104 protein-coding genes and 1 tRNA gene (2 of these 105 cut by a window edge) are annotated in these 115343 nt (G+C 44.9%); 47 read left to right on the top strand and 58 right to left on the bottom strand.

Annotated elements, in window-relative coordinates; genetic code table 11:
• A protein-coding gene (locus AAA938_RS13995) for a Tex family protein (protein ID WP_338229366.1) crosses the window boundary here: on the bottom strand, positions 1-1020 show its start. 1221 nt of this gene lie to the left of the window's left edge; 1020 of the gene's 2241 nt are visible here — the first part of the coding sequence; it begins with the start codon at positions 1018-1020; its stop codon lies off the left edge, out of view.
• A gap of 263 nt (positions 1021-1283) precedes the next feature.
• Here AAA938_RS13995 and AAA938_RS14000 point away from each other — a divergent pair, with 263 nt between their 5' ends.
• The 4 genes from AAA938_RS14000 to AAA938_RS14015 all read left to right on the top strand — a co-directional run bounded on the left by AAA938_RS14000 (position 1284) and on the right by AAA938_RS14015 (position 6459).
• Positions 1284-1856, top strand: a complete 573-nt coding sequence (locus tag AAA938_RS14000; protein WP_338229367.1) for a TlpA family protein disulfide reductase — start codon at positions 1284-1286, stop codon at positions 1854-1856.
• A gap of 106 nt (positions 1857-1962) precedes the next feature.
• Positions 1963-3342 carry a flavin monoamine oxidase family protein gene (locus tag AAA938_RS14005; protein ID WP_338229368.1) on the top strand — a complete coding sequence of 460 codons (1380 nt, stop codon included), beginning with the start codon at positions 1963-1965 and terminating at the stop codon, positions 3340-3342.
• A gap of 3 nt (positions 3343-3345) precedes the next feature.
• On the top strand, positions 3346-4569 hold the full coding sequence (locus AAA938_RS14010) for a carcinine hydrolase/isopenicillin-N N-acyltransferase family protein (protein WP_338229369.1): 1224 nt from the start codon (positions 3346-3348) through the stop codon (positions 4567-4569).
• Positions 4570-4662: 93 nt separating this feature from the next.
• Entirely contained in the window at positions 4663-6459 is a 1797-nt protein-coding gene (locus AAA938_RS14015) for a hypothetical protein (RefSeq protein ID WP_338229370.1), read from the top strand.
• A 73-nt stretch (positions 6460-6532) separates the two neighbouring features.
• On the opposite strand, the gene AAA938_RS14020 is transcribed toward AAA938_RS14015, so the two are convergent.
• Genes AAA938_RS14020 through AAA938_RS14030 form a run of 3 tightly spaced genes read right to left on the bottom strand, consistent with a single transcriptional unit; the run spans position 6533 to position 8297 of the window.
• Positions 6533-6979, bottom strand: coding sequence for a molybdenum cofactor biosynthesis protein MoaE (locus tag AAA938_RS14020; protein ID WP_338229371.1), 447 nt, complete (start codon positions 6977-6979; stop codon positions 6533-6535).
• A 7-nt stretch (positions 6980-6986) separates the two neighbouring features.
• The gene (locus AAA938_RS14025) at positions 6987-8054 is read right to left on the bottom strand and encodes a ThiF family adenylyltransferase (RefSeq protein WP_338229372.1); all 1068 of its coding nucleotides are present in this window, start codon (positions 8052-8054) and stop codon (positions 6987-6989) included.
• 3 nt (positions 8055-8057) lie between these two features.
• A complete protein-coding gene (locus AAA938_RS14030; protein WP_338229373.1) occupies positions 8058-8297 on the bottom strand; it encodes a MoaD/ThiS family protein in 240 nt (79 codons plus the stop codon).
• Between the two features lie 191 nt (positions 8298-8488).
• Between AAA938_RS14030 and AAA938_RS14035 the strand changes: the two genes are divergently transcribed.
• Positions 8489-9850 (top strand): glucoamylase family protein, encoded by a 1362-nt coding sequence (locus AAA938_RS14035; protein ID WP_338229374.1) that lies wholly within the window; start codon positions 8489-8491, stop codon positions 9848-9850.
• Here the strand turns inward: AAA938_RS14035 and AAA938_RS14040 are convergent.
• The 4 genes from AAA938_RS14040 to AAA938_RS14055 form a co-directional block, all read right to left on the bottom strand.
• Positions 9847-10584, bottom strand: a complete 738-nt coding sequence (locus tag AAA938_RS14040) for a sulfite exporter TauE/SafE family protein (RefSeq protein ID WP_338229375.1) — start codon at positions 10582-10584, stop codon at positions 9847-9849. The genes AAA938_RS14035 and AAA938_RS14040 overlap by 4 nt on opposite strands.
• On the bottom strand, positions 10584-11759 hold the full coding sequence (locus tag AAA938_RS14045; RefSeq protein ID WP_338229376.1) for a molybdopterin molybdotransferase MoeA: 1176 nt from the start codon (positions 11757-11759) through the stop codon (positions 10584-10586). The genes AAA938_RS14040 and AAA938_RS14045 overlap by 1 nt, the downstream gene beginning before the upstream one ends.
• Positions 11760-12740, bottom strand: a complete 981-nt coding sequence (gene moaA, locus AAA938_RS14050) for a GTP 3',8-cyclase MoaA (protein ID WP_338229377.1) — start codon at positions 12738-12740, stop codon at positions 11760-11762.
• Between the two features lie 67 nt (positions 12741-12807).
• Entirely contained in the window at positions 12808-12921 is a 114-nt protein-coding gene (locus AAA938_RS14055) for a helix-turn-helix domain-containing protein (RefSeq protein ID WP_338229479.1), read from the bottom strand.
• An 83-nt stretch (positions 12922-13004) separates the two neighbouring features.
• Here AAA938_RS14055 and AAA938_RS14060 point away from each other — a divergent pair, with 83 nt between their 5' ends.
• Positions 13005-13547 carry a fasciclin domain-containing protein gene (locus tag AAA938_RS14060; protein WP_338229378.1) on the top strand — a complete coding sequence of 181 codons (543 nt, stop codon included), beginning with the start codon at positions 13005-13007 and terminating at the stop codon, positions 13545-13547.
• Positions 13548-13925: 378 nt separating this feature from the next.
• On the opposite strand, the gene AAA938_RS14065 is transcribed toward AAA938_RS14060, so the two are convergent.
• The 3 genes from AAA938_RS14065 to AAA938_RS14075 form a co-directional block, all read right to left on the bottom strand.
• On the bottom strand, positions 13926-14990 hold the full coding sequence (locus AAA938_RS14065; RefSeq protein ID WP_338229379.1) for a globin family protein: 1065 nt from the start codon (positions 14988-14990) through the stop codon (positions 13926-13928).
• Between the two features lie 7 nt (positions 14991-14997).
• Complete coding sequence (locus tag AAA938_RS14070) at positions 14998-15423, bottom strand: heavy-metal-associated domain-containing protein (protein ID WP_338229380.1); 426 nt, start codon at positions 15421-15423, stop codon at positions 14998-15000.
• Between the two features lie 71 nt (positions 15424-15494).
• Positions 15495-16418: a radical SAM protein gene (locus tag AAA938_RS14075; RefSeq protein ID WP_338229381.1), complete on the bottom strand. Its 924-nt coding sequence runs from the start codon at positions 16416-16418 to the stop codon at positions 15495-15497.
• Between the two features lie 309 nt (positions 16419-16727).
• Between AAA938_RS14075 and AAA938_RS14080 the strand changes: the two genes are divergently transcribed.
• Positions 16728-17606, top strand: a complete 879-nt coding sequence (locus AAA938_RS14080; RefSeq protein ID WP_338229382.1) for a M23 family metallopeptidase — start codon at positions 16728-16730, stop codon at positions 17604-17606.
• Positions 17607-17669: 63 nt separating this feature from the next.
• Here AAA938_RS14080 and AAA938_RS14085 read toward each other — a convergent pair whose 3' ends face one another.
• The gene (locus tag AAA938_RS14085) at positions 17670-19487 is read right to left on the bottom strand and encodes an alkaline phosphatase (protein WP_338229383.1); all 1818 of its coding nucleotides are present in this window, start codon (positions 19485-19487) and stop codon (positions 17670-17672) included.
• A 180-nt stretch (positions 19488-19667) separates the two neighbouring features.
• On the opposite strand from AAA938_RS14085, the gene AAA938_RS14090 reads away from it, so the two are divergent.
• Both AAA938_RS14090 and AAA938_RS14095 read left to right on the top strand, forming a co-directional pair.
• On the top strand, positions 19668-20720 hold the full coding sequence (locus tag AAA938_RS14090; RefSeq protein WP_338229384.1) for a phosphatidylinositol-specific phospholipase C1-like protein: 1053 nt from the start codon (positions 19668-19670) through the stop codon (positions 20718-20720).
• Positions 20717-22546, top strand: coding sequence for a metallophosphoesterase (locus tag AAA938_RS14095; protein ID WP_338229385.1), 1830 nt, complete (start codon positions 20717-20719; stop codon positions 22544-22546). The genes AAA938_RS14090 and AAA938_RS14095 overlap by 4 nt, the downstream gene beginning before the upstream one ends.
• Positions 22547-22704: 158 nt before the next feature.
• Here the strand turns inward: AAA938_RS14095 and AAA938_RS14100 are convergent, their stop codons facing one another.
• The 4 genes from AAA938_RS14100 to AAA938_RS14115 form a co-directional block, all read right to left on the bottom strand.
• Positions 22705-24450, bottom strand: a complete 1746-nt coding sequence (locus AAA938_RS14100) for a RagB/SusD family nutrient uptake outer membrane protein (protein WP_338229386.1) — start codon at positions 24448-24450, stop codon at positions 22705-22707.
• Positions 24451-24497: 47 nt separating this feature from the next.
• The gene (locus AAA938_RS14105) at positions 24498-27560 is read right to left on the bottom strand and encodes a SusC/RagA family TonB-linked outer membrane protein (protein WP_338229387.1); all 3063 of its coding nucleotides are present in this window, start codon (positions 27558-27560) and stop codon (positions 24498-24500) included.
• 302 nt (positions 27561-27862) lie between these two features.
• A complete protein-coding gene (locus AAA938_RS14110) occupies positions 27863-28231 on the bottom strand; it encodes a nuclear transport factor 2 family protein (protein WP_338229388.1) in 369 nt (122 codons plus the stop codon).
• Positions 28232-28384: 153 nt separating this feature from the next.
• Entirely contained in the window at positions 28385-29845 is a 1461-nt protein-coding gene (locus AAA938_RS14115; RefSeq protein WP_338229389.1) for a pyruvate kinase, read from the bottom strand.
• Positions 29846-30050: 205 nt separating this feature from the next.
• On the opposite strand from AAA938_RS14115, the gene AAA938_RS14120 reads away from it, so the two are divergent.
• Positions 30051-30752, top strand: a complete 702-nt coding sequence (locus tag AAA938_RS14120) for a DUF4397 domain-containing protein (protein WP_338229390.1) — start codon at positions 30051-30053, stop codon at positions 30750-30752.
• A gap of 58 nt (positions 30753-30810) precedes the next feature.
• Here AAA938_RS14120 and AAA938_RS14125 read toward each other — a convergent pair whose 3' ends face one another.
• From AAA938_RS14125 to AAA938_RS14145, 5 genes are all read right to left on the bottom strand, one after another.
• Positions 30811-32430 carry a mechanosensitive ion channel family protein gene (locus AAA938_RS14125; protein WP_338229391.1) on the bottom strand — a complete coding sequence of 540 codons (1620 nt, stop codon included), beginning with the start codon at positions 32428-32430 and terminating at the stop codon, positions 30811-30813.
• 153 nt (positions 32431-32583) lie between these two features.
• Positions 32584-33891 carry a hypothetical protein gene (locus AAA938_RS14130; RefSeq protein ID WP_338229392.1) on the bottom strand — a complete coding sequence of 436 codons (1308 nt, stop codon included), beginning with the start codon at positions 33889-33891 and terminating at the stop codon, positions 32584-32586.
• Positions 33878-34426: an RNA polymerase sigma factor gene (locus AAA938_RS14135; protein WP_338229393.1), complete on the bottom strand. Its 549-nt coding sequence runs from the start codon at positions 34424-34426 to the stop codon at positions 33878-33880. The genes AAA938_RS14130 and AAA938_RS14135 overlap by 14 nt, the downstream gene beginning before the upstream one ends.
• Positions 34427-34478: 52 nt before the next feature.
• Complete coding sequence (locus tag AAA938_RS14140; RefSeq protein WP_338229394.1) at positions 34479-34997, bottom strand: hypothetical protein; 519 nt, start codon at positions 34995-34997, stop codon at positions 34479-34481.
• A gap of 80 nt (positions 34998-35077) precedes the next feature.
• Positions 35078-35572 carry a GNAT family N-acetyltransferase gene (locus tag AAA938_RS14145; RefSeq protein WP_338229395.1) on the bottom strand — a complete coding sequence of 165 codons (495 nt, stop codon included), beginning with the start codon at positions 35570-35572 and terminating at the stop codon, positions 35078-35080.
• Between the two features lie 97 nt (positions 35573-35669).
• Between AAA938_RS14145 and AAA938_RS14150 the strand changes: the two genes are divergently transcribed.
• The gene (locus AAA938_RS14150) at positions 35670-36593 is read left to right on the top strand and encodes a DMT family transporter (protein ID WP_338229396.1); all 924 of its coding nucleotides are present in this window, start codon (positions 35670-35672) and stop codon (positions 36591-36593) included.
• A gap of 58 nt (positions 36594-36651) precedes the next feature.
• On the opposite strand, the gene AAA938_RS14155 is transcribed toward AAA938_RS14150, so the two are convergent.
• The gene (locus AAA938_RS14155) at positions 36652-38799 is read right to left on the bottom strand and encodes an alkaline phosphatase family protein (protein WP_338229397.1); all 2148 of its coding nucleotides are present in this window, start codon (positions 38797-38799) and stop codon (positions 36652-36654) included.
• 217 nt (positions 38800-39016) lie between these two features.
• On the opposite strand from AAA938_RS14155, the gene AAA938_RS14160 reads away from it, so the two are divergent.
• From AAA938_RS14160 to AAA938_RS14200, 9 genes are all read left to right on the top strand, one after another.
• Positions 39017-40048: a hypothetical protein gene (locus tag AAA938_RS14160; protein WP_338229398.1), complete on the top strand. Its 1032-nt coding sequence runs from the start codon at positions 39017-39019 to the stop codon at positions 40046-40048.
• Positions 40049-40051: 3 nt separating this feature from the next.
• Positions 40052-40852, top strand: coding sequence for a gamma-glutamylcyclotransferase family protein (locus AAA938_RS14165; protein ID WP_338229399.1), 801 nt, complete (start codon positions 40052-40054; stop codon positions 40850-40852).
• Between the two features lie 54 nt (positions 40853-40906).
• Entirely contained in the window at positions 40907-41623 is a 717-nt protein-coding gene (locus tag AAA938_RS14170; RefSeq protein ID WP_338229400.1) for an MBL fold metallo-hydrolase, read from the top strand.
• 3 nt (positions 41624-41626) lie between these two features.
• Positions 41627-47041: an AAA family ATPase gene (locus tag AAA938_RS14175; protein ID WP_338229401.1), complete on the top strand. Its 5415-nt coding sequence runs from the start codon at positions 41627-41629 to the stop codon at positions 47039-47041.
• Between the two features lie 104 nt (positions 47042-47145).
• A complete protein-coding gene (gshB, locus tag AAA938_RS14180; RefSeq protein ID WP_338229402.1) occupies positions 47146-48114 on the top strand; it encodes a glutathione synthase in 969 nt (322 codons plus the stop codon).
• Positions 48107-49174, top strand: coding sequence for a deoxyribonuclease II family protein (locus AAA938_RS14185; RefSeq protein WP_338229403.1), 1068 nt, complete (start codon positions 48107-48109; stop codon positions 49172-49174). The genes gshB and AAA938_RS14185 overlap by 8 nt, the downstream gene beginning before the upstream one ends.
• Positions 49175-49208: 34 nt before the next feature.
• Positions 49209-50561, top strand: coding sequence for a glutamate-cysteine ligase family protein (locus AAA938_RS14190; protein ID WP_338229404.1), 1353 nt, complete (start codon positions 49209-49211; stop codon positions 50559-50561).
• Positions 50562-50612: 51 nt separating this feature from the next.
• Positions 50613-51365 carry a hypothetical protein gene (locus AAA938_RS14195; protein WP_338229405.1) on the top strand — a complete coding sequence of 251 codons (753 nt, stop codon included), beginning with the start codon at positions 50613-50615 and terminating at the stop codon, positions 51363-51365.
• A 3-nt stretch (positions 51366-51368) separates the two neighbouring features.
• Positions 51369-52685, top strand: coding sequence for a hypothetical protein (locus AAA938_RS14200; protein WP_338229406.1), 1317 nt, complete (start codon positions 51369-51371; stop codon positions 52683-52685).
• A gap of 78 nt (positions 52686-52763) precedes the next feature.
• On the opposite strand, the gene AAA938_RS14205 is transcribed toward AAA938_RS14200, so the two are convergent.
• From AAA938_RS14205 to AAA938_RS14240, 8 genes are all read right to left on the bottom strand, one after another.
• Positions 52764-53366: a DUF1684 domain-containing protein gene (locus tag AAA938_RS14205; RefSeq protein WP_338229407.1), complete on the bottom strand. Its 603-nt coding sequence runs from the start codon at positions 53364-53366 to the stop codon at positions 52764-52766.
• 272 nt (positions 53367-53638) lie between these two features.
• The gene (locus AAA938_RS14210) at positions 53639-53893 is read right to left on the bottom strand and encodes a GIY-YIG nuclease family protein (protein WP_338229408.1); all 255 of its coding nucleotides are present in this window, start codon (positions 53891-53893) and stop codon (positions 53639-53641) included.
• Positions 53894-54135: 242 nt separating this feature from the next.
• A complete protein-coding gene (locus tag AAA938_RS14215) occupies positions 54136-54270 on the bottom strand; it encodes a GIY-YIG nuclease family protein (RefSeq protein ID WP_338229409.1) in 135 nt (44 codons plus the stop codon).
• Between the two features lie 122 nt (positions 54271-54392).
• Entirely contained in the window at positions 54393-54647 is a 255-nt protein-coding gene (locus AAA938_RS14220; protein ID WP_338229410.1) for a GIY-YIG nuclease family protein, read from the bottom strand.
• A 70-nt stretch (positions 54648-54717) separates the two neighbouring features.
• A tRNA-Pro gene (locus AAA938_RS14225) sits at positions 54718-54792 on the bottom strand.
• A 299-nt stretch (positions 54793-55091) separates the two neighbouring features.
• Positions 55092-55340 carry a hypothetical protein gene (locus tag AAA938_RS14230; RefSeq protein ID WP_338229411.1) on the bottom strand — a complete coding sequence of 83 codons (249 nt, stop codon included), beginning with the start codon at positions 55338-55340 and terminating at the stop codon, positions 55092-55094.
• A gap of 108 nt (positions 55341-55448) precedes the next feature.
• Positions 55449-55868, bottom strand: coding sequence for a DUF4174 domain-containing protein (locus AAA938_RS14235; protein ID WP_338229412.1), 420 nt, complete (start codon positions 55866-55868; stop codon positions 55449-55451).
• Between the two features lie 81 nt (positions 55869-55949).
• Positions 55950-56225 carry a hypothetical protein gene (locus tag AAA938_RS14240; protein ID WP_338229413.1) on the bottom strand — a complete coding sequence of 92 codons (276 nt, stop codon included), beginning with the start codon at positions 56223-56225 and terminating at the stop codon, positions 55950-55952.
• Between the two features lie 282 nt (positions 56226-56507).
• Between AAA938_RS14240 and AAA938_RS14245 the strand changes: the two genes are divergently transcribed.
• From AAA938_RS14245 to AAA938_RS14345, 21 genes are all read left to right on the top strand, one after another.
• The gene (locus AAA938_RS14245; protein WP_338229414.1) at positions 56508-57233 is read left to right on the top strand and encodes an SdiA-regulated domain-containing protein; all 726 of its coding nucleotides are present in this window, start codon (positions 56508-56510) and stop codon (positions 57231-57233) included.
• A 137-nt stretch (positions 57234-57370) separates the two neighbouring features.
• A complete protein-coding gene (locus AAA938_RS14250) occupies positions 57371-59587 on the top strand; it encodes a sodium-translocating pyrophosphatase (RefSeq protein ID WP_338229415.1) in 2217 nt (738 codons plus the stop codon).
• Between the two features lie 719 nt (positions 59588-60306).
• Positions 60307-63393, top strand: coding sequence for a SusC/RagA family TonB-linked outer membrane protein (locus tag AAA938_RS14255; RefSeq protein WP_338229416.1), 3087 nt, complete (start codon positions 60307-60309; stop codon positions 63391-63393).
• Positions 63394-63413: 20 nt separating this feature from the next.
• A complete protein-coding gene (locus AAA938_RS14260) occupies positions 63414-64826 on the top strand; it encodes a SusD/RagB family nutrient-binding outer membrane lipoprotein (protein WP_338229417.1) in 1413 nt (470 codons plus the stop codon).
• Between the two features lie 61 nt (positions 64827-64887).
• Complete coding sequence (locus AAA938_RS14265; protein WP_338229418.1) at positions 64888-66186, top strand: D-alanyl-D-alanine carboxypeptidase/D-alanyl-D-alanine-endopeptidase; 1299 nt, start codon at positions 64888-64890, stop codon at positions 66184-66186.
• Positions 66187-66189: 3 nt separating this feature from the next.
• Positions 66190-67200: a PDDEXK nuclease domain-containing protein gene (locus AAA938_RS14270; RefSeq protein ID WP_338229420.1), complete on the top strand. Its 1011-nt coding sequence runs from the start codon at positions 66190-66192 to the stop codon at positions 67198-67200.
• A 3-nt stretch (positions 67201-67203) separates the two neighbouring features.
• Complete coding sequence (locus AAA938_RS14275) at positions 67204-69270, top strand: S9 family peptidase (protein WP_338229421.1); 2067 nt, start codon at positions 67204-67206, stop codon at positions 69268-69270.
• A gap of 2 nt (positions 69271-69272) precedes the next feature.
• Positions 69273-69698 (top strand): DUF1801 domain-containing protein, encoded by a 426-nt coding sequence (locus tag AAA938_RS14280; RefSeq protein ID WP_338229422.1) that lies wholly within the window; start codon positions 69273-69275, stop codon positions 69696-69698.
• On the top strand, positions 69695-70438 hold the full coding sequence (locus AAA938_RS14285; protein WP_338229423.1) for a DUF1835 domain-containing protein: 744 nt from the start codon (positions 69695-69697) through the stop codon (positions 70436-70438). The genes AAA938_RS14280 and AAA938_RS14285 overlap by 4 nt, the downstream gene beginning before the upstream one ends.
• Before the next feature lie 201 nt (positions 70439-70639).
• The gene (locus tag AAA938_RS14290; RefSeq protein WP_338229424.1) at positions 70640-71617 is read left to right on the top strand and encodes a GSCFA domain-containing protein; all 978 of its coding nucleotides are present in this window, start codon (positions 70640-70642) and stop codon (positions 71615-71617) included.
• Positions 71618-71732: 115 nt separating this feature from the next.
• Positions 71733-73763 carry a thioredoxin domain-containing protein gene (locus AAA938_RS14295; protein WP_338229425.1) on the top strand — a complete coding sequence of 677 codons (2031 nt, stop codon included), beginning with the start codon at positions 71733-71735 and terminating at the stop codon, positions 73761-73763.
• Positions 73764-73767: 4 nt separating this feature from the next.
• Positions 73768-76287: a replication restart helicase PriA gene (gene priA / locus AAA938_RS14300; RefSeq protein ID WP_338229426.1), complete on the top strand. Its 2520-nt coding sequence runs from the start codon at positions 73768-73770 to the stop codon at positions 76285-76287.
• 77 nt (positions 76288-76364) lie between these two features.
• Positions 76365-76703 (top strand): L-rhamnose mutarotase, encoded by a 339-nt coding sequence (locus AAA938_RS14305; RefSeq protein WP_338229427.1) that lies wholly within the window; start codon positions 76365-76367, stop codon positions 76701-76703.
• A 38-nt stretch (positions 76704-76741) separates the two neighbouring features.
• Complete coding sequence (locus AAA938_RS14310; RefSeq protein WP_338229428.1) at positions 76742-77659, top strand: alpha/beta hydrolase; 918 nt, start codon at positions 76742-76744, stop codon at positions 77657-77659.
• Between the two features lie 93 nt (positions 77660-77752).
• The gene (locus tag AAA938_RS14315) at positions 77753-78451 is read left to right on the top strand and encodes an HAD family hydrolase (protein WP_338229429.1); all 699 of its coding nucleotides are present in this window, start codon (positions 77753-77755) and stop codon (positions 78449-78451) included.
• A gap of 361 nt (positions 78452-78812) precedes the next feature.
• Positions 78813-79589, top strand: coding sequence for a glucose 1-dehydrogenase (locus tag AAA938_RS14320; protein WP_338221331.1), 777 nt, complete (start codon positions 78813-78815; stop codon positions 79587-79589).
• A gap of 27 nt (positions 79590-79616) precedes the next feature.
• The gene (locus AAA938_RS14325) at positions 79617-80414 is read left to right on the top strand and encodes an SDR family oxidoreductase (protein WP_338229430.1); all 798 of its coding nucleotides are present in this window, start codon (positions 79617-79619) and stop codon (positions 80412-80414) included.
• A 114-nt stretch (positions 80415-80528) separates the two neighbouring features.
• Positions 80529-82265: an alginate export family protein gene (locus AAA938_RS14330; RefSeq protein ID WP_338229432.1), complete on the top strand. Its 1737-nt coding sequence runs from the start codon at positions 80529-80531 to the stop codon at positions 82263-82265.
• Between the two features lie 10 nt (positions 82266-82275).
• Positions 82276-82731, top strand: coding sequence for a hypothetical protein (locus tag AAA938_RS14335; protein ID WP_338221334.1), 456 nt, complete (start codon positions 82276-82278; stop codon positions 82729-82731).
• On the top strand, positions 82728-83432 hold the full coding sequence (locus tag AAA938_RS14340) for an outer membrane beta-barrel protein (RefSeq protein WP_338229433.1): 705 nt from the start codon (positions 82728-82730) through the stop codon (positions 83430-83432). Before AAA938_RS14335 ends, AAA938_RS14340 begins: the two co-directional genes overlap by 4 nt.
• Positions 83429-84493, top strand: a complete 1065-nt coding sequence (locus AAA938_RS14345) for a PCMD domain-containing protein (RefSeq protein ID WP_338229434.1) — start codon at positions 83429-83431, stop codon at positions 84491-84493. Before AAA938_RS14340 ends, AAA938_RS14345 begins: the two co-directional genes overlap by 4 nt.
• 19 nt (positions 84494-84512) lie before the next feature.
• On the opposite strand, the gene AAA938_RS14350 is transcribed toward AAA938_RS14345, so the two are convergent.
• The 16 genes from AAA938_RS14350 to AAA938_RS14425 all read right to left on the bottom strand — a co-directional run bounded on the left by AAA938_RS14350 (position 84513) and on the right by AAA938_RS14425 (position 100029).
• Positions 84513-85187 carry a hypothetical protein gene (locus AAA938_RS14350; RefSeq protein ID WP_338229435.1) on the bottom strand — a complete coding sequence of 225 codons (675 nt, stop codon included), beginning with the start codon at positions 85185-85187 and terminating at the stop codon, positions 84513-84515.
• Between the two features lie 315 nt (positions 85188-85502).
• Complete coding sequence (locus AAA938_RS14355) at positions 85503-87149, bottom strand: FAD-dependent oxidoreductase (RefSeq protein ID WP_338229436.1); 1647 nt, start codon at positions 87147-87149, stop codon at positions 85503-85505.
• 154 nt (positions 87150-87303) lie between these two features.
• Positions 87304-88365 (bottom strand): DUF6807 domain-containing protein, encoded by a 1062-nt coding sequence (locus AAA938_RS14360; RefSeq protein WP_338229437.1) that lies wholly within the window; start codon positions 88363-88365, stop codon positions 87304-87306.
• Positions 88366-88368: 3 nt separating this feature from the next.
• Positions 88369-89727, bottom strand: coding sequence for a Gfo/Idh/MocA family protein (locus AAA938_RS14365; protein ID WP_338229438.1), 1359 nt, complete (start codon positions 89725-89727; stop codon positions 88369-88371).
• Between the two features lie 138 nt (positions 89728-89865).
• Positions 89866-90747: a sugar phosphate isomerase/epimerase family protein gene (locus AAA938_RS14370; RefSeq protein ID WP_338229439.1), complete on the bottom strand. Its 882-nt coding sequence runs from the start codon at positions 90745-90747 to the stop codon at positions 89866-89868.
• Positions 90748-90893: 146 nt separating this feature from the next.
• Positions 90894-91433 carry a dihydrofolate reductase family protein gene (locus AAA938_RS14375; RefSeq protein WP_338229440.1) on the bottom strand — a complete coding sequence of 180 codons (540 nt, stop codon included), beginning with the start codon at positions 91431-91433 and terminating at the stop codon, positions 90894-90896.
• 49 nt (positions 91434-91482) lie between these two features.
• Positions 91483-92301: a hypothetical protein gene (locus AAA938_RS14380; RefSeq protein WP_338229441.1), complete on the bottom strand. Its 819-nt coding sequence runs from the start codon at positions 92299-92301 to the stop codon at positions 91483-91485.
• A gap of 44 nt (positions 92302-92345) precedes the next feature.
• Complete coding sequence (locus AAA938_RS14385) at positions 92346-93095, bottom strand: SAM-dependent methyltransferase (protein WP_338229442.1); 750 nt, start codon at positions 93093-93095, stop codon at positions 92346-92348.
• A 182-nt stretch (positions 93096-93277) separates the two neighbouring features.
• Positions 93278-94003, bottom strand: a complete 726-nt coding sequence (locus AAA938_RS14390; RefSeq protein WP_338229443.1) for a hypothetical protein — start codon at positions 94001-94003, stop codon at positions 93278-93280.
• Between the two features lie 49 nt (positions 94004-94052).
• Entirely contained in the window at positions 94053-94568 is a 516-nt protein-coding gene (locus AAA938_RS14395; RefSeq protein WP_338229444.1) for a GNAT family N-acetyltransferase, read from the bottom strand.
• A 180-nt stretch (positions 94569-94748) separates the two neighbouring features.
• Entirely contained in the window at positions 94749-95222 is a 474-nt protein-coding gene (locus AAA938_RS14400) for a GNAT family N-acetyltransferase (protein ID WP_338229445.1), read from the bottom strand.
• A gap of 90 nt (positions 95223-95312) precedes the next feature.
• On the bottom strand, positions 95313-97472 hold the full coding sequence (locus AAA938_RS14405; protein ID WP_338229446.1) for a prolyl oligopeptidase family serine peptidase: 2160 nt from the start codon (positions 97470-97472) through the stop codon (positions 95313-95315).
• A 460-nt stretch (positions 97473-97932) separates the two neighbouring features.
• Entirely contained in the window at positions 97933-98439 is a 507-nt protein-coding gene (locus AAA938_RS14410; RefSeq protein ID WP_338229447.1) for a hypothetical protein, read from the bottom strand.
• Between the two features lie 188 nt (positions 98440-98627).
• Positions 98628-98927, bottom strand: coding sequence for a helix-turn-helix domain-containing protein (locus tag AAA938_RS14415; RefSeq protein ID WP_338229448.1), 300 nt, complete (start codon positions 98925-98927; stop codon positions 98628-98630).
• A gap of 115 nt (positions 98928-99042) precedes the next feature.
• Positions 99043-99216 (bottom strand): type II toxin-antitoxin system RelE/ParE family toxin, encoded by a 174-nt coding sequence (locus tag AAA938_RS20300; RefSeq protein WP_420915744.1) that lies wholly within the window; start codon positions 99214-99216, stop codon positions 99043-99045.
• Positions 99217-99588: 372 nt separating this feature from the next.
• On the bottom strand, positions 99589-100029 hold the full coding sequence (locus tag AAA938_RS14425) for a hypothetical protein (RefSeq protein WP_338229449.1): 441 nt from the start codon (positions 100027-100029) through the stop codon (positions 99589-99591).
• 237 nt (positions 100030-100266) lie between these two features.
• On the opposite strand from AAA938_RS14425, the gene AAA938_RS14430 reads away from it, so the two are divergent.
• Entirely contained in the window at positions 100267-100650 is a 384-nt protein-coding gene (locus AAA938_RS14430; protein ID WP_338229450.1) for a single-stranded DNA-binding protein, read from the top strand.
• Positions 100651-100947: 297 nt separating this feature from the next.
• On the opposite strand, the gene AAA938_RS14435 is transcribed toward AAA938_RS14430, so the two are convergent.
• From AAA938_RS14435 to AAA938_RS14455, 5 genes are all read right to left on the bottom strand, one after another.
• Positions 100948-101922: a metallophosphoesterase family protein gene (locus tag AAA938_RS14435; RefSeq protein ID WP_338229451.1), complete on the bottom strand. Its 975-nt coding sequence runs from the start codon at positions 101920-101922 to the stop codon at positions 100948-100950.
• A 4-nt stretch (positions 101923-101926) separates the two neighbouring features.
• Complete coding sequence (locus AAA938_RS14440) at positions 101927-102346, bottom strand: zinc metalloprotease (protein ID WP_338229452.1); 420 nt, start codon at positions 102344-102346, stop codon at positions 101927-101929.
• A 3-nt stretch (positions 102347-102349) separates the two neighbouring features.
• Complete coding sequence (locus AAA938_RS14445; protein ID WP_338229453.1) at positions 102350-104095, bottom strand: ABC transporter ATP-binding protein; 1746 nt, start codon at positions 104093-104095, stop codon at positions 102350-102352.
• A 125-nt stretch (positions 104096-104220) separates the two neighbouring features.
• Positions 104221-104619 (bottom strand): DUF1573 domain-containing protein, encoded by a 399-nt coding sequence (locus AAA938_RS14450; RefSeq protein WP_338221353.1) that lies wholly within the window; start codon positions 104617-104619, stop codon positions 104221-104223.
• Positions 104620-104803: 184 nt separating this feature from the next.
• Positions 104804-106246 (bottom strand): ATP-dependent DNA helicase, encoded by a 1443-nt coding sequence (locus AAA938_RS14455; RefSeq protein WP_338229454.1) that lies wholly within the window; start codon positions 106244-106246, stop codon positions 104804-104806.
• 15 nt (positions 106247-106261) lie between these two features.
• On the opposite strand from AAA938_RS14455, the gene AAA938_RS14460 reads away from it, so the two are divergent.
• The 4 genes from AAA938_RS14460 to coaD are packed head-to-tail and all read left to right on the top strand — an operon-like array spanning position 106262 to position 108695.
• Positions 106262-106771: an NUDIX domain-containing protein gene (locus tag AAA938_RS14460; RefSeq protein WP_338229455.1), complete on the top strand. Its 510-nt coding sequence runs from the start codon at positions 106262-106264 to the stop codon at positions 106769-106771.
• 50 nt (positions 106772-106821) lie between these two features.
• Entirely contained in the window at positions 106822-107406 is a 585-nt protein-coding gene (locus tag AAA938_RS14465; protein ID WP_338229456.1) for a hypothetical protein, read from the top strand.
• 11 nt (positions 107407-107417) lie between these two features.
• Entirely contained in the window at positions 107418-108236 is an 819-nt protein-coding gene (locus AAA938_RS14470) for a DUF3822 family protein (RefSeq protein WP_338229457.1), read from the top strand.
• 3 nt (positions 108237-108239) lie between these two features.
• Entirely contained in the window at positions 108240-108695 is a 456-nt protein-coding gene (coaD, locus tag AAA938_RS14475) for a pantetheine-phosphate adenylyltransferase (protein ID WP_338229458.1), read from the top strand.
• On the opposite strand, the gene AAA938_RS14480 is transcribed toward coaD, so the two are convergent.
• Positions 108683-109369 carry an NUDIX hydrolase gene (locus tag AAA938_RS14480; protein WP_338229459.1) on the bottom strand — a complete coding sequence of 229 codons (687 nt, stop codon included), beginning with the start codon at positions 109367-109369 and terminating at the stop codon, positions 108683-108685. The genes coaD and AAA938_RS14480 overlap by 13 nt on opposite strands.
• A gap of 98 nt (positions 109370-109467) precedes the next feature.
• Here AAA938_RS14480 and pyrE point away from each other — a divergent pair, with 98 nt between their 5' ends.
• Positions 109468-110112 (top strand): orotate phosphoribosyltransferase, encoded by a 645-nt coding sequence (gene pyrE, locus AAA938_RS14485; RefSeq protein WP_338229460.1) that lies wholly within the window; start codon positions 109468-109470, stop codon positions 110110-110112.
• A 24-nt stretch (positions 110113-110136) separates the two neighbouring features.
• Here pyrE and AAA938_RS14490 read toward each other — a convergent pair whose 3' ends face one another.
• From AAA938_RS14490 to AAA938_RS14515, 6 genes are all read right to left on the bottom strand, one after another.
• Positions 110137-111336, bottom strand: a complete 1200-nt coding sequence (locus AAA938_RS14490; protein ID WP_338229461.1) for a hypothetical protein — start codon at positions 111334-111336, stop codon at positions 110137-110139.
• 2 nt (positions 111337-111338) lie between these two features.
• The gene (locus tag AAA938_RS14495) at positions 111339-112169 is read right to left on the bottom strand and encodes a type 1 glutamine amidotransferase (RefSeq protein WP_338229462.1); all 831 of its coding nucleotides are present in this window, start codon (positions 112167-112169) and stop codon (positions 111339-111341) included.
• A gap of 39 nt (positions 112170-112208) precedes the next feature.
• Positions 112209-113327: a carboxylate-amine ligase gene (locus AAA938_RS14500; protein WP_338229463.1), complete on the bottom strand. Its 1119-nt coding sequence runs from the start codon at positions 113325-113327 to the stop codon at positions 112209-112211.
• Between the two features lie 12 nt (positions 113328-113339).
• Entirely contained in the window at positions 113340-114296 is a 957-nt protein-coding gene (locus AAA938_RS14505) for an ATP-grasp domain-containing protein (protein ID WP_338229464.1), read from the bottom strand.
• A 34-nt stretch (positions 114297-114330) separates the two neighbouring features.
• Entirely contained in the window at positions 114331-115044 is a 714-nt protein-coding gene (locus AAA938_RS14510; protein ID WP_338229465.1) for an esterase, read from the bottom strand.
• 106 nt (positions 115045-115150) lie between these two features.
• Positions 115151-115343, bottom strand: the 3' portion of a protein-coding gene (locus AAA938_RS14515) for a hypothetical protein (RefSeq protein WP_338229466.1). Its footprint extends 329 nt past the window's final position; 193 of the gene's 522 nt are visible here — the last part of the coding sequence; the start codon falls outside the window, past its right edge; its stop codon occupies positions 115151-115153.

A 115343-nucleotide genomic window follows, 5' to 3' on the forward strand; every position in this document is an offset into this window, starting at 1 on the left:
CATCAATTGCCCCTGCGGACCGAGACAAACCAACTTGCAGCCTGTACGGAAACCGGGATCAATCGCCATCACGGACTTTTCTCCCAAAGGGGCTCCAAGCAAAAGCTGACGGAGATTTTCAGAAAAAACCTTGATGGCTTCCTCATCTGCCTTTTTCTTGGTAAGAAGTCGAACCTCTGTCTCCATGCTGGGTTTGAGTAGGCGCTTGTAGCAGTCCTTGATCGCCAGTTTGACTTGATCTACAGCAGAATTCGCCGCATTTTCCAAAATCTCCCGCTCCATCACAGCCAAGGCAGCCCCTTCCTCAGGACAGGAGTCCAACAACAAAAAGAGTTCTTTTTCCCCTCTTCTCATCGCCAAAACCCGATGAGACGGAGCTGTTTTGATGGGTTCTGACCAGTCGAAATAATCCTTGTACTTGATGGCTTCCGTCTCTTTGCCAGGGATTACGTGTGAGGTGAACGTGCCTTCTTCCAGAAACAGCTTTCGCATTTTCTCCCGGATTTCGGCCTTTTCATTAATCCACTCCGCAATGATATCCCGAGCACCCTGAAGGGCCTCCTCGATGGAATAGACCTCCTTTTCCTCACTCAGGAATTTTTCGGCTTCGTTCTCCAGATCAAAGGAAGTCTGCGTAAAAATCTTCTCAGCTAAGGGTTCCAAGCCCTTTTCTCTGGCGATGGTGGCTTTGGTTCTTCGCTTGGGCTTGTAAGGCAAATAGATATCCTCGAGCTTTGCCATGGTTTCGGCAGCATCGATGGCTTTCTTAAGCTCCGGGGTCATTTTTCCCTGCTCTTCGATAGACTTGAGGATAGCTTCTCTTCGCTTATCCAGTTCTCTCAACTGCTCGATCCGATCCCGGATGCTGGCGACCTGAACTTCATCCAAGGTTCCGGTGGCTTCTTTTCGATAGCGGGAAATAAAGGGAACTGTCGCGCCTCCATCCAACAATTCGATGGTCGCCTGAACCTGATGGGGCTTCACTCCCAATTCGGAAGCGATTTTAATCTCGTAATTCATATTTAGGTGAAATCTTGATCAGAAATGAGGCTGCAAGATAAGGTTGCTTTTTTTGCCTGAAACTCCAAAATGTAAGACTTGTCACTAAGGATCTGATTTATTGATAGTAAAATTGTGAGATAATTCGATTGGAAGATTGAAAAATTGGAAGATTAGAAAATTGGGTTGGAAGGTGGGAAAGTTGAAAAGTGGTATGGTTATAAAGAAGTGTAAAATCTTCCCAAAATCTCGTAAATCGTAATTCTAAAATCGTAAATCCAACTATGGATTGGAAAAAAGAAATTAAGTCCTGGGGTCTGATTTTGGCCTTTTTTGCCTTTCTGTATTTCACCGGGCTCTTGCCGGTAATTCAAGGGGCTGTACAGTCTGTCTTGCTTTCCACGGGCTTGATCAAACCCAAACTGGAACGAGTTGACCTGACCGATCAAAACTTTGACTACCGAGGTAGATTTGTGGATTTGCAGGGGAATGAAGTCAATCTGCAAGACTATCGTGGCAAAACTGTTTTCATTAACCTTTGGGCTTCCTGGTGCGGACCCTGCCGGGCTGAAATGCCGCACATCTCCGAACTCTACAAATCAGTCAAAGACCAACCGGATTTGGAATTCTTGATGGTGGGATTGGATCGGGACTTTGAAAAAAGCAAAGACTTCATGGAAGGCAGAACATGGGCTTTTCCGGTGGTTCATGCCAGTTTTGGTCTGAATTCCAGTCTCCAAAGCGAATCCATTCCGACTACTTTGGTGGTGAATAAGGAAGGGAAAATCGTCTTCTATCAGGAAGGAATGAGCAATTTCAATACGGATGAATTCCGGGAATTTCTGATCACACAATAGGTTTTAGATTAATATGTAAATCCAGGAGCGGAAATCTTTTTTCCCGGCAATCAGAGAAGGGCTAATCAGAATTGGGATCATTTGGGAATTTGAATAACTTCCAAAAATGAATCACCCCAAAACAGAAGTCTTAATCATCGGAGCGGGATTTTCCGGTCTGGCCGCTGCCAAAAAACTTTACGAAAACCATACTTCCTTTCTTCTTCTTGAAGCCCGGGATCGCTTGGGAGGACGAGTCTACACCAAGCGATTTGAGGATTTTTACCTGGATTTTGGCGGTCAATGGATCGGCCCGACTCAGGACAGAATGTATGAGCTTTGCCGGGAAAATGGGGTGGAATTTTTCGAAACTTACAACTCCGGAAAAAACATCATCGACCTCAGGCAGCGTATCAAAACCTATCGTGGAGTCATCCCAAAGTTGAATCTTTTTGCCTTGCTCAATCTGGATTGGATGATGCGAAAAATGCAAAGAATGGCCAATTCGATTTCGCTTCACGCACCTTGGACGCATGCGAAAGCCAAAGCTTGGGATAAGATGACTTTGGAGGAGTTTCTCCGGAATAATACCCGAAGCAACGACGCATACACTGTGATCCGGGTAGGATGCGAGACGATTTTTGCCTGCGACCCAAAAGATCTTTCGCTACTCCATGCCTTATTTTACATCCGTTCAGGCACCTCTCTGGATTGCCTGATCAACATCAAAAATGGAGCTCAGCAACACAGAATCAAGGGTGGAATGCAACATTTGGCAGAAAAGATGGCAGAGCGCTTTGCAGAGCAAATCCACTTCAATTCCCCCGTTAAAAACATTCAAAAAACAGAAACGGGAAACCGAGTTTCAGGTGAGGGTTTCGAATGGGATTGCAAGCAAATCATCTTGGCGGTTCCTCCCCCGCTCCTTTCGGAGATAGATTTCCTGCCTGAGCTTTCTCCAGAAAAAACCCAACTCCTGAAAAACTACCCCATGGGTCGGGTGGGCAAATGCTTTATGATTTATGACAAGCCATTTTGGAGAGAAATGGGCTTTTCCGGTCAGAGCGTTGCAGATGAGAGCGTTCCTTTCCAAACGCTTTTTGACTGCTCCCCTGCAGATGGTAGCAAAGGAATACTGATGGGATTTACCATAGGCAGCAGAGCGGATTCCTTCTTTACTCAAACCAAAGAAGAGAGAAAGCAGCAAATGGAAGCCGTGCTCGTTCGGTATTTTGGAGACAAAGCCCGGAATCACAGCCAATATGAAGATTTTACGATGACGGACGAAACTTGGTCGAGAGGCTGCTATGCTGCTTTGATGCAGCCTGGAAACTGGACTGCTTGGCAGGATGCTTATCGAAAATCTGAGGGAAATATCCACTTTGCCGGCACCGAAGCCGCCGAACGCTGGCATGGCTATATCGAGGGAGCGGTGCTTGCGGGAGAATTGGCTGCTGAAAAGTGCCTCGCTTCAAAGGAAAAAACCGAATCGGAAATTATGCTTTAATCTATGTGCGACACCTTAGTAGCCCTGCCAGAAAGAACGAGTTCCGGAAACCTGATTTTTGGGAAAAACTCCGACCGGGAACCGCTGGAAGCGCAGGCCGTTGCCCATTTTCCAAGGCAATTTCCCAAAGAAAAATTATTGAATTGCACCTACATAAGCGTTCCTCAGGTGGAATTGACCCGCGAGGTGATTTTGTCCAAGCCCTTTCAGATGTGGGGCGCGGAAATGGGAGTTAATGAACACGGAGTCGTGATCGGAAATGAGGCGGTATTTACCAATATCAAGTTTGACGAAAAGAAAGTCGGTCTTACCGGCATGGACTTGCTCAGACTGGCTTTGGAGAGAAGCAGTTCGGCTAGGGAAGCCTTGAAAGTCATCACCCAACTCTTGGCAGAATATGGTCAAAATGCCTGCGGAGGGTACCAAAAACGCAATTTTTATTACCACAATAGCTTTTTGATTGCAGATCCCTGTGAAGCTTATATACTTGAAACGGCCGGAAAATCCTGGGCCTACCGACAAATCAATTCTATAGGAAGCATTTCCAATGGTTTGACCCTAGAGGAAAACTACGAGGAAGCCCATTTTGAAAAGGAAGCTCGTACGCTCCAAGGTATATTCTCCGGGAAAAAGGAAAGCTTTCGGGGGAGATTTTCAGACCTGATTTATACCACAGCCGGAAAGTCAAAACTTAGACAGGCATGCACGACGGGATTTTTGGAAAAAAGAAATCAGCTGGAAGTCACCGACTTTTTCCAAGCACTGAGGCAGCATGAGCGGGAAGATTTTAACCCCAAAAAGGCTACTACTGCCTCGATTTGCATGCATGCCACAGGATTTACCAACCCTTCGGATACGACCGGAAGCATGGTTGCCGAGATTCGAAAAGATGCCCCTTCGACTATTTGGCTGACAGGCACTTCCCATCCTTGTATGAGTGTGTATGTTCCGTTTTTTCTTGGAGAATCTTTTGATCTCAAGCTTCTAAGTCCATCCGAGGAGCCCGATCAGAGTCTCTGGTGGCAAGCCAAAAAACTCCATGAAAAAATCTGTGAGGATTATGGTAAAAAACAACCCATAGTCAGACAGCAATTGGATTTACTCCAAGAATCCTGGCTGAAAAAAGAATCTCAATTACTTCAAAACAAGGCCTCTAACTCAGATTTGAAAAATCTTACTTTGAGATGCCTCGAAGAATACAAAGAATGGATCGGGAATTTTTCCTGATTTTAATCACTCCCCAAAGTGGGTAAATGCGGGAAAAAGCGCCATTCCGGCAGGTTATTTTTGAAGCTTACTATCAATCCATTTTGTCTGAATATGCTTCAAAATTCCCCGCTTCATACCTTTCATATTCCCGTGATGGGATTAGGATTTACCGTTGACACTCCGATCAAAGTAGCCCGGTTTGGGATATCCAGTGTGGTCTCCATTATGGATGATTTTTTATTGGAGGATATGCGGAAAATCTATTCTCAGAAGTTCCATTTGCCTTTTTCACCTATTCCAGACACGGATGAAGACTATCGGGCCAAGCGAATCGAAGCTTATCTCAATCTGCTTCATTCGGTAGTTAAAACCCAGATGGAAGAATTGATTCAAAGTGACTGGGAAAGCGATTCGGAATTCCGGCATTTTCTCGAGCTACTTCCAAAAGATCACATCTTGCATCGACTTTATGGTGAGTTTTTAACCGCAGAATCAGATCAGAAAAGTCAGCTTAAAAGGCAGATTCGTAGTTACCTGACTCCGGGAAGCATCGATGTCAATATCATGACCAAGGTGGATAAGCTCAATCAGGGGGCAGATGGAGAAAATTTACCTCGGGAATATTCGGATGCGCTTTCTGCGCTTCGGGGCTTTGCCAAAAGCAAGCTGGATGCCGCAGTGGTATTTTCCGCAGGATTGAATCCTGCGCTTTACTCCTATGCAGAGCAGTTCTCCGGCTTTTTTCCTGACGAAAAAGGACATATCCAAAAGCGAATCATTTTGAAAGTTTCGGACTATCGTTCTGCTTTGATTCAGGGAAAATTTCTGGCAAATAAAGGGCTTTGGGTGTCCGAGTTTAGGATAGAATCAGGCCTGAATTGCGGAGGACACGCTTTTGCCACCGACGGCTACCTGATCGGGCCTATTTTGGAAGAGTTTAAAACCAATCGGACCCAATTGATCGAGACCTTGAAAACAGCTATCAATCAGGCTTTGAATGAGAAAAACTCCCCTCGTTTACCCGAAACCGAATTGATCAAAATCACCTATCAAGGTGGAATCGGCAATGCGCAGGAGGATAATTTCCTCCGAAGACACTATCAACTGGACGGAACAGGCTGGGGAAGTCCATTTTTACTTGTTCCCGAGGCCACCTCAGTCGATGAAGACACGCTTCAACGGATCTTGAAAGCGAAAAAATCTGATTTCTACCTCAGTCACGCTTCCCCTTTGGGAGTTCCATTCAACAATCTGAAAACCAGCAGCGGAGAAGAACAGCGAAAATCCCGCATTGAAAAAGGCCGTCCGGGAAGTCCTTGCTATAAAAAATTCCTGAGCTTCAGCACCGAGTTTACCAAAACTCCAATCTGCACCGCTTCCCGCCAATACCAGCATCTGAAAAGCAAGCAAATTCAATCAGGCGAGGCTACTTACAACGAGTACAAGGAAGTGCTTCAGAAAGACTGCCTCTGTGAGGGCTTGAGTGCTCCGGCGATTTTGGCACAGGGAGAAACTCCAAGAAGAAATCTGAAGGCGGTTACCATCTGTCCTGGGCCCAACTTGGCTTATATCAAAGGGATTTTCAGTCTTCGGCAAATGGTAGATCATATTTATGGCAAGATTTCCATTGCCTTGGACCCGGAGCGCCCACATGTGCTGGTCAAAGAAGCCCAACTTTATGTAGAACATCTGAAGAGCGAGTTTCAAAAAATACTTCCAGAGGCCAATGCCAAACAAGAGGCATTTTTGGAGAAATTCCGCAAAAACCTCCAAGGTGGGCTAGACTATTACCAGAATTTGGTGGAAGAATTTACCATCGATTCGGAGGAAATGATAGCAAAAATCAAGAGTCAATTAGCGGAATTAAAATCGGAACTGGAGGGATTGAAAGCGGTATCGGCAGTTTGATTTAGACGAGTCCAAAACAAAAAGGAGCCTTTGCAAATCGCAGGGGCTCCTTTTTTATCTGAGGCTTAGAACATCAAGTATTCACCTTCCACACATGCCCCTCGGTGTCTAGGATTTCTTTGCCCCAAATCGGAAGTTCGGCTTTGATTCGCTCGACCAATTCATCACAGGCTGGTATGGCTGCCTTTCGGTGTTTGGAGGAAGTAAAAACAAAAAGGCAGATTTCCCCCACTTTGATCTCTCCCAAGCTGTGGTAAATATGCATGCAGGTGAGCGGGTACTTGGCAAAAATGGCCTCACGGATTTCAAAAGCCTTCTCTAAAGCCATTTCCTCGTAGGCAGTGTAGTCTATGGCAATTACTTTCCCTTCCGGCTTTTCATCAGCTCGAATCTGTCCTAAGAAAATGGAATGCCCTCCGATATTGGTTTTGCTGGCATGATTGGCGATGGATAGTGCGATTTTCTCGGGAGAAATCGGCCCCTGTACGAAGATATTTTTGGGCTTGCGTTCTTTTTCCATTTTTGGTTTAGGTTTTCAAGGCATTGATTCCGCCTCGGATAGAATAGATTTTCTTTTTGGGAAATTCCTGCTGAAGCTGCTGTGCTGCTTTCTGACTTCGGTTGCCGGTCTGACAGAAGAAAAGCACCTCATCCGCTTCTTCCAATTGGTCCAAGTGGTCGGAGAGCGTGGATAGAGGGATTTTTTGCAGTCCCGTACATTCCAAAGGCGGCATTTCCCCGGGTTCACGAACATCCACAAAGGCCACATCCGAATTCATCTTCCGCATGGCTTCATTCCAGGTCAGTTGCTTAACTCCCTCGCAGGCCAATTCATAATCCAAGGCATGCAAATCCTGAATACTGCCCGGAATGGCATTTCTTCCTTTAGAGTTGGGAGAAATCTCCACCTCGTAGGATTGGGAACTGATACTGTTAAAAAAGAGAATACGGTTCTTCAGGGGCTTACCAAAACCGGAAAGGACCTTTATCGCTTCTAAAGCCATCAGATTTCCGATTATTCCCGGCAAAACGCCCAAAACCCCTGTTTCTGCACAGTTGGGAATCTCTGCTGCAGAAGGCATCTCGGGATACACATCCCGGTAATTGCAGGCCTTTTCTCCCCAATTGAAAACAGCCACCTGCCCCTCATGCTGATAGATCGCCCCGAAAACCAAAGGTTTGTCAAGGAGAACGCAGGCATCATTGACCAGATATCTTGTGGGAAAATTATCGCTCCCGTCAATAATCAGATCATACCCGGAAATCAGTTCCTCGGCATTGGAATTGGTGATCATTTCCGGGAAAATCTCCCATTGAATGTCGCTGTACTTGTTTTGAAAATGACGAACTGCCAATTCTGCCTTATTTTTTCCCAAGTCTTTTTCACCAAATAGCACCTGTCGGTGAAGATTGGAAAGGTTGACCTGATCGCCGTCCACCACGCCTATCTTGCCGACTCCGGATGCTGCGAGGTAAAGCAAAGCAGGACAGCCTAATCCCCCTGCACCAATCATAAGAATGGAGGATTTTCGAAGTCGGGCCTGACCTTCTATTCCGAATCCTGTCAAAACCAATTGTCTGTCGTATCTATTCATAACTTATCCTCCGGAAAATGGGGGTAAAAGGGCCAACTCAGCCTCTTGGGGAATGGCTGTGGGTTCGGTGCAAAGCTTTTTATTGATTGCCAAGCTGAACTTCATGGATTCCAGTTGAGGAAAGTCCTGATAGAGTTTTTGAAGCAACAGGTCTGTGGAACCGGGATTGGGAATCAGGATTTCTTCCTGTCCCATTCTTTCCGCAATCATCCCAAAAGCTTTGATTTTAATCTGATCTGACATCTTTCTCTTCTAGTCTGCTCTAAATTACTGCTCACCTTTGGATTAAACTAACCAGTAAAAGAATTGTGAGAAAATCCGAAAAATTCTAATGGGATTGCTCCAATTCTTTACCAGCTCTTGAATTTTTAACCTCCTTTTTTCCCCGATGAAGAATGTGTATTATCACTGAGATTTTCCCAAACTTCCAAACCATGCCCAAAACCTGTTTATCACTTCTGCCCGGAATATTCACTTTTCTCCTGCTCTTTTCCTGCCAAAGCGATCCATCCAATCAGCCACCTGATACCAAACCTCAGCTTAGTGATGAGCAATTGCTCGACACGGTTCAGTTTTACACCTTTCAGTACTTCTGGGATGGAGCGGAACCCAACTCCGGCATGGCACCGGAGCGAATTCATATCGATGGAGATTACCCCGGTCAGGATCAGCATATCGTCACCACAGGAGGTACGGGAATGGGATTGATTGGGATTCTAGGAGCGATAGAAAGGGGTTGGATCAGTCGTGAGGATGCCGTAGCTCGATTCGAAAAGATGCTTTCCTTTCTGGAAAAAGCCGATCGATTTCATGGGATTTGGCCGCATTGGCTGGATGGGAAAACCGGCAAGACCAAGCCTTTTAGTCCGAAAGACGATGGGGCCGATTTGGTAGAATCCGCATTTCTGATGCAAGGGCTTCTGGCAGTAAGGGAGTATTTCAAAAATGGGAATGAGGCTGAAAAACAGATATCTCAGCGAATCCAAGTCCTCTGGGAAGAAATGGACTGGAACTGGCATACCCGAAACGGACAAAAGGTGCTTTACTGGCATTGGTCACCCAATTTTGGCTGGGATATGAATTTTGCATTGGAAGGCTACAATGAAACCTTGGTAACCTACATCTTGGCGGCAGCCTCTCCCACCCACCCCATCGATCCGGAAGCCTACCATCAAGGCTGGGCAAGATCAGGAGGGATTCGTTCGCCAAAAGAGACTCCTTACGGTTTCCCCTTGCAGCTGAAGCATAATGGGGCGGAGGAATTGGGAGGTCCGCTTTTTTGGGCTCACTATTCTTACCTGAGCATCAATCCCAAAGGACTTAAAGATCAATATGCGGACTACTGGGAGGAAAACAGAAACCAAACCCTTATCAATCGGGCCTGGTGCATGGAAAATCCCGGGAAGTTCAAAGGCTATGGAGCGGATCTTTGGGGCTTGACTGCTTCCTATTCGGTGAATTTCTACCATGCCCATCGACCTGGGGATGATGTGGGAGTCATCTCCCCCACTGCTGCTATTTCCTCCATTGTCTACACCCCTGAGGAATCCTTGAAGGTGATGCGGAATCTCTATGAAAACTATGGAGAAAAAGTCTTCGGACCCTATGGTTTTTATGATGCCATGAGTCCTCATCATGACTTTTTTCCTCAGCGATATTTAGCACTTGATCAGGGACCTATCGTCACCATGCTTGAAAACTACCGATCAGGTTTGGGGTGGAAGTTGGTTATGAATGCCCCTGAAATTCAGCAGGGATTGGAGAAGTTGGGCTTTTCCTACGAAATCCCGAATTAGGATAGCATTAATTTGATCGAGGCAAAAAGGAGCACAAAAGCCAAAAGGTATTTGAGAGATTTTACTGAAAAACGCTTGGCACCTAAATAAGCACCAAAAATCCCTCCAGCAACGGTCAGAGGAACCAAAACCCACAATTCCTCTTTCATGGGGATTTCATAAATACTTGCTCCAAAAAATCCTGCCACCGAATTCAAAAAGATAAACAAGGCGCTCAGTGCTGCCGTCTCCTTAACTCCTGCCCAACCCAACATCAGGACAATCGGAGTAAGGATAATCCCACCACCGATTCCGATCATTCCGGAAAGAAAGCCGATCAAAATCCCTAAGAGTGGCCCCATCCACCAAGTCCGCTCGATCTTGACTTCATCGGCGATCGGAAAAACTCCGGCAAATTTCAGGGCAGGGAAAAGCAAAAGCGCTCCCAATACTTTCTTGTAAATGGCAGCATCCAAAAGGATGGTTCCTCCCAAATACGCCGCGGGGATTGAAAACAGAATCAGAGACCAGAACAGACTTGTCGGAAACTCTCCTGCCTTGCGGTAATTCAGAAAGGAAGCCATGGACACCATCATATTCAAGATCAAGGCGGTGGGGCGAATCTCCTCAGGAGCGAAGCCCAACAAAGCCAAAATCATCAAATAGGAACTTGCTCCCCCATGCCCGACCGAGGCATAAAGAAATGCCGCAAAAGGCATCAGGAAAAACAGGCCGTAATAAATCAGGTCTTCCATCACCAGGGATAAAATCTCAATTGGGTACCTGATTTGACAAAGGACGACTCTTCCGGAATTTCCACAAATCCATCGGCCAGACCAAAAGCTATCAAGTTGAAGGACTCCTGACCCTGAAGTACCTCTACTTTTCCTTTTTGGATTTTTGCTTTTAAAAACTGGGTGAGCGGGATTCTCTTTTCGAAATCATGTGCTAAAGGAAGATTTTGAAAATGATTCCAAGCCTCAGCATCTCCTTTCCAAGCTTGAATTACAGGTTTGACGTATTGCAAGAAACAGGAAAGCACCGAACCGGGATTTCCCGGAAGAGCAAAAACTACTTTTCCTTCCTTTTGTCCTGCATACAAGGGCTTTCCCGGCCTTTGTTTTAGCTTATAGAAAAGTTGCTTGACCTGATTTTCCTCCACGGCATTTTTGACAAAATCATAGTCTCCCACCGAAATCCCTCCAGTGAATATGATCAAATCATTTTGTCCCAAAGCTCGGGCTAGTGTCTCTACCACTGCTTCTTTCTGATCAGGGACTTTGATCGCTTGGATTTCATTCACCTGCAGCTTTCTAAGCCAGGATTCCAGTGCAGGTCCGTTGGCATTGTAGATTTGGCCGGCTTGTAGCTCATTTCCCAAGTCCTGAATCTCATTGCCCGTGATGATGATGGCGACTTTTGGAGCCTGATAGACAGGAACCTCTTTTACTCCCACTGAAGCCAAAAGACTGACTAGGCCAGGAGTAATTTTTGCGCCAGCTTCGGCAATGATATCTCCTTTTTTACACTGCGTGCCTTTGTAGCGGACATGATTTCCTTGCGCAGCATCTTCGGGATTGAAGCGAATCCTGTTTCCATTTCGCTCCACTTTCTCCTGCATGATTACCGAATCAGCACCTGAAGGCATGGGAGCACCCGTGAAAATGCGAATCGTCTGTCCTTTCTCGAGTATTGGAAGTTTGGCAGAACCGGCAGCCGCTTCCCCGACCAATTCTAATTGACTTACTCCCTCTTCCCAGGAAAAAGCATAGCCGTCCATGGCTGAATTATCGAAAGAAGGAACGTCTAATTGGGAGGAGATGGGTTTGGCTAAGAAAAATCCCTGGGCTAATGAGATGGGTAAAACTTGGACATTTCGCGACAGTTCAAGCTTCTGAAGAATCGCCTTCGCTTCGTTTACTGAAATCATTTAGCCTCCGATTTTGATCATACTTCGGTTTTCGATAGCCTCCGGATTGGCCTTGAGGTAATCCGGATCAAACTGACCGCCCAAGGCTTTGTGCTTTCGGGAAATGGAAAGCCGGATGATTTCCTCCACGTCCTCTCCCCTTCTCAAGGCTCCCAAAAGGTCCAATTCTTCCTTTCCAAAAAGACAATTTTTAATCTTGCCATCGGCAGTCAGGCGGATGCGATTGCAGCCTGCACAGAAATTTTCACTCATGGTGGTGATAAAGGCAAATGTCCCTTCAAAACCCGGAACCTTGTATTTTTTTGCCGTATCGTGATTTTTATCTTCCAGCTTGACGATTTCGTACTTTTCCTTCACCAAATCCAGCATCTGCGCGGCAGTAACCACTTTTTTACTCTGCCAGTGATTTCCTGCAAAAGGCATAAACTCAATGAAGCGCATGTGAATGGGAAGCTTTTCCGTCATCGCCACAAAATCACAAATTTCCTTCTCGATCAATCCATGAAGGGCCACTGCATTGACTTTGACTCGAAAGCCCTCTCGAAGGAGCAGGTGAATATTTTCCCAAACCAGATCGAATTGATCTCTTCGGGTCAGTTTCAAAAACTTTTCCCGATTGAGCGTGTCCAGGCTGACGTTGATAGAGCGAACCCCGGCTTTTTTCAACACCTCAATATGCTTGTGAATCAAGACCCCGTTTGTGGTAAGTGTAAGCTCAACCGGGAAATCAGCCAATCGCTCCAAAATCTCAGGAAACTCTTTCCTCACCAAAGGTTCTCCCCCAGTCAGTCGAATCTTTTTGACCCCGAGCCCAATAAAAGTCTCAGCCAAAGTCAACACCTCCTCCTTGCTCATCAGTTTGGACTGGGGCATCCACTCCATCTCTTCCTGCGGCATGCAATAGGTGCAGCGGAAGTTGCAATGGTCCGTGAGGGAAATCCTCAGATAATCGTGAATACGTCCAAAACTATCGACAAGCATTGAGCTAGATTAATGATTTTTCTTCCAGAAATAAAGTCTAAAAGGGCTAAATGGTTTCAATTTCCTCCTACCTCTTTCTAAACTGGCTTGGGGATAAATTTACATGCTTTTTGAAGAAGTTGTTGAAGTGGGTCACCTTGTTAAATCCCAACCCAAAGGCGATTTCGGAAGATATATGAATTCTCTTCCATTTTTAATTGACAGACATTCAAAACAATAGCAGGGAATGTATGTTTTGTACATGAAAATCAAACCCCTTACCCAATGAAAATGAACAGAATTTCGGCTTTGGCCGCCACCTTCCTTGCTTTAGCCTTATGGACTGCATGCAGTGCACCAAAGGAAGAAACCACAGAAGAAGCAGTAGTTGAAGTAGTAGAAGAAACTCCTGCCCCATCCAATACCGTAGTTGACATCGCGGTGAGTTCTCCAGACCATACTACCCTGGTAGCGGCAGTTCAGGCTGCAGGTTTGGCTGAGACACTTAGCGGAGACGGACCATTTACCGTTTTTGCACCTACCAATGCTGCTTTTGAAGCGCTTCCTGCAGGAACAGTAGAAGGCCTTTTGAAGCCTGAAAGCAAGGATGCCTTGACAGGAATCCTGACTTTCCACGTAGTAGCTGGAAATGTGATGTCCGGTGATTTGAGTGATGGTCAGGTAGTAACCACGCTAAACGGTCAAAACCTAACGGTCTCTATCAAAGATGGAAAAGTAATGATCGGTGGTGCAACTGTGGTAGCTGCTGATTTGGCAGGAACAAACGGTGTAGTACACGTGATTGACACTGTACTTCTACCGGAATAAACTTATAGAATCCAAAATGATCATTAAGCCGACTCGGAAGAGTTGGCTTTTTTGTTTGTGTTGAATTTAGGATTAATTATATCAATTTCTCTAATCCATCTTTGTTGTTTTTAATCCAGTACCAATTCAGCCTACGAACAGCCCTTTGCACCGCAACTGGAAATGCAGAATCTGAAAATGTAACCTTTGGGGTTTTGAAAACCCCGAAGGTTTTCCACTTGAGAAAATAAAAATTACATAAGCCCGAAAAGAATTCTTGTCGGGCTGTTTTTTGACATAAAAAAAGGCAGCCCGAAAGCTGCCCATTCCTCCCCAAAAAGTCGCCTAACCTGGGGAAACGGAACTCTACTTCACCCCATATTCAGTAGGGTTCCTTACTTACGCCTGAATAATTGCATTGCGAAGACCGTCGCTGTTCAGAATAGCTCCGAATTCTCCAATGATTGACTCAGGCACATTATTTTCTAAAGCTCCTTCTACCACTGCCTGAATGAAAAGATCATAATCTTCGGCAGTGATTAATCCTGTCAATCTGGAATTGACTGCAGGATCGTGGGCATCACGCATATTTAGGCCATTGTAGCTGATGTTGGTAGATCCGATATTGGCAGCCAGAAAATCTGAGAAGTCTCCGACCAAGGTGGTAAAGCCACTGGTATTTCCGGCTCCTACTTCATTCAAGAGTACAGTGAAGTACGGCTGCAGGTCATCATATTTCCCACCTTCGTTGGTAGCGATAACCAAAACGGTAGAAGTGACCACTGCTCTCAAAGGAAGGTATCCTGCTTCGATCAACATCCCTGGATTGTCAGGATCAGAGACCAGGCCTGAGCCTCCCAATCGGGTATACAAATCCAGTTCCTCATCATCAGCCCGCTGCACGATTGGTTCTCTGACCGATTCCAGAAGCTCTGCCACAGGCCCCAATACATCCGGACTTGTGATTCCAGCTTCAGCCGCTCCTGCCACTACTGCTTGAATGAACAGATCGTAATCGGCATTGTTGATCAAGCCATTCATTCTAGGATTGGCAGAATTATGCGCCTCGGCCATATTCAATCCTGTGTATTGAAAGTTTCTGGACCCTGTAGCTTCAGCCAAAAATCGGGTAAAATCATCCACCAAGGTGGTAAATCCGGAGAGGTCATTTCTACCTACCTCATTCAACAGAACAGAGAAATAAGGCTGCAAATCGTCATAGGTTCCACCTTCATTGGTAGCGATTTCCAAAACCGTGTTGGTCACTACGGTGCGGAGGTTGAGAAAGCCCTGCTCGATCATCTGCCCCGGATTGTTGGGGTCTTGAACCATAGTCTCTCCACCCAACTGAGTTGAGTAAAATGAGTTGTCCATTGGCGGCATGGGTTCATCTTCACCACAGGCGAAAAAGACAAACACACCCAAAATCCAAAGCTTGGCAAAAGAATAATTTTTGAGTTTCATAGTTGTTTTATTTAGTAAATATGGATTGAAATAGACTTCCTAACTGGTAAGTAAAACTGTCCTTGGGAATGGCAGGACAACTGCTGGCTAATTCCTCTGCACTGGGTCTGTAAAAAGAAGCTTGGATTTGAAGCTGATCCCCCAAATCACTCGCAAGCTCATCCCCGCTGATTTGTTTGCGATCGTACAGGAGAATAAAATGTCCCTGCTCCCGGTTGACCCGAAAAGCTCGGATGTACGGTTTTTGCAAATAATCTTGCTGTACTTCATCGATCTGAAGGGTATCCATTCGATCAGCAACTTCAATCTTTCCCATAGACCAATTGGGACCTTCAGGTGCGCCTTTTCCGGTGACCTGATAAATGTGCACTCCCAAAACCACCAGGAGAGCCAATACAACAGCACTTAGTGAGAGAATAATTTTTTTAATCATGGCTTACTTCATTTTTGGGGAAATACGAAGTGATCTTTCGTCTTGGATTGAGGAGATGGAAATTTTTTGAATTAATTTTTGAAACAGGCCATGCAACTGAGGCAGTGAAGGGCCGGTTGAATCCGCACCTGACCTAGCCGTTCTTTGCTCCAATCCTCCAGATGAAAAAGTCGATACTGAATTCGGCCATCCTTGACAGAAAGGTGATTTTCACAGTTAAATACATTACCCTGCCAATCAATGGTGAGCGATTCTTGACAAGGTAGATCGGAACGAGAATAATGCCCGGTATGGGAAAACAACTCTTGGAAATGAGCCAATTCCTGCCCCTCTTGCGCTAGGCAGGATTGCATTCTCCCTACCGGAGCATACATTTTCTCATCAACCGAACTAAAAGCAAGACCCATTTTAGATGCCCAATTTTTTATGGTTTCAGTCTGAGATTGGGTTCCATGAGGTTTTCTATGGTTCCAAACCAAATTGAGTTTGAGTGAATCATCGGTACCATATCCCAGACGATTAAAGTATCGGGTCACTGAAAGAAAAGTCTTGAAAGTCCCTGCACCCCGGAGTAAATCCATTTCTTCTGCATCTATCGTAGGCACATGGACGACAAGGTGAACCTGATTTTCTTTCAAAAAATTGGGTAAAGAGCCTCGGAACCCCGGGTTTTTCATGGACGTAATGTGCGTGTGCAAAACGATTCTTGTCTGAGGACTTCGCTCCCTGACCTGCCTGACTAGCCATCGGAAATAAGGGGTCAGCTCCGGTGCCCCACCCTTCAGCGTGACTTCTTCAAATCTTTCTCTTTCGATCAAATCAGCCACTTGATGCACGGTATCGTAGCGCATGAAATCCGCACTTTGGGGCTGGGCATCATGGGGGCAAAAAGAGCAGGAATGATTGCAAACCTTACCCAGAAAAAGTTGGAGCTTGGCAATGGACTGAGGGGCTGGGAGCGGGTGCTTGGCAATAAAATCTGCCAAGTGATTCATAGACAGCCCTGATTTGCCCGATTCAAAAGATTGATTTTTAGCTGTTTTGTGATGGTTTACCGATCTTTCCTGCATCATTTCCGAATTTGGAAGGATGTACGAAGTGGAAAGGAGATTTGGATTGAGTGGAAGGAAAATTCAGAAACTACTCCAAATTCAGAGACTTGGTAGCCCACTTTTCAAGAAATGCATATTGAGGAAAGGAAATGGCTTTTTTTATAAAATCAATCTTTTAAAACTAACTTTTAATTCAATTTTTATATTTTCAAAAATTCAAAATCACCATCCTATTTAATTCCATTGACTTTCATGAAATCCCTTCTTACCCTAGTCTTATTTTTTACTTCAAACCTGCTCTTTTCCCAGGTTCAGATCGTAGCCGAACAAGATCAGGAAAGAAATCTGACCCTGATGTCCTTCAATAAAGAAGCAATTCCCTACACGATCGAAATTCGATTCAACAAACTGGAAAACTTGGAATCTCCGGAGGGAGAGCTCCTTTTCAAGGTTGCAAAGCCGGGAAAAAGCATTCTCGTCAAATTGCTTTCCATTTACGGAAATGTAAATACCTCCTTCAACTACAACACGAAATTGTACAAAGGCGATTTTCAGAATAAAGTCCCCTCCTTGGGGCCTTACTTGTTGCCGGTAGAAGAAGGGACTGTAGTGGACATGAGGCCTCTTGCGGTAAATAATCAGTCTTCAAAAACTACTCCCTACACGGGAGTTGGAATTTACTTTGACTCTGAGACCAAAGTCTGTGCGCCGAGAAAAGGAATCATTTCTGAGGTCCAGATGGACCAAGAAGAAGGGGAAGCAGGACTTGATGATTTTTCTAAAGAAAACTACATCGAAATCTACCACCAAGACGGTACGTTCACCCGACTTTCAGGACTTCAGAAGTCCTCTGCTTCCGTAGAAGTAGGAGAAATAGTCATCCCGGGTCAGGTAATCGGAACCTCCTCCCTTCAGGCCACTTCCCAAAAACATCATGTGAAAATGATCCAAAGTCGTTGGGAAATACAAACCCAAGGGGTCATGTGGATCAATTATCCAGTGAACATTTTTTCCGGAGGGGAAGAGTTCTCTACTGAATCCATGGCAAGTCAGGTGACTTCCTCCCATCCTGAGGAACTGATTATCCAGGAACTGGATAAAAAAGAACTGAAAAAGTATTCTGGAAAATGATTGGCATCGAGAATTTTCGGGATTTCATTCTTTTACTTCCAATAAAGAGCCTTTCTTTTGGAATCATTTATCTGAAATACGAATAAGTTGAATCAACTTTTCAAAAATTTCCGTGTTCGCCATGATGCCCCGAAACTCTCCCGAATGCGGTCCATAAGCAAAAATCGGCACCAAAATCCCGGTATGATCATCGCTGTGAAATCCCAGTTCCACCTCTCCCCTTTCCAGATTTCCCTGGGGGATAGAAACTCCCCCGGTTTCATGGTCGGCAGTGATTACAATCAAGGTACCCGGGTTGGAATCAGCATATCTTATCATTTCCCCAATCAATTGATCAAAATCCAACATCTCAGTCACAATGGTGGACGTGCTGTTGGCATGACCGCCTGAATCGATCATAGCCGACTCAATCATCAGGAAAAAGGGAGTTTTCTTCTGCGCGAAAAACTTAAGTGCTTCCAAAGCATTTTTGGTCAGAAAGTCCCCCCTGCCTTTTTCCATGCTCGGATTAGAACCGAGTGAAGAAAAATAGGCTACCCGATTGGACTTCATTTCACCCAAACCTTCCAGCCGATCCGCCATTTCAAAACCCGCATTGGACATGGCTGAATCCAGGCGCAAAAAGGTACTTTTTCCTCCGCCAATGACCAGACTCAAGGCACTTTTTGGCAAATAGCCTGCAATCTGATCCGTATCATCCCGCTCCGGATGGTGGGCATAAAAAGCTGCCGGAGTGGCCCCGGTCACTTGGTCTGTGGTGATGATTCCAGAAGAAAAGCCTTTTTCGGCCAAAATCTCCGGTAGATTTTTCAATCGCTCTCCATCTGGACCAACTCCCAAAGCCCGATTATTGGTTTTTTGTCCGGTGGCAAAAGCTGTGGCCCCTGCCGCAGAATCCGTGGTAAAATCATCCGCGGCCTGAGTTTTGATCAGTCCCATATTCCGGATTTGTGCCAGATTCAGGTTCCCTCCATTGGCAAAAAGTGCTGAAGAAATCTGTGCCAAACCATTCCCGTCTCCAATCAGCAAAAGGACCCGCTCAACTGGCATATCCGCTCCATCCCATTGATACGTGGGAACATATACCGGCTGCTTCTCTTCCGCGGAATAGACTCTTTGCTCGAGAGTAGCGAGATATTCTTGGGCGGCTTTGGGCTGGTCCGTATTGATGAAATCCACCCCCAAATCCTGAAATGCTTTCCAGGCAGACTTGCTGTCCGGAGCAGCCCAGAAACGAACCGGTCTGTCAAATTGATGAACCAACTGAATAAAATCCTTTACTCCCTGAAGCTCCTTTTCCACCATTCTTCCCTTACCATTCCACACGGAAAACTGACGAAAACTCAGGCTCACCATGCCGATTTTCTCCCAAGGCAAATCGGGAGTCAGGTTTTTGCTTTGGTAGTCAAATAGAATCCATTCCGGATAGCTGCTATAATCCTCCGGCTTAGGCCTATTTCCAGAAATAATCAATTTAAGGCCTTTAGGATTTTGGGAGGAAAAAAGCAGGGAAGGGAATTCCGCGGCATCTTCCATCACCTGCTTCAATGTGGAATATGCCTCTGTCTTGCAATCCACCAAAAGATGGAAGTCAAATTCATCGATCATCCCTAATTCCACAGCTCGTTGGATGGGTTCCAAATAAATGGATCGAAAGGTCCGCTCAAGCCGTATGCTTTCTTTCTCATGAGCCACCATCACCCGCCCATCCTGAAGAATCACATCTACCTCGATAGAGGCCGCCCCTGCTGAAAATGCTTCCCAAAAAGGCACTTTTTGAAGGTAATCATTATGAGAATGAAGGCGGAAGTCCTGTTGTGCCAAGAGCCTTTCCTGCGCAAAAACAAGAAGGAATAAAAAAGGAAAGAGGTATTTTTTCATGGCTAAAAATAAGGCCCCAAAGCCAAAATTCTGAGGGTTAAACTGAGGAAACTCCAATCCTTAACAAAAGGATAAAAACCCAGGCTACTCTTTGCCTTTGGTAACAAAAACTTGACAGAAGGGTAAATCCTAAGCCAGCAAAATATTGAATATTTGAGGTTTAAAAGTCTATCCTGGATAATGAAAAAACTCACCCTCGCTCTTGGAATTTTTTGCTTAACTCTTTCGGCATCTGCCCAAAAACTGAATGAAACACAGGTCATCGGTAGCCATAACAGCTACAAAAGTGATATGCCCGCTCCTATTCTGGATTATTTGAAAGGAATCAATCCCTCGGCAGCCCAGAGCTTGGCGTATGCTCATATCCCCCTCTCAGATCAATTGGATCTGGGATTGAGAAATTTGGAATTGGACGTATTTCATGATCCACTTGGGGGAAGGTACAGTCAGCCCAAAGGCTTGGCCATGCTTCCTGAGGGGACTGTTTTCGATCCTGACAAAGACCTGGAAAAACCCGGTCTGAAGCTCTTCCATGTGCAGGATTTGGATTTCTACTCCCATCATCTCCTCTTCAAAAATGCTTTGCTCGAATTGAAAGCCTGGAGTGAAGCCCATCCGGACCATCATCCTGTTTTTGTTCTGATCAATGCCAAAGACGGGCAAGTTCCTATGACGACCGCCCCGCTTTCTTTTTCCACTGCCGCTCTGGATAGCATTGATCTGGAAATCCGGACCCATCTCGGATTGGAAAATCTGATCACTCCGGATCAAGTCCGGGGAAATTACTCCAATCTGGAGGAGGCAGTATTGGCCGGAAACTGGCCCCAAATCGATGATGTGCGGGGTAAGTTTTTGTTTGTTTTGGATGAAAATGAAGAGAAAATCCGCCGCTATCTTCAGGCCAAACCCGGTCTGGAAAATGCCGTCCTTTTTGTCAATCTCAAAGAAGGAAATCCCGAGGCCGGATTCCGAATCATCAATAATCCAGTCACTCAGGAGAATTACATCCGGGAATTGGTAGAAAAAGGATATTTGATCCGAACGCGGGCAGATTCGGATACCAAACAAGCCCGGACAGAAGACTACAGCCAATTCGAAAAAGCCAAAGCCTCCGGGGCACAGGTGATTTCGACTGACTATTACCTTCCTTCGAAATTTTTCGATTCTCAGTACACCGTCCAATTTGAAAACAAAGGATACGAAAGACCAAACCCTGTCCTAATCAAAAAGTGAAGTATCCCCGACTGATTGCAGCCCTGATAAAGGCCGGAATTCTGATTTCCTGTATCCAAAATGATATCCTAGCACAATCCGCCCCGGATGTTCAGGTGGCTTTTCTGGCAGATATTCACCTGCAGGATGTCTACGGGGATTTTGAATCCCCAGAGTTTCAGGGAGTATTGAATCCCAAGAATGGGAGGTGGGCCACTATCCGGACTATGGAAAGTCAGCTCAATTCCACCCGGCTTTTCAATGAAAATTACTTTGCTCTGCTCAGTGCTTTGAATGATCTTGGGAAAAAGGGCATTCAATTGGTTGTCTTACCCGGGGATTTCACCGATGACGGTCAACCGATGAATGTGCTGGCGCTAAGTCGGATTTTGGACGAATTTGCTGATCGATATGGGATGCGGTTTTTTCTCACCACCGGAAATCACGATCCAGTCTCCCCTTTTGGAAACCCGGATGGAAAACGGGACTTTCTGGGAGAAGAAGGCCAAAACCAAGCAATTGTCAGTGATCCGGCACTGGCAGTTGACTCCAATGCCGCAGTAAGCCCTGCTCTCGCCAATTGGGGATATTTTGATCTGATTAAGCCTCTGCAATCCTTTGGCTTCAGCCCAAACCCGAAAGACATTTTCTGGACCCATCCCTTTATGGATTGGGATTATGAAGGCTACTCTTTTGAATTTACCAAAGGAAAATCAGCGATGGAAAAACGATTGTTTACCGATCCCAAAACCGGCTTTTTGCTTCCTGATGCCAGTTACTTGGTAGAACCTACTCCGGGATTATGGCTATTGGCGATCGATGCCAATGTGTACACCTATTCCGGAACTCCGGAAACCATTGATTCTTTGGCTTGGAGAGGTTCATCCGTAGGGTTCAATTTGGCAGCCGACAATAAGGAACATCAGCTGAAATGGATTCGAAAAATCAGTGAAGAAGCCCGAAAAAGGGGAAAAACACTCGTTTCCTTCAGTCATTATCCCTTGGCTGATTTTCATGAAGGAAGCTCGGAAGAGATGGCCAAATTATTCGGTGAGGGAAAGTTTCAGCTGGTCCGGGTACCCAAGGCAGAAATTTCCAGCCGGTATGTCGATGCGGGGTTGCGAATTCACTTTGCGGGACATATGCACATCAATGACACAGGAAAAATCACCAAAGGGGACTCTACCCTCTTGATCAATATCCAAGTCCCTTCCTTGGCTGCCTACCCGCCTGCCTACAAAACCATGAAGCTTCAAGATCATTCTACCATGTATATCCAAACCCATCTCATTGAAAAGGCTGATCGATTTGACGAGTTTTTTGATCTGTACCGAATGGAGCATCAGTGGCTTGGCCAAAAAGAAGGAGCAAAACTCTGGAATCTGGAAATTTTAGATTCGGAGAATTACCTGGAATATACCGGCTTTCACTTGCAGGAATTGATCAGACTTCGATTTTCGAATTCCGATTGGCCTGAACCTTTGAAAAATCTGGTTCAGGGCATCAGCGAAGATCAGTTGGAGACCTGGCTGAATACGCCTTTGGAGAAAAGAGGAGAACTTTTGGACAGGATTTGGACAGAAATCCAAAAATCCGGAAAGCGAGGACATCTGATGGAAGATTTCTATAAAATCAAAAATGGAGGAGACCTCGGAATAAAAGAAATTCCATCCCAAAGAGTTGATCTTTATCAGCAACTTGGCAAAAAAAAGCTTGCCTCTATTGACACTTCTTTGAATGGGCAATTTTCATCCTTTCTTAGAATCCTCGGAAAACTTAGCCAGGGAATGCCTTCCGAGGATTTTTTTATTGATTTGCAAGACCTTAGCATCAGAAAGGCGGATTAAACCCGGTTAAATCATTCTTTTCGGAGCATTTCAGTCAAAAAAGGAATTGTAACTTCTGTATTAGCCTTCTTGCCTTGAAGCATTTTCACTGGATGAAATCCAAAAAAAAAGCCGAACGGAAAATCCGCTCGGCTTTTGAACTTACAACCTATAAGAAATTAATAACCAGGATTCTGAACCAAGAATCCCTGAATATTTGAAGCTCCGTCAATGGCTCTTTGGGGAATGGGAAACAGTCGCTTATTCGGATCACGGTCTGTTTTTTCGGTCCAGATGTCCTCGTATTTACCAAATCGGATTTGATATACCCTTCTTAATCCTTCCCAATACAATTCAAAGCCAGATTCGCGGAAGAGGATATCCATGTCCATGGAATTTAGGGCTGCAGGAGTCTGAGCAGGCCGGGCGTTTCTTGAGGTTCGAAGGGTATTCACGTCTGCCAGCGCTCCGGTATTGTCGCCTTTTCTCAATTTGGCCTCTGCCCGCATCAGGTACACCTCACCCAATCTGAGCAATACGATATCCACGCTGCTGTTGCTGCAGCAATTGGGTGCTGTCCGGCTAAACTGATATTTGGAAAAGCGGTGTCCGGTATTGTGAAGGCTTCCCTCATTGGTAAAATCTACCTGGAAGTTATGGTCCACATAGCGAATATCCGCACCGCTGCTTCTTCTGTTGATTACGGGATATATTCTGACTTTTCCGTCCTCGCAGGTAATTATGCTACCGGTTTCATCCTTTCTTGGACCCCAGATGATTCCCCTGAGGATTCCTCGGTCCATTTCAAACTCGGTGGCCTCCACACAGTAGTAGTGATCGGCATCATTGGTCGGATTGACTCCGGTGAGATCTCTTAGGTTCTCGGGAATAATGGTATTCTCCTGAAAGAACCGTGCATCAGCATCAGCAGGGTCCACATCTCCATAAGCATCATACCAAGACTGAATAAAATCCGGGGTTGCCGCTACAGCATCAGTACCGCGGGTATTGGGAAATTCCGGTCTTGGAATCTGATCTCCGGAAATGGACCAATACTGCCATCGGCTGTGTTCTGTTTGCAATACTCCTCGCTGATCCAGGGAGAAAATCACCTCCGGATTGGTATTGTTGTCGTCATTGAAAATATCAAAGTATTCAGGGGAAAGAGAAAAAGGCCCATTGATAATGTTGCTAGTGTATTGGATTACCTTTTCCAAATCTTCTTGTTGGAAATTGGGTGTCCCGTAAGGATCCCGATAGACTGCTGCATTCAGGTACAGTCTTGCCAAAAGTCCTTCCACAGCATATTTGTTCATCCTTCCAGGGCCATTGGTACTGCTGATGACCCCCACCACGGAGAGCAACTCAGACTCCAAATATTCCACCGCCTCTTGACCGCGGAGTATTTGGGATTGCTGATCAGATCGATCTTTCTTAAACACCAATCCCCAGTTGTCCAAAGCCAGCATATTCAGATAGGCCTTGATTGCTACCATTTCATAAAGGGGATTCTGAGCCGAGCTATTCCCATTTTCCACTTCCAAACCCAATTGCTCCTCGGCTGCTACTGCCCGGGATAGACCTAACGTTATAAAGGTCCAGGAGTCACCCACCAAACTGTTGCCCGGTGTCATGAGATGCTGATGGACAGCGATGAATTTACCTCCGTCAAACCAGTCTCTACCTCCACGGTAGGGAAGAATGCCCTCGTCCGAAGCGACTTCCTGAAGGCCAAAATTGGTAGTGTGCAACCATACCTGCCGGAGCATTCCATAAACAGGAGCAATCGAACCGCTTACAATCTCGGCCTGACCGGTACCGGTGAGGGATTCATCCAGAATCTCCTCCTCCAGAGTCGTACAACTCAGGAACGTGACAAAAAACAAGGTCACGGGAATTAATTTTCTAATATTAAACGTCTTCATTTTTTTGATGATTTAATGATTAATTTCCTTTCTTTTCCACCTTCACCTTAGAAGGTCAGATTAAGATTGAGCATAAAAGTCCTAGCTCGTGGATAAGTGAATCGGTCAATCCCGAAAGTCTGAATTCCTCCGGAAGTAGATCCTGTATTGACTTCAGGGTCATAACCGCTGTAATCTGTGATGACAAAGAGGTTTTGTCCTGTGAGAGAAAACCGGATATTCTGAAATGCATTACCCACTCCCAATCGCTCAGGATTTACAGAGTAACCAAGAGAGGCGTTGTTGAGCCTGAAGAAAGCCCCGTTTTCCAAGAATCGGGTAGAAACGGTGTTGGAGTTGTTGATGGATTCTTCGGGAAACTGAACTGCGAAGTCGGTAGTATTATTGGATCGGGAAAGCTGAGCCTTAGTGAAAAGGGACATGGTGGTATGATTGTAGATTTTGTTCCCGGCTCCACCGTTGAAATTCAAGGTCAAATCAAAGTTTTTGAATCTCATCGAGGAATTGATCCCGTAGATCATATTGGGAATAGCACTTCCTACCACTACCCGGTCATTGTCCAATATTTCTCCATCTCCATTCACATCCACAAATCGGTTTAGCCCATCTTCACCGATTCCGTCAAACTGTAGCATGTAGAATGCACCGATCGGTTGGTTGTTGATGTATCCGTTGATGGTAGCTCCGGTCTGTCCAGCCCCTTGGGCCGCACCTGTAGTCAATACGGAGTAGGGAGAATCCCTGACTTCATTTTGGATAAAAGTAATATTACCTCCAATGGTGTAAGTAAAGGCTTTTTGAGGATTGCTGTTGTAATTAAGAGCAAGCTCAAACCCCTGATTCACGATCTCCATATTGTCGATATTATCCCAAAAAGTGGAAGTAGGCTGAACGGGATCTGCAGGGACCACCTCCAAGAGGATATTGGATGAAACCTTGTTGAAATAATCCACAGTACCGGTCAGACGGTAGTCCAAAAAGGCAAAGTCAAACCCTACATCAAACTGGGTGGACACCTCCCACTGCAAATCGGGATTGGCCAAGCGGGTAAAAACAATCCCATAGGGATAATCGTCCAGAGAATTTCCGTCCGTGTCAATGGGATAGGTATTCAAACTGCCTGCCCCTGTAGCCAGTCGATCTTCGGAGAAACTTGCTTTGGTAATCTTTGAAGGAATCTCCTGATTTCCGGTTTGACCCCAGCTGGTTCTCAGCTTCAGGTTATTGAAAACAGAACCAGCCATAAAGCCTTCTTTGCTCAGATTCCAGCCTAAGGCAAAGGAAGGAAAATAACCGTACCGGTTGTTTTCACCAAACTTGGAAGATCCATCAGCTCTGAAAGTGGCAGTAAACAGGTATTTCTCATCATAGACGTAATTGAGCCTACCAAAAAAGGACTGAAGTTCATTTCTGACCGCGGAGGCATTGACCGTAGTAGGAAACTCGCTGGTGCTATTGTGATCCTGATATCTAGGTTCAATATTATTGGCTGCAAAGCCTCTTGAAGAAGTGCCTCTGAATTCATCCAAAAAAGTCTGGAATGAATGCCCTACCAAGACGGTAAAGTTGTGCTTGTAATTATTCCAATTGTAGGTAAGTGTATTTTCAATCAGGCTGTTTGTATTGGATGAGATCAATTCATCCAGAGTCCCGTCAGATACATTGGACTCATTGACTACCTCTGGAAAAGGCTTGTATTGAATATATCGGGCGGTATTCGAATAATCCACCCCGAGATTGAGCTTGTAGGTCAGCCCATCGATAATTTCAAATGAAGGGGAAATAGTCCCCAAAATCCGGTTATTCGCAGCATCGTCACTGTAGAGCTCATTTCGTTTTAGCGGGTTCAGCGCATTGGTGTTGAGCAAAGTAGGCTCACCGTTGGTAAATGCGGGAATGGTTGGATTTAAGTAAAGCATATCGCTGGCAATAGAACCAATTGCCGGACGGAGGTTTTCCGTATAGGATGCTGTCAAATTGTAATCCACGATCAGGCGGCCTTCAAAGGCTTTCTGATTCATATTGAGCTTTCCTGAATACCGTCTCAGATTGCTGTTTTTCAGAATTCCTTCCTGATCCTGATAGCCAAGAGAGGCGAAATATGAAAAGCGCTCAGAATTAGCTCCGCTCATAGAGAGGCTATAATCCTGAGAGAAACCTACCTGAGTCAGCTCATCCTGCCAATTGGTATTTCCTCCAAAATCCTCCAAGTTCCCTCCTACCGCGACTACTTGTCGTCTAAACTCATCCGCACTGAAAACATCAATGGTATTGGCCATTGAAGACCAAGCTGTAGAAGCAGACAAATTGACCTGGGAAGAGCCCGACTTTCCTTTTTTGGTAGTGATGACAATCACCCCGTTGGAAGCACGAGAGCCATACAGTGCGGTGGCACTCGCATCCTTGAGTACATCGATGCTTTCGATGTCATTGGGATTGAGAAAGTTGAGCGGATTGGATGCGATACCTGTATCGGAGTTATCCAAAAGAAACCCGTCCAAAACATAAAGGGGCTGAGTTCCTGACCTCAAGCTACCAATTCCTCGAATAATTACATTCTGATTGGCGCCGGGCTCCCCACTGACAGAGGTAATATTTACCCCGGCCACTTTTCCCTGAAGAAGATCTACTGGATTGGTGATGACTCCGCGGTTGAAATCTTCATTTTTCAGGGAACCTATCGCACCGGTTACATCCGAGCGCTTTTGGGTACCATAACCCACAACAACAATCTCGTTGAGTTGGGAACTTTCGGGCTCCAGTCGGATCATCAGCTTGGACTCGGACCCCACGACGATCTCTTGGGGAGCGTAACCCAAGTAGGAAATGACCAATACCGCATCACTTCCCACATCCAATGAAAAATTACCATCCAAGTCAGTGATTGTTCCTGTGGTGGTTCCCTTTACCAAAACAGCCGCACCTGGCAATGGAGCCCCTGTCTCATCGACTACTGTTCCGGTAATCACTTCGAGCTCTGCTTTTTGCAATGCTAAGGGAAATGTAGGCCTGGCGAAAAGTCCTATTCCCCCTGTGAAAAAAAAGAGCATACTGCACAGCAACCCGGTTTTAAAAATTCGGGCTGCATCAAAATTTGTAAAGTTTACCATTTTCAACTGGTTTAAAGGTTGGATTAAGCCACGAAGTTAGACTGACCGCTTCCCTTAGACCGGAATTGAAAATCAACAGATTATGAAATTACTTCATGTATTTTTTTGAAAAAGACCTGTCTTTTTTAATGAAAATTTATTTTTGAATTAGACAATTGTTACCTGCCGCTTTTGAAAAAAAATTATCAAAAACCAAATCTGGAAAAAAGACAGTCCATCCTATTTCATCTCAGTAAAAACTCAATTTAATCCAAAAAGGATGTTAATAGTGAAAGATTACAAATCCTTATACCAATTAACAATCAGTTCACCTGATTGAAATGCGCCGAAACCAATTTCCAGCCGTTTTCACGCTCTACCCAGACATCCAGGAAGTTCATTTCGTGGGTTTCTTCTTTCCCCAAAGTAGTCATGGTCATCGCTCCTTCAGCATGTACCACTGCCGTTGTTCCAAAAATCCGGACAATGGGCCTCCTCAAGGAAACCTGATTCAGCCTTCTTTTGGGATTCTGAAACTCCTGCCGCAATTCTTCCTTGGTTTCCGGCTTCCCGTTGTAGCAGATTAATAGCCCCTCGGCATCAAAAAGCTGCTCGAATTTATTGAGATCAAAGCTTTCCCAGACTTTGAATTTTTCCAAAGAAAGCGCGACCAACTCTGATTCTGAAATCATAGCTGAATGTGTTAAGTAGGATGAGGGCGAAAGGGTGATTTCGCTGTGTTCATAAGGTACAAAGCCTTTGCCAAAAGTCAAATGATTGGAGTAAATGCTTAATTCTTATTCCATAAATGGTGAAATAGTCCAAAAAAATTGCTCAGATCAGGGTCAGTTATTTTCCAAGAAACTCTCTGCAATCCTTAGTGGTCTAAATATCAGCCTGTTTTTCACTTTGAGGGCCCGGCTTCGCTTAGCGATATCCTTGAGCGTTTTTAGTACTTCCAAAGTGTGCTCCCCTTTATTGATCATGACACACTCTGCCATCGCGGCCCTGCCTGCATCGGTAATCTCGGCACGGGAAGCAATTCCTGACTTGTGTAGATTTTCCAAGACTTGTGTCGCCCAAATCACCGGAACATGCCCCGCTTCGCAAATCCAGGAGATCTCTTCCTGCACCTCCACCAACCGCTCGAAGCCAATCTCCACTGCCAAATCTCCCCTTGCAATCATCACCCCAAAGCAAGGCTCTTTCATGCTTTCCAGCAACAGTCCCGGTAGCTGAACGACCGCATCCCGGGTTTCGATTTTCAAAATAACCGGAGGTGGAGTAGCAGTCAATTTGAGCATTTCACTCCGTAAGTCAGCCAAGTCTTCTGGGGTCCTTACAAAAGAAAACCCAACCGTATCAGCCAATTTTATTACCAAGGGAAGGCATTTTCGGTCAAAATCTGTCAGAGAAGAAATAGCTAAAACAGAGTCAGGAAAATTGATCCCTTTTTCATTTTTCAGGAATGGTTTTTTAGATGAAATCCGCTCTATTTTCAAGGCTGCACCTTTCTTGGTGATCCTTTCCACTCTGGCCCTGATCAGTCCATCATCGAAATAGATCCGCTCCCCCACCTTCAGACTCTGAATCAGCCCCGGCTCATTGGGACTTACCACCACCTCTTTCTGGGTAAACCCTTTGGCCGAATCGCTCAACCAGACTCTACCTCCTACTTTGATTTCAGCTTTGCCTGATTCTCTGCCTTTTTGAAGCAAAACAGTGCGAATCTTGGGACCTGCCAGATCAAAATGTATAGCACAGGAAAGACCTGTTTTTTTACAGGCTCGCTGAATTTCTCTGACCATCTGGGTCCAGGTATTGGGATCGTCATGGGCGCAGTTGATTCGGGCTACGCCCATACCATTTTGCAAGAGCTTTTCGACATATTTCTTTTCATCAAAAAAAGACCGATCAAAAGTAACCATGACCGAAGAGGGCCATTCTGCATGATGCAGTCCAAATAGGCGTTCGCTGTTCTTTTGGATTTTCTTCGATCCAAACTCCATGGAGCAAGGATCCAAAGGGCGAACTTCCTCTCCCAGTCTCGAAAGGGTCACCTGAATCTGACGATACACATGGCTTTCGCAGCTGGCAAGAGAGGATAGACCTTCTTCATGAAGGCTCTCCTGAAGCTCTTGGATGTCAGTTTTCCTTAAAATAAGGTAATTGAGCAGGTTTTTGGCCGACTCTAACTGAGAGGGATGAACAGCACTTAAAAGAGAAGCATAGCGGGTAGGACTGTTTCTCATTTCCTCTTCGAGTTGGAGAAGAGCACTTCGCAAAGTATCTAGTTCGGGCGACATAGGTTTCCGCAGGTTTGCTTACAAGTTCTGATTTATCCAGTACAATTGGGAAGGATTTTCAGCATTTGGAGAGATTTTTTTTTTGGAACAAGTCGGCTATCCCTCAGGGAATTACATGCACAATGAAAATTATTTTCATTTTCTCTGAAGCGAAAAACAGCCTCTATTCGTCCTGAGAGCATATTTAAAACTAAACCCACTTACTATGCGAGTAACAAAGAGCATCTTTTCCGCTTTGGCGGTGAGCGGCACCCTCCTGATGAGTTCCTGCTTTGACAATCTGGAAAACACCCCACTCCCACCCACAGCTTACGTGTCCATTTATCAAGGCTCCCCGGATGCACCGGCTATGGATATCTTTGCCAATGCCAACCGAGTCAACCGTGATCCTATGGAGTTTACCCAAGTCTTGGGATACAGTCCCTTCTTCCCCGGCGAAAGGGATTTCCGGTTTGCAGCAGTCAATTCGGCAAGTTCTCTCCTGGAAAAAGAATTTGAATTGAAAGCAGATTCAGTTTACTCCCTTTTTGTAATCAATGAAACTGCCGCTTTGGATGCCTTTTTGGTCAAAGATATTTGGGAAGAACCCAGTGCCACTCAAGCCCAGCTGAGATTTGTCCACCTATCTGCCGATACGGAATCAGTGGACCTTTTTGTCAATGATACAAGCACTCCCCTCCTAGAAGAATCCTCATTCAAGGATGTATCGGAATATCTGGAACTGACTCCGGGCAATACAATCCTAAAAATCAAGTCCTCTGAAACCGGAGAAACCCTACTCACCTCAGGAACCTTAGACCTGAAAGGAAACCGGGTGTATACGCTGGTGGTAAGGGGAATGAGCAGCGAACCTTCAGGCCCCAAAAAACTAGACATTCAGCTGATCACCAATTACATCGCTTACTAAAGACGCCTCATTTTTTTGACTGAATTTCCCGGAGCCTAGGGTGGGCTTCGGGATTTTTTTATTTCCCCTCTCCACCAGGAATAGTCGAATCAGAACCATCCCGATTGGCCCGGTAATGGGGAGACATGATTTCTATCCCGTACTTCTGACAGCAGTCCTGAATGTTTTGATGAAGATGGGAATAAATGATCGCCTGCTTATTGGGCTGCTTGGTGTAGGCATTGATCTGATAGGAGACATAAAAGTCATCCAGGCTTGTCTGGAGAACAAAAGGCTTGGGGTCTTTTTCAATATATTCAGTGGCCAAAGCAGCCTCGATGAGGGTTTCATGGATTTTTCTCCAGGGAATATCATAGCCCAGAGTGACCGAAGTATAAAGAATTAAGCCTTGGCCTTCGGCTTGAAGGGAATAGTTGATGGTATTTCCTGTCAAAACTGAGGAGTTGGGGATGGTAATGATCTCATTTTTGGGAGTCTTGATGCGGGTGACCAAAATGGTCTTCTCAACCACATCGCCCTGCACATCTGCAATCTTTATCCTGTCCCCGGGCTTGAATGGCCTCATGTAAGTGATCACCAAGCCGGCAATCATATTGGTGATCGCTGAGGAAGAACCCAAAGAGAAAATCACCCCGACAAATACACTGACCCCTTTGAAAATCGGAGAATCTGACCCGGGCAAATATGGAAAAATCAAAACAAGGGTAAACGCCAAAAGCAGAAAACGGACGATATTATAGGTGGGCATTGCCCAATCAGGATGAAAACCAGCCACCTGAAGTCTTTCCAGCTCTATCTCCCGGAAAATAAACCGGACAAAGCGAATCAGGTATCTCATAAAAATTATGATTACCAAAATGCTGAATAAGTTGGGTAGATAATCCAATGTAGATTCAAATATTCTGCTGACTGGATTCAAGACCCAACTAAGAATATCATCAGACCAGTCCTCAGAGGCTGGAAAAATACTGAAGAGGATAGGCAGCAAGAGATAGAGTAAAATCAAAACGAGAATCCACCTCAGGATTTTAATCAGTTGAATAGTCAGCCCTTTTTCCTGATCGCTGGTGAGGAAGGTGTATCCCTTATAGGTCAAATCCCTAAACACCCTGCTACCTTTTGAAGAGACCCAATGGACAAGTCTGTGGGTGGCTTTATGAATCAAAATAAAAATAAGGACTGCCGCCAAAATCGCTAAAAGGGCAAGGGATATCCGTTTTATCCAGGCTTCTACTTTGTTTTCCTCCTGGTAGTTAAGAATATCCTGATTGATTACATCCCGGACAGCTATAGCCAAACTATGGATATCATATTGGTCATCCCGGATATCCTGTTGAGTTACTGTACCGATTATTTCGTTTTTGTATAGGATATCGTATCCATTTTCCAATTCCTCTATTTGAAGGGAATCAGCCACATAGCGTGGATTGGTAGCAAGTTTTTGGATTCTCTCGGTAATTCTTTTGGCTCTTTCCTCGGCAGTAAGAGACCCCAATCTGGAATAAACAGTAAACAGGGTATCTTGGAAAGCTCCGAGTACAGGAAATCCGATATTTTGCTCTGCTTGGGGTGGCTGATTTGAGGTAGATTCCTGCTGAAAGGAAAACCCATTAGAGGCAAGCAAAAGACAAAATAACAGGACAGGGATAATGAGAATCCGCGAATAATTATTTTTCATAGGAGCTATAATTCCAAATGAATTTAGAAGAAAAAAATATCTTTTTGGGGAGGTGGTATCGCTAGGGCAAAAATTTCATAAAACGGGATACTAGATCAAAAAAAACACCCCGAATAGCTTCAGGGTGTGTCGTTGGTTTAGCTTTCGGTTTTTTTATTTCTTTTGGACCGTACCAAAGTTGACTTTCAGAGCTGCGCCGAAAAAGCCGGGATTATTCCCTGTGCCAGAGATATCCTGCAAAGGATAATTGTAGAACGGCATCAACAGATAGGCAGCTTTCTTAGACTCCAAAACCACAATATTTACTCCCAGATTAGCCGTAGCAAATGGAATAAAGCGGGAAGATGGAGTGTCCACTGTAGAAAGACTAGATACTGATTCAGACCTGAGCGTAAATCCATCAGAATTGGCAGACTGAGCATCAAATACTGCCACTTGACGGAGATAGCTGTTCTCTTGCTGAGCTTTGTTGGTAAATGCCATCAGATTAGAGAACCCTGCCTGTATGGCGATCGATTGCCGACGATTGACCGGATAGGTGACGAATAGCGGGATATCAATCTGCACCTGAGATACATCCACTTCCTGACGCACGGGATAGGAAGCGTTGGCGATCTGCACAAAGCTCTCCCCTTGGTCAGATTGATTGAAGAAATTGACCCCCATTCCCGAGCCAAGTTCAAGTTTTTCACCCAAGGCCCAATTTACCTGAGCTCCCAAGCCCAAGGAAGTACCGGAGATGGACTGATTGTCTGCTTGAGAGCTGCTTACTCCGGGACTAAAGCCCAAGGAAAGGGTTCGTGTCCGGTATTCATCTGCACTTGTGGGCTGTTTCTCCTCCGCTTCGGTCAATTCGGCAATTTGTTTCTTAAGCGCCTCGACTTTGCTTTGGGTGAGTGAATCCTCCGCACTCATTTTCGCTTCAGCAATTGGAGTGGAGGACCTACGCTCCTCCTTCGACTCCATTTCCGATGGTGTAGCTTTTGTTTCTTTCCCGGCAGCATCTTCTTTTTCGGCCAGGAGCAAAGGCTGTCCGTTTTTCTTGTGATCAAAATTAGCTTTAGGCTTTCCAGGGTCGGAATTTAGCGCAAGCTGTGGGGAGGTCTCCTGAGGCTTGACTTCCTGTGTTTCAGGTGACGGGGAATTATCTTCTGCGAGAGAGTTAATCTCTTCTTTGAGCGGATTTTCCTGAACGGGTTCATTGAGGCTTTGTTCGGCGAGATTTTCCTGTCCTGTCGGATTTAATTCTCCGATTTTGCCCATATCCAAGGCAAAATAAGCCGCAAGGAAAATCAAAAGGGACGCGGCCATTCCCCCTGCCCAGTAGGCAAATTTGAACCCTACACCGACTCTTTTGGCCTGAAAAGCCTCCCAGGCCCCTTCCTCATAAGGAACAGGATCATTGTCCTGATGCCTTCGCAGGTTCTTTGCGAGCCATTTATCCAGATTATCTTCCTGCATATTCTTTCAGATGTAATTTGATCAGCTGACGGAGCTTGGTTTTGGCCCGCGTCAGGTAAACTCTCGAGGAGCTTTCGGTTATGTTTAACTGCTCAGCTACCTCACGGTGACTGAATCCCTCCACCTCATAGAGGTTGAAGACAATTTGCTGGTCCTCGGGCAGCTGGTAGAGGAGCTTGAGAATCTCCTCGTAGGCCAGGTCGTCCGGGGCATATACGGGGTCGAAAACGGGCGTTTCGCCGTCTGCTTCCTCGTGGTTTTGTATACGTTTATTTTTTCTGTAATAATCAATGGCTGTGTTGACGGTAATTCTTCTCAGCCAAGGCTTGACGGCAGGAGCTTGTTCCAGTTTTTTCAGGGAATCAAAAAATTTCAGGAAGGAATCCTGAGTGATTTCCTGGGCCTGATCCCGACTTTTGACATAGGAGAGACCAATCCCCATGACAAAGCCATAGTAGCGCTTGAAAAACACTTCTTCATGCTTTCTGGATCGACGTTTGCAACCGTCAATCAACTCTTGGTCCGACCAGTTCAAATCAAATCTTGCCCCGTTAGTAGTAATTAAATCAAGCCTAGCTTACCTCCGATCAATCTTTTTCCAAATCACAATCCCCTTCGCAATTAAAATCAAAGAAGTTGCAGTTTTCCCGGATATAGATACTCATTCGGTTTACCACACTCTCCTGAAGTGGCATAAATGCCCTTTTTAAGTCGATTTTCAGGGTATCATTTACCGTATTGCCGCTTGTCGACCCACAATTGGTAAACTGAGGAAAAAGGTAAAGCTGAACTCGCTCCGGCATGCTTTCCTGCACGCCCCCATCCCAAACCAAAAGATAATCTCCATTGCAGGATGAATTTCTTCTGACGACCAGTTGAAGCTCGTTTCCGGTTCGTTTGACTGCCCGGATTTCGCCAAGATTGGCGCAGAAGTTATTGCTTCCCCGCTCAAAGTTGAGCTGTTGATACAGCTTTTGATTGACCTGAAACCGCACTTGGTCAAATCTCACCTCATAAGAAACTCCCAAAAAAGGAGAATCCATATCCCCTTCCTCAGCACAGGAAACGAAGAATAACAACAAGAATATCCTTAGCAGGGATTTCATAGGTTGGTTTGTTTTTATGATGTAGACGAGAAGTAGCTAAGAGATGCTACAATTCAAACAAAAATCGACAAGGACATCTTTCAAAGTTTTCTATAAAATATCAAGACGGAAACGAGTCCCTGCACAGGATGTCGGTAAGCATCAGGCAGTTCTCCGATTACCTGAAAGTCCAGACTTTTCCAAAGGCTAACGGCAGAATGATTAGTGGAGATCACAAAATTAAACTGCATGGCCTGAAACCCCAATGCTTTGGCTTCTTTCAGGGCAAAACTACCCAAAGCCCTACCTATTCCTCTCCCCTTTTGACCCGGATCTACCATAAACCCCGCATTGCACACATGATCTCCCAAATCAGGCTGATTGGCTTTGATATAAAATGTACCCACTGCCTTTCCTTCCATCAGAGCGATGTAGGTATTTTTATCTTCATCCAACCAATAGCCCATCATTTTTTCCTTGGATGAGTTAGGGAAAAACACGTAGGTACCCCCTGCTTGGATAATAGGCTCAATCACAGCCCAAAGGGCGTCTTCATCGCTCTTTTTTGCAGGTCTAATCTCCAAACTCGGGTTCATCTTGACGGATTTTGTTTTTCAGTTCAAATTAAGCCAAGTAATTCAAACTTGGTCTGAAGATTTTTCAGGTATCTTCGCTAGCTTTTACACCTAGCCTATGCCTCAGCCTACTTCCTATCAGAAAATACCGGGAATTATCATGGCCCTTTCATCAGCTATTTTTTGGGGAATATCGGGCACCTGTGCCCAGTTTTTATTTGAAAATCGGGAATTAAATCCCGCTTGGTTGGTGACATGGAGGATGTCTATTGCAGGTTTGATTTTGGTTTGCTTTTCTTTGGTTCAGGAAAGAAAAACCGCCTTCGAAATCTGGAGAAAACCCAAGAATGCCATTCGCCTTCTGCTCTTTGGTATCCTTGGGATGGTGGCTGTCCAATACACTTATTTTTACAGCATTTCCCTCTCCAATGCTGCTACGGCAACGATCCTTCAGTATATCGGCCCGGTATTCGTGGTCGCTTTTTACGCCATCAAAAACCGAAAATGGCCGATTTTGGTAGAATATGCCGCATTATTTCTGGCTCTTTCTGGCACCTTTCTTCTAGTCACGCACGGCTCTTTGGAAGAACTCGTTATTTCTGAAAAGGCTGTTTTCTGGGGAATACTATCCGCTTTGGCTTTGGCTTTTTACACCATTCAGCCCGTGGGTTTGCTCAGAACGTTTTCGCCAGCTGCGGTGACGGGTTGGGGTATGCTGATCGGAGGAATTACCTTTTCCCTATTCACCCAGCCTTGGTACTTTTCAGGCACTTGGGATTGGCAGACCTGGGCTGCCTTTGCCTACATCGTCGTCTTCGGGACAGTACTGGCCTTCTATTTTTTCCTCAAATCCGTAACGATCATCGGCGCTACCAAGGCAAGCCTGCTGACAAGTGTGGAGCCGCTTTCTGCTGCGATTACAGCGGTTTTTTGGCTTGGAGTCAGTTTCCTGGGTTTGGATTGGTTGGGAACAGGCTTGATTTTGGCTACAGTGATTTTGCTGACTTTGGGTAAAAGTTCCGAGGAATCCACCACCCACTAAACGCAGAAAAGCCAGCCTAAATGGCTGACTTTTCAGGAGGTTGGCTGGTAAATAGGGGTTATTTCTTACTTGGAAAGGACTTATCAGACGGAGGAGTCAATGTAGGCGCATCCTTTCTGGGCTGCTCCTCCTCGAAAACCGACTCAAATGTAGGCGCTGCATCCATTCGCTCTCCAAGTCCCCATTGGTTTTTGGGAATCCCAAACCAATGAAGTAAAGTAGCCGCAAAAGAGGTGGCATCGTAAGGCACCTCTCCCGCTGAACGGAATACGGTATTCGGTTTTACCCAAGGAGAAACCATAATCGCCGGAACTCTCGGGCCCATCAAGTCAAATCTAAAACCATCTTTCAAATCATTTGGCCAAGGCTTGTTGGCGTAAGGAGGCGGAACGTGATCACAAATCCCTCCCGGCTTCGAAAAAGTGACCACAAATAGCGTCTCTTCCCAAGCCGGGCCGTTTTTGATGGCTTCATAGACATCATTGAGTGCCTTCTCAGCAGGAACCATATCTGCACCCGGATGATAGGAAGTAGTCCCGTTTGGTGCGATCCAGACCGGTTCCAAAAAGCTGAAAGCCGGCAATTTACCTTCCTGTGCCTGCTGGAGGAAATTATTCATTGTATCAATGTAATCCTTGGTATCCGAATCCACACTAGGAATCTGACCATTCAGATAGAGGTGGTAGGTGAAAGGAACACCCTGCCATTCGATGGCATTGTAGATTTTCCAATCGCTGATACCTTGGTTCCAAAGCACTTTCCAGAGCGACTGTCTTCTTGGATATTGAGGCCAGTTGGCATAGATGCTTCCTCCTTCCCAGGTGTCCAGTCTATTCATCGCAGAGCCAGTCAAAGCAAATGATCGGTTGATATCCGTCCCGCCGGGTACTGAAGAAAACCACTCATCGCTCGAGGCAAAGTTTTCTGCCAGTCCGTTCAGAATAGGAAGTTGATCTGGAGTAAGGGTATTCATCACATCCGTAGAGGAATTGTTCCTCACAAATCCCTTCATATCCGGCTTTTTACCGGCAGGATAACCCGGAACCTTCTCATAAAACATCTGCTGAAGTCCATCTGAATTGTCATGAAAAGGATCCTGACGCTGGTCGGATAGGTCTATGTCCTCACTCGGCTTGCCGTCATTAAATTTCTTGGGATAGGCTTTTTTATCTCCATCCCAATTGTAAAAGTCAGGATCTACACCCACATAAGGGTGATCCTTGCCGATGGTATGGATAGCCGATCTGTCTTTTTCATAAAGCCAGCCGACCACATTATCAAAGGAACGACTTTCCAGCATGTAAAAGACCACATGCTTGATCTTGGTGCGGAAGTAGTCCATAGTACCGGGAGCTGGTTGGGCTGAGCTTACTGCATCCTTTGTCTGGAAATAGGTCAGAGAAGAATATTCCGCCATTTCACAAGGTAGTTCCTGCCCGGTTACCACTGCTTTCAAAGGTTCTTTGGCTGTGGGTGAAAAAGACCAGATGGTATAATCTCTTTCCCCGGGAATCCAGGTGAGCAGATGATCTCCTAATCCGATGATTCGGTGTTTCGGTGTGATTTTAGCCCATTTTCCTCCGTTTACTTCGGGGATAGAGAGAGGGACAGTATTCATAGGATCAAAACTCCATATTCTGTAGGAGGACTCCAGAACATGGCGATCCAGCACATAATTATTCAAATAGATCAAGTCGTGTCCTTCCTGAATGGTAGGAAATCCCCCCTGAGGAAGATAGGTGGAAGGCAAAGGGTCCGAAGAATTGGGTTTTGCAGGATTGGGGTCAAAATTGTAAAGCATGTAAGTTCCTCTGCCTGCCCCACCCACGAAAAAGAGCATAAAATTGCCCATAGAGTAAAGTGGCAGATGGTCTTGCTCATGCGGATCATTCGAATAATGACTTCGATAGTTCCAAAACTTTTTGGAAGACCAGACGCCTTGCTGGACGGCAGGACCGTTTAGGGGATCCTTGGAGGTGGGGTCAAATTCCAAAAGCTTGTAGGGATAATTTTTCCCATTGACAGCATCCAAGCCAGCCCCCCACTCCAGTAAATATCCCCCAATCTGGGTGATTCTGTGGGTAGAAGGAATCTGGGCAGAGGAGTCCAGAGGGACTTGTTCAAAGATAGGGCCATTCGCCAGTGAAAATTTCCAAACTAAATAGGAATTGGAGTTGGCACTTCGGCCGATAAGGTAGGCAGACATAATTGAAAATGAGTTAGTTGAAAATGGTAAAAATCAATTTGCCGATTTTGATTCGGCTTAAAGAAATGTAAGAACAAAAACTAATAAAAAATAAAATATTCTGAAAAAAGTGATAAATTCCACTAAAATTAATTCAATTTATTTCCACTAAAGAAGATTCTCTTTTTTGGAGTCTATTTTCAAAATTTAATTCATTCAAACTAATTTTTATCCAATTATGAAAAAAAGCATCGATATCATTTTAGATGGAGACGAGGACTTGTTTACCCGGCTTTTCTCCTACTCAGAGGGACTCCAAAACTCCAATTTGACGACTCTTCAGACTTTCATGGCTCACTTTTTCAACCAAACCCTGGAAAGAGACGGCTATTTTGGCGCATGGGCTATGGTGTGGAAGATCGGAGACCAATTCAATCTGAAGCTTTCCAGTCCCCATCATGATTTGAGAGTGTATTGCGAAAAGATTCCTGCCTTTTTGGAAGCTGGCAAATTGGGACTGCAAATCTATGAGCAAAATGAAGCTGCCATCCAAAAGGTCATCCAAGACACCGGTAAGGAAATGCGCTTTATTTTACCCTGGGGCCTTTCTCTGGCCAGACCAAGATCAATCCAATTACTGCATTTCCCGCCGATTGAGACCTTCGTCTACTTGGACTATCTCTTTTCTCCTACCAATCGCCGCTGGGAAAATCTTTTGGGCTACAATCGATTTTCCCGAACCCGTTTTTCACTGTTAGAAAGCATCGTGGATTTTGTACCCCTTGGGGCACCGGGTGGAGACAATGAGGGAATCGATCACTTCAACGGCACTTTTGCAGATTACGTCAGAAAAATGCTGAATGCCCGGCTTTCTGATTTGGGCAACGGAGTGACTCAGCCAGTGGTAGGCTATGGTGGACCGGTCATGGAATGGCTGCAGCAGACGTTTCCTGATCGGGTTAAGGGAACATTAAACCCCCTCTCTCTGATCTACCTGAACCTTAAAGAAGGAAAATCCTGCACCACCCCCGTCCTTTGTGCCAACCACCCGAGCAAGTACTTGTACTATGCTGACAAGCCTGACAGCCCTGAAAAGAGACAAATCCTGGTACAGGACCTAGTGGCAGCCGGTTGGCAAGCACATATGGCAAGATACCCTTTCCAAAACCCTGAGGCCCTGCTTCAAAACCTGATTAATTTCTGGACGGACAATCCAAGATTGAAAAAAATCATGGTTCAGGAAGACCAAGAGTACAGCTTCAACCCCTAAAGAATGTTCAACTATTTTGGATATGGCTCGAATCTCAATCTGATTTCCCTTCGTGCCAAAGGGGTCACGCCCCTTTATACCCAAAAAGCAATATTGAAAGGATGGAAACTGGATTTCAGCGTACAGCATTGGTTTGAGCATGAGGGAGGAATGGGAAATATCCGGCCTACCGGAAACCCCGGCGATCAGGTGGAAGGCAACTTTTACTCCTGCCCAGATAGCCAATTGAAACAGTTGGATCAATTGGAAGCCTATGGAATCGGCTATGATCGGGTAGAAGTCGAAGTCCAAACCAAATCCGGATTGGCCAAAGCCTGGGCCTACGTGGGCCTCCCGGCCTTTGTCAAGCCAGGACTCCTTCCTACCCGACGGTATTTAAATCTCATTCTGCATGGAGCCCGCACGGCAGGATTAAGCGAAAAGTATATCAAAAAACTGGAAGGCCAGCAGATTCTTCTCTCCCCTGATTTTCCTGTATTCAAGGCTCCTGAGGGTGATTTCCCCAGCTGGGATGAAAAAACATTAAGCGATCATCCCATGCTCACCGGACTCTGCGGAGAAGTTTTTGATATGAGTAAGGCTAGGTGGGAGCTGCATTCCTTATGGCCCATCTTCGGGGGAAAAGACATGACCCTATTCCACATCAAACGACACGATTCCAGTACCGGAGAAGAAACCTTTTCAGACTTCCTTTCAGGAGACATTTCTGATGGAGCTAAAAAATACCTCAACACCTATTTACATGCCTACGGGAAAGAATTTACCTACGCCGGGAAACTTAACTATGATTCCCATCCCAAATGAATTTAACTTTTAAGATTGTAAACTTATTTCTACCTTATCATACCCATATATCTTATGAAAAATTACCACCCAGCCATGCCCCATGGGCCAATCAAAGAAGTGCTGCCAGACGTCTTCTTTGTGATGGGCACCATGAAAAATGAGTTTTTCGGTTCGATGTGGCAGTTTAGCCGCAACATGACCGTGGTCCGAGAAAACGGAAACCTCACCCTGATCAATACCGTCAGGCTTGGAGAAGAAGGCTTGAAAGAGCTCGAAAGTTTGGGAAAAGTAACCCATGTCGTCCGGATTGGCGATATGCATGGAGTAGACGATCCCTTCTACGTGGATCGATATGGAGCCGAATTCTGGGCCATGCCCGGAATGAGAGTACAAGAAGGGCTCAAAGTTGATCACGAGTTGGTTGAAGGGGGACCACTTCCTCTCAAGGATGCTTCCCTTTTCGTATTTCGCACTTCCAAAAGACCTGAGTCCATCATTCGTCTGGACCGGGAAGGGGGAATCATGATCGCCTGCGATTCCCTGCAAAACTGGGTCGAACCCGACGAGTTTTTTGACGAAAGCACTATACCCACTATGGAGGAAATCGGTTTCTTTAAATCCGGCAATTTAGGATTGGCTTGGATGCAGGAATGCCAGCCCCAGGCCGAAGACTTTGTCAGACTAAAAGAAATCCCATTTGAACATGCCTTGTGCGGTCATGGGTATCCCTTCATTGGGGAGGCTACCAAGACCTATCATGAGACTTTCAACCGGTTTTTCAATATTTAAACAGTGAAATCCAAGCTCGATACCCCCTACAAAGACAAACTGCCAGGCTATGTCGAGCTGAGGATACTCTGTGAATCCTATCCGCATATTCTCTTTATAGGGAAAAGGGAAAAAGACGGGAAAAGTGTGGTCCTCAAGACCCTTATCGAAAAATATCCAAAGAAAGAACAGGTTGCGGGTATCACCAGAGAATTCCAAATGGTGAGCAAGTTGCCGATAAATGGAGTCATAAAAGTCTTTGATTTCATCAATCACAGCAATGGAAATCTCGCCATTGAGATGGAGCATTTCGGACTTTCGCTCGAGGATTACCGAAATACCCTACCGGGCAAAAAAATTCCAATCGGCAATCTTCTGAAAATCGCCATGGAATTGACCGAAATCCTTGGAAGAATCCATGAAAAGGGAATCGTCCATAAAGATCTGGTGCCCAGAAATGTCCTGATTGACCCTCAGACCTTAAGTCTGAGGGTAATTGATTTTAGTGCGTCGAGCGAGTTGAGCAGGGAGCATCAGGAATTTTCATTCCCCAACAGTATTGCAGGCTCTCTTCCGTACATTTCTCCGGAGCAGACAGGCCGGATGAACCGGGATATCGATTACCGAACGGACTACTACACTCTTGGAATGTCTTTGTTTGAAATGGCAACCGGACAGCTCCCCTTCCAAGCCCAAGACCCTTTGGAGTGGGTACATTGCCACATCAGTAAAAAGCCCCCTACTCTCCGGGAAATTAATTCGGAATTTCCTCAGTCTTTTTCGGACATCATTGCCAAGCTGATCTCAAAAAACGCCGAAGACCGCTATCAGAGCAGTTTGGGATTGATTAAAGACTTCGAAAAAGTAAGCGAAATCCTCAACTCGGGGAATTTAGAACAGGAAATCCCTCTTGGAATTGAGGATGTTTCGGGTCGATTTCAGATCCCACAGCGACTCTACGGGCGGGATAAGGAAATCCAAAAACTGGAAACCTACTTCGAAAAGACCAGCCATGGCTCGGTGGAATTTTGCCTCGTGGCAGGGTACTCGGGTGTAGGCAAATCTGCACTGGTCCATGAATTCGGAAGAACAGTGGTCCGCAAAAAAGGCTTTCTCATTCATGGTAAATTCGAGCAGTTTCGACAAAACAACGCCTATTCTGCTCTGGCCAGTGCTTTCAAAGATCTCATCCGTCAGATTCTTGGCGAGCCCAAAGCTAGTCTGGACCGATGGAATCAAAAGCTCAACAAAGCCTTGGATCAGCACGGACAGCTGATTGTCGATCTGATCCCGGAGCTGGAACTGATCATCGGCAAGCAGCCCCTAGTGCAGGGCTTATCCCCTTCCGAAGCACAGAATCGATTTTTCATCACTTTTCTCAACTTCGTCAAGGTCTTTTCCCAAAAGAAACACCCCCTCGTCATCTTCATGGATGACTTGCAGTGGAGTGATATCCCGACTCTAAACCTGATCAGCAGATTAGTCAGCAGTCAGGAGATGGGCTACCTGATGCTGATCGGTGCTTACCGAGACAATGCAGTAGACAAAGCCCATGCGCTGACCATCACCATGGAGGAAATCCGAAAAAAGCGGATGGTAGAGACCATGCTGCTTAATCCTCTCGATCAAAAAGAAATCAGCAAAATCATTGAAGACACCCTGCTTTGTCCCGAGGAGTCAGCCCAATCCCTGGGAAAGGTTCTCTTTGATAAAACAGGGGGAAATCCATTTTATTCCACCGAGGTACTCAAGGATCTCTACGAGCAAAAAATCATCTTCTTTGATCTTCAAAAAAGGACGTGGGTCTGGGATCAAAAGAAACTGGAAAATGTCAGTCACAGCGAAAATGTGGTGGGTTTTTTGGTCAAAAGTCAATATCGACTCCCCGAAAGCACCCAACTTGCGCTTCAACTTGCCGCCTGCATAGGCGCTACCTTTGACTTGCAGACCCTCTCTGTGATCAACAAAAGCAGCATGGAAAAGACAGCTGCTGACCTTTACGAAGCGCTGAAGGCGAATATGATCATTCCCCTGCATGATAGCTACAGACTGGTAGGGCTTAGCTATTCTCAAGGGACCCAATCCTATTTCAACCCCGAGGAAACCGATGCTCAGCACATCAATCCGGTCTATAAATTCCAGCATGACCGGGTGCAGCAGGCGGCTTATTCCATGATCCCCGAAGGCAATAAAAAGCAGCTGCATCTATCCATCGGCCGGCTGATGCTCCGCTTTATTTCCAAAGAAAACTTGTCCGACCTCCTGTTTGATGTGGTGGAACATCTGAATCAGGGGAGATCGCTTATAAAAGATAAGGAAGAAAAGAAGGAACTGGCCCTCCTTAATTTGGAGGCCGGAATAAGAGCCAAAGCATCTTCTGCCTATGCCTCGGCACTGCAATACCTTCAGATTAGTGTTGACCTATTGGACGCCAAAACTTGGGAAAGTGATTACGAACTGATGTGGTCTTTGGGCGAGGAAATCCAGAGCTGCTATTATTTGACAGGAGATCAGGAAAATGCAGAGGAATGGTCAGCACTGATGCTTACCCATGCCAAGACCCTAATGCAAAAAGGTCTGGTCCTGGCCACCCGAACCCGGCAGTATGCCACCACCGGCAGAATGCAGGAATCCATTCAGGCCGCTTATCAAGGATTGGAGATTTTGGGCTACCATTTTGCAAAAAATCCCAGCCAAGAAGACCTTGACCAAGAAATCGCAAATGTAGAAATCAACCGTGCTGGCAGAGAAGTGGCTTCCCTGATCGATCAACCCGAGATGACTGATGAGCGAGCCAAGATTGCCAGTCAACTCTTGATGGAGATTTTTGCGGCGGCTTTTCTTTCCGGCACTGGAAGGACCTTCCCATATCTGGTCCTCAAGTCAGTGAATTTTGCACTTTCCTACGGCAAAAGTCCGGAATCGGCTTTCTCCTACGCCGCATATGGGATGATACTTTGCGGATATTTTGAAAACACCTCCGAGGGGTATCAATATGGAAAACTGGGTGTGGAAATGATCGAGCGCTATGGCGACATCTCCATGAAGTCAAGGATTCTCTACGTGTACACCATGTTTGTGCACCACTGGAGTAACCACTGGTCCACCATGACCCCTTGGTTTAGAAAAGGAATTGAAACGGGATACCAATCCGGAGACCTGCTTTACCTAGCCTATTCAGCTCAAGACTGTATTATTTGGGACCCAAAGCTTGACCTGGAAACGGCCATTTCGGAGCACCGAAAACTCCTGAAAATCGTCGCAGACTGCGATTACATGGACTCTTTGGATTCAGGTACACTTTTTCTCCAAATGCTGAAAAACTTTGCCGGCCTCACGGAAGAGAAGTTCTCGCTTTCCTCCAAATATTTTGATGAGGAGATCTGTCTGGAAGGGATGGCTGAGCGGCACTTCATGACAGGTATAGCGAATTACCACATTTACAAAGCAGAAATCCACCTCCTCTACAACGACGCCAAAGGGGCTCTTCCTCATATTTTGAAACAGGAAAAACTCATGGCATCAGTCATGTCCTTACCTCAGCTGGTGCGGTTTCATATCGTAGCATTTCTGGTGAGAAGTCTTCTCTTGCCAGAAATTACAGAAGAGGAAAGAGCCGTCTACCTGGAGCATATGCAAAACAACTTTGCCAAAATGGCTCACTGGGCAGAACAGTGTGAGGAAAATTTTGAGCATCTGAGATTGCTCATGGAAGCAGAATTGGCCGGGCATTTCGGGAAAATGAAAGAAGCCTTGGGTCACTATGAGGCAGCAGTTCAAATGGCCCAAAAACATGGTTTTATCCGGGATGAAGGCATTATTCAGGAGAAAACAGCTCAGTATCTGATCCGGCAGGGCTTAGAAAAAGCCGCCGAAGGCTATCTGAAAGCTGCTCACTACCTTTTCTACCGATGGGGAGCCCATCGAAAAACTGAAGATATGCTGGAAACCTACCCTCAGGTTTTCGAAAGTTCGGTTTCTTCCAAATCAAAAACCTTAACCCAAACCCTGCCTTCAGCGACTAGATTATCCGACGATTTCAGTAATCAGCTTTTGGATATTTCTTCGGTTATCCGTGCTTCTCAGGTGATATCGGGAGAGTTGGTTCTGGAAAAACTGCTCAAGGCCACGCTTCAGATTCTCCTTCAAAATGCAGGTGCTCAGCATGGCTATCTGATTGAAAAGAGAGACGGACACTTCTCCATTCAGGCCAGCAATGGGGAAGATTTGGGTGAAAAGAAAGACCTGGTTTTCTCTGACTCAGAGGACATTGACTTTTTACCAATTTCTCTGATCAATACAGCCATCCGTACCAATACTCCTATCGTGATAGCCAATGCGACGGAGCTTAATCCCTATTCCCAAGACCCTTATCTGATCAAAGCCAAACCCCTTTCTTTGATGTGTGTACCTCTTTCGATACACCGTCAGTGGAAAGTGGCTATTTATCTGGAAAACAACCTGACTCACAGTGCATTCACAGAGGAAAGAGTGCAAGTGATCAAGCTTTTGGCTGCTCAGGCTGCAATTTCCATAGAGAATGCAAGAATCTACGAAGAGCAGGAAAAGCTACTTCGAGCCCAGCAGCGCTTTGTTCCTGATCAGTTTTTGAGCCATTTGGGCCATAGTGACATCGCCAAGGTGAAATTGGGTGAATCCGTAGCCATGGAGATGAGTGTGCTTTTCTCGGATATCCGGGACTTTACCCCTCTGGTGGAGCTGCTTTCCCCTGAGTCAGTCATCCTTTTACTCAATCAATATTTCAGCAAAATCGGCCCGGAAATCATCGATCAAGGAGGCTTTATCGACTCCTTTGCAGGAGATGAAATCCTGGCCTTGTTTGCCGTACCTGCGTCTCAGGCAGTGAAGGCGGGCGTAGGAATGGCCAAAGCTCTGATGGAATTCAATAAGGAATCAGAACAGATGGGAAGACCTCTCCTGAATATGGGAATAGGTATCAATACCGGCCCGCTGGTATTGGGCACCATGGGTGGAGAAAACCGCATGCAGTGTACCGTATTGGGAGACACGGTCAATTTGGGCTCAAGAATAGAAAGTCTGACCAAGGTCTACGGATCTCCTTTTCTCATCAGTGAGCAGACCTTCAAGGCCTTATCCAATCCGGATGAATTCTCCTGGAGAATGGTGGACCGGGTAGCAGTAAAAGGAAAAGCCAAGGCAGTCAACCTCTACGAAATCCTGGATGCAGAAGAGGAAGATCGAAAAAAGGCTAAGGAACTTTCATTAGAGCCTCTCAGGAGCGGCATGGAGGCCTATTTCAAAAGAAACTTCCATGAGGCCCTGAGCTATTTCGAAAAAGGGAACGAAATCGACCCGGAGGACAGGGTATTTCCTATCTTCATATCTCGCTGCCTCAATTATCTGGAGCATCCTCCAGGTAAAGACTGGCAGGGCTATGAGATCCTTCAGCATAAATAATGTCTGCTCGACCTGAAGAATCCTGAGGAAATAGATTTTCCAAAATTCCTTTTCACATCAAATCCAGCCCTCGGGTTTGGCATTTTTGAAATGAATATTGATTTATGAAAAATAAAAAAATGGCGGTGGTCATGGACCCCATCCAATCTCTCAACCCGAAAAAAGACACCAGTCTGGCTTTGATGCTGGAAGCCCAAAAGCAAGGCTGGGAAGTGTCCTATCTGGAAATGGGAGATCTTTTTTTGAAAAACGGGGAGGCTCTTGGCTTGCTGAGAAGAGTGGAAATCCTAGACGATCTCAAGGAATGGTTTCGACCAATTTCCACCGCATTGGAGCCGCTTTCCCAACTGGATGTGATCCTGATGCGAAAAGACCCGCCCTTCGATATCGAGTATGTGATGGCCACCTACATTCTGGAAAAAGCAGAAGAAGCTGGGGTTTGGGTGATCAATAAGGCCTCCGCCATCCGGGATATGAACGAGAAGCTATTTACGGCTTGGTTTCCCCAGTGCTGTCCGCCAAGTCTGATTAGCAGGTCCATTCCTGCTTTGAGGGAATTCCTGGCTGAGCAGGGAAAAATCGTAGTCAAACCCACCCACAAGATGGGTGGACAGTCTATCTTTTTCCTAGCCCAAGGGGATCCAAATACCCAGGTGATTTTGGAAGAAATCACCCATCGTGGCAGTACCTTCATCATGGCTCAGGCCTATATCCCGGATATCAAAACCGGTGGAGATAAGCGGATTATTCTGATTGATGGAGAGCCTATTCCCTACGGGATTGCCCGAATTCCCTCAGGGGATGATCATCGGGGCAATCTTGCTGTTGGGGCAAGTGCCAAAGGCTTTGAACTGACCGAGCGAGACCTTTGGATTTGCAATCAGATCGGCCCCAAGCTCAGGGAGAAAGGAGCTTTTTTCGTAGGAATTGACGTAATCGGTGACTATATGACCGAAATCAACGTGACCAGTCCGACAGGAATCCGGGAAATTGACCATTTTTTCGGCACCGAGATCCCAAGAAAGTTCTGGGAAAAAGTGGATCAAAAACTTCAAAGCTCAGGTCATGCTTAGTCCCTTGAGCGATAAAGAGGGCAAGCCCGTGGATTGGTGGTTTATCTATAAACTGCCCATGAAAGTCGGACCAAAAAAAGATTCCACAGGATTTGAATTCCTCTATTTGGATTCGGAAAGCAAAGGACCTCTTGGCTTTTCAGATACAAGCCTGGACCAAGACAATTCGGCGTTGTCCTTGACGCTGAATGAGCTTTTTTCCAAAAAATCTGACTATGGCTATGTGGCTTGGAATGATGAAATTCCTCCCACCCAATCCCAACCCAAACCCAAAAACAAAGGCAATAAAGGGCACAGCAAAGGCATTCTTGCTTTTTCCAAAGCTCAGAAAAGCGGCTGGTATCTCCTCCATTCCACTCCCAGATTTCCTGCCATTGGCGAGACCCAACTTCCTGAGGATGAGCGAAAGTATGGACAAACTTATCTCTGTGTCAGTCTGGATTATGATTCGATCAATCAGGTGGCTAAGCTGATTCAGACCCAAAATGAAGGTCAGGTTTATGGCTCAGAACTACCCGAGGTAAACTCAGATGAAGCCATTTATGCCCTAGCCAATGGAACTCCTTTTTCAACTCCATCCCAACCTGCCTCTCTGGATTTAAAAACCCGTGCCGGCATGCCTTTGAAATTTATCACCAAAAACAAAGCTTGGAGTGAGGTGAAATCGGGAAATCAAGCTGGAAAAGACTTCTGGAAAGACTTGGTAGGGCCAGAATTGGGCTGCAATATGGATGTGGAGACATGGAGAAGAGGCTTGGTCTTTGGAGATCAGGATGCAGGTCAAAAAGACAAAACGATGGATGTGGTGGATCTGAACTTGGAAAAAGCCGGGTTTAAGGGCTATGGCTGGACCTACGATCAGGACCATTCCAAATGGGGATTTGCCTGCGAAACAAAATCGTATTGGGTGGTAGTCGCAGATATCAATCGTCAGCTGAGTCAGGAAAATCGGGGAGGCGGAGGCTTAGCTTTTGAGCATTTCCACCTGTGGAATTTCCTAAGCTCGATTTCCATTCCGGAGAAAAAGTTTGAAACCCAAACCCATAAAGACATCGCTTAATTTTTTGATTATGCTGGATTCCAATTTTTCTCCTATGACGAAAGAAGAATGCCTTGAGGATCTCCGGGAGCGGCTATTTTCCCCAAAGAGTTCCAGCGCAGTTGCTTTGGATAGCCCCGGAAAGGTCGGTTTGGAGCAAGAGGCCTTTGCTTTTGTGAAGGATTCTCAGACCGGTCAGCCGATTCGCCCCACTTCCCTTTACGAGGGGGCCAGTCCCTTAGCCCGGCTTCTAGGAGAAAAATGCCAAAACCGAGGCGGGAAAGCACATTTCTTCGGAACCAAGGATTCTCCCAAGATTGACAAAATCAGTTTTGCCTCAGGAGACAACTTTCAGTTCGAACCGGGAGGACAAGTCGAAATCGCTACTGCTCCTTATTCCTCTTTGATCGAATTGGAGCAGAATCTCAAAAAAATGCAGGGCATTCTGGAAGAAATTCAGGAGGAAAACCCGGTGACTTTTGCTCAAATAGGCACTCATCCCTATTTCACAGGGGAGGAAATCGGATTGCAACTTCCCAAACCCCGCTATCGACATTTGCAGAGCTATTTCAACTCTCTACATCCTGCAGGACAGCAGATGATGCTGCAGACCTGTTCCCAGCATATCAATTTGGATTTGGGAGAAAAAGAAGAAACCCAACTGCTCCGAATCGGTGTAGCCCAGGGGATTTGCCCTTTACTTTCGGCCATTTTTGCCAATTCTCCTATATTGGAAAGGAAGAACTCCGGGAAAAAGTCCCTTCGCTCTACACTTTGGAAAAATCTTGATTCCAAGCGAACCGGATTCTGGATCCCAGAAAAGGAAATTCACAGCAAAGAAGCATGGATTGAAGCCTATTCCAAGATGGCCTTTAACGCACCTCTGCTGAATGTAAAGGGAATAGATGATTGCTGGTTTGGCGGACCATTCACTTGGGCCTATTGGTTGGAAAATGAAATCGAAGGCCGGAAACCTACCTTTTTCGACTGGGAAAACCACCTGAGTTTGCTTTTCCCTCAAGTAAGGATGAAAGGCTTTTTGGAGGTGCGGGCTACAGATGCACTCTCCAGAAACTGGCAAATAGTGCCTGCTGCTTTCCTTTCCGGAATTATTTATTCGTCCAAATCACTGGAGGCTACTTGGGAAATTCTGGCACCAAAAATTCACAAATTGGATCTCCTATGCCAACAGGCATCCGATGGACTAAAGGAGGATGAAATTTTCCGGATGGCAGGAGAAATTTTCCAAGTGGCAGGTGATGGTCTTCAAAGCTTACCTGAGACCTTTCGGAGTGACAGCCAAATTCAACTTTTGGAAAGCTTTTTTGAGCACTTCACAGCAAAAAGAAGAACCCCCGCCGACGATCTTTTGGAGAAATTATCATTAAATAAACCCTTGATTTACTGATATATTGACTATCTTATTTCAAATTTTTATTCACTACAAACTCTTTTCTCAATGAACCTGACGACTCCCCTACAGCAAGTGATTCCTGCGATCAAAGCTTGCTCCAAATTGCCCATTGTGATCTTCGATTTGGATGACACTTTGTTCTCCACGGCCCGAAGAAATCTGATCATCATCCAGAATTTTGCTGCCGACCAAGGAGAGAAATATCCGGATTTTGCCAAATTGGCAGCCAAGCTTACCCTGAAGGACATGAACTGGAGCGTAAGTTTTGCATTGACTCAGGCGGGACTTGACCCTCAGAGCTCTTCCCTTCAACCATTTCTGGCCTATTGGGGAAACTGCTTTTTTACCAATGAATATGTCCTCTTTGACCTCCCCAATCCCGGCGCCGTATCCTTTGCCAATGCCTGTCATGATGCAGGAGCGATGATATTTTATCTGACTGGAAGACATGAAGGTGATCCCGGGCTAAACAACGGCATGGGTCAAGGCACTACCTTGTCTTTCACCGAACGAGGTTTTCCATATTGGAGGGGACGATGTGAGCTCAACCTCAAAATCAACAAAAGCGAGAAGGATGTAGATTATAAAAGCAGGGTGATTGCAGACGTTCTATCCCTCAAAGGAGAAGTTATTGCCACTTTTGACAATGAACCCGCCAATTCAGCCTTGTATGCCCAGAAATTTCCCCAAGCAAAAAACTTCTGGATGAAAACGACCTGGAATCCGGATGACAAAGCCTCCACTGATGGACTTTATGTCATTTCCGACTTTTTGGATTTTTCCCCTTCCACTTGCTAAGCCATGAAAAACTACACCTATCCCCTTGGGGAAGCCTATTTTCTGGACCAGCTTTTTCCCACTCCCGAGATAGCCAACTCAGATCTTAATTTCAAGACTAGAGCGGACGTGATCCGTCATTACAGCCTCAAATCTCTGGCTGCGGACGGAATTGAGGGCATCAAGGAGGTCAAAGTTGACTTGGCTTTTGGTTCCTATCAGGTTCAGATTGAAGGGGAATTTGATTGGGAAAAAGTAGATCGATTTGCAAAGAGACATTGGCAGGTATTCAGCCGCTCCTATGCCCAAAAGGCCATTCGGGGCCGGGATTTGATGAAAGAAATGGGAGTTTGGAATCCCATGGAAGGCTATCATGTCAATCTGAATCCTTTCGATGGTACTTCCAAATGGACCCTGTTCCCTCCTTTGGGACTCAATATCAGTGGACAAAAAGGCATGCTCCTCATGCATTATCCACCCTGGGCTGTAGCTCAGGCTGGTACTTTTGACAATTCCATGACCATGCAGCGCTGGAGTCGGTTGCTGGAAAAATCCGGGATTGATCCTTCTCAAGTCAACCGGTATAAAACTATCATCGATGTCAATCCCGTGGCTGCACCCGGCTCGGGCGAAAGTGAGTATCCCAACGACTACATGCCCATCATGATGGCTTCTGCCTTTTTTGACGGGCCGGAGGAGAGAAACTATATTAAATCCATGCTGGAGCTGTATCTCACTCCGCCCGATTGGCCGGAAGAAAATACTTATACCCTACCCCTGCTTATCTGTGGCTCCCCACTCTATGATCCTCAGGCACCAGGCTGGTTCCGTACTGCCTACACGGACTTATTGCCTCAAGATGAAAAGGGAATTCCTCAAGTCAACGTGCTTCAGGCAGGCAAATTCAGGGTTTTCCCTGATTCGAAGAGAGAAACTCCCTATTTGATTTGCAATCATATGATCGCGGCCGGAGTCACTGGGAGATGTACCAGCGACCCTTCCAAAATGCCGGATATCCGACTCTATGAAGCTCAGGATATGGTGGCTGCCACCTTTTTGAAACTCTACACGGATCAACCCAACCGGGATCCCAAGGATGTAAAAGTTGAGGCCTGTAATCGATGGTTTGGCAATCCAGAGGGCACGGGAGCACCCCATCCACCGGAAAAAGAAGACCAGTTGATCCTCTGCGCCTTAGCCCAGATGGACCTGTTCTTTGAGCACGATCCAAAGCCACGCCCCAAATACAGCTATGAGGAAGCCTATTCCCGATGCCAGTGCAACGACCCCATGGGTAATCCCTGCGATGGTGGGATCAAGCCTCCGGATCGGTCGGTTTAGGCATATTCCTAGAAAAGTCTTTTTTTCAAAATTCTGAATCGAGTAATGAAGGAAAGATTTCAGAATACCTAAAAAGGATCAGTTTTCATATTTCACCCCTGCCAACACTTCAAAGCCCAAGTCGTTTTCCTTGGGCGGAATTGGACAGGAATAGCGGTCACTGTAAGCGCAGTAGGGATTGTAAGCCTTGTTAAAATCAATCACGAGGTATTCCCCCTCGGGAACTTCCAAATCCAAATAGCGACCTCCACCATAGGTTTCATTCCAATTGGACCGATCTGTAAAGGGTAAAAAGAGGCTTTTCTCTTCTCCTGGCTCAAACTTGTTCGCCGTATTCTGATAGATTGTAAGGCTATACTTTTTTCCCTCCCACTCAAAGTGAGCTAAGGCATATCGATCATACTCCCGCATACTCCGGTCGCTGGTTCGCATACGAAAGGGGTCCGAGGCCGGCAGAATCTCCAATTTGGCCACGATTCGGTAGTTTTCATCAATAGGGAAAAAGGGTAAGCCTTCAAACCCATTGATTTTTTCCAAAGGCAAGGGAGAAGTCTCGGGATCGGCAAAACTGAGGTTTAGTTCATGCTGATATGCCTGCAGACTGTCTTGATAAGTTTGGGCCTCAGCCCAAAAAAGACTTGCGGAAAAGGTAAGTGAAAAGAAGAGAAACTTTTGAAACATGGAAATGAAAACTAGAAAATGAATTACTCCGAAACATAGGGAGAAAGCAGGGGAAAACAAGCGAATTTTTTTAACAAATTAGGTCAAAATGCGCCATAGAATTACCAAATCAATTGATTCTGAAGTGTGTAGAAAAATTTAGATTTCTATAAACAAAAAAAGCAGCTCCAAAGAACTGCTGATATTTAAAGGAGTCTAAAAGAACTACTTTTATTTAATGTCGGGGTGATCCTGACTTGGTCAGGACGACCACACTCCCCTCTCAGCATTACCTAAACGTCCCTTGAATCCTCAAGTATTTGGAGAAACTTTTTGGCTCCCAGATTTTTTATTTTCTTTTCCAAAACCATGGCTTCACCTCGTGAATTGCATGAGATAGAATAAATCAGGACCCACGGGAGCCCTGTACGGGTAAACCCTCCTTTGCCCTCATTGTGACGCTCCACCCGTTTGACCAAATCCGAGGTTTGACCAACGTAGTATTTGTCCAGTCTCTCTGAATAAGGAATGTAAACCCAATATGCCATAACAAAAAAAAGCAGCTCCAAAGAACTGCTGATATTTAAAGGAGTCTAAAAGAACTACTTTTATTTAATGTCGGGGTGATCCTGACTTGGTCAGGACGACCACACTCCCCTCTCAGCATTACCTAAACGTCCCTTGAATCCTCCAGTATTTGGAGAAACTTTTTGGCTCCCAGATTTTTTATTTTCTTTTCCAAAACCATGGCTTCACCTCGTGAATTGCATGAGATAGAATAAATCAGGACCTACGGGAGCCCTGTACGGGTAAACCCTCCTTTGCCCTCATTGTGACGCTCCACCCGTTTGACCAAATCCGAGGTTTGACCAACGTAGTATTTGTCCAGTCTCTCTGAATAAAGAATGTAAACCCAATATGCCATAACAAAAAAAAGCAGCTCCAAAGAACTGCTGATATTTAAAGCAGTCTAAAAGAACTACTTTTATTTAATGTCGGGGTGATCCTGACTTGGTCAGGACGACCACACTCCCCTCTCAGCATTACCTAAACGTCCCTTGAATCCTCCAGTATTTGGAGAAACTTTTTGGCTCCCAGATTTTTTATTTTCTTTTCCAAAACCATGGCTTCACCTCGTGAATTGCATAAGGTAGAATAAATAAGGCCCCACGGGAGCCCTGTACGGGTAAACCCTCCTTTACCCTCATTGTGACGCTCCACCCGTTTGACCAAATCCGAGGTTTGACCAACGTAGTATTTGTCCAGTCTCTCTGAATAAAGAATGTAAACCCAATATGCCATAACAAAAAAAAGCAGCTCCAAAGAACTTCTGATATTTAAAGCAGTCTAAAAGAACTACTTTTATTTAATGTCGGGGTGACAGGATTTGAACCTGCGACCACACGCCCCCCAGACGTGTACGCTAACCGGACTGCGCCACACCCCGAATTTATTTGTATTTATTTTATCTAATCCCACTTTCAGGATTTTATCCTATGACCATCCTGACTCCTGTCAGGATACGCTAACCGGACTGCGCCACACCCCGAATTTATTTGTATTTATTTTCTCTAATCCCACTTTCAGGATTTGATCCTATGACCATCCTGACTCCTGTCAGGATACGCTAACCGGACTGCGCCACACCCCGTTTCGCATGCGAAATTAATCGATTTCGAGAGTATTGCCAGATTTTATCAAAAAATTGAAGAGGCTATTCGCCAATAAGCTTAAAATCAGGAAATTCTATTCCCCAGGCTCACTGACATTTCTCTTTTTGGAAAAAATCACAGGCCCTTGGGAGAGAGCGCAGCATACAGGACAGCAAACCGCATTTGAATTAATTTCAAGTGCTTTTCTAAGCGCCTCCGAACCGTGATTGAAGGGCCCCAAATAATCCCGATCAATCAAATCAGGAATATGTGGACAATCTTTTTCGTGGATTTCGAATTTGCCTTCCGCATTCTTTAGGGATGAGAGATAAAAGAATTTCATGGATATCATTAAGAGAAACCTCCCCCAAAATTACCGGTTCAAAAACTCCAAAAACATACCCTATATAGGGTATTTTTCGGCACTTTTTTGATCGGTTTTTAACATGACTTACCCATTACCTCTTTTTCTGATCTCGGATTGACGCATCGGCATCGCATCAATTTTTCTAAAAATATCTTCCAGATTAGGCACTCCCCTTCCCCAACTTTTTTTTCCTCCATCCAAACCTACCAAAACCCAGTTAGGGCTTTCATCCCTAGCTTGCGTAGCCTGTGCAAAGCGAAGGAAAGAAGGAATGTCTATCGATTCTTTGCAGTTGGATTGAATCAATTTCCCATCAGACAACACAAAAACTAAAAGTCGTCTATCTTCCAAATCAGTTTTTTTGCCATCCAAGGACCAATCTTGACCCAAAAAATCCACTTCCGTTATGATCAATAGTCGGTATTCCCAGACAAAATCCTGAGGAGTCAGTGATTTGCCCAGCAAAGTCAGTAAGCTAAAAGCCAATAACCCTATCCAATTCATATTGACCTAACCCACAGCCAATAAACATGTTTGGCTCTAGTCACAACTTAAAAAAAACAAAACGACAAGGAGCTCTCAAAACTACAAGAATCGAAGAGCTAAAATCTCCCACTCTTCTTCAAGGGATAAATTGGGCCGATGTTCACCTGCCCTTCTGTACCAATAATCCGCATTCCAAAGATCGCCTTCCTTGCGATGCAAATAGGCATGAATCCTGGCTGCACTTATTCCGGGCAATTGATCTACTTCCTCATGTGCCTGCTCCCAATTTCCTTGATAATCATACCACAAGGCACGGAGCTCAGGGGAAAAAGAGGATTCGGGTTTGGATAGATTTTTGAATTCTTCTAATGTCAAAGGATACCTATTTTGTCTGTCCTTAAAATTAATCGAATTGGCTCAAGATCTATGACTTTGTTTGGACTAATCGCATTTTCAGTCCAAGAAAAGTCAAGATACCCAGAAGATTTAAACCCTTACCTTTAGGATATAACAGAGACTCCATTGCTGATTATGAAACCTAACCTTCTCCATTTAGTATCTCTTTTGCTCTTGGGAATTTTGTCCTGTCAACCCTTTTCTGATCAAGATTATAAATTGCCAAAAGGATACAATCTCAAGACTCGAACCCAAATTGATTTGCCAAAAAAACTCAGGGAAATCTCGGGGATTGCCTGGCATAGAGATGAAATTTTGGCCATAGAGGATGAAAATGGGATTATCTACCGAATAGACCCCAAGTCAGGGGAAATTCTCAGTGAACAAAAGTTTGGAAAACCGGGTGATTATGAGGACATCCTTATTTTCGAAGATAAAGCCTGGGTTCTCCGAAGCGATGGAGCTATTTTCCAAGTAGAAAATCTAACAGGAAAAGTAGGCGAGGGAAATCAATTCTCTTTTGAACGAAAAGGGCAAAGAGACTTTGAGACGTTGCTGGCCATTCCCAATCAAAACCAACTCTTCTTGATTTGCAAAACCTGCTCTTGGGACAAAAAGCAGGAAGCTTCCATTTTCAGATTTGATATCATGTCAGGCAAGCTTTCAGAAGATTTCATAGGCAAAATCAGTACAAAAAAAGAGGATCTACCCAAAGAGAATGAAATAAAAAGAAATCTGGAGGCTCAACCTTCTTCAGCTGCAATCCACCCGATTACGGAAGAGATTTTTATGATTTCTTCTTCAGGAAAATGGCTGATGGTCCTGGACCAGGAATTCCACCCCAAAGAGATTTATGAGTTGGATCCCCGGCTGTTCAATCAACCCGAGGGAATCACCTTTGATCCTAAGGGCAACCTATACATCTCAAATGAAGGAGGAAAAGGAAAACCCAACTTGCTCTTTTTTCCCTATCAAGGGGATAGCTAATTCAAAAGCTTTACTTGTCTTGCCTTTTTTGCCAGTTCTGATCTGATAGCCAACCTTTTCAATTGAGTCTTGGCGGGTATGGGATAAATTCTATCTTTGCCCAATTATTTACAAAAACCCAAATCGAATAAACATATATGGAACAAGCGCTGATTTATGTAGTCCCTGCGCTGGGACTGGTAGGCTTGCTGGTCATGGCGGTGAAGTCCGCATGGGTGAGCAAGCAGGCAACCGGAGATGCCAACATGGTAGAACTATCCGGTCACATTGCCAAAGGAGCCATGGCCTTTCTGAAGGCTGAATGGAAAATCCTCTTTTATTTCGTCGTCATTGCAGGTATTTTGTTGGCTTGGTCCGGCACCTTGGTTGAAACCTCGAGCCCGGTGATTGCCATTTCCTTTGTGATTGGAGCTGTATTCTCAGCTTTTGCGGGATACATCGGAATGAACATCGCTACTAAAGCAAATGTGAGAACCACTCAGGCAGCTAGAACCAGTTTGAAGCAGGCACTCAAAGTGTCATTTACCGGTGGATCTGTGATGGGTCTGGGCGTAGCTGGATTAGCAGTTCTTGGATTGGGCGCTTTGTTTATCGTTTTCTACCAAGTATATGTAGTGTCCATCGGTGCTGATGTAAATGGCATCGAAATGGAAAAAGCCTTGGAAGTATTGGCTGGTTTTTCTCTGGGTGCAGAATCAATCGCACTTTTTGCTAGAGTTGGTGGTGGTATTTACACAAAAGCGGCTGACGTAGGAGCTGACCTTGTAGGTAAGGTAGAGGCTGGAATCCCGGAAGATGACGTGAGAAACCCTGCTACTATTGCAGATAACGTGGGTGACAACGTAGGTGATGTAGCCGGTATGGGTGCTGACCTTTTCGGTTCTTATGTAGCGACTATTTTGGCCACCATGGTATTGGGTCGTGAAATTGTATCTCTGGACAACTTTGGCGGTATTGCTCCTATCCTGCTCCCAATGGTTTTGGCAGGATTGGGAATCATTTTCTCCATCATGGGAATGGCTTTCGTGACTGTAAAAGATGACAAGGGCGATGTTCAAAAAGCCTTGAATATGGGTAACTGGTCTTCAATCATTTTCACCGGTATAGCCTCTTACTTCGTGGTGATGCATATGCTTCCTGAGACCCTTTCTATCCGTGGATATGAGTTCTCTAACCTAGATGTATTTTATGCAATCATCCTTGGATTGATTGTGGGAACCTTGATGTCCATCATCACTGAGTATTACACCGCTATGGGCAAGCGCCCTGTACTTTCTATTGTAAAGCAGTCCGGTACAGGTCATGCTACCAATATCATCGGCGGTCTTTCTGTAGGTATGGAGTCTACTGTACTTCCTATTTTGGTTTTGGCAGCAGGTATCTATGGAGCTTATGAATTTGCCGGTTTGTATGGTGTGGCAATCGCTGCAGCCGGGATGATGGCTACAACTGCTATGCAATTGGCAATCGACGCCTTCGGGCCTATCGCTGATAACGCAGGCGGTATCGCTGAAATGAGCCAGCTTCCTGAGGAGGTTCGAGGCAGAACTGATATTCTAGATGCAGTAGGAAACACTACCGCCGCTACAGGAAAAGGATTTGCGATTGCTTCTGCGGCATTGACTTCCTTGGCCCTTTTTGCTGCATTCGTAGGAATTGCAGGTATCGACGCAATTGATATTTACAAAGCCGATGTTTTGGCGGGGTTGTTTGTCGGAGGTATGATTCCTTTCATCTTTTCCTCCCTTGCTATTGCTGCGGTAGGCCGCGCTGCCATGGATATGGTGAACGAAGTGAGAAGACAATTCAGAGAAATTCCAGGTATCATGGAATACAAGGCTAAGCCTGAGTATGAGAAATGCGTGGAAATCTCCACCAAAGCTTCTATCCGTGAAATGATTTTACCAGGAGCTATCGCATTGATTTCTCCTTTGATTGTCGGTTTTGCTTTTGGACCTGAAGTACTAGGCGGTATGCTTGCAGGGGTGACTGTATCCGGAGTTTTGATGGGTATGTTCCAATCCAACGCAGGCGGTGCTTGGGATAATGCCAAGAAGTCCTTCGAAAAAGGTGTAGAAATCAACGGAGAAACCTTCTACAAGAAATCCGAGCCTCACAAAGCTTCTGTCACAGGTGACACCGTAGGTGATCCATTCAAAGATACCTCCGGTCCATCTATGAATATCCTGATCAAGTTGATGTCTATTGTGGCCTTGGTTATCGCTCCTCATATTTCCGAAAAAGGGCACCATACCATGGCTGATGCCGAAATCATCAAGAAAGAAGTGAAAAAAGAAATTAAAATCGTAGACGGGAAGAAAACAGAAACCGTCACGGAGACCATTATCAAATAAAGGTTTCAATATCCTTACTGAAAGGCTGTCAGGCAATGCTTGACAGCCTTTTTTCATTTATCCATCTCACATTAAGAAAGAATAGAAAAGCCCCCAAAAAGCAAATGGTCAAATCAGAAAAGTCCTAGCTTCTAGACTTAAGCAGATTTTCTCGGGATTTCAATTCTTGCTTTGTTAGCGTAGAATACGCTTCAAAAAAGAATTGATTTTCAACCGAATATCATTTTTTTATGAAATTTTATTGATTTTTTAAACCATTAAGCAGCAGACTTTCATAAATTCAGGATAGAAAAGTAAATCCAGTTTTACTTTTTGATGTGTGGGTAGTGCACTTTCATTTTGGAATTCAGCAATACTTCGGCGGTATAAAGCTCACTATCACGTTCTTTAGCTTCTTTTTTGTCATCAATCGACCAAAGATCAAATAAGAAATTGGAATGATCGGTTCATTTCTATGGAACCTTAAATCCCGAGATCATCAATCTTATTTACAGACTTAACCCAGTCTGCTTTTCCACCAACAATCAACCCAAAAACAGGGATTTAATTATCCCAATGAAAAAGTAATATGCAAAACTATTGCAATGCCAAGCTTAATCATTCGAAATAATTTTAATTAAAATAATAATATTCAAAATTATATTTTAAACAACGACTTAAAATTAATAAGCACAACAAGTAATAATTAGTATTTAATCAAACCCCCAAAATCTATGCACATGAAAAAAATTTACCAGTTCATGCTGCTCTTCCTATTCTGCTTTACGGCTTGGAGTTTTGCCCAAGCTCAGCAAAGCATCTCAGGAAAAGTAACCACTCAGGAGGACGGACTTCCCCTTCCTGGAGTAAGCATCGTAGTTGACGGCACCACCAATGGTACCGTGACGGACATTGATGGAAACTATACCATTTCCGTTCCCAATTCTCAGGCGGTTTTGGTGTTTTCCTTTATTGGTTTCCAAACCCAGCGAATTCCGGTGGGCAATTCCTCTACCCTCAATGTAGGTATGAGAGTGGAAGCTTCTCAATTGGATGAAGTAATTGTGACTGCCTTTGGTATCTCTCAGGAGAAAAAAGCCTTGGGCTATTCGGCACAAAGCATTGATGCGGCAGCTATCACCCAAACCCGGCAACCCAATGTGGTCAATGCACTTCAAGGCCAAGTGGCAGGTGTGCAAGTAACCAATTCCGGAGGGGCTCCGGGTCAATCAGCGCGTATTATCATCCGAGGTATTAACTCTTTGGATCCATCTGCAGACAATCAACCTCTGTTCGTGGTTGATGGTGTGCCAGTAGATAACTCAACCATTGAGTCTGGGGGTACTCCAAGGGGTATGTCCAACCGTATCGCTGATATCAACCCAAATGACATCGAATCCATGTCCGTGCTCAAAGGTGCTGCTGCGACTGCGCTTTATGGAGTGCGAGCAGCTAATGGTGCAGTCATCATCACCACCAAAAAGGGAAAAGAAGGCCAAGTTCGGGTGGATTTCAGCTCATCTTTAGGCTTTGACCAATTGGTGAAAAAGCCAAAACTGCAGGATGAATACGGTCAAGGCTTCAGTGGAGTAAGAGACGACAGCAGCTTTTGGCCATCTTGGGGCGCAAATATCGCAGAGGAAAATGACCCCACTTATATCTATCAAAACAACTGGGATCGAGCTTTTGATACAGGTGTACAATTTGACAATTCTATCTCTGTATCCGGTGGTAATGAAAAAGCCACTTTCTACGGTTCCTTGGGCCGATTGGACCAAAACGGAATCATTCCTTTCTCTACCTGGGACCGAACAAGCGCCAAGCTATCCGGAAATATCAAGGTGAGTGAAAAATTCAATTTCTCCGGTTCGATGAACTACATCAATTCCGGAGGTAACCGAGTCCCTCATGACCGGTTCTTGGAGCGAATGATGTACTGGTCCGAAACTACCGATGTGCGGGATTACATCAATCCAGACGGCACGATGAAAACTTACGGCAATACTAATCCTATTTATGATGCCCGTTTTGCCACATTTGAGGACAATGTGAATCGAATCATCGGGAACATCAACCTGAATTACAGTCCTACCGATTGGCTGACCTTCTCCTACAGATTGGGGATGGACAACTATTCCGATTCCAGAACTGAAATCACTCCCGGACCAAAGGGAATTGATGGAGAAGTTGCTCTAAGTTCTACAGGTTTTATAGAAGAAACCCGAATCAACAGCCGAGACTTGACTTCCAACTTTTACATCACCCTAAAGAAGCAGTGGAATTCTGACTGGAATACCACACTGAGATTGGGAAATGATGTCTTTGAGAGAAAGTTTGATCGAGTGACCGCCACCGGTTCCAATTTTGTCATCCCGGAATTCTACAACCTGAACAACACCACGCAAATCTTCGCCTCTCAAGGGCAAAGCATTCGAAGACTGGTAGGGTTTTACGGGGATTTGATGGTGGATTACAAAAACTTCCTTTTCCTCAACATTACCGGAAGAAATGATATCTCCTCTACCCTTCCGGTAAACAACAATTCATTCTTCTACCCTTCTGTCAACCTCGGGTATGTGTTTAGCGAAAACTTTGATCTTCCAACCTGGGTAACCTTTGGAAAACTGAGAGCCTCTTGGGCACAGGTGGGTAAGGACACCAATCCTCACATCCTTGGGGCTACGTTTGTTTCACCAAGTGTATTCCCATTAAACGGCCAGGTGGGCTTTTCCAGAAACTCTGTATTCGGTGATCCCAACCTTCGTCCAGAGCTGACCACATCCATTGAATTTGGTGCTCAATTGGCCTTTTTCAACAACCGGGCAAACTTGGATGTGACATATTACAAAACCAACTCTGAGGACCAGATTATCCCTGTGCCTATTTCAGATGCTACAGGTTTCTCCTCCTACATCACCAATGCAGGGGAAATCGAAAACCGCGGCTGGGAATTCGTTATTGGTGCAACTCCTATCGACCGGGGTGATTTCCGCTGGAATGTCTCCGCCAACCTCACCACCAACACCAACGAAATCGTGGCTATCCGAGAAGGAATCGATCAGATTGTGGTTGGCTCCCAGTTTGGATATGTGGGAAGTACAGTAACCATGATTTTGAAAGAAGGACAGGCCTATGGAAATATTTACGGAAGCAGCTACACCCGTCCAGGAGCTCCTGAAGGAACAGAAACCTTGGATAGAAGCCTTCCTCAGCTCATTGGAGCTAACGGCTTCCCGGTGAGAAACGGGGCTCAATTGATCTTGGGTAATGCCGTTCCCAAATTCTTTGGAGGCTTAAGAAATGACTTCAGCTACAAAGGTCTGGAATTTTCCTTCCTGATCGATTTCCGCTCTGGATTAGAGCAGTATAATCAATTTGCCAACTTCCTTTCGGCCTTTGGAAAGCAAGAAGATTCTGAGCGTAGAAATGACTTCACCGTATTCCCGGGAGTATTGGCTGATGGATCTCAAAATGCCAAAGAAGTTTGGCTTGGCCAAGGGGTAGGACCGGATGGAGTAAACTACGGAGCGGGCTATTGGAGAAATCACTACCGAGGGGTTTCCGAAAACTTTGTGGGCGATGCCAGCTTCATCAAGCTGAGAAATATTACCCTTGCTTACAATTTGCAGCCCAATGTATTGGAAAGAACACCTTTCCGAACTGCAAGGATCTCTTTGGCTGCCAACAACATCATTCTTTCCACACCTTGGGATGGATTTGATCCGGAATCCTTCTCTGCAGGGGCCGGAGGAAATGCTGTCGGATTTACAGGACTGGGCTTCCCTGGGGTTCAGAGTTATTTCGTCACATTGAATTTGGGACTATAAACTTTTAAACTTCAAGACAGATGAACTTAAAAAATAAATTATATATCGTTTTGGGGGCAGTAGTTCTACTTTCCTCCTCAGCCTGCGAGTCCTTTTTGGATGTAAATGAAAATCCAAATAATCCCGAGGATGCGCCGATTTCGGGGCTTTTGACCAACAGCACCTATGAAACAGCACTGAATGTGCAGAGAATAGGCAGTACAAGCAGTTTTTATGTACAACATCTAGCATCGCCTAACCCGGCAAGCTCAACAGATGTAATGGATCCTTTGGACTTTAGTAGCACTTGGTTTAGTCTTTACAATGTGATGACTGATATCAATGAAATCATGAGAAAGGCGGAAGAATCCGATGCCAATCATTACCTGGGAGCAGGTCAAATTCTCATGGCCCTTAACCTCGGCATGACCGTGGATATTTTCGGAGATGTGCCATTTTCCCAAAGCTTCAATTTCGAGACCGTTACTCCTGCATATGATGACGATCAAGAGCTCTATCAGCGTGTTTTGCAGCTTTTGGACGAGGGGATAGCCAATCTCCAAGGGGAAACTGCTATCTCTATGGGAGGTGATGACTTCATCTATGGAGGAAATGTGGCCAATTGGATCAAATTCGGTCATTCGCTCAAGGCTCGCTTCCTGATGCATACCAAAGGAACCCCAACCTACAATGCCAACGAGGTTTTGACTGCAGTAGCCAATGGATTTCAGTCCAATGCAGATGATGCCACGGTCGTTTTCTTTGAGCAGCGATTCAATCCTTGGGCCCAAGTAGCTATCAACAATGAAAACCTTCTCTTAGGTGGATGGATTTCTGAGCAGTTTGTTCAGGCCTTGGATGGCACTAGCTACCCAACTGTGGACCCTAGACTTCCCCTGATGATCGGCACTACTGATGATGGGGATTTTGTAGGTACTGTAAATGGAGCCGGTCGAGGCGATGCCCCTGAGCAAGGAGCAAGATCTACCTTAATTCCGGGACAGTATTATACCTCGACTACCTCTCCGCTATTGATTGCAACCTATGCCGAGCTCAAGTTTATTGAAGCAGAAGCTGCTCTGCCTACCGATCCTGCTAGAGCCTATGCTGCCTACCTTGCGGGGATCGAAGCCCACATGGATATGCTAAGCGTATCGGATGAGGCCAAAGCAGCCTATCTGGCAGACGAAAGTGTAAGTGTGGGTGCAGGTGCCTTGACCTTGGAAGACATCATGAAGGAAAAATGGGTAGCGATGTTTTTGCATCCGGAGACTTGGAATGACGCCAGAAGATTTGACTACGGCTACAAGGATATGACTGTCCCTGAAAACCTAAATCCTAATCTCAGTGGCAACTATATCCGCAGACTTCCCTATCCGGATAGCGAGGTAAGCCGAAACGGAAGCAATGTTCCCTCGGTGACTTTGCTCGATCGCATCTGGTGGAACCAATAAGTTTTTGACCAATCCTCAAAGTCTCCTGCCAAAAGCAGGGGACTTTTTTTATTTTAATCCTATGAAACGACTTCTCCTAGCACTCCTTATCCTTGCCAGCTCCTGCACGGTCTCGAAAATCAATAAATCCATCACCAAATCGTCTGTTTTTGACAAAGGCCATTTGGGGTTTATGCTTGTGGACCCATCAAAAGACAAGGCTTTGGTATCCATAAATGAAGACAAATATTTTATTCCCGCATCCAATACCAAGCTTTTTACTTTTTATGCTTCTTATTCTGTCTTGGGTGATGGCAAGATCAATGGCCTGAATTATTTGGAAAAAGGCGATTCCTTGATCTTTTGGGGTACCGGAGACCCCAGTTTGCTTCATCCTGATTTCATGGACAGCACCGTCGTTGATTTCCTCAGAAACTCAGAAAGGAAGCTATTCCTGGTGAACACTTTTGATCAAGTGGATGCATTTGGGCCGGGATGGTCATGGGATTGGTACAATGCTTATTATGCTACCGAAAGATCAGCTTTTCCCATTTACGGCAATGTGGTGAGGTTTTCCAAAGATTCCACCCAATCCGGGTTTGACACCTATCCGGCTTACTTTGAACCAAAACTAAGTCCGGCACCAGGGCCACCGAGCTTCCTGACTTTTCAGCGGGATCGGTTCGAGAATGAATACCAATATTTCACTCCAGAGTCCAGCCATTCTTTTGAGCGGGATATTCCTTTTATCACCTCGGCTGCCTTTACAGCAGAGCTTTTGAGTGAAAAAACAGGAAAGAAGGTCACCTTGATTGCTGGAGAAAAATACCTCTCCCAGAATCCTAAAAAACTTCAAACAGCCCCTGCCGACAGCATCTATGCCCAGATGATGAAGATCAGCGACAATTTCCTGGCAGAGCAGCTGATGCTTTTGGTTTCGGATCAGCTGAATAACCGACTCAGTACTCGGGAGGCAATAGATTATGCCAAGGAAAATCTATTGAATGACCTGCCTGACGAGCCCATGTGGTACGACGGGTCAGGGCTTTCATCAAGAAATATGTTTACCCCACGGTCCATCATTGCGCTTTTGGAGAAAATCAGAGCAGAAGTACCCCTGGAAAAAATCAAAGCCTATTTCCCTGCCGGTGGAGAATCCGGAACGATCCGAAGCTGGTATCCTGCCGAGGAGGGGCAGCCTCCATACATCTATGCCAAAACGGGTACACTCAGCATGTCCAATGCCCTCAGTGGCTATCTGGTCACCAAAAGCGGAAAGATTCTTCACTTTTCCTGCCTGATGAACAATTATCAGATTCCTTCCAGTGAACTGAAAACCGAATTGCAAAAGGTGCTTTACTTCATCCACGACAAGTATTAAGCCATGAAGAAATCCCCTCAAGCAAACACTTATACTTCTTTAAAGAATGAGATCAGTCAGCTTCTTATAGCTGGAAGAGAAAAAGCTGGGCGGGCTGTCAATACCATTTTGGTGCAGACCTACTGGCAAATTGGAAGACATATTGTGGAATATGAGCAAGGAGGAGAAGTAAAGTCAGAATATGGCTCAAACCTCCTGGATCGGCTTTCCCGGGACTTGACACTGGAGTTTGGAAAAGGGTTCAGCAGGTCAAATCTCGTTTACATGAGAAAATTTTTTGTAAGCTTTCCAATTAGTGAGACAGTGTCTCACCAATTGAGTTGGAGTCATTATTTTGAAATCCTTAAATCGGATGAAGCGCTTGAAATCAGCTTTTATACTAAGCAATGCGAAAAAGAAAACTGGTCTGTGCGAGAACTCAAGCGGCAAATGAAGAGCATGCTTTTTCACAGATTGGCATTGAGTAAAGACAAAAATGAAATCTTGCAATTATCCCAAAAAGGGGCTGAACTCCAGCAGGCAAAAGACCTGATCAAAGACCCCTATGTCTTTGAATTTTTGGGTTTGCAAAATCAAATTACCTATACGGAAGGTGAGCTCGAAACCCAATTGATCCAAAACCTTCAGGATTTTCTATTGGAATTGGGAAAAGGCTTTGCATTTATCGGGCAACAATATCGGATCACCTTGGCCAATAGGCATTTTTATGTAGATCTTGTTTTCTACCACCGAATCCTAAAATGCTTCGTTCTCATCGACCTAAAAAGAGGAGAAATTGACCATCAGGATATTGGTCAAATGAATTTATACCTAAACTATTTCAGAAAAGAGGAAAATGTGGAAGGTGACAATCCTCCGATTGGAATTGTTTTAGGTGCCTATAAAGACCACATTCTGGTCGAATACGCCACAGATAATATCAACAATCAGCTCTTTGTCAGCAAATACCAACTCTACCTTCCAAATAAAGAGGAGCTAGCCAAAGAACTCGAACGCCACCTTATAACCCAATAAACGATGAAACCCCGCCAATTCTTTGTCCTTTTTCTGCTCATCTCCTATCCTGCCTTCTCCCAAACCTTCACCATGGAGCAGGTGGGGAAATTCACCTTTCCCTCCGAACTCACAGCAGATCAATCTGGCACTCAACTCGCCTGGGCTATGTATGAGCAGGGCAAGCGAAATGTGTATTTCGCAAAGGCTCCGGAATTTGAACCTCAAAAACTCACCTCATTTGACAAGGACGATGGGCAGGAAATCTCCAGCTTGACCTTTACTCCGGATGGAAAACACTTGGTTTTTGTCCGTGGTGGAGATCATGGCGGAGGAAATGCATCCTCAACGGTCAATGCTGAAAACCTTCCTCAGCTGCCCAAAGTAGAGATTTGGAAAATAGATATCCAAAACCGAAAAGCCAATCCGATCACCGAAGGAGATGAATTCAAACTCAGTCCAGCTGGAGAAATCTATTTCCTCAAAGGAGGACAAGTTTGGAAAGTTGGTCTTGGAGAAAATGCAAAACCCACTCAGGTCTTCCAAATCAAAGGGAATGTCAACTCCATGGAATTTTCTCCTGATGGAAAAAGCCTAGCCTTCACTGTCAATCGAGGAGGACATCAATTGATCGGAATCTATCGGAATGCTGAAACTTCCATCCAATTCATTTCCCCTTCTTTTCATCGCTATTCCCAACCCAAATGGTCACCCGATGGCAGCAAAATCGCCTTTATCAAAACCTTGGGAGGGACCGGTGCTGCTTACCCACTTTTAGAGCCGAGACATGCTCCTTGGGAGATTTGGCAGGCTGATATGGCTAGTGGAAAAGCCGAAATGCTCTGGAAAGCTCCTGAAACATTGAGAGGATCTTACCGCTATTTCTTTTTCTCTTATCCCAATGAAAACGAGTTGGTCTTTGAATCCTATCACGACGGATGGCAGCATTTGTACGTTTTTGACATAGAAAGTAAAAAAGAAACTCTCCTTACTCCCGGTGAGTATATGGTAGAGCAAATCAAGCTAAGCCCAGAGGGAAATCGAATCCTTTTTTCTGCCAATCAGGGACCGGAAAAGGAAGACAAAGACCGAAGACATATCGGCTCGGTGGATTTAAAAAGCAAAAAGCTGACTTGGGAAACCCGTGGAGAAGGGATCGAAGCCTACCCAGTGGCTTTGGCAGAAGGACAACTCGCCTACTTTTCTGCCACTTCCCAGCGACCGCATTTGGTCACAGTCAAAAGAGCCAATCAAGCTCAAATCCTACAGGCAGAATTGATCCCCGCCGATTTCCCCCAGCAAAAACTAGTGACTCCCAAACAAGTCAAATTCACCGCTCCTGATGGAACCACAGTCTATGGGCAATTATTCGAAAAGGAAGGAGGTCCAGCCCAAAAACCCGGGGTAGTTTTCGTGCATGGAGGCCCTCAGCGGCAGATGCTTTTGGGATGGAGCTACATGGACTATTACACCAATACCTATGCACTGAATCAGTATTTGGCTGAATTGGGTTTTGTGGTCCTTTCGGTCAATTTCCGATTGGGAATCGGGTATGGCTATGAGTTTCATAGACCTGCGTACGGCTATTACCAAGGGGCTGTGGAATACCAAGACATCAAAGCCGGGGGAGAATTCTTAGCCAATTTACCCCAAGTGGACGGAGAAAAAATAGGGATTTATGGGGGAAGTTACGGAGGCTACCTGACCGCCTTGGCTTTGGCTCGGGATTCCAAGCTTTTCAAAGTTGGAGTTGATATTCACGGCGTGCATGATCTGGATAGCCGGTATGAGCTTCCCGATGGATACGAAGTAGCCCCGGATTATGAAAAAGCAAAAGAAATCGCTTGGAAATCCTCTCCTATCGCTGATTTGGCGACTTGGACCAGTCCGGTACTCTTCATTCATTCGGACGATGACCGGAATGTGAATGTGAGCCAAACTACGGATCTGATCCGAAGATTTGATGAGTTGAAAAAACCGTATGAATCGATTTTAATCCCCGGAGATACCCATCACTGGATGAAGTGGGAAAATATGATCCGTGTTTCCAATGAAACCGCTACCTTTCTTCAAAAGCACTTGATGAACTAGCCATGGCCGAAAATAAAACCCAACCCACCGATGCATCAGTCGATGATTTTATCAATCAGGTAGAATCTCCAAAAAAACGGGAAGATGCCTTTGCACTAAAAAAAATGATGGAAGAAATCACCGGTGAAAAGGCAGTGATGTGGGGGCCAAGTATTATTGGTTTTGGACAATATCATTACAAATATGAATCAGGCCGGGAAGGAGATTTTTTGATTGTGGGTTTTTCCCCAAGGAAAGCTTCGATTTCTCTTTATGTGCTTGGATGCATGCATGAGGATTTTGATTTTACTATTCAGAAACTGGGCAAAGTAAAAACAGGGGCATCCTGTATATACATCAACAAACTATCGGATATCGATGAAAACGCCCTACAGGAATTGATTGCTAAAGGATACCAATACATGAAATCAAAATACCCCACCCGATGATTTTTCAAATCCTCAATGGAGATGCATTGTTAGAACAGTTCCCGGATGAAATTCCCGGAGAACGGATCGTTTTCAGAGAGTGCCTGATTGACGGAGCGGTTCGGGCCGAATCTGGCAAAGAACTCTGGGAAGTTCGGGCGGAATTCATCCACCAATCGTATCCAGAAACTTCTCATGCCGACTATGAAAAGCACTCCTACCAGGAAATCCTAAAAATCAAAAGTATCCCTCCCGACAGCAAGATTTACTGCTGGTTTGAAGAAGACCTCTTCTGCCAAGTTAATCTGTGGTTTGTATTCAACTACCTGAAAACCCATCCGGCAGAAGTCTTTTTGGTCTTGCCCTATCCGGATTCTCCTTATCATTTTTCCACTTTGGGCAAAAAAGAACTGATCGAGAACTTTGAGAAAAAGGCACATGCCATCAGTGCCAGAGAGCGAGAGGTATTGGGAGACCTTTGGATCCATTTTCAGAATGAAGACGTATTTGAGGCCCTAAAAATCGCAGATCTTTTTTCGGAACGATTTCCTTTTCTCAAAGAAGCTGTCGAGGCATGGAGAGATATGATGCCGATTGGAGATTACCCGGGGAAGCCAAAGGCTACCCTTCTTGAAATTCAAAAGAGCTTGGGAACCAGCAGTTTTCCTGAGATTTTCCGTGAATTTCAAAGGAGGCTGCCTATCTATGGATTTGGAGATTTGCAGGTGAAAAGAATGGGAAAAGAACTTGGGATTTTTTAATTCTGCATCACTTGCAAATCAACTTTCATTCCTCATAAATTTGGAAATAAAGCAGGTGTCGCTCAGTGGCTTAGTCCGCCTTGGCGGATCCCAAGCTGAAGGTTCCCGATCTTTTTCGGGACAGGCTGCGAGTTCGAGACTCATTACCCGCTCCAAGGTATCCCAAGTGATGCCTTTTGTTTTTTGTCGTAACTTCAAGGCATGCGTTGGTCACTTGATTTTCCCATCCCCGATTCTCCATTTCCCATCTCCCATGAGAGTAAAATCCTGAGCATAGGTTCCTGCTTTGCCCAGGTGATCGGACAAAAAATGCAGGAAAGCAAAATGGATGTACTGATCAATCCCTTTGGGACCCTATTCCATCCCAAAATCATTTCCCAACTGCTAGACCATGCCTTGTTTCAGGATCCTTTAGACGAATCAGGAATTTTGGTGCGGGAAGGATTATTTTTCCATTATTCCGCTCATTCGGATTTGGTGGGCAAAAGCGAGGAAGAGCTCAGGCAACTTTGGAATGAAAAAATCCAAGCAACGCATCACTATCTATCCTCAGGAACTCACTTGATCTTGACTTTTGGTACGGCTTGGATTTATGAGCACCATGAATTCGGTTCGGTGGCTAATTGCCACAAGCAGCCTCAAAAGTTGTTTGAGAAAAGACTCTCCAAGCTGGAATCCATGCTTTTTGAAATGGATGTTACCTTAGGAAATCTTTCGCGTGTTTTCCCCAAACTGAAAATCATACTTACAGTCAGTCCAGTACGCCATATCAAGGACGGGATTCCTGAAAATCAACTGAGTAAAAGTCTACTCCGGGTCCTTTGTCATGAACTTGAAAAGAAATTTGAGCACCTCTCCTATTTTCCTGCCTACGAGATCATGATGGACGAATTGAGGGATTACCGATTTTACAAATCTGATCTCATTCATCCTTCCGAAGAAGCCGAAAACTACATCTGGGGGAAGTTTTCCAACAGTTTTTTTTCTAAAGAAACTCGGGAAAAAATCACTGAAATCCAGAAGATTCAGCGGGAATTAGCTCATATCCCCTTGAACCCCGAGAGTGAATCTCACCGGAAATATCTTCAAAACTTAAAGGCCAAACTGGAACAATTAAATAAGGAATTTGATTTTTCTATCGAGATTCAAAAAATTTCTGAGAGTCTTAGATTGAATTAAAAATCCCCCTAACCCCCTTAAAAAGGGGGAATTTGATCCAATTCCTATTGTAGATTCAATTACAAATTTGGGGATGGTTTACAATCTTTCAATTTTGCAATGTTCCAATTTTCCAATGTCCACCAACCGTCTCATCCATTCCCAGTCTCCTTATCTCCTTCAGCACGCCCATAACCCTGTGGATTGGTACCCTTGGGGTCCCGAGGCACTCAAAAAAGCACAAGTCGAAAACAAGCCGATCATAGTTTCTATCGGCTATTCGGCCTGCCATTGGTGTCATGTGATGGAAAGAGAAAGCTTTGAGGATCAGGTAACAGCAGATCTGATGAACGAGCATTTCATCTGCATCAAGATCGACCGGGAGGAGCGCCCCGATATTGACAATATTTACATGGATGCGGTGCAGGCCATGGGGCTTCAAGGCGGCTGGCCCCTGAATGTCTTCCTGATGCCCAATCAGAAGCCTTTTTATGGAGGCACTTATTTCCCCAATCTCAAATGGAAGCAATTGCTCGCTAATATCGCAGATGCTTTTGCGAATCATGAAGATCAGCTGGCCGAAAGTGCAGAAGGTTTTGGCCGCAGCCTGAGTAGAAAAGAGACAGAAAAGTATGGGATAGAGGCGGGAGAAAGCATGCTTGATGCAGACGAGATGGTGGAGATCGCCACCAAGCTCTCCTCTCAGTTTGACCCGGAATGGGGAGGTATGAACCGAATCCCAAAATTCCCCATGCCCGCCATCTGGAATTTCGCACTGGACTTTGCAGACCTATCCAAAAATGATTTCTGGAAGGAAAAGGTCTTTTTCACGCTGAAGAAAATTGGCATGGGAGGAATCTACGACCATTTGAGAGGAGGATTTGCGCGGTACTCTGTGGATGGAGAGTGGTTTGCTCCCCATTTTGAAAAGATGGGGTACGACAACGGACAATTGCTGGAGCTGTATGCCAAAGCCTATCAGGCCAGTCAGGATTCCTTTTTTCTGGAAAAAGTAAAGGAGACTGTTCAGTGGATAAAGGCTGAAATGCTGCAGGAGGAAGGCGGATTTTATGCCGCTCAGGATGCTGACAGTGAAGGAGTGGAAGGAAAATTTTACACTTGGACCTATACTGATCTACAAAGCCTTGTCGGTGACGAAATGCCCTGGTTTGCGAAGCTTTACAATCTCAAACCCCAGGGCAACTGGGAAGAAGGGGTGAACATCCTCTTCCAAACCAAGGAATACACCCAGCTTGCAGCTGAGTTTGGAATGAGCGAACAAGAGCTGATTTCTAAGCTTAATGTGCTCAAATCCGGACTTTTGGAAGTCCGAAACCAACGGATTTTCCCAGGAAAAGATGATAAAATCCTTACCAGCTGGAATGCGATGATCGATGTGGGACTGATTCAGGGCTATTTTGCAACCGGGGAAAAGGAAATGCTGGACCTGGCTTTGGCCAATCTGGACTTCCTTCAGGAAAAACTCTTTACCGATGGAGTATTAATGCGATCTTACAAAAATGGGGAGGCTTATACCCCGGCATTTTTGGAAGATTATGCAGCACTTATCCGTGCTTTGCTTTTTGCCTTTGAGGCAAGCGGAAAACCTTCTTATCTAGATTTGGCAACCAAGCTTACCGAGACTTGCCTGAGTGAGTTTTTCGATGAAAGTGATGGCTTTTTCTATTTCAATAATCCCCATTCTGAAAAACTGATAGCCAACAAAAAAGAGCTTTTTGACAATGTGATTCCTGCTTCCAATTCGGTGATGGCCCGAAACCTCCACCGACTAAGCCTACTTACCTACGAGGAAAAATATGGAGAAATCGCGCGCAAAATGCTGGGAGGAATGAAAGATTTAATCGCCAAAGAACCCGGATTCCTTTGCAATTGGGCCAATTTGTATTTGGAGATGCTCGTTCCGACAGCCGAAATCGCCATTGTGGGAAAGGGAGCACAGACCCTTTCCATGGAGTTAAGAAACACCCTTTTTTCTAATTCAGTCTTGGCTTGGTCTGAAGCTGCGACAGAAACTGCCCCGATTTTATCCGGAAAAACTGCCGATTCGGAGGGAAATGCCTTAATTTATGTGTGCTTTGACCGGGCATGTCGCAGACCGGTTAGCACAGTGACAGAAGCCCTATCCCAATTACCTTATTTAGCCTAGTTTGGTGGAAAGCCTTTTTGGAGATCAAGATTTTTTGGATAAAAACAGCGGAAACAACTTCGCCGATATCATCCTGCCTGTTCCCATCCCGAGGATGTTCACCTACCGGATTCCCTCTACCCTCAAGTCAGAGATTCAGATTGGGCTTCGGGTAATTGTTCAGTTTGGGAAGAAAAAGGTCCTCACCGGGATCATCGGCAAGGTTCACAATAAGCCTCCTCAGGCCTACGATGCCAAGCCGATTTTGGATATTCTGGATGCAGAACCCAGCGTAAATCCCCTTCAGATCCGTTTTTGGGTATGGATGGCGGAGTATTACTTCTGCCATATCGGAGAGGTGATGTTTGCGGCCCTTCCTTCCGGCTTGCGACTTTCTTCAGAAAGCAAAATCCAGGTCAATCCCAACTTTGACCCTGAAACCAGCAAGTATCCTTTGGATATCCGGGAGGAGAAAATCCTGGAAGCTTTGGAAAATCAGGCAGAGCTGAGTTACGAAGACTGCGAAAAAATCCTGGGAATCAAGACCATTCACCCCATTATCAAAAGCCTGGTGGCCAAAGAAGCCATTTTGATTTTTGAAAAGGTACAGGACAAATACAGCCCAAAAGTAGAAACCCGAATCCGTTTGGTTCCTGGAATAGCCAAGGACAAAAATGCCCTTCAGGCCGTATTCGAGGCTGTTCAGGGCAAGCCTAAGCAGGAATCGATTTTGCTCAAATTTCTTAGAGACATTCCGGTTTTTCAGCGACCCGAACTCAACGAAAAAGGACTGGATAAAGCTACTCTTCTCGAAGAAGGGGATTCGGAAAGTTCGCTGAAAACCCTGATCAAAAATGGCGTCTTCGAGTCCTTCAAACAAATAGTCAATCGAATCGAAGAGGTGGAAGCCGAGCGAAAAGCCTATGCCCTATCCTCTTCCCAGCAAGCGGCCTTTGATGAAATAAAAGGGCATTTTGAAACCAAGCAAACCGTCCTCCTGCATGGAGTGACTGGATCGGGAAAAACAGAAATCTACATTCAGCTGATCGAGGAAGTCATCGACAGCGGTTCTCAGGTGCTGCTTTTGCTTCCAGAGATTGCCTTGACCACGCAGATTGTAGGCCGGCTCAAGCAGGTTTTTGGATCCAAAATGGGTGTATTTCATTCCAAATATTCGGACAATGAGCGGGTCGAAGTATGGAATGGAGTTCTCAGCGGACGCTTTCCTTTTGTGGTTGGGGTAAGGTCATCGATTTTTCTGCCTTTTGACAGTCTGGGGCTGGTTATCATCGACGAGGAGCACGAACCGAGCTACAAGCAGTTTGACCCGGCACCCCGGTTTCATGCCAGAGATGCAGCCATTATGCTGGCTTATTTTCATCAAGCCAAAACCCTGTTGGGCTCAGCAACGCCATCTTTTGAAAGCTACTCCAACGCCAGCCAAGGCAAATATGGATACGTTTCCTTGGACCACCGATTTGGAGATGCCACTCTCCCGGAGTTCCACTTGGCCAATCTTTCGGCAGACCGAAAGAAAAACCTGCTCAAGCTGGATTCCACCCGTCTGCTTCGAGAAAAAATCCAGCAGGCCCTGGATCAACAACAGCAGGTGCTCATTTTCCAAAACCGACGGGGCTACTCTCCCTATGTGCAGTGTGAGGATTGTGGCTGGACCGGGCAATGCGTGCAATGCGATGTCAGCCTAACCTATCATCAGTTTGCAGAGGAGCTTCGCTGCCATTATTGCGGGTACAAGGAAAAGGTCGCTCAGTCCTGCCCTGTTTGTGGAAGTACACAGCTTTCTCTCGAGGGGATGGGGACCGAGCGCATCGAGGAATCTTTGAGTTTGCTTTTTCCGGAAGCAAGGCTGGGAAGGATGGACTTGGACACCACCAGAAATAAGCATGGTTACCAGCGGATTTTAGATGAATTTGCAGCAGGTCAGATTGATATTTTGGTTGGGACACAGATGATTACCAAAGGCTTGGATTTTGGAAATGTAAGTGTAGTGGGAATCTGGGATGGGGATCGGATTTTGAATTTTCCAGACTTCCGCTCTGGAGAAAGAGCCTTTCAGCAGATCACTCAGGTGGCAGGCCGGGCAGGAAGAAGAGAAGTCAAGGGACAGGTCATCATCCAAAGTAGGAAACCGGAAAATGAGGTTTTTGAAAATATCATCCGGGGTGATTACCTGGAGTATTTCCGTCAGGAAATGATGGATAGAAAAAAGTATTACTACCCTCCTTACGTCAAACTAATCAAAATCACCACCCGACATACTGACTTCAAAACTGCTGAAAAGGCGGCCCATGCCCTTCATCATCAGATGGCCAAAATTCCGATTAAGAAGATTGTGCTTGGACCGGAAAAGGGGGTGATCGCCAGAATCAAAAACCAATACCAGCTGGAAAGCCTGATCAAACTCGAGAAATCTGGAGCTACTCAGAGTGTGTTTAAAGAGAACCTGACGCGGATTATCGAAGAGCTTCAGGCGGTCCCTGATTTCCGTTCGGTGAGATGGGTGGTTGACGTCGATCCAAACTGATTTTTCTGATTTTTTTGAGTTCAGGATGGTAATAGGAGATTTTTTCAGTTTCTTGAAAAATCACTTACCTCATTCCCATGCAAAGATTCCTTTTGATCTGCGACCTCAAAGATGAGCCAGAAGCCATACAGGCCTACGTGGAATGTCACCAAGCAGTAGACCCGGAAATCTTGGAAAGCATTCGCTTGGCAGGAATTATCGGAATGAGTATTTACCGCTGGAAAAATCGGCTAAGCATGATTCTGGAAGCGGACGATGATTTCAGCTTTGAGAAAAAAGCGGCCTTGGATAATGCAAATCCCAAAGTCCAGGAATGGGAAGCTTTTTTGGGTCAATATCAAACCAACCTTCCCGGCACACCACTAAACTGGAGATGGGCATTGTGTGTGAAGATTTTTGAGTACAAAAATGTATAGATTGAAAAGTAAAGACTTGTGATTTCATCCTGAAAACCATGAAAAAACCTATCCTCATCCTCCTCATCAGCCTTTTCACCACTATGGCTTTTTCCCAAAATCATATCCTCCCTCTATGGGAAGGAACCCCTCCCCTGCAAAATCCCAGTGACCTAAAGGAAGAATCGACCCAGCAGGGAATCTTGAGAATCGCCAATGTCCAAACACCCACCATCGAAGTTTATTTGCCAACCAAGCAGATCGCAACCGGGGAGGCTGTGGTAATTTTCCCGGGAGGAGGCTATGGAATTTTGGCCTACGACTGGGAGGGCACTGACTTTGCCAAATGGCTCAATGCGCAGGGAATCGCCGGAATCGTAGTCAAATACCGCCTGCCAATTTCCAAGTCGCTTACCGACCCGAAGGAAGTACCACTGATGGATGCACAGCGAGCCATTCGCCTAGTCAGGCAAAATGCCGAGGCTTGGAATATCAATCCTGCCAAAGTCGGGATAATGGGCTTCTCTGCAGGGGGGCACTTGGCCTCCACTCTCAGCACACAATACACACATGAAGTCAATCGCCCCAAAGATGCCATCGATGCCCTTTCTGCACGCCCGGATTTCTCCATTCTGGTTTATCCGGTCATCTCCTTTCGGGATGCCGCGGTTCATTCGGGTTCTAGAAAAAATCTAATCGGAGAAAATGCTTCCCAGGAATTGATGGATCGCTTTTCCGGGGAATTGAATGTAACAGCTGAAACTCCCCCGACCTTTTTAGTACATGCTCAGGATGACAAAGGCGTTCCTATTGAAAACTCGCTCTTGTATTATGAGGCCTTGCATAAGCATGGAGTGAAAGCTTCCCTTCACATCTATCCCAGCGGAGGTCATGGCTTTGCTTTTGGCTTGGGAAAAGGAGCAGTAGAAGGCTGGAGAGACATACTGCTCGCCTGGATGAAAGAAACTGTTCAGTAGGCAGTCGCAGTAATCAGTTTTTGAAGTGTTGGGTATTAAAGTCTGACTTCATCAACCTAATAACTTTTAACCATTAACAATTAACTTCCTGACATGCCCATCAAAGTAATAGCCTTCGACGCAGACGACACCCTTTGGGTCAATGAACCCTTTTTCCGGGAAGCGGAAGAGAAATTTGCAGGCTTGCTGGAGGACTTCATGCCTCAGCATGCGATCATGAAGGAGCTCTATCGCACAGAAATTGAAAACCTGAGAATGTATGGCTATGGCATCAAAGGGTTTATGCTTTCTATGATCGAGACGGCTTTGAGGATTTCTGATCATAAAGTCCCGATTACTCTAATCGATAAAATCATCCGTATCGGTCAGGAGATGCTTGAAAAACCTGTGGAACTATTACCCGGAGTAGAAGAGGTTTTGAAAGCCTTGAATGGGGATTTTCGGATGGTCATGGCTACCAAGGGAGACCTGGTAGATCAGGAGAGAAAACTGAGAAAATCCGGTTTGGAGAAACACTTCCACCATATCGAAATCATGAGTGAGAAGCGGGTCAGTGATTACGAAAAGCTAATTCGTCACCTGGATATCCACCCTTCCGAATTTCTGATGCTGGGCAACAGCCTGAAATCAGACATTTTACCCGTTTTGGAATTGGGAGGATATGGAATCCATATCCCCTTCCATATCACTTGGGTACATGAGCAAGTGGATCATGAAGTGAAGAATGAGCGGTTTTTTAAGGTGGAAAACATCGGAGAAGCGACAGAATTGATCAAAAAGCTTCAGAAATAATTATCCTGCCAATGGATTTGATTATTTCCTATATGATTATCCGCAATTATGCCAGTAGATCAAAAGTGGCCTCGACTTCGCTCGACCTCCGGATTCGGGATTAATGGTGGTAGGGGAGGAAAATGCGGCTGCGCCGCATTTTCCTCCCCTACCCAACTTAAAACATCGAACGGTCACCGAGCGACGGTTGGTGAGCTAGTCAAACCAAGTCGAGGTGAGCATTTATAAAATTTGGTTACTGGTAAGAAAGCGGATATACATTATTTTCTATTTCGAACTCTCATTTTTCTTTTAAAGCACTAACAAAATTTAAAAGCCGTAGTTATTTTTAAAAAAAAATTTTTTTTAAAACAAAAACAACATGTCTATCTCTAAACTTTACAATCTAAAATCCAAAGTGGCCATCGTAACCGGTGGTGGAAATGGCATTGGTAAAGCCAGTGCATTGATGCTAGCAGAAGCAGGTGCAGCAGTCGCTGTCAGTGATCTCAAACTCGCTGATGCAGAAGCTGTCGCAGAAGAAATCAACAAAAAAGGCGGTAAAGCCATAGCTGTGGAATGTAATGTCACAGAGGATGCCCATTTGGTAAATCTCGTAGATCAGACTGTCCGGGAGCTTGGAGGAGTTCATATTTTGGTCAACAATGCCGGGGGAGGTGGAGGAGGAAGAGAAAATCCTTCTAAAATTTCCGTGGAGGACTTTGCCTGGAGATTTCAACTCAATGTGTATTCAGCCTGGAGGCTTTCCCAACTTTGCGCTCCTCACATGAAAGAGGGCAAATATGGGTCGATCATCAATATCACCTCTATGGCAAGTATCAACAAAAGTCCGAATATGAGTGCCTATGCCTCTTCCAAGGCGGCAATGAATCACATGACTGCCAACCTGGCCATGGACTACGGGGTAGATGGAATTCGAGTCAATGCCGTGGGGCCCGGAGCAACCAAGACTGCCGCTTTGGAATCAGTCCTTACTCCTGAAATCGAGGCAAAAATGCTTGCCCACACTCCCATCAAGAGATTGGGAGAAGTAGACGATATCGCAGGAGCTGTATTGTATTTTGCCAGCCCCATTTCTGAGTGGGTTTCAGGCCAAGTCATTTTTGTAAACGGAGGAGGAGTCCAGACTCTAGACTGATATTTTCTTAACTAACACCAAACAACTATGTCTACAATTGAAAAACTATTTTCCTTCGAAGGAAAAGTAATTATCATTACTGGAGCTGCTGGCGCAATAGGAAGCGCGGCAGGCCATCTTTTTGCCAGCCTCGGAGCTAACGTAGTCATCTCTGATCTTAATGAAGAAGGAGCGATTCAAGTCGCTAAAGAAATTGAAAAGGAAAGCGGAAAAACAACTTTGGGGATCAAAACAGATGCAACTTCTGAAGCAGATTTGGAGCATTTGGTTACCTCCACACTCAAAAAATTCGGCAAAATCAGTGGATTGATCAACAATGTAGGTTGGGGAGCCAATACTCCAATTTGGGGCTCTGATTCAGATAAAATGGTCAAATCCTATTTACTCAATACAGTAGGGTCTTACAATTTGACCAAATTATGCATGCCTCACCTTGAAAAAGAGCCCAATGCTTCCGTGGTATTTTCCGGTTCACTTGTAGGTGTAAGTCCATCTCCGGAGTTTATTGAATACAGTACCGCCAAAGCCGGTTTGATGAACATGGTCAGAAGCATGGCAGTCGTATCCGGACCGAAAGTCCGCTTCAACACTGTATTGATAGGCAGTGTGGATAATGGAGATAGCACTTTAGCAGCTGGATATACTCCTGAGATGCTGAAAGCCTTGTCTGATATGTTTGTCATGAAACGCCGAGGTGCTCCAATGGAAATTGCCTATGGAATGATGTTTTTAATGAGTGATGCTGCTCAATGGATCACAGGCATCGATCTGCGGATTGATGGAGGAGGTACTTATCGAAGTAAAATGCCCAAAAAAGAAGACTAAACTAAGAGGACTGACTAGGAGAAATCTTCAAGAAGAACGACCCAAGTGATTTTTAAAACTCACCTCTAAATCGATCATCTGACTTCTTTTAGACAGTCCTTTACCTCCAATGACATGGGGATAATCAGACGAGTATTTTCATTAGGATTTTTCTTGTTTTGGCTATCTGGACTTTATCCACTACTAGCCCAGCAAAACATAGCATTTGGAATAGAAACTATCCCATCCAATGCGGAAGGTAGCCCTATTCGTTCGGTGCTTATCCTGTTGGAAAAGGATGGAAAAACCTACTTAGCAGATTCGACAGAACTTGAAAAGTTCACTGATTCCTTTGAGATCAGACCCGGAGGGAGCTTTAGGCAGTTTACTGCTGATTTGGCCTTGGAAGTTGTAAGAAAACAACCGGAAATAAAATCAGCATCCTATAGACTCTACAATACCGAACTGGGAGGTCCAGTCACTTTTGTACTTACTGCTGAATTTCTAGAGGAAGGGGATTCTAAAGAACCAATTTTAGAAGAAAAGGCAAGATTCCCTTTGATTTCCCAAACCGAAAAATCAAAACTCACCTGGCTTCTAAACGGAGGAGGAGGATTTTATCATGAACAAAACGGCCTTTTTGCACAGGGTGCGCAATTCACTCAGGGAAATCCGGTAGCTACTGACCCTGCAGGATTAGGACCAAGGTTTTGGGGGGAATTTTATATTGAACCCGGTTTGGCGGGTATTACCCAATTGGGTAAATCAAAGATTTTCCCTTATGCTTCAGTTTCCTTCCTTCTTTCCGGAAGAAACAGCAGCGATATTTATTCGGCAGGAGCAACTGCCTTTGGAGCAGTAGAGCGTCTTTATGGAGGTATTCTATTACCCAGATTAGGAAAAAATGAAAAACTCAGTTTTGACCTTTCTGCAGGACGACAGTTTTTCCAACTGAATGACGGATTCCTTTTTGCCAAATTCTCAGGCTCTGCTAATGCTGGAGAGAGAGGTTCTGTGTATTTGAATTCCAGGACAACCTTTCAAATGACTGGTTTGGCAAAAATCCGCTATGGGAAATTTCACCTGGATGGTTTTTTCCTGGAGCCTCAGGAGCTTTTCAAAGATCGACAAACAGATACCCGATACTTAGGCAGCTCATTGCAATTCCAAGACAATAAGCATTGGGATTTGGGTTTAAGCTACATTTCGATTATCAATTCCTTATCCCAATACAGCACTACCGGGAATCCTATTCCCTGGGAGGGCTTGCGAGTCATCAACCCTAAGCTATGGATCAACAACTTGGGACAAAAGGGCATTTTCCTAAAATCAGAATTTGCCTACCAAACGCATGCAGATGCAGATATAAAAGCGCTAGGTTGGTACATTGGAGGAGGGCTTCTTAAAAAAGCATGGAAAGGAAGTCCATCTTTCTACTACAGATTTGCCTACATGCAGGGAGATGATCCTGCTACTCCTACCTATGAACGATATGATGCACTCCTCACAGGAGGACTGGGAAATTGGGTTCAGGGATTAAACTTCAGAAAAATATCAGGAGACGGAAACTTCCTCACCCACAGGGTAGAAGTAAAGGGGTATTTGAAAAAAAATATGGAGCTCTCTCTGGATTACTTTCATTTTCGCGCGGATCAATTAAATAATCAGGGAGGCCTACCTCCTATCAATTCTTTCAGTTCCAAATCCATTGGGCAGGAAGTGACTGCTACTTTCAGATACTTCTTTGCAAAGAATTACCTCTTCTTAGGGATATTCACCTGGGGAGATCCGGGGAAGGCCATAACTGAAAATTTTGAAACTCAAACCCCAGATTGGTTATCCTTTCAGGGAACGGTATTTCTTTTCTTTTAAAAATTAATTTATGTCAACATCTACTTACACCCCTGCTTCCATTTGGAAAGGTGCCCTCGTTGGAGGTTTGATAAATACTTTCATCAATGGGGTGATCAATTGGTTCCAAGTAAAAGATCTCGATTCTGTTTTAGTCACTGACAATTTGATTTCAACAGAAGCACACACCTTATTTTCTGGAGCCGTCCCCTTAGCCGTCAGTTTAGCATTTATTTTATCCGGTGTAGCCTATGCCTCCACCAAAGTCCCCGATAAGCCTGCTTACTTTCCGAGATATTTTTTAAAATCCCTTCAGTATGCCTTTTCTGCTTTTGGAATGGTAGTGACGCTTGGAGTGCTTTGGCAGCGATGGATGGGATCTGTGGAAATTTCCCCGATAACAGCCGCAATCTGGGCAGGAATTATTGCAGGAATTGTTTCTGTGATTGTTAATTTAATGGTAGTAACTGACTTGGTAAAGAAATGAAACATAAGCTCACCTTTCTTTTTTTCTGTTTGACTCTCAGTTTTGGTATGGCTCAAAATAAAAAAGACTATTCCAATGGCGTCCCTATCACCAAAGGAACTTGGTTTAGCAGCTTGAGTCTATCGGCAAACTCACGGACAGGAGAAAATGACCGGCAACTATTCGCAACCTATATCGAACAGCAAAGAAACGGCTTCAATCTACGGGTCGATCCAGGATATGTCATCAAAGACAATCTAGGTATTGGAATTGGTTTGCTGTACGGTAGTCGAAAAGATGAAAGTATTCAGCAATCCTCTGACGGAGTGATCTCAAATGTAAACTCTGCAGAAAGGAAGTTTGAAATCAGACCCTATGTCAAGAATTTCATCCCTTTGGGAGAAAGTAACCGCTTTTACATTGTCATCCCCACTGAATTACAAATTGGATTCGGAAATGGAATCCAAGAGACCACCACAGATGGGGTATTGACAAGAGAGTTTACAGATGGAATTTATTACGGTCTGGGGATGAGACCGGGAATGCTGGTTTTTATCCGTGAAAATTTCGGATTTGAAGTCAATGTCGGTGCTCTTGGAATCAGTCGGACTATCATCACCAGCGAAGCAACCGGTCTGCCGGACTCCAAAGTGAATTCCGGCGATCTTAGCCTGAAAATCAACTTGTTGGAACTGTCACTTGGATTCTCCATTTACCTATGAAAAAGATAAGCATTAGAATTTCCCTCCTATTTCTGGCATTTTCAATACTCACTTTTTCCTGTATTGATGAAAACTTTTTTGGTAAATCTTCCCTGAAGCAAATCCGCTATTTCACAGTATCGGGGCAATTGGGAAATACTCAGATCATTGAGGACAGCCTTTTGATTCGACTTTCTGTCGGTTCAAAAGTAGATATTACCCAACTGGCTGCAGATTCTATCGGCCTCAGTTCTTACGCTAAGGTCACTCCTGCACAAGGTGAGGCTCAGGATTTTTCCTCCCCCGTCACCTATCAAGTTCAAGCTGAGGATGGTTCCCTAGCCAGCTATCAGGTCATTGTAACCAAGCAATCTGAAAACCAGCAATTGGAAAACTCAGAGTTTGAGGATTGGTACACGCCTGCCGGCAAAAACTATGAGGAGCCTGGAAAAGATGCCAATTCGATATGGGCCTCGGGAAATGCCGGGGTAGTGACCTTGGGTGATGCAAACGTAGAGAAATTTGAGGTAGCGCCGGGTGATTTTTCGGCCAGGTTAATCACACGTGATCTGGGTCCTTTGGCCCAATTGGTAGGCCAGAGAATGGCTGCCGGTTCCATGTTTACCGGGAAATTCGTTTTGGACATTTCCAATCCTCTTAATTCTACCCAATTCGGAATCGCATTCACCGGCAAGCCAAAAAGCTTCACCATTAACTATTCCTATTCTCCAGGAGAAGTTTACCGAAATGGTAAAGGCCAGGTTTTGGAAAAAGAAGACCAAGCTGACATTTATCTCTTACTCGAAAACAGATCCGGTTCTGAAATTAAGCGGATTGGAACTGCCTGGTTAAGAAGCGGAGAGTCAATCGCAGAATTGAAGGATGTTACTGTGCCGGTCATATATGGCCCAATTCCTCCTGATTCCCCTTCATTTTGGTTTCCGGCCAACGGGCAATTTGGCTCCGCAAACGAAGAAGTGACCCACCTGACTTTGGTCTTTGCATCCAGTGCCGAAGGAGCCAATTTTGAGGGTGGAGTAAATAGTACCTTAATTATTAATTCCGTCAAATTGAACTATTGAAGAGCCAAGAATTTGGCTATCACCCATTCTGATAATCTGATTTAAGGGTCTTCATTACCTCCAGGTATTGTTCTTTGCCTTTGACGGTGAGAAATGGACTAAAGACATTCAAAATTCCGGCAAGATAAATCGGCTTGACTTCTTCAAACAACTTATCGTTGTCGTAAAGAGAATAGGATGAAATCCATGTGGTCATCGTATTGATGAATTGGAAGCGGAAGATATGCTTTGGAAACTCTTCCAGTATCTCTTCAGTAAGAAGCCCATGATCTACAAGGGATCGAACCATTGCGAAAGGCTTATCTTTCCTATTGTTCCAGGTTGTCGTGATTTGATCAAAAAGCGTCTTCTGGGATTGACTGGCCAGAGAGATAAATCGAATGGTCGAACGATTTTCAAACTGTATGTCCATGATTTTGGAAACAAAATCCAGGAATGTAAAAAAAGAAGGGGCTTGGGCAACAGAGTCGCTGATAGAAATCTCAGCTACCTCCTTTTCATAAATCTCAGCTAATCCTACAAACAAATGATCCTTGGTCGGGAAATAATTGGTGATCCCCCCAATGGTGATTCCTATGATTTTGGATAATTCCCTAAGAGTCAAAAAAACTCCTTCTTCATTTAAAATCCTCCTAGATTCAAAAAGGATGTTTTCCTGAGTTTTTTTTCCTTTGGTTTTCTTTTCTACAGTCATAATGGGCCTAAATGTCGAATAGAACTTGCCTCCTATCCAACTTTAATCTGATCAAAAACTAAACTAGAGAAATTGCTTCTATTCTTTAAGTCACTCATGTAAAAACCAAACTTTATTAAAAATAGGATTAAAAAAAGACTCATTAGAGTATTCCAAAGTTTTTTTAAGAAGGGTGATTCTGGATAAAATTTTAACGAGGTAAAAAAACCAGACCTTCTTTGGTCCACCATCCTAATCTCCCATCATGATCGATTTTTAGCCAGCTCTATCCACCATCTGAATGCGGAATTGAAAAAAAACCAAAAAAAATCAATTTTAATTCAGTTCATTTTCCAACACCTGTTTCTCCTCAATCAAGACATTTCTCAGCTTTTCATATCCTAATTCCTGTACCGATACCTTTTCATCAATTGACAAAGATGCCGCAGCTGCCGCACTTTGGCCCAAAATCATAAAAACAGGTTCCATCCGGATGGATCCAAAGGCGGTGTGCGAACTGGACACACATACGGAGACGAGAAGATTTTTACATTCCTCTTCTCTAGGAACCAAGGTGCCGTAGGAAATGGAATAAGGCTGCTTGGGGTGCACACCGATATCCCCCTCGTTTTGGACAAAACCTCCTGGAGTCACAAAGCGCTGAGTATTGTGTGAATCCAGTGAATACGAACCCATGCCCACAGATTGGGGAACCACCTTGGCCCCAAGCACATCGTGTTCGGTCATGACGTAGGATCCTATCATTCTTCTGGCTTCCCGAACATAGATCTGATGCGGCCAATTACCATTGTCGGTAAATTCATCTTTGGCCAATCCGTAATTGCCTATCTCATTTCTCACATTTTCAGGAACCCGGCTATCATTTGCCAGAAAATACATCAAGCCTTTCTGGTAATCTTCGTGCTCCCGAATGATTTCCTTTCTCCGCTCATAGCTTGCTTCCGGATAATCGTAATTTTTTCCGATGTAGTCCGTGCTGAAGGGACCATGATTATTGGTGTCTGTCTTCAGATTCGGAATCGGGTCAAATTTCCAAAAGGTCTCATTCCAGCCAGCGGCATAAACCCGGGCCAGCAGTTCATAGCGATTGGAATCGTAGTTGGTGGGTTTGGGAAAAGGAATACGATTATCAGGATTTCTGCTCAATGCCATTCGGAAATTGTAGGCTTGTAACCGTCGGTCTCCTTCCCCGTTTTTGCCCGGATTCTCAGGAGAAATCTCAGGTAAAAGCCCACTGCTTGGATCACCCGGTATCCTATAGGCCGAGATAGAGTCCATGAAATAATGCCGGTGCTGATAGACTCCGACTTGCACTCCATTCCAAGTTTCCCCATAAACCGAATTAGCTTCTCTGCCCACATGGTAGCTTACACCGGCTGCAGCCATCAAATCCCCTTCATAAGTCGCATCGATGAAGACTTTACCCCTGTACTTTTTGCCAGAAAGGGTCTGAATCGAGACAATCTCCCCATTCTTTTTGATCACTCCCTTTTCCCGATCCAGCCATTCATCCCGATGGACTACAAGCTGAAACTCCTCCACCCAATCCTCAAAAATCTGCTCTGCCACATGCGGTTCAAAAATCCACATGGTCCGGTTTTCCCCGTCAATGGCCGGAGTCCCTTGCCCTTTGTTGCCATACTCCTCCCGCTTTTGCCATTTCCAAGCCGAATCTTGGGCATAGTGTAGATAAACCCGATGGTAAAATTCCCTAGCCAATCCCCCGATGACCACCTTGTTCCCCGTATCAGTAAACCCCAAACCACCTGAAGACAATCCCCCCAAATGGATATCCGGAGAAACCACAATGACGGACTTCCCCATCTTCTTTGCCTGCACTGCTGCAGTAATAGCGGAAGAAGTACCTCCATAAACAATGATATCGGCTTCATAGCTTCCTTCCCGAACCGACGAACAGGCGATCAGAAAGGAGAAGATTAGGGAAGCGAATAGGAGTCTCATTGGGAATTGGGTAAAGGGTAAAGAGTTACTAATAAATAGTTATTGGTTATTGGCAATTGATCATTGATAATTGGTTATTGGTTATTGGTCATTGATCATTGGTCATTGATCATTGATCATTGGTTATTGATTATTGGTTATTGGAAATTGATTTTCAATTTTTCCCAAAACTCTCCGCTTCGGAATTCAGCTGGCCATCTCCGGGATTTTCACCCGAAAAGACCAAAATCCGATAGTTGAAAGTCACTGACTCTCCTGCTTTCAAGCCAAAATTCAATACATCCTTTCCTCCGCTCAGCTCCTTTTGACCCAAAGGATTGGCAGAGAACAATCCATATCCCCGAGCATGCCAATAGGTAGGATAGCCGGGATTGGAAGGATGATCCAAAATCACCACTGATATCTTCTCCTTTTCAATTTGTCCATTGAGTGTCACCCATTCTCCCCGGGTACCCCAAACGTCATCCCCCTCTTTTCCGGCACTGCTTCGATATTTCCCGGTCACACCCTCATTATTGAGACTGGGAACCGTGGTCGGAATCCCATTGGCATCGGTAAACAGCTCGGGTTTGTTGGAGGGATGCTCCAGTTCTCGGGCGACGCGGATGGCAAATACTCCTTCCTTATTATCCTTCATGGATATCGGCTCGTCCTGTGCGGTAAGTGTCGTGATTCGATCTATGGTCCGTTTTTTTCCTTCTGAGGAAAAAACAAACCGAGTCTTTTCTTTCAGCAAAACCTTCCCATCCGGAGCCAACCAGTCCATGGTCACTTCCAATTCAGCGGAATTTTTGTTTTCCTTGAGATCAGTGATTCCGGTATGTCGGATAGTTCCGTATCGGTCTTTTTTGTCAGCCGGAATTGCATCGGAATTATTCCAAAAGTCCAGGCCATTCACATCTCCATAATTCATCCAATGTCCGATATGGTGGGGATGGTCCACCCGCTCTCCGGCTCTTGGTGCCAAAGGAAACCCTCGGGTGATTTCATGCCCTCCAGCGGTGATAATGGGATAAAGCACCGGCTTGGCGATGGTCTCAGGATAGTAATAGGCTGTAAAAAGCTCATCCCCAATCCTTACTTCCACCTTGTTTTCAGCATCTATCCGGATCAGCTTCACTGATTCATTTTGTGCCTGAAGTGGAGTGTTCATTGTGCAAAAGAGGGACAGCAGAACCCCTGCTGTCCCCCATTGGATTTTTTTGATCGATTGCATAACTCAATATTGGAATGGCTTGCCTCCGGCTAGGACTTCTTGCTTTTCCTCATCAAAAGTCACAAACTGACCGGTTCTCAGCGCCGCCGTAGTCATGATATTGGCGATGGAGTGATTGTATCCGGCCATTACGTCTGCATTGGGCTTTTTGCGTGAGCGAACGCACTCCATCCAGTTGCGCATATGGGCAGAAGTCATGTCATCAGCCCCGGTGTTGGCACCGGTTTCCACTTTCACGGCTTCGCCCAAAGCCATTTCCTGCAGCAGGTTTTCCTGCATTCCCATGGCTCGGGCCTGATTGGCTCGAAGCCCTCCGTTTGGAGAGATTTTATTCGTATCCAAATTCAACTCTCCTGCATTGGAATAATAGATTTCTTTGGTGCCTCCAGCGGAATTGGTAAAACGTGAGGAGTAAATCACCTGGAAACCTTTGGACATGTCATTCAATGGGCCATAGTCAAATACCGCGGTCATGGTATCGAAATTCTGCCGACCGTCTTTCCAAAGGTAAATTCCCCCATTGGCTGCCACACTCCTCGGATGAGGCAAGTCGGTAAACCAATGCACGGTATCAATCTGATGGGCCATCCACTGTCCGGGAATACCGGAAGAATAAGGCCAGAATAGACGAAACTCTAAGTATTTTCTCGGATCCCAATCGGTCTTAGGCCGGTTCATCTGGTAGCGATCCCAGTCAGTATCCTCTTTTCGGATCTGACCCACCAAATCCGGTCTTCTCCAACGTCCGGGTTGATTGACATTCCAAGTCATTTCTACTGCCACAATATCTCCAAACTTGCCCGCTTTGATAAAATCATGCGCCTGGTGATAATTGATCCCGCTTCGACGCTGGGAACCCACTTGCACGATCTTCCCGGTTCGGAGCACCGCTTCCTTGGCCGCTCGGTTGTCAGCCATAGTTTCTGCGAAGGGCTTTTCTACGTAAGCATCCCTTCCGGCTTCCACTGCCTCTTTGCAATGCAAGGCATGCTGAAAATCAGCCGTGGAAATAATCACCGCGTCCACGTCTTTACGATCGTAGAGTTCATCGTTATTTCTACAGGCGGCGATATCCAAACCCGCTTTTTCCTTGACAAAGGCTTGGGCTTCATCTCTTCTTCGGCTCCAGATATCCGAGACAGCGGTAAACTGGAAGTTCATTTCCTTGGCATGGATCTGCATGGCGGGAACCAAAGCTCCCCGACATCGGTCGGAAAAGCCGACAATGCCCACATTCACCCGGTCATTGGCTCCGAGGATTCGGCTATAACTTTTAGGCGAAAAGGCCATGGCACCCAAGCTAAAGCCGGCTGTGCCCAAGGCGGTTTTTTTGAGAAAATCTCTTCTTGAATTATCGTTCATGGTTTTTTGGGTTTCTATGGTTAAAGTTTTGAGTTAATGGTTATTTGTTAATGGTTAATAAATTAAAGTCTAGCAGGATGGATTTTGAATAATAATGACTTCCTGATTTTACTTGCAAAACTGCCCACTGCTTACCGTCTACTGATCAACCAATTCCTGAAATAGGGCCAACTGTTCTGCCAATGCAGCAACCCGGTCAGCCGGCTTGGTTCGGGCTTCGAGCAGAATCCAGCCTTCGTAGTTCATGCCCAAGAAAAGGCGGAAAAGCTCGGGATAGGGATAGTTGCCCACATTGAACTCACGTACATGGACGGTATCCCCGAACCACTTTTTCACCGAATTGAAATTGGCTTCCAAACCCGGAGGAAGTAAGTCCTCCTCGTTGCAGTTCCAGCAGATTTTGACATTGGGTTCGGTCACATGGTCGAAGATCGCCTTCATCACTGGCAGTTCTTGGGTATACTGACCATGAACCTCCACCCGAATCAATTGTCCATAGTCTTGAGCATATTTTCCCACTTCATTGAAGGAAGCGGCAATCTGGGCGATGGTTTTTTCCTTGGGTACCTCAGGAGGAAGAAAATTAGGTTTGACCTTGATCCCTGTGGCTCCGATATCGTGGCAAAGCTCAATGTAGGCTTTGGTCCCTTCGATATTCTGCTTCAGCTTTTCCGGGTCAGGGCTGTGGTACTCGTAATTGCTGCCATAGCCCAAGCACGTGACAGGACTGTCTGCAAAGCGCTTCTTGACCTCTTCACGTTGGCTTTTGCTTAGATTGGTCTCTACGGCATGGGCATGTTGAGTGCGGAGTTCCACTCCGAGCACACCGGTTTTTTCACAATTGGCAATCAGGGTAGGCAAATCCCAATCTTTGCCCCATTCGTAGGTGACGAGTCCAAAACGCATTTTGGATTCCTTTGGGGAGGCATCCAAAGGTAAAACAGGCAAAACGGCAAGTCCTGCACCGCTGATCAGGGTGCTTTTCAGAAACTGCCTGCGGCTTAATTCCTTATCGATCATGCATTTAAAATAAGGAATTAAGTGTCTGGAACTCTTTCAGGGGAAGTTTAAATCTTCGGAAACGATTGAGTAAATCGAGACGAAATGGAAAAAAATTAAGCCCACACCAGATGAGGAAGCCAAGCTAAATCAAAATCAATCGATTCTTACCGCTTTCGGATATATCGGTTTTGGGCGACCTTATCCAAAAAAAGTTTTGACTCCACGCATTCCCACTCCATGGGTTGAGATAGCTCGGAAAAAAGTGGGATTCCTCCACCCAAAAGGATGGGAATGGTAGTCAGGATAAGTTCATCAATCAGATCTTCTTTCAAAAAGCTCTGAATGGTCTTCCCCCCATCGATGTAGAGTTGCTCATATCCTCGGTTATGAATCTCTTGAAGAACCTCCTTCAAGGGTCCTCGGACCAGTTCAGCTTTATCTCGGAATTTTTCAGGAATGGTAGTCAGGCTATTGCTCAGGACAAAAACCGGTTGAGTGTATGGCCAATCGATATCGAACCCGCAAACCGTCTCAAAGGTATTACGCCCCATAACCAAGGCATCGATTCCGGAAATAAATGCTCCATACCCCATGTCATTTTGCTCGGGGTTGGGAATGGAATGCAGCCAGTCTATTCCTCCATCCCTATCCGCGATAAACCCATCCATACTCGTAGCGATAAATACCTTGTTTTGCTTTTTCATTTTAGTGAAATTAAAAATCTGAGCTGGAAGAATTTACTTTCAAATCAAGCTATTTCCATCCATATTTCTCTCGGTCGAGCAGCAAAACCCGCATGGCTTGAAAAACCTTTCTCTTCTTTGGCTTTATAGGTTCCGATGACACATGCCAACCCGAAACTTCCGCAAAATGCTTTTTGAAAGCCGCTGACTCAAATTCATTCAAAACTTTGAATTTTTCATCGATCAAGTCCAAAATATCCGGTGGTAAAGATTTTACCCATGATTTCAGGTGTTTGGCTACAGCAAGGGTGGGCTTGTCCATCTTACGCTCAAATGTCACATAATCAGGAAGCAGGTAAGCCAGTTGGTGACGTAGCAGGTTGGCTTTCAACTCCAGAGGTTTCAAAGTCTTGTAAGCCCGAAAATGGAGCGTAAGGATTTCCATTTTAGTATCAAGCAAATAATTCTGGTATTCCGATTTGAGATACGGGAGTTTGGTGGATTGGAACAAAAGGCCTCCCAATTGAGAACCCGGATGCTTAAAAAACCAAGGAAGAAATTCCTTCTCATAGTATTGAACAAGTTCCTGATAATAGGCTATATCCACTTGCTTGGCCTGATCTGCGTCCCGATCGGTTTGTTCGAGATAAGCAATGGTCTTTTGGTGAAATTCCTGATAGGCTTCCCACTGATTTTCATTCAGAATTTCTTTAAAAAAAGTCCAGTCGTAATCCAGTTCTTCCCAACTGGTAAAGAAACTTGAGCCCGGATTCCCCCTTTTTCCTTCTTCAAAAGCATGGACTTTTTCAGCCTGCTCAGTAGTCAACTGAAGGTATTCTAATCGACCTTGGATGCCTTGAATATTCCAATCGGGGGTTTGGGAGGTCATGAGGTTTAGTATCTAAGCTAAGTAACAAGGATAAATTTCCTTTTCTAGTTTTTCTTTGCCAGGTAAAATCCATAGCTGTAATAATCCTTGAATTTATGATACAAATCGATTTCAGCTTGATAATCCTCTATCACTTTTCTGGCAAGTTCGGAATTGTTGTGACGTTTTAAAAAGGTGCCAAATCTAGCTTGCAAAGGCTTGTAATAGGTCTCAATCCAACTTTCCTGATCCAAATAGAAATACCCCACAAGGGTAAACCCATTATTTTCCAATTGCTTGATTTTATTTGAAGCAACATCGACTTCTGGGTACTCAGTTTTCCAGAACTGTTCTATTTCCTTTGGGCGAGAGTGGGAAATCCAAGTGATTTCACTTACTGCCAAATAGCCCCCCATTTTCAAATAATCCGACCATATTTTCAGTCCGTTTTCAAAGCCGATGTTATAAATCGCCCCTTCTGACCAGATTAGGTCCAATTCTTCATTTTTGAAAGGCAAATCATCTATGGATTTTTCAAGGGTGAGGATTTTGTCCCCCAATCCCAGTTTTTGAGCTTTTTCATTGAGCTCTTCCAAAAACTCCGGAAATAAGTCAACGGCCCTTATTTGTGCGTTTAATTTTTTGGCAAGTAAAATGGTCTGTCCACCTGAACCACACCCCATGTCAGCAACTTTCAATTTTTGGTCAGTGGGTAAATTCAATAAATCAAGCGCTCTAAGGGTGTCCTTTTCGCTTCCCGGTCCTTGCCTCTCGGAATTCTTATGAAGGTCAATAATCAGTTCTAGTTCTGTCACTTGTACGCTTTTTTAGGTTTGCCTTCCAGAATGTGGCAGGAAGTTTTCAATATATCCTTTATTTAATTGCTATTTAACAATTTTGGATTTAAGGAGTCTTTCCTATTTCCAATCCCATTTTGCCTTATCTAGACTAATTTCTGGATATCCTTTATCGGGGCCTTAAGTTATGACTATGATAACTAACCATGACTTGGAGGAAAAATCCGCCAATCCTCTCCTCCTTCGACATAGCCTTCCTTGATCCAATCTTCCAATTTGAAATGATCTTTCCCAATCTTGCTCGGAATAGTCAAATCAATATGATCATTGAATAAAGCATGAAAAACTGAATTCAATTTTTTATCTGAATAAGGGACACTCAAGCCTTCAATCGTTTGCCGACCTACATCAAAAGGAACAAAACGAAAACCTTGAAATCGGGATTCAATTCTCTCACACAGCATATGGAATGCGTCTGCAAATTCAAGTTCAGGAGAAAGAACCAGATAGCTTGTACTTCCAAAAGTGCCCTGCCCCTCAATTTTAACTGTATTTGTATCCTGACCGATAAGCGTATAGAAAGGCCCGACCAAGCTTACAAAGAAATGAAGCTCTTTGGTCCTCGTAAACTCATCGCTTGATATCTTATCCAGCAAAACATAAGAGCTAAATGAGGGCGCTTGCCCGTTGGTAGTGCCGACTATTTCCTTGCCAAGCTCCTTTTCGAGTTCTTTGGTAAAGCTCTTCCAGCGATCGGAAAAGTTTTCAGCTTGATGAATATTTTCCACTATCCTATGCTCAAGTTCCTTCAGTCCCGGATAGGAAAAGAACATCTTACTATTTTCTCGGTTGATGCCAATCGGATAAACTCCTTTTATGGCTTCATAAATCTTCCAAAAGTCAAACTTGTCTGGGTTAAAGTTCATTATTACAATTAGAGTTTTGCAGGAAACCTGTTTTTGAGCTGTCTGAAGGCTATTTCTTTGTCAGTTCCCACCTCCAAATCAGCCCATCTTCTGGATCATCAATCTCCCCCACTTTCTTAAAACCACATTTCATTAATACGCTTACAGAAGGGTTTTTCTGACCGAGGGTATGAGCGATTATAGATTTTACCCTGGAGTCTTTAAAGGCATTTTCAATCAATCCATTGGTCATTTCTGTTGCTAATCCCCTGTTTCGATAATCCGGAATTATTTCATACCCGAGTTCTACTACGCCATCATGGGTTGGTTTGCCTTTGTACCCTCCACTTCCGATTAATCGATTGTCAAGTTTATGAATTGGAAAATAGCCCCACCAATTTCTTTCTTCTTCACTTTCTTTTAATCGTTCAAGCGAATACTGGAAAGCTCCAAGCCCAAATTCAGTCCAATATTCAGGAACAATGGATTGGATTTTTTTGGAAAGCATTTCATTTCCCTGAATTGCGGCCTCTAAAATTTCAAGGTCGCAAGAGATGAGCCTTAGATTTTCGGTTTCTATTATCATTTTGTCTTCCTGCAAATGTTACTTTTCCTCTTTTAGCCTATCAGGAATAGATTTAACCATCGATTTCTGTGGTAACAAATCAATTTCCCGTCTACCGAAAACAAAACCAGCTAATCAGCGAAAACCTTGCTGGAAGCCGCTCACCCGATATAAGCTCTATCATGTGCTGCTTAACGATTTCTATTTTCTTAGAACCTTTTCTAAGATAATCATATGCTTGCACTGTATCCCGTTTTCAACTATTGGTTCAGGGTAGTTATTTATGAAAAAGTCCTTTTCGATTCTACTCATTTCAAACCCTACTTTCTGATAAAGCGCAAGCTGTCCAATACTGGAATTTCCTGTTCCTATGACTAATTTTTCAAACCCTAACTCACGACCCACTAATTCAGAGTATCCAAGCAGTTCTTTACCATATCCTTTTCCTTGTTCGCTTTCATCAATAGCTATGTTTTTTATTTCAAGGCTAGTCGAGTCAATTGGGTGAAGAACCAAAACTCCAATCACTTTTGAGTCAACTTTGGCTAGATAACAAGTTCCCGTTTTTAAATATTCATTTATCCGAACCCGGGACGGGTCAGCCAACTCTAGAAGGTCAAAAGGGATGTCACTGTTGTCTTTTGTTGGTGCTATATGTAGTCTCGAGTCTTTCAAGGGTTTTTGGGTCTCTTAAAATGCACTTTAATGTTTATCTTATGGCTTTTGGCACTCCTCCGCACTTTGCAACAAGACAGCTACAAACATCTACTCTATCGGCGCGGCTAGGTGCCTGTCAAAGTATTCGATCATCTTGCCAAACAGGTAGCGGTCGTAGTATTGCTCACGGCTCCACCCATGCGTCGCACCCGGTGCAAAGGCAAAGTCGAAATCCTTGCCCTGCTTTATCAGTTCTTCAGCCAAAACGGCTATCGTCTTGAAGGGTACCACATGATCCTGCATGCCATGGATAAACAGGAGTTTGTCCTCCAAATTGCCTGCATACTTGAGGGCTTTTCTTTCGAAAATCTCCGGGTGTGTCTGTGGGGTACGAACAATCGCAACGTCGTCCGTGCCAAAGAACAGCGGATCCACAGCTGCAGCAGCAGCAACGCCTACCTGGAATAAGCCCGGCTTCATTAACAGTGAATAAACGGAGAGTGTGCCTCCGTAACTGCTGCCCCAGATGCCGATACGATCGGGATCGACATAATCCAATGACTCCATGTAGGCAACGGCACTCGCATAATCCTCAATATCTTGGTCGGCAAAGCCCAACAGGAACTCTTCACGGAATGCCCGCCCATAACCGGTACTACCACGTGAATCCACCTGCACGATTATGTATCCCTTTTGGGCCAAGAGATGCTGTACGAGGCTGTAGTTGCCAGCCCAGCGGTTTCTTGCTGTATTCGAATACACGGGCCCAAAAATCACAGGATACTTCTTGCCGGGCTCCATGTTGGTAGGTTTCAGAATCCGGGCATGCAGCGTGTATTCATCTACCAAACTTGGAAAACTGACATATTCCGCAGCTGCCCATTTTCGCTCTGTGAAGGCGGGCAAGGGTGAATGGGTTATTCGCTTAGCATCACCTCCGACACTGCTTACCACGTAAAGCTCAGGTGGTGAGGTGTCATTACTATGCATGAACACCAAGTGCTGGCCATCCGGTGAGGGATAGCCCACGTTCTGCCCAGAAAGATGCGTCAACTGCTCAGTTTTGCCACCGGACATCTTGAGTCGATACACGTGTTGTTCGTAGGGATTAACCCCGTTGCCTTCATAAAACAGCGCATCACCAACAGTGCTTGGGGCTGACAACACATCATAGGATGGATCTGTCAGGAGCTGCGGAAGATCCCTGGATGGCGATGCATCGATCGTATAAAGACCATAACGATCCCCCATATCGCTTAAGAAAACGACCTGCTTCCCATCCGGATGCCAAGCAGATCCAAAAGTTGTGTACATGCGGCTTTCTCGAAAACCTCGCCAAATCTCTCTAAGTTGGTTTTCTCCGGGTGAAACGACGAACAACTTACGTTCGACTGCCGTATCGGATGCGATATCAATCAGCAGCGCACCGCTCGGTGACCAGTTAAAGTCGATGACCTGATTGGCTTGCGGGTCTGGCAAATCGAGGTAGGTGATGTTTCCGCTTGCCACATCGAGCAGGCCTACCCTGCGAATCTCGTTGGGATCGCCGGGATAACTTCGGCGTACCTCATTGGGACTGGTTTCGGTAGCGAGGTAATCCGGGAAGGGCACTTTTCGCATCTCGCGTCGGTCAACCACGTGAATGGCGATGGTCTTGCCATCCGGAGACCACTTGTAAGTTGGTCCACTCCAGATGCCCGGACCGATTTCACGTTCCGGTCGGCTATAGCGCCCCTTCGGTAAGCTAGAGAGAGGGGCGATGCCGATCTTGGTGAGTTGGCGATTTTGCTTGGAAGATAGGTCAGCAAGCCACAGATCACCGTTCCGAATATATGCGGCATGCTTGCCACTTGGCGATAGCGAGAGGTTACTTGCACCTGCCTCGAGGGGCATTAGCTGAAGATCGACTCCTTGGCTTACCGATGTCTGCCATAGGTGGTCACCTCGAAGGCTGATAATGGTGTTCGGGTCGGTCCAGACCATATCACGTATTGCCGGGGATTCTGTATTAGAAATAAGTCGTAATCCTTCCCCATCGCTTGTGGATACCCAGAGGCCACGCCCGGGAGTTCCTGGTTCACTCCAGGAAAAGGCAAAGTGCTCACTGTCCGGTGCCCAGACAGGCTGAGAAGGGCTTGTTCCCGTCAGTTTTGGAGTTGCGAAGAGGTCATCAAGCGTGAGTTCGGCTTCCTGTGCAGTGAGGATGGTGGGCATGGCCATCAGTAAGCCTGCTACTACCCATTTTTGCCAAAAAGAAATCTGTTGCATGTGTTTGCTTTAGTAAAGTCAAGTAAAATAATATGATTATCCCCAATGATGCCAGTAACCTAATTTTCTTTGCTAATCTTGCCGGATGTCCGATGTCCGATGACGGAAGCTGCAAAAATCGACCATTTTCACAGAATTTTCCCCGCAAAATTTCGGTACTGGTAAGAATTCGGATATACATATAAAATAATCCTATTCTGATCAAATGGCACTATCCATATTGGAACTCAAATTTTCTAAAGGACTTAAAAGTCGGAATTTTTGGTTTTTCATCACTTTTTCCCTTAAAACTTTCTCGCGCTTGGTGTATTGGGGGGGGGTAATGAGAACCACACTTGATAACTAGGAGGATGAACTTAAGTACGAAAAGGTTTCATTTTGGCACTTAACCCCATTGCAGCCTAAAGTTTGTTATTGGTAGGCGCCATTTATTCTTTTTGAGTTTGTTTGAAATCCTTTATTAAAGTTTGTTTTCAACTCTTTTAAATTCATCCTTGGTTCCAAAATAAATCTTTTCCCAATGGGCAAATACTAAGGCCCAGTTCAGATTTTCGTCGAATACAGACAAATCATCACTTCCTGGGTAGTAGAAATCGTCGAAATATTTGATTAGAATTTCCCAAGACACTATTGCTCCATTTTGACTGTCCCATGAAACATATACCATTTTTTCGAATGGAAGGCCTCGTTCAGTAAGCCATTTTTGAATTTCTAGTTCATTGCCATCTGATACAGGTATACTTTCAATTTGACTAAAAAAATTTTCCTTGAATGGTTCATCAGCATGAAGCTCAACACTTCTAATGAAATGGTCTAAATATTTTCCAGCTTCTTTGTCTAACGGCTTTATTTGTTTCAGGTCTGATTCAGGTAGAATAGCATACTTTTCCTCTGTAAACCGCCATTTTAGGTCAAAATCTTCTATTTCAATCACGTGATCATGAATATTACTAAAATCGATTGTCATAATTTGGTTTTTCACGCTTACATTCCTCAGCTTGGAGACGGCAGGAATTCGGAGCCGTTCTCTTCAAGCCTACTCTTGACTTATTAAAGATACTGTTTCTCCCATTTACCCGGAACCGCCCGCCTGTCTTCCGACAAAGGCAGGCTGTATCCAAGGTTATGTAAGCGTGCAAGATCCTTTTCGAGTATTTACAGGAATGTAAACCCAATTCTTTTATTCAATCCTTGTTCAAAAATCCGGATCAATGTCGATAACTGGATATTCCCTTTTCCATTTTCAAGCTTGGAAATATAACTTTTCTTTGTTCCTGCCTTTTCCGCCAATTGTTCCTGGGTCAAACTGGCTTCCTTCCTAGCTTCTTTTAGCATTTCGCTGATAATGAACATCTGGGCATTCTCTTCATACTTATTCCTGCTTTCACTTCCAATCTTGCCGTGTTCCAGTTCAATCAATTCATCGAATGTTTTTACTTTGCTATAATCTTTCATGTGTTAATAATTTGATTTTTAATAGTCACCCCGATTGGTCGGGGCAGGCTATGGAATCTCGCATTTAGGATAATCATCACAGTGAGACATTTATGTCATGCTCGATTTCATAATCTTATTTCTTTGTTTGGAAATATTCCTTCATTAATCTTTCTGCTTTCTCAATTTCTTTCTTTGGGGTCTTCTGAGTCTTCTTTTGAAATCCGTTGAACAGGACTACCAGCTTTCTTTCATCAAAGCAGCAGATCCCGATAACTATCGGGACTGTAAATATTAGATTGGTATTCAACCCTCACTTCAAATAACCCTTCAGTTCCTTCAAGATGCTTGAGAAACTTCTCGGGTACCCTTTCCACTTGCTTGACCAGTTCAAAAACATACTGAATCTTACTCTTGACCTTTTCATTCTGGCTTTGGTAAAATTCTATAAAGTGGTTTTCATAAAAAATTATCTTTCTTACCATATTTACAAAGTTATCTCAAAAGATAACATTTTCCAAAAGTGGGACGTTCTTTTAATGCACTCTAACGGTTTGCATATGGCTTGTGGCGGTTTCGAAGCACTTTCCTGTCCGCCCGTGATGAACTTGGCTATGGAGCGAAAACCTTGCTGGTAGCAGTTCCCCCGCCATAAGCTATATGCGTTGTTGTGGCTAGTTTTTTATTCTTTTTTCAATTCCATTTTTTGACCGCTAAAAATTTCTTTCAGTCCTTTTACAAGTCCAATTGTCAATGGAACCGTAATGACCGTCATTATAATGTTCTTGTATGGCATTTCTGATTCTTGGGTTAATCCAAGTATTCCAATAGTCAGTAGTGGAATTATGGTAAGTGTCATTCCGATATAGAAAAGTCGATTGTTATTTTTCAGAATTCCATAAATCACGAGTCCGAAAACAGCCAAAGCTGGGATTAGTGCCAAAGCTGTATTCGTTCTTCTTGTTGTTATGGCTTCTTGCATATGTTCAGAGGTCGGTTCGACAATTCCACGTGTTACATCGTCCGAAACGTCTACTGGAATACCAACCCAAAGAACACCAATCCAAACTGTCAGAATTAGTATCCAAAGTCCTACGGTAAGAAATTTAAGTATTCCTGTCATTTCGTTTTTTCAAATTAGCCACAACTCCCAAATATACACCCCTCCACCCAATCTTTTCTTTCTTTTCAATAACCTTGATTCCAGCGAAAAGAGCCAGTTTATCCGACAACAAACGACTACAATCGAATACAAACGACTAACTACCGACTCTTTTTTGACCTCTCCCCCAACTTTGGTCCATCAGTTTTCCTCTGGCGGAAACGTAAACCAAATCTTTCACACAAAACCTTTAAAATCATGAACGCGCTAAGAAACAAAGTTCAACTCATCGGACACCTCGGTTCCAAAGTCGAAATCAAAACCCTCGAATCCGGTAAAATCATGGGGCGGGTAAACATCGCCACCAATGAAGTCTATCGCAATGCCAAAGGTGAAAAAGTCACCGAAACCACCTGGACCAATCTAGTCATCTGGGGTAAAAACGCCGAAATCCTTGAAAAGTATACCGACAAGGGTTCGGAAATCGCCGTAGAAGGCAAGCTCTCCAATCGCTCCTACACCGACAAAAACGGAGAGAAAAAGTACATCACCGAGGTCGTGGTTAATGAAATCCTGCTCCTCGGAGGTCCCAAAGCTGAAAAAGCCAATCAAGAAGTAATGGAATCCGATTTGCCTTTTTAATCGATTCGCTTAAGAATTCAAACAGAAGAGGTTGTCTCAATAGTCAATTCAAGAGCCTGAGATTTGGCTGTATGAAAATTGGCTCAGATACCGACCCGAATAAAACAGAGGCTGTCACTAGTTATGAGACAGCCTCTTTTGTTTATGGTATATAGGTTTTTCACGAGTAGAGGAATTGATAGGCTAAAATTCTGCGAATATGATCGATTTATCCAGGCATCCGTCATCGGACATCTGACCTCAGGCTAGATTAGCTTAGAAAAAGGGCTAATGGCAGGGTTCTGGATATATGTTTTTTTAATGAATCACCCGGTCCTTAATCTCCGGAATCAGATTCTCCCGCTTTTGGGCCTCCGTGAGGTAAGAGATTCCCAACTCCTGAGGAGAAGGACCCAACCATTCGGCCTTTTTGCCTTCCAAAGAAATCAAGCCCTTTTCCAGATCGATGGTCAAAAGGGCAAAGAGACTTTCCGAATAGGGACAGGTTTTATCCAATTGAGGAAATTGAGCATGAACCTCCTCCGGATAGCTGAAATGAGCTAAATTTTCTCCTACCCAATAGTAAGAGGCAGAGTTGATATGGACATAGTGAACTCCCTGAATCTCCAAATGCTGATCCACATGGGCATGGCCATTGATCGCCAATAGGATCTTTTCCGAATATTTCCCCAGCAGATCCTGCATTTCCAAAGCATTGTCCAAAGGGTAAATCCCCGCCAAAGGCTGATGACAAAGAATCATCACAGGAACGATCGCCTCTTCCAATTCCTTCTTGAGCCATTCCTGCTGCGCGGCACCGATATAAGCCGGATAGCCTTGAGTAGGATTGGGCGAGCCTTCCTCATTTCCGTCCAAAACAATCACCTTGATCCCTCCCAAATTCCGGGAATAGTAGCGCGAGGGCATTCCATAAGCTTTCACACACTGATCAAAGCTATACCCGTAGTCCACATCGTGATTGCCTAAAACATGGAAAACCTCCGAATGAGCTTTATTGAAACGTTCGATCAATCCCTGATTCTTTGCTGAAGGAACCGCGAAATCCCCCAATTGAACCAAGGCATCTACCTTATCCCGTTTCATCTTTTTCAAAAAAGCCTCAAGCCGCTCTTCCCCGTCAGGGACAATATCCTGATGCAGGTCGGAGATCAAGCCGATTTTGATCTTCTTTTTGGTTTGGGTTTGGGAAAAAGTCAAAGAAGGCAAACTCAGGGCTAAGGAACTCCAAGTGAGGGTTTGCAGAAATTTTCTTCTCGAATCCGATCTCTTCATGGTTTCATACTTTGCTTGGGAACCTCCTCTCAAACCTTTCAGCCAGTTCCTTCCCAAAATAGGCCGAAGCCAGTTGATTGGCACGAAGCTCAGTCCAAAATAGGCGGTGATTTCCTCTAAACCAAGGCAAATGCATCAATCCCGGAGTCAAATTAAACAAGCTGGGTAAGCCGATCTTTAGGTAAAATCCAAGAAGTCTTGAACCCAAAAAGCGCTTATGATCTCCTTCAAATCCATGCAAATAATCCAAATAATGCCCGTATTCGTGCTGGATAATCGCTTTTTCGGCAGATTGGGAAATGGTCTTCGAAAGAAAAATCCCCAAACCCGGGAGGCAAATAGCTGACCCATTTGCCAACAAAGAACTGCGGAATACCCTGATTCCAACAACCAAAGGTGGATTGGGAATTGGCTGGAAAAACATGAATTAGATTCTTGCCTGATAGGTGTAAAGCTGATAGTATCGACCCTCCAAAGCAATCAACTCCTCATGCTTGCCTCGCTCCACGATTTTGCCCTGCTCGATCACCAGAATCTGATCGGCCTGACGGATCGTACTCAAGCGGTGGGCGATGACGAAGGTGGTCCGCCCTTTCATCAGTTCTTTCAAACTGGCCTGAATTAAAGTTTCGGATTCTGTATCCAGATTGGAAGTAGCCTCATCCAAAATCAAAATTCTCGGATCAGCCAAAATCGCCCTTGCAATGGCTATTCGCTGCCTTTGCCCTCCGGAAAGCTTCACTCCCCGCTCCCCGATCAGGGTATCCAGTCCATCCTCAAATCGATCCGAAAATTCCTGCACATGGGCAGCCTTGACGGCTTTTTGTACTTCGGCTTCAGTAGCATCAGGTCTTGGAAAAAGGATGTTTTCCCGAATGGTCCCCTCAAAAAGAAAATCATCCTGAAGCACCACGCCCAGATGAGAACGGAAAGATTGCAACGTGACTTCCTGCAAGTCCTTCCCATCCAATGAAATCTGTCCTGAATCGGGATTGAGAAAAGTAGCAGCAAGCCCGGCAATGGTCGTCTTCCCCGAACCGGTAGTTCCCACCAAAGCGGTCACCGAGCCGGCAGGTGCTTTGAAACTGATTCCTTTAACCACTTCTTTATTCGATTCGTAGGCAAAAGATACCTCCTTGAATTCCATATCGCCTCGGATTTCGTTCAGTTTAAGGGTTCGCTTGCGGTCATCCGATTCCAATGGCGTATTCATGATTTCCTCGGTTCGGTCCAATCCGGCAAATGCCTCGGTCAACTGACTTCCGATATTGGACATCTGCACAATCGGCGCGATCATAAAGCCCAAATACAGGGTAAATGCCAAAAAGTCTCCAAAGGTCATTTTCCCTTCCATAATCATCCAACCCCCGATTCCCATAATCCCGGCTGAAGCCAGGCCGAGCAGTAAAGTCCCTGCGGACGTCACAAAACTCGTAGCAGTCAAGCTGGATTTCACATTTTGAAAGAGCAGGTCCACTCCTCCCTCAAAGCTTTTGATCTCCTGGGCCTCGGCATTGAATCCTTTGATCACCCGGATGCCTCCCAGAGTCTCAGTGAGTCTACCGGTGACTTGGGCATTGATTTTCCCCCTTTCCCGGAAAATGGGGCGGATTTTGCCAAAAGCTTTTAAAGAAACCAGACCGAAAATCGCGACAGGAACCAGAACATACAGCGTCATCAGCGGGCTGATACTGATCAGCAAAACCAATGAAATCACAGCCGTAAGTATCCCTCCTATCATTTGGGCAAAGCCTGTCCCGACGAGGTTTCTCACTCCCTCCACGTCAGTCATGATTCGGCTGACCAGTTCTCCGGTTTTGGCATTGTCAAAAAAACGGATAGGAAGCTGGATAATGTGCTTCTGGACCTGGGCCCGAAGTTTGGCAATCAAATGCTGGGCTTCCACACTCAGAATCTGAGTCAGAGAGTAAGAGGTCACGGACTGGATCACAATCGCAAGAACCACAGCCAAGATCAGCCATTTCAATTTCGTAAGATCATTACTCGGAATCACATCATCTACCAGATACTTACTCGCACCAGGAAGAACCAACCCTGCCAAACGGCTGATGATAATCAGAAACAAACCTAGGAAAAGATGCTTTCGCCGAGGCCAGATGATGGTCTGAAAGACCTGTCTCATGGTCACTTTTCGTTCTTGCTTTTTTGCCATGGTTGGAATGGAATGATGTGTGGGGTTTATCTAGAATTTAACCTTTGTTCTTCTATGTTAGAAAAAACTAAAAATCAATAAAAAAGCCCGCCTGGTAGGACGGGCTAATTGGTGTAAGATAAAGACTATTCAGTCTTTGGAAGTACGTTAGAGATAAGAGAAACCTTCTCAATCGGCTCAGTGGCATTAGAATAGATCCTCACCACAGAATTCTGCTTTCCCATTTTACCCGTAGAGTTAAAGGATACTTTGATCTCTGCTGAGTTTCCCGGAGCGATGGGCTCTTTTGGCCAACTTGGTACAGTACATCCACAAGTGGCAGCAACATTGGAAATGATCAATGGCTCTGTTCCTGAATTGGTCAGGGTGAAGGTGTGCTCCACTTTTTGACCTTGAACGATATCGCCAAAGTCAACAGACTTTTCTTTGAAGCTGATGACAGCACCTGAACCGGCCTGTTGAGCCTGAGCGGTGAAGACAAGTGCGAAAGCAAAGAGGCTGAATAAAATTCCTAGCTTTTTCATGATTATTTAGAAGTTAAGGATTCAAATTTTAGATCGAATTTACTTTTCCTGAGTTTTCGATACATACAAAAGTGAAAATTTCTTGCCAAAGTTCAGTTTTCACCATATTAAAGATTGTTATAAGGCAGTCTTAGATCGGGGATTCTCAAGCTTTTTAACTCTGATCCCCCTATTTGCACCCGAGTCAAATCTCCTTTTTCACCGAAGAGAAAAAGCCCGGAGCAAAATTGACCAGATACAACTCCTCCGTGGCTCGGGTCATCGCCGTGTACAACCATCGCACAAAATCCCGGTCCACCTTTTCCTCCTGCAAATAGCCCTGATCTACAAATACTGCACTCCACTGTCCTCCTTGGGCTTTGTGGCAGGTGAGCGCATAGGCAAACTTGATCTGCAAGGCATTTAAGTAAGGATCTTTTCTTATCAGCTCCATTCGCTCCGTCTTATTAGCCACATCGGCATAGTCCTCGGATACCTGATCGTACAGCTTTCGGTATTCTTCCCTGCTCAATGAGGGAGTGGAAGAATAAAGCGTGTCCAATATCACCTTGGCTTCAAAGAAAGGTTCGGAAGGATAATCCAAAAGCCGAAGCTCCAAAGTGGCAAACCGTAATCCATACATTTCCTCAAACTTTCGGATTTTCATCACCTCCACCATATCACCATTGGCTAGGAAGTTTACCTTATCCGATTCTGCCATGTAGGTGTAGTTGTTTTTCACAATCATCAGCAAGTCTCCGGTGCTGATTTCCTCCTCGTAGAAGTGAATCACCCTACGGATATATTGATTGTACTGGACTGCTGCTTTGTTGGATCGGGTGACAATGGTGGTATTTTCCGTGCCAAATTTATCATAAGCATACCTCAGCCCATCCTCCAGTCGTTCCGAAGTCATTTTGAAAATATCCCGAAAGCCGCCTGTGTAAATCTGGATTTGAAATTGATCGCCGGAAAGCTCCTTTCGGAGATGGGTAGCATTGAAAAGAATCCCCGATTCCAGCCTCTGCCTCATGACTTCGGTAAGTTCGGTTTGTCCTGCCTGCAGTCTGAAATGCCGTAAAAGATACCCTGCATCCAGGGCTGGGCTGTATTCACTTCCTACCGGCGGTAGCTGAGCGGTGTCTCCTACAAGCAAAAGTCGATTGTCCGACCCGGAAAACACGAATTGAATCAAATCCCAAAGCAAATTGCCAGACATACCCCCATCGTCAGAAAGCATGGAGGATTCATCCACAATGAAGAGGGTATCCTTGTAATAGTTTTTCTGAAGGATAAACCCACCTCCCATTGTACCCGGGTCACCTTTGGGTTTGTAGATAATCTTATGAACGGTATAGGCTCCCCTATCGGAATAGTTGCTCATAACCTTGGCTGCCCTACCTGTAGGTGCTAATAGCAGGGAACGCATATTCATTCGGGGCAAGACTTTCACCAAAGCCGAAATCAGGGAAGTTTTTCCTGTACCTGCATATCCTCTGAGCACAAACGTGGGCTTCTCTGAAGCCTCCGATTTCAAAAACTCATCCATTTTCCGAAAAAAGGTCATTTGACCCGCCGTCGGAGAAAAAGGGAAATATTTGATCAGCAAGTCGGAGGGCTTAAAATCCCCCTGATTATCTTTACCCATAGAAAGCGAATGTAAATGTCCTCCGATCAAATCAGCAAGGAAATCGAATCAAAATTTGGCAACCGCCTGAGAAGCCGGGTCAACGGGATTCTCTGGGAAGGCGACAAAATCCTAATGGTCAAGCACCAAATGAGCGAAGACCGGGTCTTTTGGTCTGTCCCTGGAGGAGGGATGAAATACGGCACTTCCGCACCGGAGAATCTCAAAAGGGAGTTTTTGGAAGAAACTGGACTGGAAATTTCCGTGGAGCGATACCTTTTCGTTCACGAGTACCTTTCTCCTCCGCTCCACGCGATGGAGCACTTTTTCGAAGTGAAAAAGGTAAATGGAACTCCAACTTTGGGGATAGATCCCGAGCTTTCCGGGCAAAAACAAATCCTGCTAGATCTGGCATGGATGGGCTTGGAAGACATTCAAGCACTCCCCAACCGTTCCCTTCATCAGGTCTTTTGGGGAATTAAATCCATTCAGGACCTAGGATTGTGGAAAGGATATTTTAATTTTGGAAATATTTCTCTAAAATAGCACGTTTTAAAAACCTTCAACCTTAACCAGATTTCTAAATCTTACTTACAATGAATCTTACTAGAATTCTCTCCTTAGTTTTCTTCGCAGTAGCGGTCGTATTGGGATACCTCCTTTGGAAAGGTGTCAACGACGTAGTAGAAGAAGAGAAAAGAATTGCCTTGCTTGAGGCTGCCACCATCCAGAAACTGGAAATGCTACGTGACGCTCAATTGGCTTACCAGGCATCTAATGGAAAGTATGCCAGCACTTGGGATTCATTGAAGATGTTTATCGAGGACGGGGAAATCTACTTGGTTCAGAGAACTGAGACCACCCGTTTGTTGGATTATGGTGCAGAAGAGACTACAGTAACCTTCGATACTCTAGGATCTGTTGGTGTGATGGATTCTCTTTTCAATGAAAGAAAATTCCCTGATTTCAATTTGGATCTACTTCCGGTAGTGCCAGGTTCAGGCGGTAAGCAATTCGAATTCTTCGCTGACAAAGTTGAAAAAACTGGCGGGTACTTGGTAAACGTATTCGAGATCAGAGACCCTGCTCCAGTAAACCCTAAAAGAAGATTGAACAACAACGAAAAAGCTTTGAGAGTCGGATCCAGAACTGACGCTTCTACGGAAGGTAACTGGAAATAAACCCCAACCTTTTGAAACCGGATTTTAAAGTTTATAAAAGTGATAGGTTTGATGTGGAGGACACAGCGAGCCTATCACTTTTTTTGTACCCCTCCTCCACCTTCATTTTTGCGAAAGACAAAAACGGAGCGAATATCGCCATCCACCAATATCCAAAATTGGGCTGGGCAGATTTGGAAAAAATTACGCCAAGCGATCTTTTGCTTAAACAGGATGTTCCTGCAAAGGCTTATTTTCATTCCAATGTCTTTTCCTTAGTTCCCGGTTTGCTGTTTCAAAATGGTAAGGAAGAGCAATACCTGAACTTTGTGGGAGACATTAAGGGAGAGCAGCACTATTTTTCCTGTGCTTTGGACAGCAATAATCTTCAGCTAGTCTCCTGCCTACCTCAAAGCATTAAAAAATCTTTGGAAGCAAGATTCTCTGAGGTCTCCTTTTTCCATGGGGCCTGTTCCTTTTTGTCTTACCTTTTCAAGGAGAGATTTAACCTGATAGGCCAGGAGATTTTGATCAATTTTATCGGCAATTATTTCTACTTGGCAGCCTTCAAAGATCAAGAACTGAGTCTCTTCAATAGGTTTGAGGTAGAAGAAAAAGAGGATCTCCTCAAGTATATCTTCATCGCCATGGAGCAGTTGAAATTTGACAAAAATCACGCAAGAATCAGTTTCTTCAGCCTTCAAGAAGAAGAGGGGATGAGTAAAGAATGGCTGGAGGAATATTTCCACCATGTGAGAATTATAAAACCTCATGCCAATCAGAATTATGGAAATGGCTTTAAAAACCTCAAGTCTGAGCACCTGTTTGAGGCAAGCTGGCAAATGGACTAAAGCATGAAAAAAATCGCCATTTTTCCAGGATCTTTTGATCCTTTTACCCGAGGCCATCACGACATTGTGATGCGAAGTCTGAAGCTTTTTGATGAAGTGGTAATTGGAATAGGTTACAATTCCACCAAGAAAAACAGGTATTTCGATATTGACCTTATGGTTTCAAAAATCGAAGAAGTCTATGCCAATACCCCTGAAGTCAAAGTATTAGTATACAATGAATTAACTTCAACATTAGCCAAAAAGATAGGGGCACAATTTCTGGTAAGAGGGCTTAGAAACACCACCGATTTCGAATATGAAAATACGATCAGTCAGATGAACCGCTACCTCAATGAAGATTTGGAGACGGTATTTTTGATCACTTCACCGGAATTTGCCGCGATTAGCTCTACGGTAATCCGGGAAGTCCACCGATACGGAGGGAATGTGACTGACTATTTGCCTTACGCCTTGTGAGGCTTGAGCTGCATTTTGAGGTAATGCTTAAACAAATACCTCATAGAGGGATAGGAATTGATCAGGGCAGTTTTTGCATCGGCCTCTGACATCCACTGAATGTCTTCTATACCTTCTTCGGCTTGAGGCTTCATCGTGGCATCATTCAGTGAATCCATCGCATACCAATAGGTCTTTTTGAGAATACTTTTTCGATTTTGAGTATAAGTATGCCAAGTTTTTAAAATCGGAGCCCTCAGCTTAACCATGATATTGCACTCCTCCTCCACTTCGCGCTTGGCGCATTGCTCAGGAGTCTCTCCTCTGTCCATTTTTCCTTTAGGAAAATCCCATTTACCCAAGCGATAAATCATCAAAACCTTGTCCTTTTTGGAAACCAAGCCTCCGGCTGCTTTGACGATCACAAAGCGACTTTTTACAAAAGTCTTTAGCGCTTTTTTGTCTTCGCTGACTAGGGTGACTGAATCCAGATTCTTCATTTTGCGGGTACGCAAGAGATAAAGCAAGCGGATTATCAAGTCATGGGAAGGTTCATGAAAAATCACATCCTCCTCCCACTCTACATCAGAGGGGATTTCATCAGCTTGTCTGTAGATGTGCTCATAAGTCTTTTCCGAATCCAGTTCTTCATAACTGATCAGCTCAAGGGGCTTGTCATTTACAAAAATTCTCATGCAAAAAGCTAAGGTTTGGCTAGGTGTCAGAGTCAAAAATGCACAAAAAATTCAGGTGTCACAATCTTATCGGTTCGTATTCTGTTATTTTTGACTTTATGGAGATTTTAGACCAAGCCACCGCCGCCGAAGTAGCTGACAGACTACTGGAAATCCAAGCCATTCGGCTCCAACCTGACAAGCCTTTCACTTGGGCATCAGGCTGGAAATCACCTATTTACTGTGACAATCGACTTTCTCTTTCCTTTCCGGAGGTTCGCTGCCTGATCCGGGATCAGTTGGTAAAAAGTGTCAGTCATTTTTTTCCCATGGCTGAAGCGATCGCTGGTGTAGCCACCGCAGGAATTCCACAGGGCGCTTTGATCGCCAATGAGCTGGACCTGCCATTTATCTATGTCCGCTCCAAACCCAAAGGACATGGCATGGAAAATATGATCGAAGGAAAAGTAGTCCCCGGCCAAAAAGTGGTGGTCGTAGAAGATTTGGTATCTACGGGTGGCAGTTCCCTCAAGGCTGTTCAGGATCTTAGAAATGCAGGTTTTGAGGTTTTGGGCATGGTGGCCATCTTTAGCTATGGCTTTGAGGTCGCTGACAAAAATTTTGAGGAGGCTGGGGTAAAACTGATTTGCCTAAGCCACTATGACGCGCTTCTTCCAAGGGCTGTTCATAGAAAATACATCGATGAAAATGTCCTCCAATCCCTGGGTGAATGGAGGAAAAATCCGGGAGCCTGGATGCAATAAAATCAAAAAGCTGAGACCTAAATCTCAGCTTTTTACTTTTTCAAATAGGCCAATCGAGCCGCCTACCCAATCTTTGTCCTTATTGAATTTGACTCCAATCATTTCCCCCCTACTCAGTCGAACTAAATTGCCAACCCAAGTAGGATTTTCGTCTTTTTCCGGCCAAAGGAAAAGCAAACGGACCTCTACTTTGACTTTGCCATCCGGGGATTGAATGACAGGAAGGTAGTGGACTTTCTTCTGTAAGATGTACAGATCCTTTTCCTTTACAGCCTCCACATCTTCCTTCTTGACATGAAAAATAACACCGGAGCCTGAGAAGGAGAAAAGTGGCTTTAGCACATAATTTTCCAGGTCCTCAGGAATAGACTCGAGTTCACTGAGCAGCTTGGTTTCGATAAAATAAGGTCCATGCAAATAGGGCAAAATGAACTTGGAAATCCGGGTGTACCAGTTAGGATGTCCGGCCCATTCCACATCCAAATCTTCCGTAAAGTCAAAGTCTAATCGCAGGTCTTTTCGCATCTCCAACTCATCAAAGATGACCCGATTGTAGATTCTTTTGATGCGAATCTTTTCCCCTTTAGCTGAGTGGTAATAAAGCCTTTTCCCTTCCTTGACCACTTCAGTAACACAGACGACTGGAATTCCCAAATCCCGCTTGGCATAATAAAAGTCGATCTTCGTGTTTTGCTTTTCGGGCTCGATTTCGAGCAGGACGACCTCATGCGGGAGATGCTCACCCAATACGACTTCATTTAACTTTTGAAGGTATTTTTCTTCATCCATCCCTTCTGGATAGGGAGAATATTCAGCCAGAAAGGGGTAGTATTTTTGGATTTTTCGGAAGAGATTAAACTGAAAATTGAAGATCGAAGGAAAACCCTGTACCTCGATCAGTTTGGGAATCAACTTTCCATCTTCTTCACAAATCCCGAAGTCAATAGCCAAAAACTGGGTATGTGCGTCCTCATTGGGCACTGCAGTATTGAGCTCAATTGACCGCTGAGTCAACTCCTTGAAATCTGGCCTTTTGATAAACTCAACCACTTGATCACAAGCCTCTTTGAGTTGAGCTTTCAGTGAATTGGGGATAAAGAAGGGAGTTTCCGCAATACGGAAAGTGGGCATGTAGTCAAAATCCCCTGCAATATCCTGAAGAAAAGCCTGATACTTTTCAGCGGAAAACTCGGCATTAAACTTCTTTCGGATTTGTGGTTCCATACTTAGGTCAAAGATGGAGTTTTGGCAAGTTTTATTTTTTGGAGGGCTTGCTCCAGAAAATTAGGGATCAGCGTTTCGTTTGTTTTGTAGATTTTGTTCTCATCCACCAAATCTTCCAGCATGGTTCGGAACTTAGACTTGCCTTTGAGCTCAATAATTTTCTCCCTCACAATTGGCTTCTTCAAATGCTCCATAAAGCTCATTGCGTCAGCTTCGGGGTGAAATTGAGTTCCCACGATCTCATCTGTAAAGCGAATCGACATGATGGCCCGCTCGTATTCCACATGATTTCGGATTTTCTCCAGCGCGATGATTTTCGCTCCGAGCGTTTTGAATTTCTTGGCATCAGGCTGCACCACCTGATAATCTCTGGAATCTACTGCCCAAAAAGGATTGGCGAGATTCTGAAATATAGGGTCTTTGAGCCCGTCTTGAGTTTTATGGACAGTCATCACTCCAAAAGAAGTGGACTTTCTCTTGGTGATTTCCCCCAAGCCGAAATGCTTGCAAGCCATCTGAAAGGAATGACAGATGAGCAGTAGGTGCTTCTTTCGGGAATGATTCTGATTCCAAATCCAGATTTGGTCCAGAAAATCATAATATTTCAGATCCCAATCTCCATTTCCCTCCAAGGGGTTTCCTGGACCTCCTGTAGAAATAAAAAGATCAAAATCCTGAATATCAGGGATTTGCGCTTTTCCTCTCACGTCAAACTCTTTCCAGGCTATTAGTTCCGAAAACCTAGACAAGATATCATGGATACAGCGCATTCCCTGATTGGGCTCTCCGTCATACATATCCAGAATGGCCAGCTGTATTTTTCTCTTTCCCACGTTGATTGGATTAGTTTCTGCCCAAAGGTACGGAATCCCTTATATCCCTTCTGTAAACTTGGAGGTAATAAAATCCACAACAGCTTCCAGACTTCCTGTTTTTTCAAAGACAGCCAATTGCTGATCGGCACCGGTTCCTCTTTCGAGAATCTTATGGACATAATTCACTTCTTCCCGGCTTCCCAGCTCATCCACTACATCATCGATGAAGTCCAGCAATTCCATAATCAGCTCTTGGGTAGGCACTTCTGTTTTCTTTCCAAAATCGATCAGAAGTCCTTCGATCCCATTTCGGGCTGCACGGAATTTGTTTTCGCGGATAAGTGCGATTCGGTAAATATTGAATGAAGTATTGCTCATCAGCAGCTTATATAGCTTGGCTACCACTGCCTGAATGATGGCTACCACACAGATCGTTTCATCGACAGTTAAGCACATGTCGCAAATCCTAAATTCGATCGTGCTGAAAAAAGGATGCATACGAAGATCCCACCAGATTTTCTTGGGATTGTCAATGCAATTGGTTTTGACTAAGATCTCAAGGAAGTTGTCATAGGCCTGAACCGAATCAAAATACTCTGGCAATCCAGTTCTGGGAAACTTGGCAAAAACCTTTGCTCTAAAGGCTTTAAACCCTGTATTTCTACCCTCCCAAAATGGAGAATTAGTCGTCAGTGCGTAAATGTGAGGAAGGAAATAGCAGGCCTGATTCATCAGCTGCAATGCGGTATCCCGGCTTTCTATTCCTACATGCACATGCAATCCAAAAATCAGGTTGGACCGGGCAATATCCTTGAGCTCATTGACAATATTGTGATATCGGGGATCATCGGTAATCTCTTGGTCTTGCCATTTGGCAAAGGGATGCGTACTCGAAGCTCCCACGACCAATCCTTGTGCAGCTGCAAGTTCGGATATCTTGTTGCGGAGGAAAGCGACCTCTTTTCTCGCTTCCTGCACGTTTTGACAGATATTGGTTCCCACCTCCACTACGGATTGGTGCATTTCCGCCTTTACTTGCTCTCTCAGCGTGATTTTACCTCCATCTACGATTTTGGACATGTGAGAGCGCAGATCCCTTGTCTTCGGATCCAGGATCATGTATTCTTCCTCTACTCCCAAAGTGAACTTGGGAAGCTTTTTACTTGAAGTTGCCATACTTGGATGGAGTTAAAATCTCTTGGCTGATTCTACTGAGTTCTTCATAAAAGTGCCCCAAGTCAGGTTCATTTTACCCGGTTTCTGGGCTTTGGCATAAGCTATGGCCATTTTGGCCGCTTCTTCTACCACCCAATCGAAATTGGCCTGACCTACAGAATTGACATCTGCATCAGGGGCTGGATTGCCAAAATCTATGGCGTAGGGAATACCGTCTTTTACGGCAAACTCCACAGTATTGAAATCGTAACCCAAGCCCTGACAAAGTCTCATGGTATAATCCTTTACCGTGCTCAGGAGCTTTTTGGAAGCAGGAGCCCGATCTACCACGTAGCGGAGATGGTGTGGGTTTCTTGGTTCATATTCCATGATTCGGACTGCTTTGCCTCCCAAGCAATACACACGGAAATATTCATCAAAAACGATCTCTTCCTGAAGGAGCATGACCAGCTGACCGGTTTCAGGATGCTTTTGGAAAAACTCTTCCTTGTTTTCCAGTCTATAGACATTTTTCCAACCACCGCCTGCATAGGGCTTCATGTAGGCAGGGAATCCGATATAGCTGAATATCCCCTCCCAGTCCAGAGGTGCGGCCAGATTTCGGAAAGACTTACTTGTGGTGTCTGTGGGATGCTCTGCTGAGGGCAAAATCACCGTTTTTGGCAAGGGAACTCCTAATTGGTCTGCCAGACAGTTGTTGAAAAATTTATCATCAGCACTCCACCAAAAGGGATTGTTGATTACAGCGGTACCAGTTAGGGCAGCATTTTTTAGATAGGCCCTGTAGAAAGGCACGTCCTGAGAAATCCTATCGATGATGACTGCATATTCAGTAAGTTCATTTTGAATGACTTTGTCGATTCGAACCGGTTCGGCTATGATCCCTTTTTCCGCTTTTTCATTGACTCGCTGAACAAATGCCTGTGGAAAGGTATCTTCCATTCCGAAAAGTATCCCGATTTTCTTCATGTTTTCGCTTAGTTAGTAGTGGTAAAGAATTAAGTTAATCAAATTTGATAGTGGATAAGTAGTGAGGAAACATTTCCTTCCAAACTGGCCAATCATGCTGCTTGTCTTGTCTCACATCCAGCCAGTGATTGACGTTTTTCTGTTTCAAAGCCTCATGAAGCTTCAGATTGGCATCAAAGCAAATGTCCCAATTGGAAGTGCCCAGGATGATCCCCATGTTCCATAGCTCATAATCCTGAAGGCCAGGAAGATATTCCAGCGGGCTATTGTAGAAAATGTCGTCGTGATTGTATCCATCCATAAAGTTTCGGATATCGAAGGCCCCGCTCATGCTGAACATGTGACTGACGTAGCCTGGATGCCTGAAGGCGAAATTGGCAGCATGATATCCGCCAAAACTGCACCCTGCCACGGCAACTTTTGCCATGGAGGTATTGAGCCGCACGCGCTCCACGATATCATGACAAATCATTTTGTCATACCCTACATGATTCTGAATCCGCTGATGAGGATGGACGCCTTTGTTATAAAAGCTCTGTTTGTCACTGCTGTCAGGGCAGTAAATCTGGACCAAACCCTGCTCTATAAACCAATGAGCAGATCCAATGAGACCCATATCCCGATTTTCATGAAAACTACCCATGGATGTAGGAAATAGGATCACCGGGTAGCCCGCATGCCCAAACACCAGCATCTCCACGTCACGGTTGACATAGGGAGAGTACCATTTAAAATATTCTTCTTTCATATGAATTAAAACTAATCGATTTGGCCTGTCCCTGAACCGAAATGAAATACTAATCAAAAATTGGGATAAAGAAAAGAGATTAACAGGAAGCTTGGAGCCAATAAAATTAAATTTTGGCTTTTATGGCTTTTTCTACTGGATTGTTTCTTTTGGAAAAGCTCTTGATCACAGCCACTGCTACCAGGGTGAGCAGAATGAAAACAAATACCCACTTGGAGGTACTGGAAAAAGAAGCGATTAAAGCCACCCAATTGCTTTTTTCTGGAAATACTTTTAGAAGATAAAGGATGGAGAGGTTT

The organism is Algoriphagus taiwanensis (genome assembly GCF_036245645.1).
Taxonomy (GTDB): Bacteria; Bacteroidota; Bacteroidia; order Cytophagales; family Cyclobacteriaceae; genus Algoriphagus; species Algoriphagus taiwanensis.

Coding starts and splice junctions, on each gene's coding strand:
- AAA938_RS14000 (WP_338229367.1), top strand. CDS start 1,284: ATGGATTGGAAAAAAGAAATTAAGTCCTGGGGTCTGATTTTGGCCTTT.
- AAA938_RS14005 (WP_338229368.1), top strand. CDS start 1,963: ATGAATCACCCCAAAACAGAAGTCTTAATCATCGGAGCGGGATTTTCC.
- AAA938_RS14010 (WP_338229369.1), top strand. CDS start 3,346: ATGTGCGACACCTTAGTAGCCCTGCCAGAAAGAACGAGTTCCGGAAAC.
- AAA938_RS14015 (WP_338229370.1), top strand. CDS start 4,663: ATGCTTCAAAATTCCCCGCTTCATACCTTTCATATTCCCGTGATGGGA.
- AAA938_RS14020 (WP_338229371.1), bottom strand. CDS start 6,979: ATGGAAAAAGAACGCAAGCCCAAAAATATCTTCGTACAGGGGCCGATT.
- AAA938_RS14025 (WP_338229372.1), bottom strand. CDS start 8,054: ATGAATAGATACGACAGACAATTGGTTTTGACAGGATTCGGAATAGAA.
- AAA938_RS14030 (WP_338229373.1), bottom strand. CDS start 8,297: ATGTCAGATCAGATTAAAATCAAAGCTTTTGGGATGATTGCGGAAAGA.
- AAA938_RS14035 (WP_338229374.1), top strand. CDS start 8,489: ATGCCCAAAACCTGTTTATCACTTCTGCCCGGAATATTCACTTTTCTC.
- AAA938_RS14040 (WP_338229375.1), bottom strand. CDS start 10,584: ATGGAAGACCTGATTTATTACGGCCTGTTTTTCCTGATGCCTTTTGCG.
- AAA938_RS14045 (WP_338229376.1), bottom strand. CDS start 11,759: ATGATTTCAGTAAACGAAGCGAAGGCGATTCTTCAGAAGCTTGAACTG.
- moaA (WP_338229377.1), bottom strand. CDS start 12,740: ATGCTTGTCGATAGTTTTGGACGTATTCACGATTATCTGAGGATTTCC.
- AAA938_RS14060 (WP_338229378.1), top strand. CDS start 13,005: ATGAAAATGAACAGAATTTCGGCTTTGGCCGCCACCTTCCTTGCTTTA.
- AAA938_RS14065 (WP_338229379.1), bottom strand. CDS start 14,990: ATGAAACTCAAAAATTATTCTTTTGCCAAGCTTTGGATTTTGGGTGTG.
- AAA938_RS14070 (WP_338229380.1), bottom strand. CDS start 15,423: ATGATTAAAAAAATTATTCTCTCACTAAGTGCTGTTGTATTGGCTCTC.
- AAA938_RS14075 (WP_338229381.1), bottom strand. CDS start 16,418: ATGAATCACTTGGCAGATTTTATTGCCAAGCACCCGCTCCCAGCCCCT.
- AAA938_RS14080 (WP_338229382.1), top strand. CDS start 16,728: ATGAAATCCCTTCTTACCCTAGTCTTATTTTTTACTTCAAACCTGCTC.
- AAA938_RS14085 (WP_338229383.1), bottom strand. CDS start 19,487: ATGAAAAAATACCTCTTTCCTTTTTTATTCCTTCTTGTTTTTGCGCAG.
- AAA938_RS14090 (WP_338229384.1), top strand. CDS start 19,668: ATGAAAAAACTCACCCTCGCTCTTGGAATTTTTTGCTTAACTCTTTCG.
- AAA938_RS14100 (WP_338229386.1), bottom strand. CDS start 24,450: ATGAAGACGTTTAATATTAGAAAATTAATTCCCGTGACCTTGTTTTTT.
- AAA938_RS14105 (WP_338229387.1), bottom strand. CDS start 27,560: ATGGTAAACTTTACAAATTTTGATGCAGCCCGAATTTTTAAAACCGGG.
- AAA938_RS14110 (WP_338229388.1), bottom strand. CDS start 28,231: ATGATTTCAGAATCAGAGTTGGTCGCGCTTTCTTTGGAAAAATTCAAA.
- AAA938_RS14115 (WP_338229389.1), bottom strand. CDS start 29,845: ATGTCGCCCGAACTAGATACTTTGCGAAGTGCTCTTCTCCAACTCGAA.
- AAA938_RS14120 (WP_338229390.1), top strand. CDS start 30,051: ATGCGAGTAACAAAGAGCATCTTTTCCGCTTTGGCGGTGAGCGGCACC.
- AAA938_RS14125 (WP_338229391.1), bottom strand. CDS start 32,430: ATGAAAAATAATTATTCGCGGATTCTCATTATCCCTGTCCTGTTATTT.
- AAA938_RS14130 (WP_338229392.1), bottom strand. CDS start 33,891: ATGCAGGAAGATAATCTGGATAAATGGCTCGCAAAGAACCTGCGAAGG.
- AAA938_RS14140 (WP_338229394.1), bottom strand. CDS start 34,997: ATGAAATCCCTGCTAAGGATATTCTTGTTGTTATTCTTCGTTTCCTGT.
- AAA938_RS14145 (WP_338229395.1), bottom strand. CDS start 35,572: ATGAACCCGAGTTTGGAGATTAGACCTGCAAAAAAGAGCGATGAAGAC.
- AAA938_RS14150 (WP_338229396.1), top strand. CDS start 35,670: ATGCCTCAGCCTACTTCCTATCAGAAAATACCGGGAATTATCATGGCC.
- AAA938_RS14155 (WP_338229397.1), bottom strand. CDS start 38,799: ATGTCTGCCTACCTTATCGGCCGAAGTGCCAACTCCAATTCCTATTTA.
- AAA938_RS14160 (WP_338229398.1), top strand. CDS start 39,017: ATGAAAAAAAGCATCGATATCATTTTAGATGGAGACGAGGACTTGTTT.
- AAA938_RS14165 (WP_338229399.1), top strand. CDS start 40,052: ATGTTCAACTATTTTGGATATGGCTCGAATCTCAATCTGATTTCCCTT.
- AAA938_RS14170 (WP_338229400.1), top strand. CDS start 40,907: ATGAAAAATTACCACCCAGCCATGCCCCATGGGCCAATCAAAGAAGTG.
- gshB (WP_338229402.1), top strand. CDS start 47,146: ATGAAAAATAAAAAAATGGCGGTGGTCATGGACCCCATCCAATCTCTC.
- AAA938_RS14185 (WP_338229403.1), top strand. CDS start 48,107: ATGCTTAGTCCCTTGAGCGATAAAGAGGGCAAGCCCGTGGATTGGTGG.
- AAA938_RS14190 (WP_338229404.1), top strand. CDS start 49,209: ATGACGAAAGAAGAATGCCTTGAGGATCTCCGGGAGCGGCTATTTTCC.
- AAA938_RS14195 (WP_338229405.1), top strand. CDS start 50,613: ATGAACCTGACGACTCCCCTACAGCAAGTGATTCCTGCGATCAAAGCT.
- AAA938_RS14200 (WP_338229406.1), top strand. CDS start 51,369: ATGAAAAACTACACCTATCCCCTTGGGGAAGCCTATTTTCTGGACCAG.
- AAA938_RS14205 (WP_338229407.1), bottom strand. CDS start 53,366: ATGTTTCAAAAGTTTCTCTTCTTTTCACTTACCTTTTCCGCAAGTCTT.
- AAA938_RS14210 (WP_338229408.1), bottom strand. CDS start 53,893: ATGGCATATTGGGTTTACATTCCTTATTCAGAGAGACTGGACAAATAC.
- AAA938_RS14215 (WP_338229409.1), bottom strand. CDS start 54,270: ATGGCATATTGGGTTTACATTCTTTATTCAGAGAGACTGGACAAATAC.
- AAA938_RS14220 (WP_338229410.1), bottom strand. CDS start 54,647: ATGGCATATTGGGTTTACATTCTTTATTCAGAGAGACTGGACAAATAC.
- AAA938_RS14230 (WP_338229411.1), bottom strand. CDS start 55,340: ATGAAATTCTTTTATCTCTCATCCCTAAAGAATGCGGAAGGCAAATTC.
- AAA938_RS14235 (WP_338229412.1), bottom strand. CDS start 55,868: ATGAATTGGATAGGGTTATTGGCTTTTAGCTTACTGACTTTGCTGGGC.
- AAA938_RS14250 (WP_338229415.1), top strand. CDS start 57,371: ATGGAACAAGCGCTGATTTATGTAGTCCCTGCGCTGGGACTGGTAGGC.
- AAA938_RS14255 (WP_338229416.1), top strand. CDS start 60,307: ATGAAAAAAATTTACCAGTTCATGCTGCTCTTCCTATTCTGCTTTACG.
- AAA938_RS14260 (WP_338229417.1), top strand. CDS start 63,414: ATGAACTTAAAAAATAAATTATATATCGTTTTGGGGGCAGTAGTTCTA.
- AAA938_RS14265 (WP_338229418.1), top strand. CDS start 64,888: ATGAAACGACTTCTCCTAGCACTCCTTATCCTTGCCAGCTCCTGCACG.
- AAA938_RS14270 (WP_338229420.1), top strand. CDS start 66,190: ATGAAGAAATCCCCTCAAGCAAACACTTATACTTCTTTAAAGAATGAG.
- AAA938_RS14275 (WP_338229421.1), top strand. CDS start 67,204: ATGAAACCCCGCCAATTCTTTGTCCTTTTTCTGCTCATCTCCTATCCT.
- AAA938_RS14280 (WP_338229422.1), top strand. CDS start 69,273: ATGGCCGAAAATAAAACCCAACCCACCGATGCATCAGTCGATGATTTT.
- AAA938_RS14285 (WP_338229423.1), top strand. CDS start 69,695: ATGATTTTTCAAATCCTCAATGGAGATGCATTGTTAGAACAGTTCCCG.
- AAA938_RS14290 (WP_338229424.1), top strand. CDS start 70,640: ATGCGTTGGTCACTTGATTTTCCCATCCCCGATTCTCCATTTCCCATC.
- AAA938_RS14295 (WP_338229425.1), top strand. CDS start 71,733: ATGTCCACCAACCGTCTCATCCATTCCCAGTCTCCTTATCTCCTTCAG.
- AAA938_RS14305 (WP_338229427.1), top strand. CDS start 76,365: ATGCAAAGATTCCTTTTGATCTGCGACCTCAAAGATGAGCCAGAAGCC.
- AAA938_RS14310 (WP_338229428.1), top strand. CDS start 76,742: ATGAAAAAACCTATCCTCATCCTCCTCATCAGCCTTTTCACCACTATG.
- AAA938_RS14315 (WP_338229429.1), top strand. CDS start 77,753: ATGCCCATCAAAGTAATAGCCTTCGACGCAGACGACACCCTTTGGGTC.
- AAA938_RS14320 (WP_338221331.1), top strand. CDS start 78,813: ATGTCTATCTCTAAACTTTACAATCTAAAATCCAAAGTGGCCATCGTA.
- AAA938_RS14325 (WP_338229430.1), top strand. CDS start 79,617: ATGTCTACAATTGAAAAACTATTTTCCTTCGAAGGAAAAGTAATTATC.
- AAA938_RS14330 (WP_338229432.1), top strand. CDS start 80,529: ATGGGGATAATCAGACGAGTATTTTCATTAGGATTTTTCTTGTTTTGG.
- AAA938_RS14335 (WP_338221334.1), top strand. CDS start 82,276: ATGTCAACATCTACTTACACCCCTGCTTCCATTTGGAAAGGTGCCCTC.
- AAA938_RS14340 (WP_338229433.1), top strand. CDS start 82,728: ATGAAACATAAGCTCACCTTTCTTTTTTTCTGTTTGACTCTCAGTTTT.
- AAA938_RS14345 (WP_338229434.1), top strand. CDS start 83,429: ATGAAAAAGATAAGCATTAGAATTTCCCTCCTATTTCTGGCATTTTCA.
- AAA938_RS14350 (WP_338229435.1), bottom strand. CDS start 85,187: ATGACTGTAGAAAAGAAAACCAAAGGAAAAAAAACTCAGGAAAACATC.
- AAA938_RS14355 (WP_338229436.1), bottom strand. CDS start 87,149: ATGAGACTCCTATTCGCTTCCCTAATCTTCTCCTTTCTGATCGCCTGT.
- AAA938_RS14360 (WP_338229437.1), bottom strand. CDS start 88,365: ATGCAATCGATCAAAAAAATCCAATGGGGGACAGCAGGGGTTCTGCTG.
- AAA938_RS14365 (WP_338229438.1), bottom strand. CDS start 89,727: ATGAACGATAATTCAAGAAGAGATTTTCTCAAAAAAACCGCCTTGGGC.
- AAA938_RS14370 (WP_338229439.1), bottom strand. CDS start 90,747: ATGATCGATAAGGAATTAAGCCGCAGGCAGTTTCTGAAAAGCACCCTG.
- AAA938_RS14375 (WP_338229440.1), bottom strand. CDS start 91,433: ATGAAAAAGCAAAACAAGGTATTTATCGCTACGAGTATGGATGGGTTT.
- AAA938_RS14380 (WP_338229441.1), bottom strand. CDS start 92,301: ATGACCTCCCAAACCCCCGATTGGAATATTCAAGGCATCCAAGGTCGA.
- AAA938_RS14390 (WP_338229443.1), bottom strand. CDS start 94,003: ATGAACTTTAACCCAGACAAGTTTGACTTTTGGAAGATTTATGAAGCC.
- AAA938_RS14395 (WP_338229444.1), bottom strand. CDS start 94,568: ATGATAATAGAAACCGAAAATCTAAGGCTCATCTCTTGCGACCTTGAA.
- AAA938_RS14405 (WP_338229446.1), bottom strand. CDS start 97,472: ATGCAACAGATTTCTTTTTGGCAAAAATGGGTAGTAGCAGGCTTACTG.
- AAA938_RS14410 (WP_338229447.1), bottom strand. CDS start 98,439: ATGACAATCGATTTTAGTAATATTCATGATCACGTGATTGAAATAGAA.
- AAA938_RS14415 (WP_338229448.1), bottom strand. CDS start 98,927: ATGAAAGATTATAGCAAAGTAAAAACATTCGATGAATTGATTGAACTG.
- AAA938_RS14425 (WP_338229449.1), bottom strand. CDS start 100,029: ATGACAGGAATACTTAAATTTCTTACCGTAGGACTTTGGATACTAATT.
- AAA938_RS14430 (WP_338229450.1), top strand. CDS start 100,267: ATGAACGCGCTAAGAAACAAAGTTCAACTCATCGGACACCTCGGTTCC.
- AAA938_RS14435 (WP_338229451.1), bottom strand. CDS start 101,922: ATGAAGAGATCGGATTCGAGAAGAAAATTTCTGCAAACCCTCACTTGG.
- AAA938_RS14440 (WP_338229452.1), bottom strand. CDS start 102,346: ATGTTTTTCCAGCCAATTCCCAATCCACCTTTGGTTGTTGGAATCAGG.
- AAA938_RS14445 (WP_338229453.1), bottom strand. CDS start 104,095: ATGGCAAAAAAGCAAGAACGAAAAGTGACCATGAGACAGGTCTTTCAG.
- AAA938_RS14450 (WP_338221353.1), bottom strand. CDS start 104,619: ATGAAAAAGCTAGGAATTTTATTCAGCCTCTTTGCTTTCGCACTTGTC.
- AAA938_RS14455 (WP_338229454.1), bottom strand. CDS start 106,246: ATGGGTAAAGATAATCAGGGGGATTTTAAGCCCTCCGACTTGCTGATC.
- AAA938_RS14460 (WP_338229455.1), top strand. CDS start 106,262: ATGTCCTCCGATCAAATCAGCAAGGAAATCGAATCAAAATTTGGCAAC.
- AAA938_RS14465 (WP_338229456.1), top strand. CDS start 106,822: ATGAATCTTACTAGAATTCTCTCCTTAGTTTTCTTCGCAGTAGCGGTC.
- coaD (WP_338229458.1), top strand. CDS start 108,240: ATGAAAAAAATCGCCATTTTTCCAGGATCTTTTGATCCTTTTACCCGA.
- AAA938_RS14480 (WP_338229459.1), bottom strand. CDS start 109,369: ATGAGAATTTTTGTAAATGACAAGCCCCTTGAGCTGATCAGTTATGAA.
- pyrE (WP_338229460.1), top strand. CDS start 109,468: ATGGAGATTTTAGACCAAGCCACCGCCGCCGAAGTAGCTGACAGACTA.
- AAA938_RS14490 (WP_338229461.1), bottom strand. CDS start 111,336: ATGGAACCACAAATCCGAAAGAAGTTTAATGCCGAGTTTTCCGCTGAA.
- AAA938_RS14500 (WP_338229463.1), bottom strand. CDS start 113,327: ATGGCAACTTCAAGTAAAAAGCTTCCCAAGTTCACTTTGGGAGTAGAG.
- AAA938_RS14505 (WP_338229464.1), bottom strand. CDS start 114,296: ATGAAGAAAATCGGGATACTTTTCGGAATGGAAGATACCTTTCCACAG.
- AAA938_RS14510 (WP_338229465.1), bottom strand. CDS start 115,044: ATGAAAGAAGAATATTTTAAATGGTACTCTCCCTATGTCAACCGTGAC.